This window comes from Pseudomonas sp. B14(2017) (assembly GCF_002113255.1).
GTDB lineage: Bacteria > Pseudomonadota > Gammaproteobacteria > Pseudomonadales > Pseudomonadaceae > Aquipseudomonas > Aquipseudomonas putida_Z.
In genome coordinates this window covers 1-115343 of the sequence record NZ_NEJY01000009.1, presented here as the reverse complement: position 1 = coordinate 115343, position 115343 = coordinate 1, and the positions used below count along the sequence as shown (strand labels likewise).

Annotated in this window: 98 protein-coding genes, 4 tRNA genes and 2 pseudogenes (1 of these 104 running past the window's edge); 42 read left to right on the top strand and 62 right to left on the bottom strand. The window is 63.6% G+C overall.

Annotated features, from left to right (window positions below; translation table 11 throughout):
• The 25 genes and pseudogenes from CAG34_RS11280 to mtnA all read right to left on the bottom strand — a co-directional run.
• A protein-coding gene (locus CAG34_RS11280) for a glycosyltransferase family 4 protein (RefSeq protein WP_085590021.1) crosses the window boundary here: on the bottom strand, positions 1-745 show its 5' portion. 269 nt of this gene lie to the left of the window's left edge; only the first 745 of its 1014 coding nucleotides appear in the window; the start codon lies at positions 743-745; its stop codon lies off the left edge, out of view.
• Complete coding sequence (locus tag CAG34_RS11275) at positions 742-1731, bottom strand: SDR family oxidoreductase (RefSeq protein WP_085590018.1); 990 nt, start codon at positions 1729-1731, stop codon at positions 742-744. Before CAG34_RS11275 ends, CAG34_RS11280 begins: the two co-directional genes overlap by 4 nt.
• Entirely contained in the window at positions 1731-2840 is a 1110-nt protein-coding gene (locus CAG34_RS11270) for a DUF1972 domain-containing protein (RefSeq protein WP_085590016.1), read from the bottom strand. The genes CAG34_RS11275 and CAG34_RS11270 overlap by 1 nt, the downstream gene beginning before the upstream one ends.
• The gene (locus CAG34_RS11265) at positions 2830-3921 is read right to left on the bottom strand and encodes a glycosyltransferase family 4 protein (RefSeq protein ID WP_085590014.1); all 1092 of its coding nucleotides are present in this window, start codon (positions 3919-3921) and stop codon (positions 2830-2832) included. The genes CAG34_RS11270 and CAG34_RS11265 overlap by 11 nt, the downstream gene beginning before the upstream one ends.
• Positions 3918-4625, bottom strand: a complete 708-nt coding sequence (locus tag CAG34_RS11260; RefSeq protein WP_046615532.1) for an acyltransferase — start codon at positions 4623-4625, stop codon at positions 3918-3920. Before CAG34_RS11260 ends, CAG34_RS11265 begins: the two co-directional genes overlap by 4 nt.
• Entirely contained in the window at positions 4622-5470 is an 849-nt protein-coding gene (locus CAG34_RS11255) for a hypothetical protein (RefSeq protein ID WP_085590012.1), read from the bottom strand. Before CAG34_RS11255 ends, CAG34_RS11260 begins: the two co-directional genes overlap by 4 nt.
• Entirely contained in the window at positions 5430-6695 is a 1266-nt protein-coding gene (locus CAG34_RS11250) for a hypothetical protein (protein ID WP_170929315.1), read from the bottom strand. The genes CAG34_RS11255 and CAG34_RS11250 overlap by 41 nt, the downstream gene beginning before the upstream one ends.
• Positions 6696-6697: 2 nt before the next feature.
• A complete protein-coding gene (locus CAG34_RS11245) occupies positions 6698-8131 on the bottom strand; it encodes a hypothetical protein (protein WP_085590008.1) in 1434 nt (477 codons plus the stop codon).
• Between the two features lie 6 nt (positions 8132-8137).
• The gene (locus CAG34_RS11240; protein ID WP_085590006.1) at positions 8138-9409 is read right to left on the bottom strand and encodes an O-antigen translocase; all 1272 of its coding nucleotides are present in this window, start codon (positions 9407-9409) and stop codon (positions 8138-8140) included.
• 3 nt (positions 9410-9412) lie between these two features.
• Positions 9413-10525 (bottom strand): DegT/DnrJ/EryC1/StrS aminotransferase family protein, encoded by a 1113-nt coding sequence (locus tag CAG34_RS11235; protein WP_085590004.1) that lies wholly within the window; start codon positions 10523-10525, stop codon positions 9413-9415.
• Positions 10518-10985 carry an acyltransferase gene (locus tag CAG34_RS11230; RefSeq protein WP_085590002.1) on the bottom strand — a complete coding sequence of 156 codons (468 nt, stop codon included), beginning with the start codon at positions 10983-10985 and terminating at the stop codon, positions 10518-10520. The genes CAG34_RS11235 and CAG34_RS11230 overlap by 8 nt, the downstream gene beginning before the upstream one ends.
• Positions 10978-11364 (bottom strand): FdtA/QdtA family cupin domain-containing protein, encoded by a 387-nt coding sequence (locus CAG34_RS29190; protein ID WP_223998121.1) that lies wholly within the window; start codon positions 11362-11364, stop codon positions 10978-10980. Before CAG34_RS29190 ends, CAG34_RS11230 begins: the two co-directional genes overlap by 8 nt.
• Positions 11365-11391: 27 nt before the next feature.
• Positions 11392-11952 (bottom strand): annotated as a pseudogene (gene rfbC, locus CAG34_RS29185) (dTDP-4-dehydrorhamnose 3,5-epimerase); the annotation flags it as partial.
• A gap of 79 nt (positions 11953-12031) precedes the next feature.
• On the bottom strand, positions 12032-13093 hold the full coding sequence (locus CAG34_RS11220; protein ID WP_085589998.1) for an LPS O-antigen chain length determinant protein WzzB: 1062 nt from the start codon (positions 13091-13093) through the stop codon (positions 12032-12034).
• 234 nt (positions 13094-13327) lie between these two features.
• Positions 13328-14751: pseudogene (locus CAG34_RS11215) on the bottom strand (MBL fold metallo-hydrolase RNA specificity domain-containing protein).
• A 102-nt stretch (positions 14752-14853) separates the two neighbouring features.
• Positions 14854-15117: a lipopolysaccharide assembly protein LapA domain-containing protein gene (locus tag CAG34_RS11210; protein ID WP_085589996.1), complete on the bottom strand. Its 264-nt coding sequence runs from the start codon at positions 15115-15117 to the stop codon at positions 14854-14856.
• Between the two features lie 19 nt (positions 15118-15136).
• Positions 15137-15436, bottom strand: coding sequence for an integration host factor subunit beta (gene ihfB, locus CAG34_RS11205; RefSeq protein WP_013971456.1), 300 nt, complete (start codon positions 15434-15436; stop codon positions 15137-15139).
• Positions 15437-15626: 190 nt separating this feature from the next.
• A complete protein-coding gene (locus tag CAG34_RS11200) occupies positions 15627-16685 on the bottom strand; it encodes an acyltransferase (protein ID WP_178076929.1) in 1059 nt (352 codons plus the stop codon).
• An 86-nt stretch (positions 16686-16771) separates the two neighbouring features.
• Complete coding sequence (gene rpsA / locus CAG34_RS11195; RefSeq protein ID WP_003252673.1) at positions 16772-18448, bottom strand: 30S ribosomal protein S1; 1677 nt, start codon at positions 18446-18448, stop codon at positions 16772-16774.
• 124 nt (positions 18449-18572) lie between these two features.
• Positions 18573-19259: a (d)CMP kinase gene (gene cmk, locus CAG34_RS11190; protein ID WP_085589994.1), complete on the bottom strand. Its 687-nt coding sequence runs from the start codon at positions 19257-19259 to the stop codon at positions 18573-18575.
• Positions 19256-21463, bottom strand: a complete 2208-nt coding sequence (locus tag CAG34_RS11185) for a bifunctional prephenate dehydrogenase/3-phosphoshikimate 1-carboxyvinyltransferase (protein WP_256573550.1) — start codon at positions 21461-21463, stop codon at positions 19256-19258. Before CAG34_RS11185 ends, cmk begins: the two co-directional genes overlap by 4 nt.
• A 209-nt stretch (positions 21464-21672) precedes the next feature.
• Positions 21673-22767, bottom strand: coding sequence for a prephenate dehydratase (pheA, locus tag CAG34_RS11180; protein WP_025338102.1), 1095 nt, complete (start codon positions 22765-22767; stop codon positions 21673-21675).
• Positions 22767-23852, bottom strand: a complete 1086-nt coding sequence (serC, locus tag CAG34_RS11175; RefSeq protein WP_025338101.1) for a 3-phosphoserine/phosphohydroxythreonine transaminase — start codon at positions 23850-23852, stop codon at positions 22767-22769. The genes pheA and serC overlap by 1 nt, the downstream gene beginning before the upstream one ends.
• A gap of 257 nt (positions 23853-24109) precedes the next feature.
• Positions 24110-26875 (bottom strand): DNA gyrase subunit A, encoded by a 2766-nt coding sequence (gene gyrA, locus CAG34_RS11170; RefSeq protein ID WP_085589990.1) that lies wholly within the window; start codon positions 26873-26875, stop codon positions 24110-24112.
• Between the two features lie 353 nt (positions 26876-27228).
• The gene (gene mtnA / locus CAG34_RS11165) at positions 27229-28305 is read right to left on the bottom strand and encodes an S-methyl-5-thioribose-1-phosphate isomerase (protein WP_025338099.1); all 1077 of its coding nucleotides are present in this window, start codon (positions 28303-28305) and stop codon (positions 27229-27231) included.
• Between the two features lie 111 nt (positions 28306-28416).
• Between mtnA and ubiG the strand changes: the two genes are divergently transcribed.
• The 3 genes from ubiG (at position 28417) to CAG34_RS11150 (ending at position 30678) form a co-directional block, all read left to right on the top strand.
• Positions 28417-29115, top strand: coding sequence for a bifunctional 2-polyprenyl-6-hydroxyphenol methylase/3-demethylubiquinol 3-O-methyltransferase UbiG (gene ubiG / locus CAG34_RS11160; RefSeq protein ID WP_025338098.1), 699 nt, complete (start codon positions 28417-28419; stop codon positions 29113-29115).
• Between the two features lie 2 nt (positions 29116-29117).
• Positions 29118-29789 carry an N-acetylmuramic acid 6-phosphate phosphatase MupP gene (gene mupP, locus CAG34_RS11155; protein WP_085589988.1) on the top strand — a complete coding sequence of 224 codons (672 nt, stop codon included), beginning with the start codon at positions 29118-29120 and terminating at the stop codon, positions 29787-29789.
• A 148-nt stretch (positions 29790-29937) separates the two neighbouring features.
• A complete protein-coding gene (locus tag CAG34_RS11150) occupies positions 29938-30678 on the top strand; it encodes a YciK family oxidoreductase (protein WP_025338096.1) in 741 nt (246 codons plus the stop codon).
• 118 nt (positions 30679-30796) lie between these two features.
• Here CAG34_RS11150 and CAG34_RS11145 read toward each other — a convergent pair whose 3' ends face one another.
• The 7 genes from CAG34_RS11145 to CAG34_RS11115 all read right to left on the bottom strand — a co-directional run bounded on the left by CAG34_RS11145 (position 30797) and on the right by CAG34_RS11115 (position 38753).
• Positions 30797-31582, bottom strand: coding sequence for a TenA family transcriptional regulator (locus tag CAG34_RS11145; protein WP_085589986.1), 786 nt, complete (start codon positions 31580-31582; stop codon positions 30797-30799).
• Between the two features lie 30 nt (positions 31583-31612).
• Positions 31613-34069 carry an EAL domain-containing protein gene (locus CAG34_RS11140; protein ID WP_025338095.1) on the bottom strand — a complete coding sequence of 819 codons (2457 nt, stop codon included), beginning with the start codon at positions 34067-34069 and terminating at the stop codon, positions 31613-31615.
• 238 nt (positions 34070-34307) lie between these two features.
• On the bottom strand, positions 34308-36140 hold the full coding sequence (locus CAG34_RS11135; protein WP_075044054.1) for an ABC transporter ATP-binding protein: 1833 nt from the start codon (positions 36138-36140) through the stop codon (positions 34308-34310).
• Positions 36133-36765 (bottom strand): DsbA family protein, encoded by a 633-nt coding sequence (locus tag CAG34_RS11130; RefSeq protein ID WP_085589984.1) that lies wholly within the window; start codon positions 36763-36765, stop codon positions 36133-36135. The genes CAG34_RS11135 and CAG34_RS11130 overlap by 8 nt, the downstream gene beginning before the upstream one ends.
• 3 nt (positions 36766-36768) lie before the next feature.
• The gene (locus CAG34_RS11125; protein WP_025338092.1) at positions 36769-37701 is read right to left on the bottom strand and encodes a rhodanese-related sulfurtransferase; all 933 of its coding nucleotides are present in this window, start codon (positions 37699-37701) and stop codon (positions 36769-36771) included.
• Positions 37702-37921: 220 nt separating this feature from the next.
• Positions 37922-38218, bottom strand: coding sequence for a BolA family transcriptional regulator (locus CAG34_RS11120; protein WP_003252644.1), 297 nt, complete (start codon positions 38216-38218; stop codon positions 37922-37924).
• 10 nt (positions 38219-38228) lie between these two features.
• Positions 38229-38753 (bottom strand): DUF2059 domain-containing protein, encoded by a 525-nt coding sequence (locus tag CAG34_RS11115; protein ID WP_025338091.1) that lies wholly within the window; start codon positions 38751-38753, stop codon positions 38229-38231.
• Between the two features lie 155 nt (positions 38754-38908).
• Between CAG34_RS11115 and CAG34_RS11110 the strand changes: the two genes are divergently transcribed.
• Positions 38909-40303 carry a class II fumarate hydratase gene (locus tag CAG34_RS11110; RefSeq protein ID WP_025338090.1) on the top strand — a complete coding sequence of 465 codons (1395 nt, stop codon included), beginning with the start codon at positions 38909-38911 and terminating at the stop codon, positions 40301-40303.
• Positions 40304-40426: 123 nt separating this feature from the next.
• Here the strand turns inward: CAG34_RS11110 and CAG34_RS11105 are convergent, their stop codons facing one another.
• A complete protein-coding gene (locus CAG34_RS11105; protein ID WP_085589982.1) occupies positions 40427-41389 on the bottom strand; it encodes a DMT family transporter in 963 nt (320 codons plus the stop codon).
• Between the two features lie 254 nt (positions 41390-41643).
• On the bottom strand, positions 41644-43137 hold the full coding sequence (pap, locus tag CAG34_RS11100) for a polyphosphate:AMP phosphotransferase (RefSeq protein ID WP_085589980.1): 1494 nt from the start codon (positions 43135-43137) through the stop codon (positions 41644-41646).
• 214 nt (positions 43138-43351) lie between these two features.
• On the opposite strand from pap, the gene mnmC reads away from it, so the two are divergent.
• The 5 genes from mnmC (at position 43352) to CAG34_RS11075 (ending at position 50809) form a co-directional block, all read left to right on the top strand.
• Positions 43352-45316 (top strand): bifunctional tRNA (5-methylaminomethyl-2-thiouridine)(34)-methyltransferase MnmD/FAD-dependent 5-carboxymethylaminomethyl-2-thiouridine(34) oxidoreductase MnmC, encoded by a 1965-nt coding sequence (mnmC, locus tag CAG34_RS11095; protein ID WP_085589978.1) that lies wholly within the window; start codon positions 43352-43354, stop codon positions 45314-45316.
• A 231-nt stretch (positions 45317-45547) separates the two neighbouring features.
• Positions 45548-47335 carry an N-acetylglutaminylglutamine amidotransferase gene (locus CAG34_RS11090; protein WP_085589976.1) on the top strand — a complete coding sequence of 596 codons (1788 nt, stop codon included), beginning with the start codon at positions 45548-45550 and terminating at the stop codon, positions 47333-47335.
• Positions 47336-47338: 3 nt separating this feature from the next.
• The gene (ngg, locus tag CAG34_RS11085) at positions 47339-49084 is read left to right on the top strand and encodes an N-acetylglutaminylglutamine synthetase (protein ID WP_085589974.1); all 1746 of its coding nucleotides are present in this window, start codon (positions 47339-47341) and stop codon (positions 49082-49084) included.
• 129 nt (positions 49085-49213) lie between these two features.
• Positions 49214-50398 (top strand): osmoprotectant NAGGN system M42 family peptidase, encoded by a 1185-nt coding sequence (locus tag CAG34_RS11080; protein WP_085589972.1) that lies wholly within the window; start codon positions 49214-49216, stop codon positions 50396-50398.
• Positions 50399-50581: 183 nt separating this feature from the next.
• Positions 50582-50809, top strand: a complete 228-nt coding sequence (locus CAG34_RS11075; RefSeq protein ID WP_003252629.1) for a YheU family protein — start codon at positions 50582-50584, stop codon at positions 50807-50809.
• A gap of 114 nt (positions 50810-50923) precedes the next feature.
• Here CAG34_RS11075 and csrA read toward each other — a convergent pair whose 3' ends face one another.
• Positions 50924-51112: a carbon storage regulator CsrA gene (csrA, locus tag CAG34_RS11070; RefSeq protein ID WP_085589970.1), complete on the bottom strand. Its 189-nt coding sequence runs from the start codon at positions 51110-51112 to the stop codon at positions 50924-50926.
• 120 nt (positions 51113-51232) lie between these two features.
• Positions 51233-52042 carry an SDR family oxidoreductase gene (locus tag CAG34_RS11065; RefSeq protein ID WP_085589968.1) on the bottom strand — a complete coding sequence of 270 codons (810 nt, stop codon included), beginning with the start codon at positions 52040-52042 and terminating at the stop codon, positions 51233-51235.
• A gap of 315 nt (positions 52043-52357) precedes the next feature.
• Here CAG34_RS11065 and CAG34_RS11060 point away from each other — a divergent pair, with 315 nt between their 5' ends.
• A complete protein-coding gene (locus CAG34_RS11060) occupies positions 52358-52510 on the top strand; it encodes a DUF3309 family protein (protein WP_013971433.1) in 153 nt (50 codons plus the stop codon).
• A gap of 55 nt (positions 52511-52565) precedes the next feature.
• Here CAG34_RS11060 and CAG34_RS11055 read toward each other — a convergent pair whose 3' ends face one another.
• The 3 genes from CAG34_RS11055 to CAG34_RS11045 form a co-directional block, all read right to left on the bottom strand.
• Positions 52566-54230 (bottom strand): cation acetate symporter, encoded by a 1665-nt coding sequence (locus CAG34_RS11055; RefSeq protein ID WP_013971432.1) that lies wholly within the window; start codon positions 54228-54230, stop codon positions 52566-52568.
• Positions 54227-54538 (bottom strand): DUF485 domain-containing protein, encoded by a 312-nt coding sequence (locus tag CAG34_RS11050; RefSeq protein WP_003260090.1) that lies wholly within the window; start codon positions 54536-54538, stop codon positions 54227-54229. The genes CAG34_RS11055 and CAG34_RS11050 overlap by 4 nt, the downstream gene beginning before the upstream one ends.
• A 242-nt stretch (positions 54539-54780) precedes the next feature.
• Positions 54781-55641: a glycine betaine ABC transporter substrate-binding protein gene (locus tag CAG34_RS11045; protein ID WP_025338075.1), complete on the bottom strand. Its 861-nt coding sequence runs from the start codon at positions 55639-55641 to the stop codon at positions 54781-54783.
• Between the two features lie 197 nt (positions 55642-55838).
• On the opposite strand from CAG34_RS11045, the gene CAG34_RS11040 reads away from it, so the two are divergent.
• Entirely contained in the window at positions 55839-57404 is a 1566-nt protein-coding gene (locus tag CAG34_RS11040) for a beta (1-6) glucans synthase (RefSeq protein ID WP_085589965.1), read from the top strand.
• 133 nt (positions 57405-57537) lie between these two features.
• On the opposite strand, the gene CAG34_RS11035 is transcribed toward CAG34_RS11040, so the two are convergent.
• Positions 57538-57900: a hypothetical protein gene (locus CAG34_RS11035; protein WP_085589963.1), complete on the bottom strand. Its 363-nt coding sequence runs from the start codon at positions 57898-57900 to the stop codon at positions 57538-57540.
• A gap of 190 nt (positions 57901-58090) precedes the next feature.
• Between CAG34_RS11035 and CAG34_RS11030 the strand changes: the two genes are divergently transcribed.
• Together CAG34_RS11030 and CAG34_RS11025 are read left to right on the top strand one after the other, a co-directional pair.
• Positions 58091-59389, top strand: a complete 1299-nt coding sequence (locus CAG34_RS11030; RefSeq protein ID WP_025338072.1) for a serine/threonine protein kinase — start codon at positions 58091-58093, stop codon at positions 59387-59389.
• Complete coding sequence (locus tag CAG34_RS11025; protein ID WP_085589961.1) at positions 59382-60206, top strand: VacJ family lipoprotein; 825 nt, start codon at positions 59382-59384, stop codon at positions 60204-60206. Before CAG34_RS11030 ends, CAG34_RS11025 begins: the two co-directional genes overlap by 8 nt.
• Before the next feature lie 113 nt (positions 60207-60319).
• Here the strand turns inward: CAG34_RS11025 and CAG34_RS11020 are convergent, their stop codons facing one another.
• Positions 60320-61468 carry a patatin-like phospholipase family protein gene (locus CAG34_RS11020; protein ID WP_013971426.1) on the bottom strand — a complete coding sequence of 383 codons (1149 nt, stop codon included), beginning with the start codon at positions 61466-61468 and terminating at the stop codon, positions 60320-60322.
• Positions 61469-61615: 147 nt separating this feature from the next.
• Positions 61616-62551: a lipid A biosynthesis lauroyl acyltransferase gene (locus CAG34_RS11015; protein WP_024086430.1), complete on the bottom strand. Its 936-nt coding sequence runs from the start codon at positions 62549-62551 to the stop codon at positions 61616-61618.
• A gap of 111 nt (positions 62552-62662) precedes the next feature.
• On the opposite strand from CAG34_RS11015, the gene minC reads away from it, so the two are divergent.
• The 7 genes from minC (at position 62663) to CAG34_RS10985 (ending at position 69405) form a co-directional block, all read left to right on the top strand.
• Positions 62663-63421, top strand: coding sequence for a septum site-determining protein MinC (minC, locus tag CAG34_RS11010; protein ID WP_025338069.1), 759 nt, complete (start codon positions 62663-62665; stop codon positions 63419-63421).
• Positions 63422-63522: 101 nt separating this feature from the next.
• Complete coding sequence (gene minD, locus CAG34_RS11005) at positions 63523-64335, top strand: septum site-determining protein MinD (protein WP_085589959.1); 813 nt, start codon at positions 63523-63525, stop codon at positions 64333-64335.
• Positions 64336-64338: 3 nt separating this feature from the next.
• Positions 64339-64593, top strand: coding sequence for a cell division topological specificity factor MinE (gene minE / locus CAG34_RS11000; RefSeq protein WP_025338068.1), 255 nt, complete (start codon positions 64339-64341; stop codon positions 64591-64593).
• 156 nt (positions 64594-64749) lie between these two features.
• The gene (locus CAG34_RS10995) at positions 64750-65385 is read left to right on the top strand and encodes an RluA family pseudouridine synthase (protein ID WP_011532730.1); all 636 of its coding nucleotides are present in this window, start codon (positions 64750-64752) and stop codon (positions 65383-65385) included.
• 168 nt (positions 65386-65553) lie between these two features.
• A complete protein-coding gene (locus CAG34_RS10990) occupies positions 65554-66843 on the top strand; it encodes a M18 family aminopeptidase (RefSeq protein WP_025338066.1) in 1290 nt (429 codons plus the stop codon).
• Positions 66844-67039: 196 nt separating this feature from the next.
• Positions 67040-67207 (top strand): hypothetical protein, encoded by a 168-nt coding sequence (locus CAG34_RS28980; protein WP_170929313.1) that lies wholly within the window; start codon positions 67040-67042, stop codon positions 67205-67207.
• Positions 67208-67251: 44 nt separating this feature from the next.
• Positions 67252-69405 (top strand): mechanosensitive ion channel family protein, encoded by a 2154-nt coding sequence (locus CAG34_RS10985; RefSeq protein WP_085590151.1) that lies wholly within the window; start codon positions 67252-67254, stop codon positions 69403-69405.
• 118 nt (positions 69406-69523) lie between these two features.
• On the opposite strand, the gene phnR is transcribed toward CAG34_RS10985, so the two are convergent.
• A complete protein-coding gene (gene phnR, locus CAG34_RS10980; protein WP_025338064.1) occupies positions 69524-70237 on the bottom strand; it encodes a phosphonate utilization transcriptional regulator PhnR in 714 nt (237 codons plus the stop codon).
• Positions 70238-70553: 316 nt separating this feature from the next.
• On the opposite strand from phnR, the gene CAG34_RS10975 reads away from it, so the two are divergent.
• The 6 genes from CAG34_RS10975 to CAG34_RS10950 all read left to right on the top strand — a co-directional run bounded on the left by CAG34_RS10975 (position 70554) and on the right by CAG34_RS10950 (position 75862).
• Positions 70554-71618, top strand: a complete 1065-nt coding sequence (locus CAG34_RS10975) for an ABC transporter substrate-binding protein (RefSeq protein ID WP_085589957.1) — start codon at positions 70554-70556, stop codon at positions 71616-71618.
• A gap of 146 nt (positions 71619-71764) precedes the next feature.
• Positions 71765-72571: an alkaline phosphatase family protein gene (locus tag CAG34_RS10970; protein ID WP_085589955.1), complete on the top strand. Its 807-nt coding sequence runs from the start codon at positions 71765-71767 to the stop codon at positions 72569-72571.
• The gene (locus tag CAG34_RS10965; RefSeq protein WP_046616725.1) at positions 72568-73419 is read left to right on the top strand and encodes an ABC transporter permease subunit; all 852 of its coding nucleotides are present in this window, start codon (positions 72568-72570) and stop codon (positions 73417-73419) included. Before CAG34_RS10970 ends, CAG34_RS10965 begins: the two co-directional genes overlap by 4 nt.
• Positions 73409-74203: an ABC transporter permease gene (locus CAG34_RS10960; RefSeq protein ID WP_013971414.1), complete on the top strand. Its 795-nt coding sequence runs from the start codon at positions 73409-73411 to the stop codon at positions 74201-74203. The genes CAG34_RS10965 and CAG34_RS10960 overlap by 11 nt, the downstream gene beginning before the upstream one ends.
• Before the next feature lies 1 nt (position 74204).
• Positions 74205-75194: an ABC transporter ATP-binding protein gene (locus tag CAG34_RS10955; RefSeq protein WP_025338060.1), complete on the top strand. Its 990-nt coding sequence runs from the start codon at positions 74205-74207 to the stop codon at positions 75192-75194.
• A 14-nt stretch (positions 75195-75208) separates the two neighbouring features.
• Positions 75209-75862 (top strand): HAD family phosphatase, encoded by a 654-nt coding sequence (locus tag CAG34_RS10950; RefSeq protein WP_085589953.1) that lies wholly within the window; start codon positions 75209-75211, stop codon positions 75860-75862.
• Between the two features lie 113 nt (positions 75863-75975).
• On the opposite strand, the gene CAG34_RS10945 is transcribed toward CAG34_RS10950, so the two are convergent.
• Positions 75976-76938 carry an NAD(P)H-quinone oxidoreductase gene (locus tag CAG34_RS10945; RefSeq protein WP_085589951.1) on the bottom strand — a complete coding sequence of 321 codons (963 nt, stop codon included), beginning with the start codon at positions 76936-76938 and terminating at the stop codon, positions 75976-75978.
• 143 nt (positions 76939-77081) lie between these two features.
• Between CAG34_RS10945 and CAG34_RS10940 the strand changes: the two genes are divergently transcribed.
• Positions 77082-79163 carry a carboxy terminal-processing peptidase gene (locus tag CAG34_RS10940; protein ID WP_025338057.1) on the top strand — a complete coding sequence of 694 codons (2082 nt, stop codon included), beginning with the start codon at positions 77082-77084 and terminating at the stop codon, positions 79161-79163.
• A 118-nt stretch (positions 79164-79281) separates the two neighbouring features.
• A complete protein-coding gene (locus tag CAG34_RS10935; RefSeq protein WP_085589918.1) occupies positions 79282-80250 on the top strand; it encodes an EAL domain-containing protein in 969 nt (322 codons plus the stop codon).
• A 60-nt stretch (positions 80251-80310) separates the two neighbouring features.
• Here CAG34_RS10935 and CAG34_RS10930 read toward each other — a convergent pair whose 3' ends face one another.
• From CAG34_RS10930 to CAG34_RS10905, 6 genes are all read right to left on the bottom strand, one after another.
• A complete protein-coding gene (locus CAG34_RS10930) occupies positions 80311-80679 on the bottom strand; it encodes a hypothetical protein (RefSeq protein WP_013971408.1) in 369 nt (122 codons plus the stop codon).
• On the bottom strand, positions 80676-81014 hold the full coding sequence (locus CAG34_RS10925) for a helix-turn-helix transcriptional regulator (protein WP_039614580.1): 339 nt from the start codon (positions 81012-81014) through the stop codon (positions 80676-80678). Before CAG34_RS10925 ends, CAG34_RS10930 begins: the two co-directional genes overlap by 4 nt.
• Positions 81015-81125: 111 nt before the next feature.
• The gene (locus CAG34_RS10920) at positions 81126-81566 is read right to left on the bottom strand and encodes a YkvA family protein (protein ID WP_015269270.1); all 441 of its coding nucleotides are present in this window, start codon (positions 81564-81566) and stop codon (positions 81126-81128) included.
• Between the two features lie 293 nt (positions 81567-81859).
• The gene (locus CAG34_RS10915; protein ID WP_003257347.1) at positions 81860-82624 is read right to left on the bottom strand and encodes an FKBP-type peptidyl-prolyl cis-trans isomerase; all 765 of its coding nucleotides are present in this window, start codon (positions 82622-82624) and stop codon (positions 81860-81862) included.
• Positions 82625-82958: 334 nt separating this feature from the next.
• The gene (gene pcaQ / locus CAG34_RS10910; protein WP_039614581.1) at positions 82959-83891 is read right to left on the bottom strand and encodes a pca operon transcription factor PcaQ; all 933 of its coding nucleotides are present in this window, start codon (positions 83889-83891) and stop codon (positions 82959-82961) included.
• Positions 83892-83901: 10 nt separating this feature from the next.
• The gene (locus CAG34_RS10905) at positions 83902-84831 is read right to left on the bottom strand and encodes an AraC family transcriptional regulator (protein WP_085589916.1); all 930 of its coding nucleotides are present in this window, start codon (positions 84829-84831) and stop codon (positions 83902-83904) included.
• A 416-nt stretch (positions 84832-85247) separates the two neighbouring features.
• Here CAG34_RS10905 and CAG34_RS10900 point away from each other — a divergent pair, with 416 nt between their 5' ends.
• From CAG34_RS10900 to CAG34_RS10885, 4 genes are all read left to right on the top strand, one after another.
• Positions 85248-86588 carry an MFS transporter gene (locus CAG34_RS10900; RefSeq protein ID WP_085589914.1) on the top strand — a complete coding sequence of 447 codons (1341 nt, stop codon included), beginning with the start codon at positions 85248-85250 and terminating at the stop codon, positions 86586-86588.
• A 131-nt stretch (positions 86589-86719) separates the two neighbouring features.
• A complete protein-coding gene (locus CAG34_RS10895; protein WP_085589912.1) occupies positions 86720-87430 on the top strand; it encodes a fumarylacetoacetate hydrolase family protein in 711 nt (236 codons plus the stop codon).
• A 17-nt stretch (positions 87431-87447) separates the two neighbouring features.
• On the top strand, positions 87448-88206 hold the full coding sequence (locus CAG34_RS10890) for an SDR family oxidoreductase (RefSeq protein WP_085589910.1): 759 nt from the start codon (positions 87448-87450) through the stop codon (positions 88204-88206).
• 24 nt (positions 88207-88230) lie between these two features.
• On the top strand, positions 88231-89181 hold the full coding sequence (locus CAG34_RS10885) for a 2-hydroxyacid dehydrogenase (RefSeq protein WP_085589908.1): 951 nt from the start codon (positions 88231-88233) through the stop codon (positions 89179-89181).
• A gap of 124 nt (positions 89182-89305) precedes the next feature.
• Here CAG34_RS10885 and nirD read toward each other — a convergent pair whose 3' ends face one another.
• From nirD to CAG34_RS10870, 3 genes are all read right to left on the bottom strand, one after another.
• Positions 89306-89668 carry a nitrite reductase small subunit NirD gene (nirD, locus tag CAG34_RS10880; protein WP_085589906.1) on the bottom strand — a complete coding sequence of 121 codons (363 nt, stop codon included), beginning with the start codon at positions 89666-89668 and terminating at the stop codon, positions 89306-89308.
• Positions 89668-92220: a nitrite reductase large subunit NirB gene (gene nirB / locus CAG34_RS10875; protein ID WP_025338051.1), complete on the bottom strand. Its 2553-nt coding sequence runs from the start codon at positions 92218-92220 to the stop codon at positions 89668-89670. Before nirB ends, nirD begins: the two co-directional genes overlap by 1 nt.
• Before the next feature lie 304 nt (positions 92221-92524).
• Positions 92525-96550 (bottom strand): bifunctional nitrate reductase/sulfite reductase flavoprotein subunit alpha, encoded by a 4026-nt coding sequence (locus CAG34_RS10870; RefSeq protein WP_085589904.1) that lies wholly within the window; start codon positions 96548-96550, stop codon positions 92525-92527.
• Between the two features lie 338 nt (positions 96551-96888).
• Between CAG34_RS10870 and map the strand changes: the two genes are divergently transcribed.
• Positions 96889-97665 carry a type I methionyl aminopeptidase gene (gene map, locus CAG34_RS10865; RefSeq protein WP_371858039.1) on the top strand — a complete coding sequence of 259 codons (777 nt, stop codon included), beginning with the start codon at positions 96889-96891 and terminating at the stop codon, positions 97663-97665.
• Positions 97666-97890: 225 nt separating this feature from the next.
• On the opposite strand, the gene CAG34_RS10860 is transcribed toward map, so the two are convergent.
• From CAG34_RS10860 to CAG34_RS10845, 4 genes are all read right to left on the bottom strand, one after another.
• Positions 97891-97967 (bottom strand) — tRNA-Asp (locus CAG34_RS10860).
• Between the two features lie 13 nt (positions 97968-97980).
• Positions 97981-98056: transfer RNA gene (locus CAG34_RS10855), tRNA-Val, on the bottom strand.
• Between the two features lie 170 nt (positions 98057-98226).
• Positions 98227-98303 (bottom strand) — tRNA-Asp (locus CAG34_RS10850).
• A 13-nt stretch (positions 98304-98316) separates the two neighbouring features.
• A tRNA-Val gene (locus CAG34_RS10845) sits at positions 98317-98392 on the bottom strand.
• 217 nt (positions 98393-98609) lie between these two features.
• Between CAG34_RS10845 and rdgC the strand changes: the two genes are divergently transcribed.
• The 3 genes from rdgC (at position 98610) to sugE (ending at position 101230) form a co-directional block, all read left to right on the top strand.
• A complete protein-coding gene (gene rdgC, locus CAG34_RS10840) occupies positions 98610-99530 on the top strand; it encodes a recombination-associated protein RdgC (RefSeq protein WP_085589900.1) in 921 nt (306 codons plus the stop codon).
• A gap of 187 nt (positions 99531-99717) precedes the next feature.
• Positions 99718-100683, top strand: a complete 966-nt coding sequence (locus CAG34_RS10835) for a bile acid:sodium symporter family protein (RefSeq protein WP_013971400.1) — start codon at positions 99718-99720, stop codon at positions 100681-100683.
• A 229-nt stretch (positions 100684-100912) separates the two neighbouring features.
• Positions 100913-101230, top strand: a complete 318-nt coding sequence (gene sugE, locus CAG34_RS10830; protein WP_085589898.1) for a quaternary ammonium compound efflux SMR transporter SugE — start codon at positions 100913-100915, stop codon at positions 101228-101230.
• A gap of 9 nt (positions 101231-101239) precedes the next feature.
• Here the strand turns inward: sugE and CAG34_RS10825 are convergent, their stop codons facing one another.
• Positions 101240-103117, bottom strand: a complete 1878-nt coding sequence (locus CAG34_RS10825) for an MFS transporter (protein WP_085589896.1) — start codon at positions 103115-103117, stop codon at positions 101240-101242.
• A 269-nt stretch (positions 103118-103386) separates the two neighbouring features.
• Between CAG34_RS10825 and CAG34_RS10820 the strand changes: the two genes are divergently transcribed.
• Together CAG34_RS10820 and CAG34_RS10815 are read left to right on the top strand one after the other, a co-directional pair.
• Positions 103387-104565 (top strand): MFS transporter, encoded by a 1179-nt coding sequence (locus CAG34_RS10820; protein ID WP_085589894.1) that lies wholly within the window; start codon positions 103387-103389, stop codon positions 104563-104565.
• Between the two features lie 226 nt (positions 104566-104791).
• Positions 104792-108268 carry a hybrid sensor histidine kinase/response regulator gene (locus tag CAG34_RS10815; RefSeq protein WP_085589892.1) on the top strand — a complete coding sequence of 1159 codons (3477 nt, stop codon included), beginning with the start codon at positions 104792-104794 and terminating at the stop codon, positions 108266-108268.
• On the opposite strand, the gene rmuC is transcribed toward CAG34_RS10815, so the two are convergent.
• Together rmuC and CAG34_RS10805 are read right to left on the bottom strand one after the other, a co-directional pair.
• Positions 108240-109613, bottom strand: coding sequence for a DNA recombination protein RmuC (gene rmuC, locus CAG34_RS10810; protein WP_170929316.1), 1374 nt, complete (start codon positions 109611-109613; stop codon positions 108240-108242). The two genes, CAG34_RS10815 and rmuC, sit on opposite strands and share 29 nt — an antisense overlap.
• 292 nt (positions 109614-109905) lie before the next feature.
• Positions 109906-110325, bottom strand: coding sequence for a tetratricopeptide repeat protein (locus tag CAG34_RS10805; RefSeq protein ID WP_085590149.1), 420 nt, complete (start codon positions 110323-110325; stop codon positions 109906-109908).
• A 952-nt stretch (positions 110326-111277) separates the two neighbouring features.
• Here CAG34_RS10805 and CAG34_RS10800 point away from each other — a divergent pair.
• The 3 genes from CAG34_RS10800 (at position 111278) to CAG34_RS10790 (ending at position 113662) form a co-directional block, all read left to right on the top strand.
• Entirely contained in the window at positions 111278-111502 is a 225-nt protein-coding gene (locus CAG34_RS10800) for a hypothetical protein (protein ID WP_003257337.1), read from the top strand.
• A gap of 249 nt (positions 111503-111751) precedes the next feature.
• Positions 111752-112234 carry a hypothetical protein gene (locus tag CAG34_RS10795; protein WP_025338041.1) on the top strand — a complete coding sequence of 161 codons (483 nt, stop codon included), beginning with the start codon at positions 111752-111754 and terminating at the stop codon, positions 112232-112234.
• 147 nt (positions 112235-112381) lie between these two features.
• Positions 112382-113662: an OmpP1/FadL family transporter gene (locus CAG34_RS10790; RefSeq protein ID WP_085589888.1), complete on the top strand. Its 1281-nt coding sequence runs from the start codon at positions 112382-112384 to the stop codon at positions 113660-113662.
• Between the two features lie 151 nt (positions 113663-113813).
• On the opposite strand, the gene CAG34_RS10785 is transcribed toward CAG34_RS10790, so the two are convergent.
• On the bottom strand, positions 113814-114743 hold the full coding sequence (locus CAG34_RS10785; protein ID WP_085589885.1) for a LysR family transcriptional regulator: 930 nt from the start codon (positions 114741-114743) through the stop codon (positions 113814-113816).
• A 114-nt stretch (positions 114744-114857) separates the two neighbouring features.
• Here CAG34_RS10785 and CAG34_RS10780 point away from each other — a divergent pair, with 114 nt between their 5' ends.
• The gene (locus CAG34_RS10780) at positions 114858-115118 is read left to right on the top strand and encodes a DUF2798 domain-containing protein (RefSeq protein ID WP_085589883.1); all 261 of its coding nucleotides are present in this window, start codon (positions 114858-114860) and stop codon (positions 115116-115118) included.
• Here the strand turns inward: CAG34_RS10780 and CAG34_RS28880 are convergent.
• Positions 115099-115343: hypothetical protein (locus tag CAG34_RS28880; protein ID WP_085589881.1), on the bottom strand; the 245-nt coding region annotated here is incomplete at its 5' end. The two genes, CAG34_RS10780 and CAG34_RS28880, sit on opposite strands and share 20 nt — an antisense overlap.

Sequence of the window (115343 nt, the reverse complement as noted above, 5' to 3'; positions counted from 1 at the left end):
CGACCACGAACACGCCCAACAGGATCAGCCAGCACCAGAACAGCTGCGGCGCGGCCCAGGCCGCCTGCAGCGACAGGCCTGCCAGCACGATACCAAGGAAGCCACTGCCAGCGTCACCCATGAAGATCCTGGCCGGCGGGAAGTTCCAGAACAGGAAGCCCAGCGTGGCCGCGGCCAGCAACAGTGGCAGCGCCATCAACTGTGGCACACCGGCCAGGGCCGAGAGCAGCACCATGCCCAGGCAGGCGGTCACCGCTTCGACGCTGGCGATGCCGTCGATACCATCCATGAAGTTATACAGGTTGAGCATCCACACGCTGTAGAACGCGGCCAGGATGTAGCCGAACCACTGCAGGTCCAGGGTAAAGCCGAACACCTGCAGCGGCGCCAGGCCACCCAGCCAGTACAGCATCCAGACGGCCGCGGCGAAGTGGCCAAGCAGGCGCCAGCGGGCAGCGATGTGGCCGTGGTCGTCCATGAAGCCGATTACCGCGATCAGTGCCCCTGCCCCGCCGATGGCAACCAGTGCCGGCAGCGGCACAGCGCCCGCCAGGCCCAGCAGCGGCAGGCAGCCAAGAAAGCTCAGCACAATGGCTACACCGCCACCCCGTGGGGTGGGCACGGTGTGCGAACTGCGCGCGTTGGGCACGTCGATGATCTGCTTGTTCAGGGCGTAGCGCCGCAGCACTGCGGTCAAAAGCAGGGATGCCCCTGCGACCAGGGGGATAAGCCACCATGCCATCATTTGTCTTGCTCTTTCAGAAAGTTGAGTGCCGTAGCCCGCAGTGCCTGGTCGACATCCAGCGGGGGCTGCCAGCCCAGCAGTTCACGGGTTTTGCCAATGTCTACCTGCAGCGAGCCGCACAGGCGCTGGGCCAGCCCGGCCTTGCCGGCCAAGGTGGCCGCGCCCTTCAACCAGGCGGCGGGCACGGGCAACAACCTGGCTGGCTTGCCCAGCGCCTTGCCCAACCGTTGCAGCAGTTCGGTGGTGGACAGGTCGTGGCCATCGCTGGCCAGAAAAGTCTGGTTGGCGGCGGCCGGGTGGTCGATGCAGGTCAGCAGCAGGTCCACCAGGTTGTCCAGCGCCACCAGGCTGCGTTTGTTGTGGATGGCGCCAAATGGCAGCGGCACACCTTTGCTCAGCCAGTTCATCATGCTGCGGAAGTTGGCTTTCACGCCTGGACCATACACCAGCACCGGGCGCACGATCACCACTTCCAGCCCGGTTTCAGCCGCCAATTGGCGCAGGCCGTCTTCGGCTTCGCGCTTGGAGATGCCGTACGGGTCCGAAGGCGCAGGGGTTTCATCGGCAGTGAACGGCTGGCGGCCGTTGGTGGTTTCGCCGTTCACCTTCACCGAGCTTACAAAAATGAAGCGCCGCACACCGGCCTGGGCGGCGGCTCGGGCCAGGCTCAGGGTACCTTCCACGTTTACCCGGCGGAACTCGGCCAGCGGATCGGCGGCGGTTTCCTGCATTACGTGCACGCGGGAGGCCAGGTGGATTACGGTGTCGACCTGCTCGAAATGCCCGGACGCAACATCCACCGCCGCCAGTTCGCTGAATGGCCGGTAGTCGACGCCCGCCAGCCGCTGGCCAGGCGCTTGCCGTACCAGCGCGCGCGGCGCCCAGCGTGTGTCTGCAGCAAGCCGCTGCAGCAACACCTTGCCGACAAAACCGCTACCGCCGGTGGCCAGGATACCTGGCCGTTGCCCGTTGCCTTGCTCGGCCATCAGCCTCTCCCCGCCCGGCCCAGCAGGCGGGTGAACACGCTACGGTACTGGTCTGCCACCACCGACCATCGGTAACGGCGGTTGGCAATTTCATGCAGGCGCGCCGACAGTTGCGCACGGGCGCCTTCATCGGCAAACAGGGCTTGGGCGTGGTTGCGCAGCGAGGTGCTGTCGGCAAAGTACAGCGCCTGGTCTTCGGTGGTGGCGCGGTTGAACGACACATCGAAGGCCACCACCGGCAGGCCCAGCCACATGGCTTCGACAAGCGACGGGTTGGTGCCGCCGGCGCTGTGGCCATGCAGGTACACCGTGGCATTGCTGCGCAGCGGGCTCAGTTGCTCCACGTCGTAGATCGGGTCCAGCAGGTGAATGTTGCTTACCCCTTCGTATTGCTTGCGCAGTTGCACGCCGTATTCGCTGTGGTTCCAGTTGCCGATGATCGCCAGCGGCATGCCAGAGCCGGCGAAGGCTTCGAGAATGACATGGATGTTGTTCTCCGGCTCGATGCGGCACACCGTAAAGGCATAGGGCGCACCCAGGAAGGGGTAAGCCTGGCGGGCTTGCTCGCTTGGCTCGCCGGCCCGGGCCTGGTCGCCACCGTAGGCAATCAGTTCGCTGGGTTTGTTGTATTCGGCGGTCACGTATTCCTGCAACACCTTGTTGTCGGTGATGACCGCGTGGGCAAAACGCACGGCCACCGCTTCGGACAACTTCAGGAACCAGCGGGCGAAGTTGGACCACTTGGCGCGCTTCCATTCATAGCCGTCGATGTTCACCACGATCGGCTTGCGGGTCAGCAGGCGCATGAATGGCAGGGCAATGCAGCCGGAAACACCCAGAATCAGCATCAGGTCATGCTTGCGGTAGGCGTGCAGCATGCTCAGCACATCGTACGGAATGCTTTGCACGCCATTGGCCTTGAGGTTCAGGTAGACCAGGCGGGCACGCTCGAAAAACTTCGGGCGCTGGGGGTAATGGGGCGCACTGCAATATACGGTGAGTTCGCAGTCACCCGGCAGGTTGCGCACCAATTGCTCGGTCAGTGTTTCCCAACCACCGTATTGAGCGGGTAAACCGACCGTACCAATCACTGCAATCTTATAGGTCATCAAACACCATCACGATTTTTTTCTGGAAGTTGGCAGTGGAAAACTCACTCGCTTTCCTGCGTGCGCACTCGGACAGTGCCTGGCACACCTGTGGGTCCTGCGACAGGCGCGCAACGGTGCGCACCAGTTGTTCATGGTTTTTCGAATCGATCTGGTAGCCCTCAACCCCGTCACTGACCAGTTCGACCGGGCCGCCTACCGGGGGCACTATGGTCGGGATGCCGAAAGCCATCGCCTCGAGAATGGTCAGGCCAAAGGTTTCAACCCAGCCGTCCACATGGGACAGGTTCAGCACCAGGCTGGCATTGCGGTAGAACTTCGCCACCTCGGCACTGGCCGGGCTGAGCATGAGGTTTTGCGGCAGAACCTTGCCGGCAAAGTAGGCATCCACTTCCTGCGGGCTGGCATTGAGCACCAGGGTGAACTTCAGCACAGGGTTCGCGGCCAGTGCGGTGGCCAGGGCGACAAATTCGTCCACCCCTTTGTAGCCCTTCAACGACGCCAGCATCAGCACGTTGAAGCTGCCGTCGTGCAAGTGCTGGTACGGCGTGGCCATTGCCTGCTGCTGGAAGCCCTCGGCCAGCCCGTTGTACACGGTCACCGCTGGCACGCCGGCCACGCCCTCTTGTACCTGCAGGTACTTCGACACGTAGACCACCTTGCTGGCACAGCCGGCAATCACCCGGCGCAGGAACGCCTTGAGCAGCGCAGGCCGGATAGAGGTTTCGTGCACGTGGTAGACCACCTTGGCACCGCGCAAACGGGCGGCCAGGGCGGCACCAAAGGGCAGCATGGTGTTAACCAGCACGATCGACCCCGGCCGCACCTGGCGCAACAGACTGAAGAACAGCGCCACCTGCGAGCCGGCATACGCCAGCAAGGTCAGCCAGCGGTTGTCGAAGCGCTTGTAGGCAAACCTGCAGGTGCGTACCTGCAGCTCGTCGAGCACACCGTGGCCGCTGCTGCCCACATGCAGGGTGCAGTCGGCGCCATGTCGCTGTAGCGCGGTGATGGTCTGGTTCAACACCCGGGGGCTGCCGCTGTAGTCATTCAGCAGATGGACAAAGTGCAACGTTTTCATGCCACCCCTTCTTCCGCTACGCGCGCCTTGATGAACTTGGCCGGCACACCGCCATAAATCGAATTCTTGCGGTACACGCCCGCGGCCACCACCGCCCCTGCGGCGAACACGCAGCCGTCTTCGATCACCGCGCCATCGAGTACGGTCACCTTGGCGCCGATCCAGCAGTTGCGGCCCACCTTGATGCCCTGGCGGGTCACGCCCTGCAGGCGGATGGGTTGCAGCGGGTCTTCGAAGTTGTGGTTTTCCGAATGGAAGCTGACGAAGTTGCCGATGATGGTGTCGCTGCCAATCTCGATGCCGCCGGCGCAGCCCAGGAAACAGCCGGCACCCAGGCCGACGTTGTCGCCAATCACCAGGCCCTTGCCGATGTTGGCCAGGCTGCCGGTGCACTCGATGATGATGTGCTTGTTCAGCGACACGGCGGTGCCGAAGCGGATGCCGTCATTGGACAAGGCATCGACGAAGCAGCCCTGGTCAATGACCAGCCCCGGGCCGTACTCGATCTTGCCCACTTCCTTCAGGGTTACCCCCGAGCCGATGAACGCCAGGCGCCGCCGGCGCAGGCGGATCACGCCGCGGCAGGCCATCAGCAGCTTGGTCACGAACAGCCCCAGCAGATAGCCCGACGAGATGCGCCGGTCGACAACCAATGGGCGCTTTTTAACCAGCAGCACCAGCTTTTCGAGCAAGGCATGCATCATTTCACGGCCCTCACCTGGGTAAACAAGGCCTTGACGAAGGCCGGGCGGCGGTAGGCCACCGCTTTGCGAATGGCTGCATAGACCAGGTACAGGTCAAGCAGGCCTCGCTCCAGCAGGCCGTGGGAATGGAAGCTGATACGCAGCCCGTGGATCATTTCCTCGAAGCGGAACAAGGCACGCTCGGGGGTATCGGCACTGTGCTCGGACAGGTCGTGGGCAATCTCCACATCCAGCACGCAGGCCTTGGGGAAATAACCCTCGTAGCGGATGAAAAAGTCGGTATCGGTAGCATAGAAGCGCAACCGCTCGTCATAGAAAGGCGTCATGCGCTGGAAGCACTCGCGAGTGAAGATCAAGCCACTGTTGATGCCCAGCAGGTTTTTCGAGTCCACCAGCCCCGCGGCCACGTTGGGGGTAAGGCGGCCCATGAACAGCCAGCGCTTGCCGGGGCTGACCAGTTGCCCATGGCTGACCAGCCGGGGCATGAACACGCCCACCTGCTCGCCGCCTGGCGCACGGCGTACCTGGCCGATCTGCGCCAGGCAGCTGGACAGGCGGATGTTCGAGTAGTTGGTGTCATCGTCCGAGATCATGAACAGGTCGACCCCGGCGGCAAACGCCTGTTCGGCCACCTGGTTGTAGACCACCGACAACCGCTGGTTGTCCGCCTCGTACCAGCGTACGCCCGGGCACGGCTGTGCCACGCCGGGGGAGTTGTTCCAGACGTACAGCTGCAGGTCGATACCCTCGTCACGCAGTAAAGCCTGCTGCGCGAGCAATGACTGCAGGGCAATCGAGTCCTGGCTAGCTTTCCGATACAGAACGATCAGGACTGCCAGGCTCAACTTTTGTTCTTCTGTTTTCACCAATGATCACCATCACCACGATCGCGAAAATGTAGAGGACAACACTGTTCGTATAGGACTGGAAAAAGAACGAGCTCAGGAAGAACGGATAGCTGGCAATCACGAAGTTGCCCAGGCCGTTTTTCCAGGAGCTGCCGTGAGGCCTGTCCCGGACGATGATCGTCACCAGCTTGTGATACCAAAGGATCAACCCGGCCATGATCAGCAGGCCGACCAGACCGCAGGTGGCCAGCAGGTTGAGCCAGAACGAATCGAACCAGTGCGGCTGGCCCGGGCCTACCGCGCCAAAGCCATAGCCCATGGGGTGCGCGCCAAGCACCTCAAACATGTGCAGCCACTGCCGCTCACGGTCCAGTGCAGACAAGTCCTCGGTGTAGCCCATCGACAGGTAGGCGAAAATCGCCACGGTCAGGCCCACGAACTGCAGGTAGCCCAGCAGTGAGATCAGCCAGGCCGTACGCAGTACCCGGGCCGCCACCAGCATCGAGCAGATGCACACCAGGCCGATCATGGCCGTACGCACCGAACCGATCACAATCAGCCCGCACAGCAGCAGGAAGGCAACACTCAGCAGCAGGCGCCGGGTCAACGACCAGTTGCGCCCGCTGAGCAACACGGCCAGGGTCATGGCTGCGGTATTGAGGATTACCGCAGAAAACTCCAGCGTGCCGGTAAAGAAGCCGGAAACCCGCGGCAGCCCGTCACGCATCGAGTTGTAGGGTTGCAGCTCATAGCCTTTGGCGGTAAGCAGCGGCCAGTACCAGAACTGCTCGGCCGAGACGATGGTCAGGTACTGGTAAAACGCATACGCGCCGGTAAGTACGCTCATCGCCAGCACCGACCAGTACACATGGCGCAGCTTCTTCTCGGTCGACACCGCGTGGGCCCAGATGGCCACCGCCATGCCGACGAACACCGGCACGGCCAGTGCGCGGAACATGCGCACCGACGACGCGCTAAGGTCGCCGAACAGCAGATACAGGAAGACGAAGAACAGCACGACCAGCAACCACCGCCCGACTTCGAGGTTGACCATGCCACGTGCCGTGACACTGGCCAGCACCCGCAGCAGCAGCCACATGATCATCAGCAGGCTGATCATTTCTCGCCAACCGGCAAACACACTGCCCAGCCCCAGCGTCAACACGACGAAGTCGCTGAAGAACAGCAGGCAGAACAGCACGCCGATAAATATCCTGATCACACTCACCCTCGCGCTCTGGTCAGCCTGGCCAGCCGGAACAGCACGACCTTGATCAAGAGTTTGATTCTCGGCACCCAGGCGTAGGCAAACAGGGTTCGCAACGCCAGGTTCGTGTCTATGCGGCACAGGGCGTCGAAGACATCCGCAGGGATCATGCTAGTGACCTTACCTGTCGGTTTCATGAAATCGAGGTTGCCCGTCCACGGCAACATGGCTGCCAGTTCGTTCTCGCTGAATTCGCCCCGCTCGATGCAAGCCAGGTAACGCGCTTTCACCGACTCCAGCGAGTTGACCCGCTGCACCGCTTCCACCACCGAGGCACTGGGCCGGGGTTGTTCGATGCTGTCCAGCAGCTGGTCGATGCTGGCCACCTTCAGGCCGTCTGCCGGGGAATAGCCCTGAATCGGCGCCACCAACCCCACGCAACGCCGGCCCTTGAGCAATTGCTCGGCGAACGCCGTGCCACCGGGTATAGGGTAGCTGTCCAGGTAGAAGTCGGCTTTTTCCGCAAAGGCCAGGTAGTCCTTGTACGGCAGGTGGCGGCGGATGAAGAAGCGCTTGGGGTAGCGCAGCTTCACTGTCCACCACCAGGTGTTGGTCAGGGGGTTGGCACCGATGATCCAGCACTCGGCATTGGGGAAGCGCTGAAGAATCGCCGTGATCGACGGACGCATGTCCAGGCCGCCGTGGGGCTTGTACTTGGCCGCCGAGGCAGCGCTGAACACCTTGATCCGCTCATGGGTTGGCACGGCATCCGGCACTCTGGCGCCGCTGGTCTCGATCGGGATCGCCAGGAAGCTCTTCTGGCAGGATAGGTGCTTTTTCTTGTCCAGATGGTGCCCGTAGGCGCTGATCTCGAAATACACGTCGGCCACCGACGCGCCAAAGCTGAACACGTGGTCGGCATGGTTGACGAAATACACTGTCAGCGCGGCGCCACGTTGTTGCTTCAGCAGGCCGCAGGCGACGGTGGTGATGATGTCGTCCGGGTGAATGTGCAACACCACCTTGTCGTACTGGGCCAGGATGTCGACGATGGACTGCAGGCGGGCGCACGGGTCATCGCCGCGCGCCACCTCGATATGGGCGAAATAGCCTGCCAGGCGTTCGAGCACCTGGGGCTTGGCGCTGCGCGCGACCAGCAGGTCCACAGGCCCCTCGTGCATGTGCGCCAGGCGCTCCATCAGCCGGGTGTGCCCGCCTTGCATATAGGGTTCGCTGACCACATGCAGGCAGCCGCGCGATACGCTGCTGACAGCCGGCAGCGTGACCTGGCTGGCGCATCGGGCCACCAGGTGGCGCTCCAGCGCGGTGGCATCATAAATACCCAGGTCCACCGCCCAGAGCAGTGCCCCATAGACCTGCGCCTGCACCAATGCCTGGGCAGGTTCAGCGCCAAGGATGCGCCCATGTAACTGTTCGATGACGTCCTTCATCTCTACTCAGCTCCGCGCCGTATCGCCAACAATAATGTGCAAACGACGGAATACCGAGAAATACATCACGACTCCGTACAACAGGTAGTTTGCCGCGTATGCAAGGGTAACTTTTTCATACCCCCACAACTGGGTGAAATAGACCGTCAGAGCATAAAGCGAAAGCGTCGAGAGGACTTCGGTAATCAGATACAACCGGGTGAGTGCCTTGCCGAGCATCAGGTAGGCCATCAACCAACTGATGACCTTCAAGCTGTCCCCTACCATCTGCCATGCGAACAGCTCACGCATGGGCAGGAATGACGCCGAGAAAAGGACATGGATGATGAAGTCCCTGAGCAGGTAGATAACCAGGCCGGCAGCAATGGTTAGGGGCAGGATGAGCTTGTATCCCTGAATGATTTCCCGACGAAGTTCACCTGCATCTGAAAGCTCCGAGAGCCTCGGCAGGTAATAGACCGCAAGCGTCGTGGTGATCAACATGAGATAGGCCGTGCTCAACCGCCACATGGCCTCCCAGTAACCAGCGTGATCCCAGCCGAACTCCGCCCCCAGGTAATCCCGGATGAACACATGGCAAACGGGCAGAGAACATGCTGTCACAACGGCCATGAGGGCAAACTTTGCCAGCCGGGACAAGGACTGCTTGTCCAGCGCCCCGATGAAATCTGAGAGGCGGAACCATGATGTGCGCATGCAGATGACCAAGGTGGCCACGAAGCTCAACGACTGGTACACAGCCAGCGAAACCAGCGCACCGTACAACCCCAGCCTGATGGTCAGGGCACAGGTCACCACCAGCGATATCAGGCTGCCAGAAATATTGGCAAGCACGTAGCGCTGAACGTCTTTCTTGCCGTTCAGAATGCCCAGCAGCAAAGAGTTGAAGGCAAAAAATACCAAGGTAGCGGCAAACCACACCAGCACTGGGGCGAGTTTTTCGTCGTTGAAAAACCAACCTGCCAATGGTGCCCGCATGGCCACGATCAGCACTGCCAATACACACGAAACCAGCAGTGACAGCGTCCCGGCAGTTCGCCAGATCCTGTGTTGTTCGTCCGGCCGATCAGCAAACTCCGCCGTGTACTTGGTTACCCCTGTGCTGACAGCGCCGCTGGCCAGTGTCGTGAACATGGTAACGGCATTCTGCAATTGCCCGATCGCCGCGTAACCCGCTGGCCCTACATAAAGGGCCAGCACCTTGTTGAGCCCCAGCAATGTCGCCATCTTTACAAAAACAGCAATAGCATTCAGCAGACTGGTCTTGATCAACGTCATGTATTATTGCCCGGACACAGTAAAACTGTTGCAGGCATCGATGACCGTCTGAATATCCGCGTCGCTCATGGTGGGGTCGACAGGCAGGCTGAGCACTTCATCATGAATTTTTTCAGTCAGCGGCAGGCTCAAACCGTTGTACTGACTGTAAGCCTGCTGCCTGTGAGGCGGGATTGGGTAGTGAACCAGCGTCTGTATCCCTTGCTCGCGAAGATGTTGCTGCAAATCGTTTCTGTGCGGCGTGCGTACTACATACAGATGCCAGACATGCTCCTCGACAACTTTATTTTGCGGCTGGACGATTTGAGCATTTTGAATGCCCGCGCGGTAGCACTTGGTGATGTGCCGGCGCCGGCTGATTTCTTCACCCAGATACTTGAGCTTCACGTCCAGCATAGCCGCCTGGATCTCGTCCAAACGACTGTTCACTCCGACGTACAAGTTCTTGTACTTCTCATGGGAGCCGTAGTTTCTGAGGGCGCGCAGCACTTCCGCCAACTCGGCATCCGAGGTGGTTATCGCCCCGGCATCGCCGAGCGCACCCAGATTCTTGCCCGGATAGAAGCTGAAGCCCGAGGCATTCCCCCAGCTCCCCGCCCGCTTGCCATCGATTGAGGCACCGTGAGCCTGGGCCGAGTCTTCGAGTACCAGCAAACCGTATTCGGCGGCAATCTCGGTGATCGCCTTCATGTCTGCAATTTGCCCATACAGGTGTACCGGCAGGATGACGCGCGTCTTGTCGGTAATAGCCTGGCGTATGAGGGAGGTATCAATATTGAAGGTTGCGGGGTCAGGTTCGACGAGCACAGGCTCAAGCCCACTGGCGGTGATTGCCAGGATGCTCGCAATGTAGGTATTGGCCGGGACGATGACTTCATCACCCTGCTTCACCCGCCCCAGCTGTTTCCAGGCGGTCAAGGTCAACGTCAGCGCATCGAGACCGTTTGCCACGCCAATGCAATGAGCGGTACCGCAATAAGCGGCAAAGTTGCTTTCAAAGCGGGCCAGAGCGCTACCGCCGATGTACCAGCCGGAATCGATGACATCGGCACACGCTTGCAACAATTCTTCGCGGTACTGTTTATTGACGGCCTTGAGATTCAGGAAATCAACCATGCTCTAGCTCCCTTGTTATTTTTGCCGGATTACCCACTACCACGCAGTAATCAGGTACATCCTTTGTCACGACGGCACCGGCACCTACCATGGCGTGTCGACCAATCGTGACGCCCGGGAGCAATGTTGCGTTGGCACCGATGCTGCAGCCTTCCTTCAGCACCGTGACTTCGTAAGCCTCGGGGTAACACTTGGAGCGCGGTACTCTGTCGTTGGTGAATGTAGCATTGGGGCCAATGAAGACATTGTCCTCGATCACGAGCCCCTCCCACAGAAACACACCACTTTTCACGGTGACGTTGTCCCCGACTACAACCCCTCCTTCGATCAGGGTGTGGGCGCATATGTTGCAGTTGCTGCCAATTCGCGCACCTTTGAGGATGACCGCGTATTGCCAGACTCTGGTTTTTTCACCGATGGCATCGGTTTGTACATCGGCCAAGGCATGAATGCTAGGCATGGGCGATCAGCCTCTTGAAGTCATCGTAACTGCGAATGTAATCACGCTCGTCGTAGGTTTCACTGGCGATGACCATGAGTACGCAGTCTTCACTGAAATCATGCATTTCACGCCAGACCATATTCTTGATCAGCAAGGCTTTCTGTGGCGCGTCAAGCATATGGTCGACTCGGCCGGTACCGTCATCCAGGGTCATGCGGCAACTGCCGGCCAGGCAGATTATCAGTTGCTGGAGATCCCGGTGGGCATGGAAGCCGCGGCTGACGCCGGCCTTGGTACCGAAGATGTAGTAGACGCGACGGATGGCAAACGGGATATTCAACGCCTTTTCAATACTGATCAGGCTCCCGCGATCATCACCAATAATCGGTAGTACCAAGTCTTCCGCCTGCCCTTTCAGGATCAGCGGTGGCAAGTCAGCCTCGGCAAGGGTTGGCGCAATCGCATCCTTGTCACTGATCAGCAGCCCCTCCAGCTGTGGCCATTCGATGGCAAGGTCCGGGTCATTCCAGGCAATGCTGCGTTCATGCTCTTTGGAGTAGACATTGGTCGTGCGGTACTGGAACACCGTATCTTCTTCCAGCGCGATAAAACCATGGGCGAAGCCTTCAGGCACCCACATCATCTTGCGGTTGGCCGCCGACAGCTCCATGCCTACCCACTGCCCGAAGGTAGGGGAGCCTTTTCGAATATCCACTGCCACGTCGAACACTGCGCCCTTGACCACGCTTACCAACTTGCCTTGGGCAAATGGATAAAGCTGATAGTGCAAGCCGCGCATGACGCCCTTTTTGGATAAAGAGCAATTTTCCTGAACAAAAGAAGGCGGAAGGGTAATACCTTGCGCACTGAGCAAGGCATGAAACTTAGGCTCGCTATAAGACTCATAGAACCAGCCCCTGTCGTCCTCGAAAACGGTAGGTTCAAAAACGACTACGTCCGAGATATTTGTTTCTATGAGCTTCACGCAACCAGCCTCTTGTTGAAATTTATTACTATCAGTTCGACTCTTCCCGCAGCATACAGGCTCGGGGGTGCGGGGTGGCTCAAACGCGTCCCAGACGACGTTCTCTTTCAGTAGATACCAGGTGGTTAAATGCGGCCAGGAGCACACCGAGTACCAGCCCTGCGAACACACCCCCTACGACAATAAGCAATTTGCGCAGCCGGACCGGGGTATCAGGCACCTCGATGGCACCATCCTGCTGAAACACCTCGATCACGGCCGGGTTCAGCTGCAGATTGCGGTAAAAGTCGAGTTTCTCCTGGATCTCCCGCAAACCGGCGACGAATGGGTCATCGGACTCCCGCGTGCGAAGGTTTGCAAGCTCTGCCTCAAGGGCCTGGCTACCGCGCATGTAGGTCAGTGCGCCCTGCATGCCGCCAGACACCTCAGTATCCATGCCACTGGCAATGATGGGTGGCTTGCTCAGGTTCACTGCCTTGGCAACTTTCAGCGCCTCTTCAAGGCGGGCGATTTGATCTTCCCGCTGCTTGTGCGCCGCATCTCGCGCGCTGCGGATCTGTTGCTCCAGGTTCTTGACCACCACCTTCACTTCAGTATCGGCATCTTCAACCAGCGTCTTTTTAGCAAGGTCGCTGGCCATTTCCGAAAAACGCGTTACCCACTTCACACTCATCTTGGGGTCGTCGCTTAACGCCCTGATCAAAAAGCGCTCGGCACTATCTCCCGCCACAGCCCCCACAGTCAATACCTTGCCAAACTGGTCATAAAGTGCATCTTGAGAGCCTTGGCGGGCGACCTCTGGCAAATTAGGCAAATAGACCGCGCGAAAAAACTGGCGCCGCAGTGACTCGGATTGCAGGGAACGCAGGTAAATCTGATAAACATCTTTGGGTGTAAACGCTTTGAGGCCGCTGGCTTCAGTGCGACCATAGTTCAACTGGGCAATATCATTCTTGGTAGGTGGCAATATAAAAGACTTGGCCTCATACATCGGCGTCTTTAGCCAAACATAAACAAGAGTAGCTGCAGTAACTAAAACAACGCACGAAAGGATGAGCAGTTTACGACTCCACAAGACATGCCAGAGTTCGAGAACATCAACTTCGTCATTTTCGACTCCGGGACTACGTTCATTTCGCATTTGTTCTCGTTTTCCTTAGATCCGGCCATTTGCATGATTCCTCTGCCAGCCAGGCTTAGCCTTGGCTGCAGCTGACCTGACGAAAGACCAGCTGAAGCTAAGCGTAGCGGCATTTTGCTCATCCACCGCAGACCGCTCGAAACGACCTACAGCTTTAGCACTTATCCGATCTAAGAGAAAGATACCGTCAACAAAGTTCCACCGCCGCCCCACGAGCCGACGGCCTGCGGCTCGCTACTGGGCAACCATGACGTCGACCTCCCTACCGCCGCGCTTGCTTAATGCTTCGGCCAAAGCTGATTTCGCCCGAGCTTCTCCATGTACCAGCACAACCTTCCTTGCGGCTTTCGCACCATCCAGCGCGAAGCTCACCAACCCCTGCTGATCCGCATGACCAGAGTAGCCCGGCAAGGTTACGACTTTTGCGCGCACCTCATACATCCGCCCATCCAGATCAATCTGCACAAACCCTTCCGCCCCTTCACTCGCCTGTATCACCGCGCCCGGCGTGCCCTTGGCCTGGTAACCGACAAACATTACCTCGTGCCGCGGATCCCCGAGCATGGCCTTGAGGTAATTGACGATGCGCCCCCCGAACACATGCCATTGCCGGCAATCACGATCGCCGGGCGCCCGGTGCTCTTCAGGTAATTGACCACCTGCTGGTGGCGGGCATGGGTGTCCACGCTGATCAACTGGCTGAAGCCAAGCGGGTCGCGCCCTTCGGCCAGGCGCGCCCTGGCTTCGGCATCCCAGTAGTCGTGCAACTCCCGGTACACACCGGTAATGCGCTGGGCCAGTGGTGAGTCAAGGATGATGGGCAGCTGTGACCAGTCGAGCGGGTCGCCCTCGGAGGCCGGGCCGGCCTTGTTCAGCAAGGCCTTGCGATGAAGAATGCCTTCGAGCTCATACAGCAGCTCCTGGGTGCGGCCGAGACTGAAGGCCGGAATGAGCAGCGTGCCCTGGTCGGCAAGGGCGCGGTCGATGGCCGCTTCCAGCCGCTGCTGCCGGTCGCCTGCAGGCGGGTGCAGGCGGTCGCCGTAGGTGCTTTCCAGTACCAGCACATCGGCCCGTTCCGGGGGCAGCACAGGGCGCAGCAAAGGGTTGCCACCGGCGCCAAGGTCACCGGAGAACACATATCGGGTATTGGCTTGTTCACGCTGCACATCGCATTCGACATAGGCCGAACCCAGCAGATGACCAGCGCGCTGCAGGCGAATGCGGCAACCGAGGCCGGGGCGCTCGACCAGGGTGTGCCACTGCTCGAAAGGCACGGGCTCGATAAGGTCGCGGATGAACTCCAGATACCTCGCCACTTGGGCGGGCTCACTGCTGATACTCAGTTTGTAGGCATCTTCCAGCACCAGAGGCAGCAGCCGGGCGGACGGCTCGCTGCACAGGATCGGGCCACGGTAGCCGGCAGCCAGCAATGCCGGAATGCGACCTACATGGTCGAGATGCACATGGGTGATGACCAGAGCCTGAATACCCTGCACGTCGAAGCCCAACGGTGCCGATGCTGCGCCTGGCGCGGCCTCGGCGCCCTGCTCCAGGCCGCAGTCGATCAGCAGGCTGGTGGACGGGGCGAGGTGCAGTTGATGGCAGGAGCCGGTGACGCCACGGGCACCACCGTGATGGGAAAGGACAGGATATTCCATGTTGCGCACACTCGCCTGGGCCGAAAATGAAGTGCGTTATTACTCCATGACGGCCGGTACAGGCATAGGTGAGACTTTCCCAAACAGTTGTAGGAAATATCCTTAGTTACCGTTCAGTGCTGCCTGGCGGGCAGAAGCCCTGATCTTGCGCTTGCTGCGCTGCACGCCGTAGGCACCCAGCACCGGCCCGACTGCCAGGCCAATGACCAGGGCGGCCAGGACCAGCACGGCGACTGGCACGGCCGGGGCTGCCCAACCGAACAGGACCAACGAGACGGTTTGCTGGTTCTCCAGCACGAAGAACAGCACCACAGCCGCCAACAGCAGCACGAACACCGCCGCCAGGGCGCGCTTGAGGTTACGCATCAGATTGCTCCTTGTGGAATCAGGTGTGGGCCTCATGTTCTTCTTCATTGACCCGATCGCGCAACTCCTTGCCAGGCTTGAAGTGCGGCACGAACTTGCCTTCGAGGCTGACCGACTGGCCGGTCTTCGGGTTACGGCCTACGCGAGGGGCGCGATAGTGCAGCGAGAAGCTGCCAAAACCGCGGATCTCGATGCGATCGCCAGTGGCAAGGCATTGTGACATCTGCTCAAGCATGGTCTTGATGGCCAGCTCCACGTCCTTGGACGAGAGCAGCCCCTGATGGGTGACAATACGTTCGATCAGCTCCGACTTCGTCATATTTTTCCCTTCGTTATCAAGCAGCTAGATCATTGCTTAACCAGTTTGTAGCACGCTGGGAGTGATTTGAACAGGGTGGTTCTTGACTTAATAAAAAAATTCAAGATTGAAGTTTTACAGGGATGGTCTAGCCGGCGGCACCCGAGCGCGCCCGCCACAGATGCAGCGGGCACACCGACACCCTGAACACCTATGCCAATTGTTCCCGGGAGACCGCTTGGGAAAAGCGCTTTCGCATCGCCAAGGCAGGCTTCTCTACCAGCTCCCACGAAACATAGCCCGCAAACCACGACGCCGGCACCGCAGCCAACATCAACCAGTAGGGACCGGCCCATGGCATGGCCCCCGCCAACACTTGCTGGATCGGAAATGCATACAGGTAGATACCGTACGAGTAATCCTGCACCAACGAAGGCAGCTTCACCTGCGGGCAGTAAGCAAAGTACAAGGTGCCGTAAAGCGTCAGGATGGCGCAGGTAAACACCTCGAAGCGCCCACCCTTGCTCAGCAAGAACAATCCGGCGCAGGCAAGCAGCAGCCACCACCCATGCGGGATCACCGCCCGGCACGAATAGAACGCCGAACCCGCCAGGAAACACACCACCAACTTGAATGGGTACTCCCCATAAGCCGGATGCAGGGTATGCAGCCCCAGCGCAATCACCAGCGCCGCCAGCGTCAGCCCTGCCATCGGCCATCGACAAACCCTGGCCACCAGCACCAATACCCCCAGCACCAGGTACATGCGCATTTCCAGCGGAATGGTCCACAAACTGCCATTGACCGAAACCCCATGAAACCTCGGAGTAAAACTCACGCCTGGCAGCACGAACTGGGCATCCTTGAATATCAACAGCGGGCTGTAGACGTACTTGTAAACCTGGCCTTTCGAGAAATACTCGGCAAGCGGCAACGAGGTAACCACTGGCCCCAGCACAAAGGCCATGAGCAGCAGACACACCAGCAAACCAGGCAAGATCCTCAGTGCGCGCGCCAGGTAGAAATCCCGGGCACCATTGCGCTCACCACTGGCAGCGATCAAGAACCCGCTGACCATGAAGAACACTTCAACGCCCAGGCTGTGAACCGGCACCGGCATACCCAGCAGCAACGCCGGGTCGGCACAACTCAGGCACTCCAGGTAGGACAACGCAAAGGAATGCCCAACCACCACAGCGGTTGCCGCCAGCAACCTGATGATCAGGAAATTGTTATCACGCCCGCGACCTTTCATGACGTCGCCAAACATCAACATCATCCACCCCCGACATGGACCATTTCCGACATAAAAAAAGGGCGACCCGAGGGTCGCCCTTTTTACCGATCAAACAGAACTCAGTTCTGCTTGGCCATTGCTTCGCGCAGCAGCGCAGCCATGGTGGTGTCGGCAGCCGCTTCCGGAGCGTTTTTCAGGCTCTGGATGGCTTCGCGCTCTTCAGCATCGTCCTTCGACTTGATGGACAGGCTGATAACGCGGGACTTGCGGTCAACGCTGATGATCTTGGCTTCGATCTCTTCGCCTTCCTTCAGGACGTTACGCGCGTCTTCAACGCGGTCACGGCTGATTTCGGAAGCTTTCAGAGTAGCTTCGATGTCGTCGGCCAGAGTGACGATGGCGCCTTTGGCGTCAACTTCTTTCACGATGCCCTTGACGATAGCGCCCTTGTCATTGACAGCAACGAAGTTGGAGAACGGATCGTCTTCCAGCTGCTTGATGCCCAGGGAGATGCGCTCGCGCTCTGGGTCGACCGACAGGATGACGGTTTCCAGCTCGTCGCCCTTCTTGAAACGACGCACGGCTTCTTCGCCGGTTTCGTTCCAGGAGATGTCGGACAGGTGAACCAGACCGTCGATGCCGCCGTCCAGGCCGATGAAGATACCGAAGTCGGTGATCGACTTGATGGTACCGGTGATCTTGTCACCCTTGTTGAACTGGCCGGAGAAGTCTTCCCATGGGTTGGACTTGCACTGCTTGATGCCCAGGGAGATACGACGACGCTCTTCGTCGATGTCCAGAACCATGACTTCCACTTCGTCGCCAACCTGAACGACTTTCGACGGGTGGATGTTCTTGTTGGTCCAGTCCATTTCGGAAACGTGTACCAGACCTTCAACGCCTTCTTCCAGCTCAGCGAAGCAGCCGTAGTCGGTCAGGTTGGTAACGCGAGCCTGTACGCGAGTACCTTCTGGATAACGGGCAGTGATAGCTACCCACGGATCTTCGCCCATCTGCTTCAGACCCAGCGAAACGCGGTTGCGCTCACGGTCGAACTTCAGAACGCGTACGTCGACTTCGTCGCCAACGTTAACGATTTCCGATGGGTGCTTGATGCGCTTCCAAGCCATGTCGGTGATGTGCAGCAGGCCGTCGATACCGCCCAGGTCCACGAAGGCGCCGTAGTCGGTGAGGTTCTTGACGATACCCTTGACCTGTTGGCCTTCCTGCAGGGTTTCCAGCAGGGCTTCGCGCTCGGCGCTGTTCTCGGCTTCCAGCACGCTGCGACGGGAAACGACAACGTTGTTGCGCTTCTGGTCCAGCTTGATGACCTTGAATTCCAGCTCTTTGCCTTCCAGGTGGGTGGTGTCGCGCACAGGGCGGACATCAACCAGGGAGCCCGGCAGGAACGCACGGATGCCGTTAACGTCGACAGTGAAGCCGCCCTTAACCTTACCGTTGATAACGCCCTTGACCACTTCTTCGGCGGCGAAAGCTGCTTCCAGAACAATCCAGCACTCGGCGCGCTTGGCTTTTTCACGGGACAGTTTGGTTTCGCCAAAGCCGTCTTCGACCGCGTCCAGCGCAACGTGAACTTCGTCACCGACCTTGATGGTCAGCTCGCCAGCTTCGTTGTAGAACTGCTCGAGCGGGATGACGCCCTCGGACTTCAGGCCAGCGTGTACGGTAACCCAGTCGCCGTCGATGTCGACAACGATACCGGTGATGATGGCACCCGGCTGAAGATTGAGGGTTTTCAGGCTTTCTTCAAAGAGTTCTGCAAAGCTTTCGCTCATTTTAATTCCTGTAGATTCGGGCGAAACAGACGCCCATAGCCACATTCCAGACAATGTGGGTTTGTTTTAAGTAAAGGAAAGCCGGCAGGACGTTGACTGGTGCCCCTGCCTGCTTTCCTGGCTATCAGAGAAGGTCGCGCAGTGCGATCTCGCTCCTGATACGTTGCAACACCTGCTCGATGGACAACTCGGTAGAGTCCAACTGAATGGCATCGACCGCTGGCTTCAGCGGGGCCACTGCACGTTGGGTGTCGCGCTCATCACGCGCACGAATCTCATCCAGCAGACTCGACAGACTAACATCTTCACCCTTGCCCTTCAACTGCAGGTAGCGGCGACGCGCCCGCTCCTCCGCGCTGGCGGTGAGGAAGACTTTCAACGGTGCGTCCGGGAACACCACTGTGCCCATGTCGCGGCCGTCGGCGATCAGGCCCGGCGCCTCGCGGAATTCGCGCTGACGCACCAGCAGTGCATCACGCACGGCCGGCAGCGAAGCAACCATCGAGGCACCGGCACCGACGGTCTCGGTGCGGATGACGTTGCTGACGTCCTCGCCCTCGAGGATGATCTGTTGCAGCTTACCGGGCTCGGCGGCGATGAACTGCACATCCAGATGGGCGGCAAGCTTGGTCAGCAACTCTTCGTTGGTCAGGTCGACGCCGTGGTTGCTGGCGTTGAACGCCAGCAGACGGTACAGCGCGCCAGAGTCCAGCAACTTCCAGCCCAGCTCGCGGGCCAGCAGCCCGGCGACCGTACCCTTGCCCGAGCCGCTTGGCCCGTCGATGGTAATGACCGGCGCCAGGGCACTCACGACTTGCCCTCTTCCGCCACGCGGATGCCCACCTCGGCGCACAGCGCCAGGAAGTTGGGGAACGAGGTGGCGACGTTGGCGCAATCGTGGATGCGGATCGGTGCGCTGGCGCGCAGCGAGGCAACGCTGAAGGCCATGGCGATACGGTGGTCACCGTGGCCATGCACTTCGCCGCCGCCCAACTGGCCGCCGTCGATGATGATGCCGTCCGGGGTAGGCTCGCACTTGATGCCCAGGGTGATCAGGCCGTCGGCCATGACCTGGATACGGTCGGATTCCTTCACCCGCAGCTCTTCGGCACCACGCAGCACGGTACGCCCTTCGGCACAGGCAGCGGCGACGAACAACACCGGGAACTCGTCGATGGCCAGTGGCACCAGCTCTTCAGGGATGTCGATACCCTTCAGCTTGGCACCGCGCACACGCAGGTCGGCCACCGGCTCGCCGCCGACTTCACGCTGGTTTTCCAGGGTGATGTCGCCGCCCATCAGACGCAGGATGTCGATCACGCCGGTACGGGTCGGGTTGATGCCAACGTGCTCCAGCACCAGTTCGGAGCCTTCGGCGATGGATGCCGCCACCAGGAAGAACGCCGCCGAGGAAATGTCGGCCGGTACTTCGATACGGGTGGCAGTGAGCTTGCCGCCGGACTGCAGCGAGGCCACCGGGCCGTTGCTGTCGACGCTGTAGCCGAAGCCGCGCAGCATGCGCTCGGTGTGGTCACGGGTTGGCGCAGGCTCGGTGACGGTGGTCTTGCCTTCGGCGTACAGGCCGGCCAGCAGCAGGCAGGATTTGACCTGGGCACTGGCCATCGGCAGCGTGTAGGTCAGCGCCTTGAGCTTGTGGCCACCGCGGATGGTCAGCGGCGGGCGGCCTTCAGGGCCGGTCTCGACCACAGCACCCATTTCGCGCAGCGGGTTGGCCACACGGTTCATCGGGCGCTTGGACAGCGACGCGTCGCCGGTCATGGTCACGTCGAACGGCTGGCCGGCCAGCAGGCCCGACAGCAGGCGCATCGAGGTACCCGAGTTGCCCACATACAGCGGCCCGGGTGGCGGCTTGAGGCCGTGCAGGCCGACGCCGTGAATGGTCACGCGACCGTGGTTGGGGCCTTCGATGACCACACCCATGTCCCGGAATGCCTGCAGGGTCGCCAGCGCGTCCTCACCTTCGAGGAAGCCTTCGACCTCGGTGGTGCCTTCGGCCAGCGAGCCGAGCATGATCGAGCGGTGGGAAATCGACTTGTCGCCCGGTACGCGGATTCGCCCTGACAGGCGGCCACCCGGTTGGGCCAGGAAAATCAGATCGTTGGCGTTCATAGCGTCCACATAGGCCCGGCGGGCCAGGATTTTACTGAAATGCTCGCGGGCAACGCGTGCGCGGGTGAATACACCCAGCAGTTGGTGCCCGTCCCCTTCAGCGATCGCGTCGCGCAAGGCGTCGAGATCGCTGCGATATGTATCAAGCGTGCGCAGGACAGCGTCGCGGTTGGCGAGAAAGATGTCGTGCCACATGGTCGGGTCGCTGCCGGCGATTCTCGTGAAATCGCGGAAGCCTCCCGCAGCGTACCGGAAGATTTCGAGGTTTTCATTGCGCTTGGCCAGTGAATCGACCAGGCCGAAGGCCAGCAGATGCGGCAGGTGGCTGGTGGCGGCAAGCACTTCGTCGTGGCGTTCGACCGACATGTGCTCCACATCGGCGCCCAGCTCGCGCCACAGGCGGTCGACCAGGGCCAGGGCGGCCGGGTCGGTTTCGGCCAACGGCGTGAGGATGACCTTGTGCCGGCGGAACAGAGTGGCGTTGGAGGCTTCTACCCCGCTTTGCTCGGAGCCGGCGATGGGGTGGCCGGGGACGAAGCGCGGCAGGCGCTCCCCAAAGACGGCACGCGCCTCACGCACGACATTGCCCTTGGCGCTGCCGACGTCGGTGATGACGGCATCGCCAAGGTCGAGCTGGGCCAGGCGGGCCAGCAGTTTTTCCATGGCCAGGATCGGCACGGCCAGCTGGATGACATCGGCACCGACACAGGCGGCAGCGAGGTCTTCTTCGCAGCGGTCGACCACGCCCAGGGCCACGGCCTGCTTGCGCGAGGGCGCGTCCAGGTCGACACCGACCACTTCGCGGCACAGGCCGCTTTCACGCAGGCCCTTGGCGAACGAGCCACCGATCAGGCCGAGGCCGACCACGACCAGGCGGTTGATGATTGGTGCGGGTTTGGTTGTTACTGCTTTTACCACTGGTGCGAACCCTGTTCAGAAGTCAGGACAGTCTTTGAGACCGCAGGGGGCTGCTTTGCAGCCCATCGCCGGCAAGCCAGCTCCCACAGGTACGGCGCATGCCATGAGATTTGTGCGGCCCCTGTGGGAGCTGGCTTGCCGGCGATGGGCCGCACAGCGGCCCCGGCAATCTTCGATCAAAGCACCGCCTTCGGATACGAACCCAGCACCTTCAGCGCCACAGCCTCCTGGCTGATCTGCTCGAGCACCGCCTTGATCAGCGGGTCGCGGTGGTGGCCGACGAAGTCGATGAAGAACACGTAGGTCCACTTGCCGCTGCGCGATGGGCGGGTCTCGATGCGGGTCAGGTCGATGCCGTTCTGGTGGAACGGTACCAGCAGCTCGTGCAAGGCACCCGGCTTGTTGCTCATCGAAACGATGATCGAGGTCTTGTCGTCGCCGGTCGGCGGCACTTCCTGGCTGCCGATCATCAGGAAGCGCGTGGAGTTGTCCGGGCGGTCTTCGATCTTTTCGGCCAGGCGGGTCAAACCGTACAGGTTGGCCGCCATGTCGCCGGCGATCGCCGCCGAGTTCCACTCGCCCTTGACCCGCTTGGCCGCCTCGGCATTGCTCGACACGGCCACGCGCTCCACGTTCGGGTAGTGCGCGTCCAGCCACTTGCGGCACTGGGCCAGCGACTGGGCGTGGGAGTAGATGCGGGTGATGCTGTCGGTCTTGGTGTTCTCGCCCACCAGCAGGTGGTGATGGATGCGCAGCTCGACCTCGCCGCAAATCACCATGTCGTGCTCGAGGAAGCTGTCCAGGGTGTGGCTGACCGCGCCTTCGGTGGAGTTTTCCACCGGCACCACGCCGAAGTTGACGGCACCGGCCGCCACTTCGCGGAACACTTCGTCGATGGCCGCCATCGGCCGGCTGATCACCGCGTGGCCGAAGTGCTTCATGGCCGCAGCTTGGGTGAAGGTGCCTTCAGGGCCGAGGTAGGCGATTTTCAGCGGCTCTTCCAGGGCCAGGCACGACGACATGATTTCGCGGAACAGCCGCGCCATCTCTTCGTTGTCCAGCGGGCCCTTGTTGCGCTCCATCACGCGCTTGAGCACGGCGGCTTCACGCTCGGGGCGGTAGAACACCGGCTTTTCGCCTTCCGCCAGCGAGGCGGTCTTGACCTTGGCCACTTCCTGGGCGCAACGGGCGCGCTCGCTGATCAGCTCGAGGATCTTCTCGTCGAGGCTGTCGATGCGAACGCGCAGCGCCTTCAGTTCGTGCTCGGACATCAGCCGTGCTCCTTCTCGAATTCGGTCATGTAGGCCACCAGGGCTTCGACTGCTTCAAGGCCCAGGGCGTTGTAGATGGAGGCACGCATGCCGCCTACCGAACGGTGGCCCTTGAGGTTGAGCAGGCCACGGGCATCGGCGCCGGCGAGGAAGGCCTTGTCCAGGCGCTCGTCAGCCAGGCGGAACGGCACGTTCATCCACGAACGGGCGTTGTGGCTGATCGGGTTGGTGTAGAACTCGCTGCTGTCGATGAAACCGTACAGGCGGTCTTTCTTGGCGCGGTTGCGCTGCTCCATGGCATCGACGCCACCCTGCTCTTTCAGCCATTCGAACACCAGGCCCGAGAGGTACCAAGAGTAGGTGGCCGGGGTGTTGTACATCGAGCCGTTGTCGGCCGAGACCTTGTAGTCGAGCATGGTCGGGCAGCTGCTGCGGGCACGGCCCAGCAGGTCTTCGCGCACGATCACCACTACCAGGCCGCTCGGGCCGATGTTCTTCTGCGCGCCGGCGTAGATCAGGCCGTACTGCGACACGTCGATCGGGCGCGAGAGGATGTCGGACGACATGTCGACCACCAGCGGTACGTCACCGGTTTCCGGCACCCAGTCGAACTGCAGGCCACCAATGGTCTCGTTGGACGCATAGTGCACGTAGGCAGCGTTCTTGGTCAGCTTCCACTCGTTCTGGCCCGGGATGGCCAGGTAGTCGTAAGGCTTGGCGCTGGCGGCGACGTTGACGTTGCCGAAGCGGCGCCCTTCCTCGATGGCCTTTTTCGACCAGATGCCGGTTTCGATGTAGTCGGCGGTGCCGTTTTCCGGCAGCAGGTTCAGCGGGATTTCGGCGAACTGCTGGCTGGCGCCGCCCTGCAGGAACAGCACCTTGTAGTTGGAGGGGACGGACAGCAGGTCACGCAGGTCCTGCTCGGCCTTTTCGGCGATGGCCACGTAATCGTCGCTGCGATGGCTCATTTCCATCACCGACAAGCCCTTGCCACGCCAATCCAGCATCTCGGCCTGGGCGCGCTGCAGAACAGCGTCAGGAAGCGCGGCAGGGCCTGCGCAGAAGTTAAAGGCTCGTTTGCTCACATCCACTCTCGCTCTGCCAAATGGTACAAAATCGTAATTCGGTGCTGACCAACTAAAACTGTGTCGCCTGTCATGGGCCTGCCTTGCAGGCCATCGCCGGCAAGCCAGCTCCCACAGGGACTGCGCAAACCTCGAAGCTCGCGCTGAACCTGTGGGAGCCAGGCTTGCCGGCGATGGGCCGCACAGCGGCCCCAATGACCTGGCCTGATCAGTCAAACGGGGCGACCTTGGTCGCCCCGTTCGGGTTTTACGCTTGCTTACTCCTGCGGGGCCTCTTCGGCACCAGCAGCTTCTTCGTTGTCTGGCGCTTCAGCCTCGACGCCCTCTTCGTCCGTCTCGATCACATCATCGAGTTCGTCCTCGGAAGGCTCCTGGATGCGCTCCAGGCCCACCAGCGTCTCGTCGGTAGCCAGCTTGATCAACGTCACGCCCTGGGTGTTACGGCCCAGGCTGGACACTTCGCCAACGCGGGTACGCACCAGCGTGCCCTGGTCGGAGATCAGCATGATCTCTTCGCCTTCCTGCACCTGGATGGCGCCGATCAGCAGGCCATTGCGCCCCTTGGTGCCCATGGCGATCACGCCCTGGCCACCACGGCCGCGACGCGGGAACTTGGACAGCGGGGTGCGCTTGCCGAAGCCACGCTCGGAGGCGGTGAGGATCTGCGCGCCGGATTCAGGGATCAGCATGGAGATGATCTGCTGGCCCTTGCCCAGCTTCATGCCGCGCACGCCACGGGCGTTACGGCCCATCTCGCGCACCACGCTTTCAGCGAAGCGGATCACCTTGCCGGCGTCGGAGAACATCATGACTTCCTTGGCACCGTCGGTGATGGCCGCGGCGATCAGGGTGTCACCTTCCTTCAGCTTCAGGGCGATCAGGCCGTTGGAGCGCGGACGGGCGAACTGCACCAGCGGGGTCTTCTTCACGGTACCCGAAGCGGTGGCCATGAAGATGTAGGCGCCGGTCGGCTCGGCCACCCACTCAGGGGTGTCGCCGTCTTCCTCGTCCACTTCCTCGGCCTCGACCACTTCGCCTTCGAGCACGGTGTCTTCCGCGTCCTCCAGCTCTTCGTCGGCGTCAGCGTTCTGCTGCAGGGCCTCGAGGTCGATCTGCAGCATGGCGGTGATGCGCTCACCTTCCTCCAGCGGCAACAGGTTGACCAGCGGGCGGCCGCGCGCGGCGCGGGACGCTTCAGGGATGTCGTAGGTCTTCAGCCAGTACACCTTGCCCTTGCTGGAGAACAGCAGCAGGGTGGCATGGCTGTTGGCAACCAGCAGGTGCTCGACGTAGTCCTCGTCCTTCACCCCGGTAGCCGACTTGCCTTTGCCGCCACGGCGCTGGGCCTGGTAGGCGGACAGCGGCTGGGTCTTGGCGTAGCCGCCGTGGGAGATGGTCACCACGCGCTCTTCTTCCGGGATCATGTCGCCGTAGTTGAGGTCGTGGCGCGCATCGAGGATTTCGGTACGGCGGGCATCGCCATATTCGGCGCGGATGGCTTCCAGCTCTTCGCGGATCACTTCCATCAGGCGCTCGGCGCTGCTGAGGATGCGGATCAGCTCGCCGATCTGCTCGAGGATTTCCTGGTACTCGGCCAGCAGCTTCTCGTGCTCCAGGCCGGTCAGGCGGTGCAGGCGCAGGTCGAGAATGGCCTGGGCCTGTTCCGGCGACAGGTAGTACTTGCCTTCACGCAGGCCGTACTGCTCCGGCAGGTCCTCGGGGCGGCAGGAGTCGGCGCCGGCGCGCTCGACCATGACCTGCACGGCACTGGATTCCCAGGCAGTGGAGATCAGGGCTTCCTTGGCTTCGGACGGGGTCGGCGAGGCCTTGATCAGGGCGATGACCGGGTCGATGTTGGACAGCGCGACCGCCTGGCCTTCGAGGATATGGCCGCGTTCGCGGGCCTTGCGCAGCTCGAACACGGTACGGCGGGTTACCACTTCACGGCGGTGACGCACGAACGCTTCGAGCAGGTCCTTGAGGTTGAGCAGGCGCGGACGGCCGTCGACCAGGGCCACCACGTTGATGCCGAATACGCTCTGCAGCTGGGTTTGCTGGTAGAGGTTGTTGAGCACCACCTCCGGCACCTCGCCGCGACGCAGCTCGATGACGATGCGCATGCCGTCCTTGTCGGACTCGTCGCGCAGCTCGGTGATGCCTTCGATCTTCTTCTCTTTGACCAGCTCGGCGATCTTCTCGATCAGGCGAGCCTTGTTCAGCTGGTACGGCAGCTCGGTAACCACGATCTGCTGGCGACCACCGACCTTGTCGATGTCTTCGATCTCGGAGCGGGCACGCATGTAGATGCGACCACGGCCGGTACGATAGGCCTCGATGATGCCCTGGCGGCCGTTGATCAGGCCGGCAGTCGGGAAGTCCGGGCCAGGGATGTGCTGCATCAGCTCATCGATGGTGACTTCGGGGTTGTCGATGAGTGCCAGGCAGCCATCGATGACCTCGCCGAGGTTGTGCGGCGGGATGTTGGTCGCCATGCCCACGGCGATACCGCTGGAACCGTTGACCAGCAGGTTGGGAATACGGGTCGGCATGACCGCCGGGATCTGCTCGGTGCCGTCGTAGTTGGGCACCCAGTCGACGGTCTCCTTGTGCAGGTCGGCCAGCAGCTCGTGGGCCAGCTTGGCCATGCGCACTTCGGTGTATCGCATGGCTGCGGCGTTGTCGCCGTCCACCGAACCGAAGTTGCCCTGGCCGTCGACCAGCAGGTAGCGCAGCGAGAACGGCTGGGCCATACGCACGATGGTGTCGTAGACCGCGGTGTCGCCGTGCGGGTGGTACTTACCGATCACGTCACCGACCACACGGGCGGATTTCTTGTACGGCTTGTTCCAGTCGTTGCCCAGTTCGCTCATCGCATAGAGAACGCGACGATGCACGGGCTTCAAGCCGTCACGCGCATCGGGCAGCGCTCGCCCGACAATCACGCTCATCGCGTAGTCGAGGTAAGACTGTCTCAGTTCGTCTTCGATATTGACCGGGAGGATTTCTTTGGCCAGTTCGCCCATGAGAAGCCTGATTCCTTTTTCTGGTGAAACTTCGCAGCTCCATCAAGGGCCGAACGAAGCTCGCCGCCGCAGCGCATAAGGGTGCGACGACTTACGACAAATCAATGAGTTGTGCCATGGATCTGCGCAATGAAGGCCGCCGTGGTGGGCGGTCTTGGAAACTGCCGGATGTTATCACAAAGGCAGGGGCGGTGGGGAGATGTGGCAGGTGGCCTCACACGAGGTTGAATCTTCGGATTTTCACTGGCTTCTTCGCGGGCACGCCCGCTCCCACAGGGATATCGCAACACTCGAGAGTGGTGGTGTCCCTGTGGGAGCGGGCGCGCCCGCGAAGAGGCCAGCGAGGTTTCCGGTCAGTGCAGGCGCTTGCGGCAGATCAATTGTGCCAGCTTGGCGGCATCCGGCCGCTCGACGATGCCGCGCTCGGTCACGATCACGTCGATCAAGTCGGCCGGGGTCACGTCGAACACCGGGTTGAACACCTCGACATCCGGCGCCACGCGGGTGCCGCCAATGTCCAGCAACTCGTCGGCAGCGCGCTCTTCCAGCGGGATGTCCTCGCCCGTGGCCAGGTTCAGGTCGATGCTGGTGCTCGGCGCCACCACCATGAAACGTACGCCGTGGTGCATGGCGCTGACCGCCAGCTGGTACGTGCCGATCTTGCTGGCCACGTCGCCGTTGGCGGCGATGCAGTCCGCGCCCACCACCACCCAGGTGATGCCCTTGCTCTTCATCAAGTGGGCCAGCGCCGAGTCGGCGCACAGGGTCACCGGGATGCCTTCGTTGGCCAGTTCCCAGGCAGTCAGGCGCGAACCATGCAGCCAGGGGCGGGTCTCACCGGCATACACCCGCTCGACCATGCCCTCCAGGTAACCGGCGCGGATCACCCCCAGCGCGGTGCCGAAACCACCACAGGCCAGGGCGCCGGCGTTGCCGTAGGTGAGCAGGGTCTGGGCGTTGCCCTGATGGCGGCGGATCAGCTCGATACCGTGCTGGGCCATGGTCAGGTTGGCTTCGCGGTCGCTTTCGTGGATGGCCACCGCTTCGGCCTCCAGCGCCGCCAGCACGCCTTCGTCCGGACGCAGGCGCTGCAGGCGCTCACGCATGCGGTTCAGCGCCCAGAACAGGTTGGCGGCGGTAGGGCGCGCTTCAGCCAGGACAAGGAAGTCTTCTTCCAGGTCCATTTCCCAGTCGCCACCCTCGGCCAGCCGCTCTTCCAGGGCCAGCACCAGGCCATAGGCCGCGGCAATGCCGATGGCCGAGGCACCGCGCACGGCCATGTCGCGGATCGCCGCTGCCACCTGCGCGACATTGTCGCAGGCCAGCCAGCGCTCTTCCGACGGCAGCAGGCGCTGGTCGAGCAGGTGCAAGACGCCGCCCTGCCAGCGGATCCCGGTCACCTTCTCCGCCGCCAAAAGTCGCTCGCGCATCGCCTCTCCCCGTCGTTCGGATATCAAAAGCCGGCGATTATAGCGACCCTCGGGGCCGAGCGCTCGGGTATACTCCGGCGCAATTTTGCGAAGTTTCAGAGGACTGTTCTAATGAGCAACGTCGACCGCGCCGAAATCGCCAAGTTCGAAGCGCTGGCCCACCGCTGGTGGGACCGCGAAAGCGAGTTCAAGCCGCTGCACGAAATCAACCCGCTGCGCGTCAACTGGATCGACGAGCGCGCCAGCCTCGCCGGCAAGAAAGTGCTGGACGTGGGTTGCGGCGGCGGCATCCTCAGCGAGGCGATGGCCCTGCGCGGCGCCACGGTCACCGGCATCGACATGGGCGAAGCGCCACTGGCCGTGGCCCAGCTGCACCAGCTGGAGTCGGGCGTGCAGGTGGAATACCGGCAGATCACCGCCGAAGCCCTGGCCGAGGAAATGCCCGAACAGTTCGACGTGGTCACCTGCCTGGAAATGCTCGAGCACGTACCCGACCCGTCTTCGGTCATCCGCGCCTGCTACCGCATGGTCAAGCCTGGCGGCCAGGTGTTCTTCTCCACCATCAACCGCAACCCCAAGGCCTACCTGCTGGCCATCGTCGGCGCCGAGTACATCCTGAAGATGCTGCCGCGCGGCACCCACGACTTCAAGAAGTTCATCCGCCCGTCCGAGCTGGGCGCCTGGAGCCGCGTTGCCGGCCTGCAGGTGAAGGACATCATCGGCCTGACCTACAACCCGCTGACCAAGCACTACAAGCTCAGCAGCGACGTCGACGTCAACTACATGATCCAGACCCTGCGCGAGGAATAAGCATGCGTTTGCAAGCAGTACTCTTCGACATGGACGGCACCTTGCTCGACACGGCGCCGGACTTCATCGCCATCTGCCAGGCCATGCTCGCCGAGCGCGGCCTGCCGGCCGTCGATGACAAGCTGATCCGCGACGTGATCTCCGGCGGCGCCCGGGCGATGGTCGCCGCGACCTTCGCCATGAGCCCGAAGGCCGAAGGCTTCGAGGCCCTGCGCCTGGAGTTCCTCGAGCGCTACCAGCGCGACTGCGCGGTGCACAGCAAGCTGTTCGACGGCATGGCCGAGCTGCTGGCCGACATCGAGAAAGGCAACCTGCTGTGGGGCGTGGTCACCAACAAGCCGGTGCGTTTCGCCGAGCCGATCATGCAGCAACTGGGCCTGGCCGAGCGTTCGGCGCTGCTGATCTGCCCGGACCACGTCAAGAACAGCAAGCCCGACCCCGAGCCGCTGATCCTCGCCTGCAAGACCCTCGGCCTGGACCCGGCCAGCGTGCTGTTCGTCGGCGACGACCTGCGCGACATCGAGTCTGGCCGCGACGCCGGCACCCGCACGGCGGCGGTGCGCTACGGCTATATTCATCCAGAGGACAACCCCAACAACTGGGGCGCCGACGTGGTGGTGGACCACCCGCTGGAACTGCGCAAAGTGATCGACAGCGCGCTGTGCGGCTGCTGAACCCCGTCTAGACCGCAGCACAGCCCCTGTGGGAGCGGGTTCACCCGCGAAGCAGGCCCTGAGGTGGATGGCACCGGCTTCGCCGGTGTTCGCGGGCTTGCCCGCTCCCACAGGGATCGGCGCTGCCCAATGAACAAGGGAAAATCTGATGTTCGACTACACCGCCCGCCCCGACCTGCTGCAAGGCCGGGTCATCCTGGTTACCGGTGCCGGCCGCGGCATCGGCGCCGCTGCCGCCAAGGCCTACGCTGCGCTGGGCGCCACCGTGCTGCTGCTGGGCAAGACCGAGGCCAACCTGAACGAGGTCTACGACCAGATCGAAGCCGCCGGACACCCGCAACCGGTGGTGATCCCGTTCAACCTGGAAACCGCCCTGCCCCACCAGTACGACGAACTGGCGGTGATGATCGAAGACCAGTTCGGTCGCCTCGACGGCCTGCTGAACAACGCTTCGATCATCGGCCCGCGCACGCCCCTGGAGCAGCTGTCGGGTGACAACTTCATGCGCGTGATGCACATCAACGTCGATGCCACCTTCATGCTCACCAGCACCCTGCTGCCGCTGCTGAAGCTGTCGGAAGACGCTTCGGTGGTGTTCACCAGCAGCAGCGTCGGGCGCAAGGGCCGGGCCTACTGGGGCGCCTATGGTGTGTCCAAGTTCGCCACCGAGGGCCTGATGCAAACCCTGGCCGATGAACTGGAAGGCGTGGCACCGGTGCGCTCCAACAGCATCAACCCGGGTGCCACGCGCACGGCGATGCGGGCGCAGGCCTACCCTAGCGAAAACCCGCAGAACAACCCGCTGCCGGAAGAGATCATGCCGGTGTACCTGTACCTGATGGGGCCGGACAGCAAAGGGGTGAATGGGCAGGCGTTCAACGCCCAGTAAGCCTGCACCGGCCTCTTCGCGGGCACGCCCGCTCCCACAGGATCACCACAGCCCTTGAGGACTGCGCCATACCTGTGGGAGCGGGCGAGCCCGCGAAGAGGCCGGGACTGGAGAGCGATCAGCCCGCTGCCAACACCGGGCGCATGCGCCCCTGCTGGCGCCCTTCCAGCTGCATGCACCGCTCCAGGAACAGGTACATGCAGTCATAACTCTTGCAAATCGCCTTGCGCAGTTCATTGCGCAGCCCCTGGGTCGGGTTCTCGCCGGCCAGGGTGCAGATGATCTCCAGCGCCTCCCACGGGTGCGCGTCGTCATACTGGGCATGCATCTTCAGCCACTTCATCGCCCGCTTGCGCTGATCCTCCGGGAAGCCCAGCGCATAGGTGTCGGTGGAGCACACCACCGCTGACCACTCGCCGGTCGCACCTTCGATGGCGTAGTTGGTCGCCGCCATGGAAATGGCCAGGTTCTCGGTGGCGCACACGCGCCAGCACCAGTCATTCAGGCCATTCAGCTCTGGCGGCACATCCTGGGCCTGCAGCTCGTGCAGGTGCACGCCATGCGCCTGGCACCAGTTCACCCAGTAGTCGGCATGGTTGAGCTCGACACGGATGTTGCGCATCAGCCAGCGCCGCGCCATGTCTTCGCCCTGATGACGGCCATAGCGGGTCTTGGTCAGGTTGTGAGCCATGTACAGCGAAAACTGCTCCACCACCGGCCAGCCACCGATCAGGTACTGGCGAATGGTCGATTGCTTCAGCTGGCCGTCGCGCAGGCGCGCGTAGAACTCATGCTCGACTACCCGGCGCTTGCTCTCGCGGCAGTCTTCAATCATTTGCTGGGCCCATTGGGGGTAGCTGGCGGGATCCATCAAAGGCCCGATACGAACGAATGCGTCAATCACTTTCAGCTCCTTGATCCTTGTGATTTCTAGCTAGCGAAACGTGCCAGGTGCCCGCTGCAACAGAGGCCGGGCGGCGATCCGTTGGCGCTGCAGACTGTCACAGGTGAACACCTGAGGGCGTTCGATGAGGTAGCCCTGGGCGTAATCCACGCCAATTTCCTGCAAGGCCTGCTCGATCAAGGGTGTTTCGACGAATTCGGCAATGGTGCGCTTGCCCATTACGTGACCGATGTGGTTGATGACCTCGACCATGGCCCGGTTGACCGGGTCGTCGAGCATATCCTTGACGAAACTACCGTCGATCTTCAGGTAATCCACGGGCAAATGCTTGAGATAGGCGAACGACGACATGCCGGCGCAGAAATCATCGAGCGAGAAGCGACAACCCAGCCCCTTCAACTCGTTGATGAAGCGGATGGCGCTACCAAGGTTGGCTATGGCGCTGGTTTCGGTGATTTCGAAACAGATCATCCGCGGCGGAATGGCGTATTCGACGAACAGGCGTTGCAGGTATTCGAGGAACTTGTCATCGCCAATGCTCGACCCCGACAGGTTGATCGCACAGATCGACAGCGGCCCCTCGCGCCCTTCGTCCAGGCACTGGCGGATGACCAGGAACACATTGCGCACCACCCAGCGGTCCAGCGCGGTCATCAGGCCGTAGCGCTCGGCCGCCGGGATGAAGCTGCTGGGCAGGATGGTACGGCCGCTTTCGTCGTGCAGGCGTAGCAGGATCTCGATATGGCCGGGGCCTTCGAAGGTTTTCAGCGGGGCGATTTCCTGGGCGTACAGGCAGAAGCGGTTTTCTTCCAGGGCCACGTGCAAGCGCTGGATCCAGGCCATTTCGCCAAAGCGCATGGACAGCTCGCTGTCGTCGGCATGGTACACCTGCACGCGGTTGCGGCCCTTTTCCTTGGCCATGTAGCAGGCCATGTCGGCGGCGCGCAGCGAGGTTTCGAGGGTACCGGGGGACTGGGCCATGTGCACCAGGCCGACGCTGACGGTGGTGACGAACGGCCGCCCTTTCCACACGAAATGCAGGCTCTGCACCAGCTGGCGCAGCTGCTCGGCAATGCGCTCGGCCTGGTCGGGCGGGCAGTTTTCCAGCAGCACGCCGAATTCGTCACCACCCAGCCGGGCCAGGGTATCGCCTTCGCGCAGGCCGGACTGCAGCACGGCGCAGATGTGCCGCAGCAGCTCGTCGCCAGCGGCATGCCCGCAGGTATCGTTGACCAGCTTGAACTGGTCGAGGTCGAGGAACATCAGCGAATGCCGCCCGGCCTGGCGGGCCAGGTCATTGAGCGCCTGCTCCAGGCGGTATTCGAACTCGCGACGGTTGGCCAGGCCGGTCAGGGCATCGTGGGTCGCCTGCCAGGACAGGTTGGCGATGTACTGGCGCTCCTGGGTCATGTCGTGCAGCACCAGCACGATGCCGCTGACCTGGCCGTCATTGACGATCGGCGAACCGACCAGGTTGACCGACACGGTGCTACCGTCCAGACGCTGGATCAGCCGGGCATGTTCGGCGCCACCCTTGAGGCTGCCGCTGAGCACCTGTTCGACCAGGCTGCGGCCCTCTTCCTCGGCCTGCTCGTCCACCAGGCTGAACAGCGCCGACAGCGGCAGGCCTTGGGCATGGCCGGCCTGCCAGTGGGTCAGTTGCTCGGCGGCGGGGTTCATGTAGCCGATACTGCCCTCCACGTCAGCGGTAATCACCGCATCACCAATGGCCTGCAGGGTGATCTGCGCCCGCTCCTTTTCTTCCTGCAGGGCACTGGCAAAGGCCTGGCGCTGGGCCAACAGCTTGCTGGAGCGGCGCCAGGCAATGGCAATCAGGAACATCGCGGTCAGCAGGTTGGTAATCAGCAGCACCCGCAGCAGCATGCGCGAGCCCTCACCCAAGGCATCGCTGAACGCCTTGGCGGCCGGGGTAACCCCTTCGTTGATGGTGACGATGCGCGCCTTCCAGTCACTGACCGTGCGGGCGTCGACCGGGCCAGCGGCGAAGCTGCTGCGCATTTCCATGGCCAGCATATCCAGCTTGCCCAGGTAGTCGTCGCCGATGTCCCAGTAGTCGATGGCCGTCTGCATGTAGCTGACGTTGCGAAAGTTGCGGTAGAACCAGATGATCCGCTCGACATCGTCGGGGTGGTTGCCGCCTTGCAGCACGGCCTGGCGCGCGGCGTCCAGGTCGGGGCTGGGCTGGTCCAGCACTTCGCGCAGCTGGTGGTCGCCCTGGGGCACGGTGATGGCCTGGCGATAGCGATGGTAGGTGCTGTCGTCGCGGGTTTCGGCGTACAGGTTGAGGTAGTAGATGGCGTCTTTCTGCGCCTTGGACCAAAGGCTTTCGCCCGCGACATAGGCACGCACGGCCGAGAGCGTATAAAGGCTGAGGCTGCCCAAGGCTACCTGGAAGACCACAACGGCGATGAAGGGCCAGGTGATGCCGAGCAACTTTGGCGCTTCTAGAGTGCGATGTCCCTTCATGGAGTCCCTGTCACAGAGCAGATAAGGCGCAAATCAACCCAGACAAGCACAGCGTAGGCCATTTGCCATCCTCGCGGTTGGGTTTTTTATGACAGGGAACCTGGAGATTTTCGCACGGCCTTCCCGGCCCTATCGCCGGCAAGCCAGCTCCCACAGGTAACCCCACAATGCTCAGGCCTGTGGTAATCCTGTGGGAGCTGGCTTGCCGGCGATAGGGCCCGCACAGGCTGCCAAAAATTCAGCTCTGCTGCAGGTGCCCATACAACTTGGCATACAACCCACCCTCGGCAATCAGCTGCTGATGGTCGCCATCCTCGGCCACATGCCCGCCGTCGAACACCAGCACCCGGTCGGCCTGTTTCACCGCCGACAGGCGGTGGGCAATGATCAGTGTGGTGCGGCCGCTGAGGAAGCGCGCCAGGGCCTGGTGCAGGTTGTATTCGGTGGCGGCATCCAGGGCCGAGGTGGCTTCGTCGAGGATCACCACCTTGGGTTCGGCCAGCACCATGCGGGCAATGGCCAGGCGCTGGCGCTGGCCACCGGACAAACGCACGCCGGAGCGCCCCACCACACTGTCCAGGCCCTGGGGCAACGCGGCGATGGTGGCATCCAGCTGGGCAATGCGCAGCGCCTGCCAGCAGGCCTCGTCGCTGCAGTCACGGCCCATGGTCAGGTTGGCGCGCACGGTGTCGTTGAACAACGACGGGTGCTGCAATACCACCGCGACGTTTTCGCGCAGGGTTTCCAGGCCGATTTCCTGCAGGCTGGCACCGCCAAAGCGGATGGTGCCGGCCTGGGCGCTGTAGAGGCCCAGCAACAACTGCACCAGGGTGCTCTTGCCACCACCGCTGGCGCCGACGATCGCCACCTTCTCGCCCGGGGCGATGGACAGGTCGAGGTGCTCGAGCACCGGCTCGTCGGCATAGGCAAAGCGCAGGTCGCGCACTTCGATGCCCACCGTCTCGCGGCCGGCGAACGGGTCGCTGGCAGCCGGGTACTGCGGCTCGTCGTCGCGTGCCAGCAGCTCGTTGAGGCGGCTCAGCGCTCCACCGGCGGCGTAGTAGGCGTATTGCAGGTTGAGCAGCTGCTCCACCGGGCCGATCATGAACCACAGGTAGCTGAACACCGCCAGCATCTGGCCGATCGACAGGTCGGAGAACAGCACGGTGAGCATGGCCGCAGCGCGGAAGATATCGATGCCGAACTGGAACAGCAGGCCACTGGCGCGGCCGCTGGCATCGCTCTTCCACTGCGAATCCACGGCGTAGTCACGCACTTCGCGGGCGCGCAGGCCAAGGCGACCGAGGAAGTAGCCCTGGCGGTTGCCGGCGCGGATTTCCTGAATGGCGTCGAGGGTTTCCGCCAGCGCCTGGGTAAAGCGTGCGGTGCTGTCGTTCTCGAGCTTTTTCAGGTGCTTGACGCGCTTGCCCAGCTGCACGGTGAAGTAGATCACCAGCGGGTTGAACAGCAAGATCAGCAAGGCCAGCTGCCAGTGCATCCAGATCAGGATGGCCGCCGTGCCGGTCAGGGTCAGCATGGCCACCAGGAAGCGGCTAAGGGTTTCGCCGACGAACTTGTCGAGGGTGTCCAGGTCGGTGACCAGGTGGGTGGTCACCGTGCCGCTGCCCAGGCTTTCGTATTCCTTCAGCGAGATGCGCTTGAGCCGCTCGATCAGCCGAATGCGCAGGCGGTAGACGATGTCCTTGGCCAGGCCGGCGAACAGCTTGGCCTGGATCACGTTGAACGCCAGGGCGGCCAGGCGCAGGCACAGGGTCAGCAGCAACATCAGGCCGATGTAGCCCGCGGCCACCTGCCAGCTGGACGGCAGCAGGTGGTTCATCCACTTCAGCGCGGCATCGCCATGGCCCAGCAGCACTTCGTCCACCAGCAGCGGCAGCAGCAGTGGGATAGGCACACTGCAGCAGGCCGCCAATACGGCGATGAGGTTGGCGGACCAGAGGTTTTTCTTGTGATGCAGGGCCAGGCGGCGGATTTCCGCCCAGCTCAATCGATCGGCCACAGTGTGAGGTTTGCCCGGTACCGGGTCGGGTGACCCAGGCACATCAAGCACAGGCGGCCTGCTGCAGCCAGCGGCCGAGCAAGGGTTGCAGGCGATCCAGCGGCTGGTAGCCGTTGGTCAGCAGGGCCAGTTGGCCATTGCGTTCGGCAAGCAAGGTCGGGAAACCGGCGATGCCCAGGTCCTGGGCCCAGCTGAAATCGGCTGCAGTGGCGGCGCGGGTATCGGCACGGGCGAAGGCCTCGGCGAACACGGCACGGTCGAAGCCTGCCTGTTCGGCCAGGTCGACCAGATGCGGTGCAACGGTAACGTCCACGCCTTGCTCGTAGAACGAACTCTGGATCAGCGCCAGCAGCGGCCAGACGCGCTCGGCGTCCAGTTCGCGGGCGGTGACCAGGGCACGGCAGGCCGGCTCGGTATCGTAGACGAAGCCGTCGGGCATGGCCCCCTCGAAGCGGAACGGCTGGCCGGTGGCATCGGCCACCGCCTGCCAGTGTTCGAGGATGTACTTGCGGGTAGAGCTGTCCAGGGCACTGCCGCCGGTACGCAGCCCGCCCGGCACCAGGCGGGTGGGCACGCCTGCGTCACGCGCCTGGGCGATCAGGGCCGCGGCCACGGGTGCGAAACCCCAGCACCAGGAGCACATCGGGTCCATCACATAGATCAGGCGTGCAGACATGCATCAAGCCTCGGCTTTGTAGTTGTAACCGATCGGGTGCGGCAGGTTGCGGGCCTTGGCCAGCTCGATCTGCTTCTGCCGGTCGATGGCGCTACGCCGGGTCTTCTCGCTCAGGGTGTCCCAGCAATGCGGGCAGCTGACCCCTGGCGAATAGTGCTCGGACGCGCGCTCCTCTGCATTGATCGGGTGGCGGCAGGCGTGGCACTGGTCGTACTCGCCTTCGCTCAGGTCATGGCGCACCGTGACGCGGTTGTCGAAGACGAAGCAGTCGCCGTCCCACAGGCTTTCTTCCTGAGGCACTTCCTCGAAGTATTTCAGGATGCCGCCCTTAAGATGATAGACCGCCTCGAAGCCTTCACCGAGCATGTAGCTGGAGGCTTTTTCGCAACGGATACCGCCGGTGCAGAACATGGCAACCTTCTTGTGCTTGCTGGGGTCGAAGTTGGCCTTGATGTAGTCGGGGAACTCGCGGAAGGTTTCGGTCTTCGGGTCGATGGCGCCCTTGAAGGTACCGATGGCCACTTCGTAGTCGTTGCGGGTGTCGATCAGCAGCACTTCCGGGTCGCTGATCAGCGCGTTCCAGTCCTTGGGCTCGACGTAGGTGCCGACCGCCTGGTTCGGGTCCACGCCCGGCACGCCGAGGGTGACGATCTCTTTCTTGAGCTTGACCTTGGTGCGGTAGAACGGCTGTTCGTCGCAGTACGATTCCTTGTGGTCGACATCGACCAGGCGCGGGTCGTTGCGCAGCCAGGCCAGCAGGCCGTCGATACCTTCGCGGGTGGCCGACACGGTGCCGTTGATGCCCTCGTGGGCCAGCAGCAGGGTGCCCTTGACGTTGTTGTCGAGCATGGTCTTGAGCAGCGGCTCGCGCAGCTCGACGTAGTCTTCCAGGGTGACGAACTTGTACAGCGCCGCGACGACGATGGGTTGGGACATGAAGCAGAATCTCCAGGTGGTTGCCCTCGTAAGGGGCGGACCGGGTTACACAAGAAACAGGGGGCCGCTGCGCGCCCCATCGCCGGCAAGCCAGCTCCCACAGGTATTGCGCCACACTCAAGAAGGGCGCTTTACCTGTGGGAGCCGGCTTGCCGGCGATGGGCTGCACAGCAGCCCCCTTTTGGGATGTTGCGGATTCTACCAGAACAACAGCAAGGTTTCAGTGCCCGCCGCCCGCGCACACCGGCGAGGCCGGTGCAACGCCGACCTTGGCCCACTCTTCGGCAGTGTAGGTGTGGATGGCCAGGGCATGGATCTCGCCCATCAGCTCACCCATGGTGGCGTACACCTTCTGGTGGCGCTTGACGCTGTTCAACCCGGCAAACTGCTCGCTGACGATCACTGCCTTGTAGTGGGTCTCCTGACCACGACTGTGCATGTGGCTTTCATTGAGCACTTGCAGGTGTTGCGGCGCCAGGGCGGCCAACTGCTGTTCGATACGCTGTTGCATGGTCATCGCGGCGTACTCACTTCTTCGCCGGGGCGGCGGCCTTGCCAGCGTTCGGGTCCAGCTCCTTGGTCATGTCGTCCAGCAGCTTGTTCACCACCGGTACCGCTGGTTCCAGGCTCTGCTGGGTCAGCTGGGCCGACTGCTGGGTGACCTTGGGCATTTCGCGCAGCACTTTCTTGCCCAGCGGCGATTCGTAGAACTTGACCAGGTCCTTGAGCTCCTGCTCGGTGAAGGTCTGAGTGTACAGGTCGACCATCTTCGGCTTCAGCTTGTTCCAGCCGATGGCGTTGTCCAGCGCGGCGTTGGCCTTGGCCTGGTAGCTTTCCAGCACCGCCTGCTTGGTGGTCGGGGCCTTGGTCTGGGCGAAACGCTGGGCGAACATCTGCTGGACCTGCATGTACACCGGGGTGCCCAGCTTGTCGGCGTTGGCCAGGGTCAGGAATTTCTCGGCAGCAGCGTTGTGGCTGGCGGTGGCAGCGAGTACCTGGCCGCTGGCGCAAGCCAGGGCAACGGCGGCACAAAGGACACGGAGACGGGTCATTGCATTTCCTTCAGAAGAGAGGGAGGCGGGTACCTCAGAGTAGAGCATTCTGCGCCGTGGTGGCGATGTGCTCAAGTGGCACGACGAGCGACGGAACCGCTCGGTCGAATCAGGGCCTAAACTGCGATTTCGAACTACACAGGAGTGAGTACAGAATGAGCCGTATCGAGACAGACAGCCTGGGCCCGGTCGAAGTTCCTGAGGACGCCTACTGGGGTGCGCAGACCCAGCGTTCGCTGATCAACTTCGCCATTGGCAAGGAACGCATGCCCATCGCGGTGCTGCACGCCCTGGCGCTGATCAAGAAGGCCGCGGCCCGCGTCAACGACCGTAACGGCGACTTGCCAGCCGACATCGCCCGGCTGATCGAGCAGGCCGCCGACGAAGTGCTGGGCGGCCAGCATGACGACCAGTTCCCGCTGGTGGTCTGGCAGACCGGCAGCGGCACCCAGAGCAACATGAACGTCAACGAAGTGATCGCCGGGCGTGCCAACGAACTGGCCGGCAAGGGCCGTGGCGGCAAGGCGCCCGTGCACCCCAACGACCATGTCAACCGCTCGCAGAGTTCCAACGACTGCTTCCCCACCGCCATGCACATCGCTGCGGCGCACGCGGTGCACGACAAGCTGCTGCCGGCCATCGCAGAGCTGTCCTCGGGGCTGGCCGAGCTGTCGGCACGCCACCACAAGCTGGTGAAGACCGGCCGCACACACATGATGGACGCCACGCCGATCACCTTCGGCCAGGAAGTGTCGGCCTTCGTCGCCCAGCTCGACTATGCCCAGCGCGCCATCCGCGCCACCCTGCCGGCGGTGTGCGAACTGGCCCAGGGCGGCACTGCCGTGGGTACCGGGCTCAACGCCCCGCATGGTTTTGCCGAAGCCATCGCCGCCGAGCTGGCAGCGCTGTCCGGCCTGCCGTTCGTCACTGCGCCGAACAAGTTCGCTGCCCTCGCCGGCCACGAGCCGCTGACCAGCCTGGCCGGCGCCCTGAAGACCCTGGCCGTGGCCCTGATGAAGATCGCCAACGACCTGCGCCTGCTGGGTTCCGGCCCGCGCGCCGGGCTGGCCGAGGTACGCCTGCCGGCCAACGAGCCGGGCAGCTCGATCATGCCAGGCAAGGTCAACCCGACCCAGTGCGAAGCGCTGTCGATGCTGGCCTGCCAGGTGCTGGGCAACGACGCGGCGATCGGCTTTGCCGCCAGCCAGGGGCATTTGCAGCTGAACGTGTTCAAGCCGGTGATCATCCACAACCTGCTGCAGTCGATCGAATTGCTGGCTGACGGCTGCCGCAACTTCCAGCAGCACTGCGTGGCGGGCATCGAGCCGGATGCCGAGCAGATGGCGGCGCACCTGGAACGGGGGTTGATGCTGGTGACGGCGCTGAACCCGCATATTGGCTATGACAAGGCGGCGGAAATTGCCAAGAAGGCCTATGGCGAAGGCAAGACCTTGCGCGAGGCGGCACTGGAGCTGAAGTACCTGACCAATGAGCAGTTCGACCAGTGGGTAAGGCCGGAGAACATGCTGGCTCCGGGGGGCAAGGGCTAAGTTCTTCATTGCCTGTACTGGCCCTATCGCCGGCAAGCCAGCTCCCACAGGTTCCCCATAATGCTCAGGCCTGTGGTAATCCTGTGGGAGCTGGCTTGCCGGCGATAGGGCCAGTACAGGCGATCAATTAACCTGGGCCAACCGCGCCCTGCGGGCTCGCCACCCGGCCACCAGCGAAGGCCCCAGCGCCACCAGCGCCGAACCCAGCACCACCGTCACTGCCCCCACATAGCCCAGGGCATTGATGTCCTCGGCGTGCACATACTCAGGCCACACCAACGCCGCCAGCGCCACCGCGACAAAGGTCACCAGCGGGGTCAGCGCCAGCGTGGCACTCACCCGCGACGCCTCCCAGTGCGCCAGCGCCTCGGCGAACGCGCCATAGGCCACCAGGGTATTCAGGCAACAGGCCAGCAACAGCCAGCCTTGCACCGGGGTCAGCTGCAATGCCTCCAACGGGTGGACCCAGGGCGTCAGCAGCGCGGCGCAGCTGAGGTAGATCACCATCATTACCTGCTGCGAATGCCACACAGTCAGCAGCTGCTTCTGGCTAAGCGCATAGAACACCCAGATGCTGGTGGCCAGCAGGATGGTCAGCACGCCGGTGGTATAGGTGCCGAGCGAGGTCAGCAACTCTTCCAGGCGCTGATTGAAAAACAGCCCGAACCCCGCCAGCAGGATCAGCAGGCCCACGCCCTGCCCCAGGCTGAAACGCTCGTGGAACACGAACACGCTGGCCACCAGCAACAGCACCGGGCCGATCTGCACGACCAGTTGCGCGGTGCCCGGGCTGAGCAGGTTGAGGCCGATCAGGTACAGCACGTAGTTGCCCATCAGGCCAAGCACGGCCACTACCACCAGGCCTTTGCCCTTGGGCGCCAGTTTGCGCAAGGAAGGCAACCTGCGCTTGGCGGCCAGCCAGGCGAACAGCAGGCCACCGGAAACCAGCAGGCGGTACCAGGTGACGGTGACCGGGTCGACCACTTGCAGCACCTGCTTGAGCTTGATCGGCAGGATGCCCCAGAGCAATGCAGTCAGAAGTGCCAGGAACAGGCCATAGCCCCAGCGGCCGGTAATGGTGTGCATAAAATCCTCGATCAAGCCCGTGGTGGGGGTGGTTGAATTCTACGGGCTTGGAGGGCGGGGACGGTGGCGGGTGCCGGGAAAAGAATTCATCAGGTCATTCTTCTGCGGCATGGCTTGGCAGGTGTGCTGCCTGTTCTGGCCTCTTCGCGGGTAAACCCGCTCCCACAAGGATCACACAAGATTCAGCCCTGTGGTATTCCTGTGGGAGCGGGTTCACCCGCGAAGAGGCCGGCACAGGCAAACAGGAACTTCGATTATTTCTTGTCCCTGGCAAACGCCGCCTCAAGCGCCTGGTTGATGGTGCGCAACACCTTCACCCGCGCCCAGCGCTTGTCGTTGGCCTCCACCAGCGTCCACGGCGCGATTTCGGTGCTGGTGCGGTCGACCATGTCACCCACTGCCTGGACATAGTCGTCCCACTTGTCGCGGTTGCGCCAGTCGTCCTCGGTGATCTTGTAGCGCTTGAACGGGATCTGCTCGCGCTCTTCGAAGCGCTCCAGCTGGGTCTGCTGGTCGATCGCCAGCCAGAACTTGACCACCACCGTGCCGGCATTCACCAGCTGTTCCTCGAAATCGTTGATCTCGCTGTAGGCACGCATCCAGTCGGCCGGGCTGCAGAAGCCTTCCACCCGCTCCACCAGCACCCGGCCATACCAGGAACGGTCGAAGATGGTGAACTTGCCACGCGCCGGAATGTGCCGCCAGAACCGCCACAGGTATGGCTGCGCGCGTTCTTCTTCAGTGGGCGCGGCAATCGGCACGATGCGGTACTGGCGCGGGTCCAGCGCGGCGGCCACGCGGCGAATGGCACCGCCCTTGCCAGCAGCGTCGTTGCCTTCGAACACCGCCACCAAGGCATGCCGGCGCATGTGCTTGTGGCGCAGCAGGCCGGCCAGGCGGGCCTGCTCGGTGACCAGTTGCTCCTGGTAGTCGGACTTGTCCAGACGCAGGGTCATGTCCAGCGCGCCAAGCAAGCTGCGCTGGTCGATGCTGCGGCCCAGCGGAGCAACGTTGCCCCGGTGCTTGCCTTTGGGGTTGTTGTCCAGTGCCGCCTGCAGGCTTTCCAGCAGGATGCGCCCTACCGCCAGGCTGCGGTAGCTCGGGTCGACACCCTCGATGACATGCCACGGCGCGTAATCGCGGCTGGTGCGGCGCAGCACGCGCTCACCAAAGCGCACGAAACGGTCGTAGGTCTCCGACTGCTGCCAGTCCAGCGGGCTGATCTTCCAGCTGTGCAGCGGGTCGTCCTTGAGCGATTTCAGCCGCGCCTTCATCTGTTTCTTGGACAGGTGGAACCAGAACTTGATGATCAGCGCACCTTCGTCGCACAGCATCTCCTCCAGCCGCTCGGCGCCGGTGATGGCCTGGTCGAGCACGGCGTCCTTGAACACCCCGTGCACCCGCCCCTGCAGCATCTGGCTGTACCAGTTGCCGAAAAACACGCCCATCCGCCCCTTCGGTGGCAGGGCCCGCCAGTAGCGCCAGGCCGGCGGGCGGGCCAGCTCTTCGTCGGTCTGCTGGTCGAAGGTGAGCACATCGATCATGCGCGGGTCCATCCACTCGTTGAGCAGTTTGACCGTCTCGCCCTTGCCGGCGCCTTCGATACCGTTGATCAGCACGATTACCGGGAAGCGTGCCTGCTGCTTGAGTTCGTACTGGGCTTCGAGCAGGGCCTCGCGCAAAGCGGGCACCTCGGCGTCGTAAGCCTCCTTGTCGATGCTGTGGCCGATTTCGGCGGATTCGAACATGCACTGGCTCCTTCAATGGATAAGCAAGACTAGCGGATTTATGTATCGCCTGTATGGGCCCTATCGCCGGCAAGCCAGCTCCCACAGGTACCCCACAACGCCCAGGTCTGTGGCGACCCTGTGGGAGCTGGCTTGCCGGCGATAGGGCCGGTACAGCCAGCGCAAAATCATCAGATGGCATAAAATCCGCCCATCCGCTGCAACCGAGCCAACCATGTCCACCCTCCTCCAGCACGCCCAGATCGACTGGGACGACCAGGGCCGCCCCCATTCGCGGCAATACGACGACGTCTATTTCGCAGTCAACGAAGGCATCGAAGAAACCAAGCACGTGTTTCTTGGGCAAACCCGCCTGGCCGAGCGCTTTGCCAACCTCGCCCCGCACGCCTGCCTGGTGATCGGCGAAACCGGGTTCGGCACCGGCATGAACTTCTACTGCGCCTGGCAACTGTTCGAGCAGTACGCCCACGCCGAGGCCCGCCTGCATTTCGTCAGCGTCGAAAAATACCCCCTCGGTCGCGACGACCTGGCCCGCGCCATACGCCTGTGGCCGGAACTGGCGGCCTACAGCCAGCCCCTGCTGGAGCAGTACGTGGCAGTGCACCCTGGCTTCCAGCAGTTCACCTTCGACAACGGCCGGGTCACCCTCACCCTGTTGATAGGCGACGTACTGGAGCAGTTGCCGCAACTCGATGCGCAGATCGATGTGTGGTTCCTCGACGGCTTCGCGCCGGCCAAGAACCCCGACATGTGGACACCGGAGCTGTTCGCGCAACTGGCACGGCTGTCACACCCGGGCACGGTGCTAGGCACCTTCACCACCACCGGCTGGGTACGCCGCAGCCTGGTCGACGCCGGCTTCGCCATGAAGAAGGTGCCGGGCATCGGCAAGAAATGGGAAGTGATGAGCGGCGCCTATGTCGGCCCTGTGCCCAGCCCCGGCGCGCCATGGTACGCGCGCCCGGCTGCCGCAGCGGGGCCGCGTGAAGCGCTGGTGATAGGCGCCGGGCTCGCCGGCAGCACAACCGCCGCCAGCCTGGCCCGGCGTGGCTGGCAGGTTACCGTGCTGGAACGTCACGACACCCCGGCACGGGAAGCTTCGGGTAACCCGCAAGGGGTGCTGTACCTCAAGCTGTCCGCCCACGGCACGGCGTTGTCGCAGATGATCCTGGCCGGTTTCGGTTACACCCGGCGCCAGCTGCAGCGCCTGCAACGTGGCCGCGACTGGGATGCCTGCGGCGTGCTGCAACTGGCCTTCGACAGCAAGGAAGCCGAACGCCAGGGCAAACTGGCTGGCGCCTTCGAACCTGGCCTGTTGCACTCACTGGAGCGTGCAGAGGCCGAAGCCATCGCCGGGGTGGCCTTGCCGGCTGGTGGGCTGTTCTATCCCGAAGGTGGCTGGGTGCACCCGCCGGCGCTGTGCCAGCAGCAGTTGCAGCACCCGGGCATTCGCCTGCTGACGCACCAGGAGGTGCTCGAACTGCGCAAGGTCGACGGGCAGTGGCAAGCCTGGGCGGGCGAACACCTGCTGGCCAGCGCGCCGGTGGTGGTCCTGGCCGGTGCCGCCGACGTACTGCGCTTCGAGCCATGCGCGCAGCTGCCGCTCAAGCGCATCCGCGGGCAGATCACCCGCCTGCCGGCCACCGCCAGCAGCCGCGCGCTGCGCACCGTGGTGTGTGCGGAGGGCTATGTAGCGCCGCCGCGTGGGGATGAACACACCTTGGGCGCGAGTTTCGACTTCCACAGTACAGACCTGGCGCCGACGGTGGCCGAGCACCAGGGCAACCTGGCATTGCTGGACGAGATTTCGGTCGACCTGGCCCAGCGCCTGGGTACGGCCGAGCTGGACCCTGGGCAATTGCAGGGGCGAGCGGCGTTCCGTTGCACCAGCCCGGATTATCTGCCGATCGTCGGGCCGGTGGCGGATGCGCAGGCGTTCGCCCAGGCCTATGCAGTGCTGGGTCGGGATGCACGGCAGGTGCCGGATGTGGCCTGCCCCTGGCTGGATGGGTTGTATGTGAACAGCGGGCATGGCTCGCGCGGATTGATCACGGCGCCGTTGAGCGGCGAACTGGTGGCGGCCTGGGTGTGCGGGGAACCGCTGCCGTTGCCACGAGCGGTAGCGGAGGCGTGCCACCCGAATCGGTTTGCCTTGCGCAGGTTGATTCGCGGGAAGTGATCGGGCCGGGGGCTGCTACGCAGCCCAATCGCCGGCAAGCCAGCTCCCACAGGGACCGCGCAAGTCCCCAGGCCTGTGGTGAACCGGTGGGAGCGGGCGAGCCCGCGAAAGACTGCACAGCAGCCCCATATAACAGATCGATCTAAAACTCTCACAAACCACATGGGTCAGTTCCTTAAGGTGCCCTAATCCGGGGCACCCCCTCCCCAACGGAAAAACCGGTAAGGACCTATGTGCGGATTAGCAGGAGAGTTGCGTTTCACCCCCATCGACCAAGCCTCTCGCCCAGCCGACCTGGCTGCGGTAGAGCGCATAACCCACCACTTGGCGCCCCGCGGCCCGGATGCCTGGGGCTTCCATAGCCAAGGCCCGATCGCCCTCGGCCACCGGCGCCTGAAAATCATGGACCTGTCCGACGGCTCTGCCCAGCCGATGGTCGACAACACCCTGGGCCTGTCGCTGGCCTTCAACGGCGCCATCTACAACTTCCCCGAACTGCGCCAGGAGCTGCAGGCCCTGGGCTACAGCTTCTGGTCCGACGGCGACACCGAGGTGCTGCTCAAGGGCTACCACGCCTGGGGCGCGGCCTTGCTGCCCAAGCTCAATGGCATGTTCGCCCTGGCCATCTGGGAGCGCGATAACCAGCGCCTGTTCCTCGCCCGCGACCGCCTGGGCGTCAAACCCTTGTACCTGTCGCGCAACGGCGAGCGCCTGCGCTTCGCCTCGACCCTGCCGGCGCTGCTCAAGGGTGGTGACATCGACCCGATGCTCGACCCGGTGGCACTCAACCACTACCTGAATTTCCACGCCGTGGTGCCGGCGCCACGTACCCTGCTGGCCAATGTGCAAAAGCTGGAACCCGGTACCTGGATGCGCATCGACCGCCATGGCGAAGTGGAACGCCAGACCTGGTGGCAGCTGCACTACGGCGCCAACCCCGATGAACGTGAGCTGGATCTGGAAGGCTGGACCACCCGCGTGCTCGACGCCACCCGCGACGCCGTGGCCATTCGCCAACGGGCAGCGGTGGACGTGGGTGTGCTGCTGTCTGGCGGGGTCGACTCCAGCCTGCTGGTCGGCCTACTGCGCGAAGTGGGCGTGGACGACCTGTCGACCTTCTCCATCGGTTTCGAGGATGCCGGCGGCGAACGCGGCGACGAGTTCCAGTATTCCGACCTGATCGCCAAGCACTACGGCACCCGCCACCACCAGCTGCGCATCGCCGAGCACGAGATCATCGAGCAATTGCCGGCCGCCTTCCGCGCCATGAGCGAGCCGATGGTCAGCCACGACTGCATCGCCTTCTACCTGCTGTCGCGGGAAGTGGCCCGGCACTGCAAGGGCGTGCAAAGCGGCCAGGGGGCCGACGAGCTGTTCGCCGGCTACCACTGGTACCCGCAGGTGGACGGCGCCGAAGATGCCTTTACCGCCTACCGCGAGGCCTTCTTCGATCGCAGCCACGCCGAGTACCGCGACACCGTGCAGGCACCCTGGCTTCTGGAAACCGACGCGGCCGGCGACTTCGTCCGTGAACACTTCGCCCGCCCCGGTGCCCCCGATGCGGTAGACAAGGCGCTGCGCCTGGACAGCACGGTGATGCTGGTCGACGACCCGGTCAAACGGGTCGACAACATGACCATGGCCTGGGGCCTGGAGGCGCGCACGCCGTTCCTCGACTACCGCCTGGTGGAGCTGTCGGCGCGCATTCCGGCACGCTTCAAGCTGCCCGACGGCGGCAAGCAGGTGCTCAAGCAGGCGGCGCGGCGGGTGATCCCGCACGAGGTGATCGACCGCAAGAAGGGTTACTTCCCGGTACCTGGCCTGAAGCACCTGGAAGGCGCCACCCTCGGCTGGGTACGTGAATTGCTGACCGATCCCAGCCAGGACCGTGGGCTGTTCAACCCGGCCATGCTCGACCGCCTGCTGAGCAACCCGCACGGCCAGCTGACGCCGCTACGTGGCTCCAAGCTGTGGCAGCTGGCGGCGCTGAACCTGTGGCTGAGCGAACAAGGAATCTGACCGATGAAAGCCCACGAAATCGCTTACGGTCAGCGCCTGCTGCGCGGCCAGGCGCCGTCCTACGAGCGCCTGCAGGCGCGCCTGGCCGGCGACGGCAGCCAGCCCCACGACCAGCCGCGCGCCGTGCATTGCGGCTGGGGCCGACTGCTGATCGGCCACACCTACCCCAACCCGGCCGACCTGGCCGCCGACCTGCTGGAAGAACGCCCCGGCGAGCGCGACATCGCCCTGTACGTGGCCGCGCCCCAGCAGCTGCTGGCCCAGGCCCCGCAGCAACTGTTCCTCGACCCGTCCGACACCCTGCGCCTGTGGTTCACCGACTACCGCCCGGCGCAGCGGGTGTTCCGCGGCTTCCGCGTGCGCCGGGCGCAGAACCCGGGCGACTGGCAGGCGATCAACACCCTGTACCAGGCGCGCGGCATGTTGCCGGTCGACGCCGAGCTGCTCACCCCTCTGCACCTGGGCGGCCCGGTGTACTGGCTGGCCGAGGACGAAGACAGCGGCGCGGTGATCGGCAGCGTCATGGGCCTGAACCACGCCAAGGCGTTCGACGACCCCGAGCACGGCAGCAGCCTGTGGTGCCTGGCGGTAGACCCGCACTGCACCCGCCCCGGCGTAGGTGAAGTGCTGGTGCGCCACCTGATCGAGCACTTCATGAGCCGTGGGCTGGCCTACCTGGACCTGTCGGTGCTGCACGACAACCGCCAGGCCAAGCGCCTGTATCAGAAGCTGGGTTTTCGCAACCTGCCGACCTTCGCGGTCAAGCGCAAGAACGGCATCAACGAGCAGCTGTTTCTGGGGCCGGGGCCTCAAGCCGACCTCAACCCGTACGCACGCATCATCGTCGACGAGGCACTGCGCCGGGGCATCGAGGTACAAGTGGACGATGCCGCCGGCGGCCTGTTCACCCTCAGCCTGGGTGGGCGCCGCATTCGCTGCCGTGAGTCGCTCAGCGACCTGACCAGCGCCGTGACCATGACCCTGTGCCAGGACAAGCGCCTGACCCAGCATGCCCTGCACAATGCCGGGCTGCAGGTGCCGGCGCAGCAACTGGCCGGCAATGCCGACGACAACCTGGCGTTTCTCGACGAGCATGGCGCGGTGGTGGTCAAGCCGGTCGATGGCGAGCAAGGCCAGGGCGTGGCGGTGAACCTCACCTGCATCGACGACATCACCCACGCCGTGGCGCAGGCCCGCAAGTTCGACAGCCGCGTGTTGCTGGAAAGCTTCCATGCCGGGCATGACCTGCGCATCGTGGTGATCGGCTACGAAGTGGTCGCCGCAGCCATCCGTCACCCGGCGCAGGTGTTGGGCGATGGCAAACACAGCATCCGCCAGCTGATCGATGCCCAGAGCCGCCGGCGTCAGGCCGCAACCGGTGGCGAAAGCCGCATTCCACTGGACGACGAAACCGAGCGCACCCTGCGCGCGGCGGGCTTTGGCTACGACGATGTGTTGCCCGCCGGCCAGCGCCTGGCCGTGCGACGCACCGCCAACCTGCACACCGGCGGCACCCTGGAAGACGTGACCGAACGCCTGCACCCGGTGCTGGCCGACGCCGCCGTGCGCGCTGCACGGGCGCTGGAGATCCCGGTGGTGGGGCTGGACTTCATGGTGCGTGATGCCGGGCAACCGGAGTACGTGATCATCGAGGCCAACGAGCGTGCCGGGTTGGCCAACCATGAACCGCAACCGACCGCCGAGCGGTTTATCGACCTGCTGTTTCCGCATAGCCGGCCTTTGGCGTAACCGCTGCTGGCCCTATCGCCGGCAAGCCAGCTCCCACAGGTACCCCACAGGCGCTGAGCTCTGTGGGTTTCCTGTGGGAGCGGGCGTGCCCGCGAAGAGGCCGGCACAGGAGTAAAGGAGTCCCCAACCATGTCCGACCGACATCCCGAACCCGATCTCGACTACCTCAAGCGCGTGCTGCTGGAGATGCTCGCCATCCCCAGCCCCACCGGTTTCACCGACACCATCGTGCGCTACGTGGCCGAACGCCTGGACGAGCTGGGCATCCCCTTCGAGCTGACCCGCCGCGGCACCATCCGCGCCACCCTCAAGGGCCGCCAGACCTCACCTGACCGCGCCGTGTCCGCTCACCTGGACACCATCGGCGCCAGCGTGCGCCAGTTGCAGGACAACGGCCGCCTGGCCCTGGCGCCGGTCGGTTGCTGGTCCAGCCGCTTCGCCGAAGGCAGCCGGGTCAGCGTGTTCACCGATACCGGTGTATACCGGGGCAGCGTGCTGCCGCTGATGGCCAGCGGGCATGCCTTCAACACCGCCATCGACCAGATGCCGATCAGCTGGGAGCACGTTGAGGTGCGCCTGGACGCCTACTGCGCCACCCGCGCCGACTGCGAGGCGCTGGGTGTAAGCATCGGTGATTTCGTTGCCTTCGACCCGCTGCCCGAATTCACCGAAAGCGGCCACATCAGCGCCCGCCACCTGGACGACAAGGCCGGTGTGGCAGCACTACTGGCGGCGCTGAAAGCCGTGGTGGAAAGCGGCCGCCAGCCGTTGATCGACTGCCACCCGCTGTTCACCATCACCGAAGAGACCGGCTCGGGAGCGGCTGGCGCCCTGCCCTGGGATGTCAGCGAGTTCGTCGGCATCGACATTGCCCCGGTGGCGCCCGGGCAGACCTCCAGCGAGCATGCGGTGAGCGTGGCCATGCAGGACTCGTCGGGGCCTTACGACTACCACCTGTCCCGGCACCTGCTGAAACTGGCCGGCGACCACGACCTGCCGGTGCGGCGCGATCTGTTCCGCTATTACTTCAGCGATGCACATTCGGCAGTGACGGCGGGGCACGATATTCGTACCGCGCTGGTGGCCTTTGGTTGCGATGCAACCCATGGCTACGAGCGAACACACATCGACAGCCTGGCGGCGTTGAGCCGCTTGTTGTCGGCGTACCTGCTGAGCCCGCCGGTGTTTGCCAGTGATTCGCAGCCGGCCAATGCGTCGTTGGAGCGCTTCAGCCATCAGCTGGAACATGATGCGCAGATGGAGAGCGATACGCGGGTGCCGGCGGTGGATAGCCTTGTCGGGAACAAGGCTTGAGGCCCTGGGGGCTGCGTTGCAGCCCAATCGCCGGCAAGCCAGCTCCCACAGGGACTGCATAAAGCTTGGGCCTGTGGTGATTCTGTGGGAGCCGGCTTGCCGGCGATTGGGCCGCAACGCGGCCCCAAAATCCCGAATGTTTCGCGTAGCATGCCCCCACCAACACCCTAGGCAACGCCCACCATGCTGATCCCCTACGACCAACTGCAAGCCGAAACCCTGACCCGCCTGATCGAGGACTTCGTCACCCGTGACGGTACCGACAACGGCGACGACACCCCGCTGGAAACCCGCGTGCTGCGGGTGCGCCAGGCATTGGCCAAGGGCCAGGCGTTCATCCTGTTCGACCTGGAAAGCCAGCAGTGCCAGTTGCTGGCCAAGCATGATGTGCCCCGCGAGCTGCTCGACTAGCAGGTATGGCCTCTTCGCGGGCTCGCCCGCTCCCACAGGAACTTCACAAGTCTTGAGAGCGGTGCAGTACCTGTGGGAGCGGGCGTGCCCGCGAAGAGGCCGGCACAGGCAACATCAGATTCCACGGGCTTTATCTTTCTGCCCTTCCTTGATGCGCTTGTACACCTCAGCCCGATGCACCGGCACCTGCCGTGGTGCATCCACGCCAAAGCGCACCACCCCGTCCCGCGTTTCCACGACCATGATCCGAATATCATCACCAATCACGATGATCTCTCCCACTTCGCGCCCTATTACCAGCATGCTCAGATCCTCCAGCGAAAGGGAAAACCGGAGCCTGCCTTGACGGCATAGGGCTACTCAATAGTTCTGCCGTGATTCAGAAGCGCCCTACATTTCCAGGTAATTTTCCTTACAGACGAATCATCGCGACTGAGCCTTGGCCCGCATTTTCACCGCCATTTCGGCCATCTCGTCGTACAGCCGCTCAGGGGCCTGGCGCTTCAGTTGCCAGGCCTGGCGCCCGGCCTCATGGGGCAGGATCAGGAACTCGCCAGCGGCAACCTGCCGGTGGATGTACTCGGCGATGTCCGCCGCATTGATCGGCGAGCCTTCCAGCAGCTTGCCAACCTGGGCTTTCATCGCCGGGTTCGGCCCGCGGAACGAGTCCAGCAGGTTGGTCTGGAAGAACGACGGGCACACCACGTGCACCGCCACCTCCAGTTGGCGCAGCTCGACCAGCAGGCTTTCCGACAGGGCCAGCACGCCGGCCTTGGCCACGTTGTAGTTGCTCATGCCCGGGCCCTGCATCAGCGCGGCCATCGAGGCGATGTTGATGATCCGCCCCTTGCTGCGCTCCAGCAGCGGCAGGAAGGCCTTGCAGCCCTTGACCACGCCCATCAGGTTGACCGCGATCTGCCAGTCCCAGTCCTCCAGCGACAGTTCGGCGAAGAACCCGCCCGAAGCGACGCCGGCGTTGTTGACGATCACGTCGATACCACCGAACTGTTCGGTGCAAGCCTGGGCCAGGGCGGTGAGCTGGCTGTAGTCGCGCACATCGCAACGCTGGACAAAGCCTTCGCCGCCAGCTGCGCGGGCCAGCTCAAGGGTTTCGCGCAGGCCGGCTTCATTGACATCGGCCAGCGCCAGGCGCCAGCACTCACGCGCCCAGCGCAGGGCGATCTCGCGACCGAGGCCGGATCCGGCGCCGGTGATCATGATGCGGTTTTGCATGGTGGCTGGCCTTGTTCTGCTGACTGGTGAAAGGAGTCTAAACAAGGGGCCGGGTAGCAGCAGGGTTTATCAGGGTAGTGAATAGAGGGACATGACTGTGTGGATAGCCTGTACTGGCCCCTTCGCGGGCTTGCCCGCTCCCACAGGTACGGCGCTGCCCTCAGGCCTGTGATGATCCTGTGGGAGCGGGCAAGCCCGCGAAGGGGCCGGTACAGGCAGCACACAAATGGAATCTTTGACACTCACCACCAGTCCTTATTTACAAGAGGCCAGCAGTCCGAGGCCCTTGACCCTCAACCACGCAAGGACTCCGTCATGACCACGATTCTCATCATCATCCTGATCCTTCTGCTGATTGGTGGCTTACCGGTCTTCCCGCACTCGCGCAGCTGGGGCTATGGCCCGTCTGGCATCATCGGCGTGGTGCTGGTAGTTCTGCTGGTTTTGTTGCTACTAGGCATGATCTAGCGGCGAAAACACAAAAAAACCGCGCCGAGGCGCGGTTTTTTCATTGCCGGAAGGATCAGTGCGAAACAGCACCCGAAGCGCCCAGGCCAGTCTGCGAACGCACGAACTGCGGGAAGAACAGCGCACGTTCGTCTTCGGCAGCCTTGGACTTGTCGGTGACCGAGAAGAACCAGATACCGACGAAGGCGATCAGCATCGAGAACAGCGCCGGGTACTCGTACGGGTAGATCGGCTTCTCGTGGCCGAGGATCTGCACCCAGATGGTCGGGCCGAGGATCATCAGTGTCACCGCACTCACCAGGCCCAGCCAGCCGCCGATCATGGCACCGCGGGTGGTCAGCTTCTTCCAGTACATCGAGAGCAGCAGTACCGGGAAGTTGCAGCTGGCCGCGATGGAGAACGCCAGGCCGACCATGAAGGCGATGTTCTGCTTCTCGAACAGGATGCCCAGGCCGATCGCCAGTACGCCCAGGGCGACGGTGGTGATCTTCGACACGCGGATCTCGTCCTTGTCGTTGGCCTTGCCCTTGCGCCATACACTGGCGTACAGGTCGTGGGACACCGCCGAGGCACCGGCCAGGGTCAGGCCGGCAACCACTGCCAGGATGGTGGCGAAGGCAACAGCCGAGATGAAGCCGAGGAACACGCTGCCACCCACGGCGTTGGCCAGGTGCACCGCTGCCATGTTGTTGCCACCCAGCAGGGCGCCAGCGGCGTCCTTGAAGTCCGGGTTGGTGCTGACCAGCAGGATGGCGCCAAAGCCGATGATGAAGGTGAGGATGTAGAAGTAGCCGATGAAGCCGGTGGCGTACAGCACGCTCTTGCGCGCTTCCTTGGCGTCACTGACGGTGAAGAAGCGCATCAGGATGTGCGGCAGGCCGGCGGTACCGAACATCAGCGCCAGGCCCAGCGAGAACGCCGAGATCGGGTCCTTGACCAGGCCGCCCGGGCTCATGATCGCCTCGCCCTTGGCGTGCACCTTGATCGCTTCGGAGAACAGGGTGTTGAAGTCGAAGCCCACGTGCTTCATCACCATCAGCGCCATGAAGCTGGCACCGGACAGCAGCAGCACGGCCTTGATGATCTGTACCCAGGTGGTGGCCAGCATGCCGCCGAACAGGACGTACAGGCACATCAGGATGCCCACCAGGATCACCGCCACGTGGTAGTCCAGGCCGAACAGCAGCTCGATCAGCTTGCCGGCACCGACCATCTGCGCGATCAGGTAGAACGCCACCACCACCAGCGAACCGGAGGCCGACAGGGTGCGGATCTCCTTCTGCCCGAGACGGTACGAGGCCACGTCGGCGAAGGTGTACTTGCCCAGGTTGCGCAGGCGTTCGGCGATCAGGAAGAGGATGATCGGCCAGCCGACCAGGAAGCCGATCGAGTAGATCAGGCCGTCGTAGCCAGAGGTGAACACGAGTGCGGAAATACCCAGGAACGAGGCGGCCGACATGTAGTCGCCGGCAATCGCCAGGCCGTTCTGGAAGCCGGTGATCTTGCCACCGGCGGCGTAGTAGTCCGACGCCGACTTGTTGCGCTTGGAGGCCCAGTAGGTGATGCCGAGGGTGAAGGCGACGAAGGCCACGAACATGGCGATCGCGGAGACGTTCAGCGGTTGCTTCTGCACCTCGCCGGTCAGGGCATCGGCGGCCCACACGGCGGGTGCGAAGGCTCCGCAGGCCAGTACGGCCAGGGCTTTGGCGTGGCGAATCATTGTTGCGCCTCCTTCAGGATGGCCTTGTTCAGCTCATCGAATTCGCCGTTGGCGCGGCGTACGTAGATGGCGGTCAGGACGAATGCCGAGACGATCAGGCCGACGCCCAGGGGAATACCCCAGGTAATCGACGACTCAGGGCTGAGCTTGGTGCCCAGGATCTGAGGACCGTAGGCGATCAGGAGGATGAAGGCGCAGTACAGGCCGAGCATGATCGCCGAGAGAATCCAGGCGAACCGTTCGCGTTTGGTGACCAGCTCCTTGAAGCGGGGGCTGTTTTGTATCGAGAGGTAAATGCTGTCGTTCATTGTTTTTGTCCTAGCAGCACAGATAGGGGTGGAACCCACGACCCTTACTTTATGCGGCTATCGGACGCCAACCAGACGACCTTAGTCTTAGATGCAACGGTGTTTTACCGATTGCGTAACAAAGTGATGGCCTATTCGCGGGCACGCCCGCTCCCACAGGAACTGCACCAGCTTAAAGGGCAGCGAAAATCCTGTGGGAGCGGGCGTGCCCGCGAAACAGCAAAACTGGCCCTGACAGGTTGTTATTTGCCAGTCCACTCCTTCACACGCTCAGGGTGCTTGGCCACCCAGTCCTTGGCCGCCGCTTCAGGCTTGGCGCCTTCCTGGATAGCCAGCATCACTTCGCCAATCTCGTCCTTCGACTGCCAGTTGAACTTCTTCAGGAACTCCGCCACTTCCGGGGCCTTGGTGGCCAGTTCCTTGCTGCCGATGCTGTTCACGGTTTCCGCGGCGCCATACACGCCTTTCGGGTCTTCGAGGAACTTCAGTTTCCACTTGGCGAACATCCAGTGCGGTACCCAGCCGGTCACCGCAATCGACTGCTGCTTGGCATAGGCACGGCCCAGTTCCGCAGTCATCGCCGCGCCAGAGCTGGCCTGCAGCTTGTAACCGGTCAGGTCGTAGTCCTTGATGGCCTGGTCGGTCTTGAGCATTACGCCGGAGCCGGCGTCGATGCCGACGATCTTCTGCTTGAAGGTGTCGTCGGTCTTGAGGTCGGCGATGCTCACCGCCTTGACGTATTCAGGGACGATCAGGCCGATCTTGGCGTCCTTGAAGTTCGGGCCGTAGTCGACCACGTTGTCCTTGTTCTTGGCCCAGTACTCGCCATGGGTCACCGGCAACCAGGCCGACAACATGGCATCGAGCTTGCCGGTTGCCACGCCCTGCCACATGATCCCGGTGGCCACGGCCTGCAACTTCACGTCGTAGCCGAGTTTCTGCTTGATCACTTCGGCGGCCACGTTGGTGGTCGCCACGCTGTCAGCCCAACCATCCACGTAACCAATGCTGACTTCTTTGGCCATTGCCTGTGCCGCACTCATGGCCAGTACCATGGCGGTGCCCACACCCAGGAAACGTCGCATTCTTGTAATAGCAGCCATCAAAGCATCCCCTCGTCAGGTCTCGGAATTTGCATCATCGTCCTGCAACAATAGTCGACCTGCTCCAGCTACGACCTGTAGCCGCCCCATATGCGACAGCACTATGCCATTAGCGCCATCGGCCTGCGCCGACCTGCGCGATCCTTGCATGCCAAAGGTTTGGCGCCGGGCTACTATCTACCCTTTTGCGCCTGACGATGGACCGCCCGATGCCCAGTTCTACCCGCCTGCTGCTGCCGTTGTACCTGCTTGCCTGCCTGCTCGCCCTGCTCGGGCTCGGAGGGCTCTGGTACGGGCTTGGCAAGCCGGTGCAACTGCCCGACGCGGCCAGCCCGACGCACAAGCTGCAATGCGCCTCGTACACCCCGTTCGACAAGGACCAGTCACCCTACGACCAGCCGTTGCGCCTGCGCCCGGCCCGCATGGATGCCGACCTGGCGATACTTGCCGAGCGTTTTCAGTGCATCCGCACCTATTCCCAGACCGGTCTTGAGGCAATCCCGGCGCTGGCGCGCAAGCATGGCCTGAAGGTGATGCTGGGTGCCTGGGTCAACGCCCACCCGGCCGACACCGAGAAAGAAATCGACCTGCTGATCGCCGCCGCCAATGCCAACCCCGACGTGGTCAGCGCGGTGATCGTCGGCAACGAGACGCTGCTGCGCAAGGAAGTGACTGGCGCGCACCTGGCCACGCTGATTGCACGGGTGAAAAGCCAGGTCAAGGTGCCGGTGACCTACGCCGATGTGTGGGAATTCTGGTTGCAGCACCCGCAGGTGGCGCCTGCGGTGGACTTCCTGACTATCCACCTGCTGCCTTACTGGGAAGACGACCCGCGTGGCATCGACGAAGCCCTGGCCCATGTCGCCGATGTACGCCGGGTGTTCGGCACACGCTTCGCGCCGAAGGACGTCCTGATCGGCGAAACCGGCTGGCCCAGCGAAGGCCGCCAGCGCGAAACCGCGGAGCCCAGCCGGGTCAACGAGGCGCGCTTCATTCGCGGGTTCGTGGCCATGGCCGAAAGCAACGGCTGGCACTACAACCTGATCGAGGCGTTCGACCAGCCATGGAAGCGCGCCAATGAGGGGGCGGTCGGCGGTTACTGGGGGCTATACGATGCCGACCGGCAGGACAAGGGCGTACTCGAAGGGCCGGTGAGCAACCTGCCTTACTGGCCGCAGTGGTTGCTGGCCAGTGCCCTGCTGATGGTGCTGATGCTGATGCTTGCCGGGCGCCCCACCACCCCGGCGGCGGCCATGCTGCTGCCGTTGCTGGCGGCGTTTGGGGCAGGCTGCCTGGGGCTTTGGGGCGAGCTGATGCGCACCCATGCGCGCTTTGCCGGGGAGTGGCTGTGGGCGGTGCTGCTGGCGGGGCTGAACCTGCTGGTGCTGGCCCATGCCGTGCTGGTCCTGGCGCGGCGCACGGGCTGGCGCGAGCGCCTGTACGCCTGGCTGCAGGCGCGGGCCGGCTGGCTGTTGCTGGCAGCGGGTTTTGCCGCGGCGGTGAGCATGCTGGCGATGGTGTTCGACCCACGCTATCGCAGCTTCCCCAGCGCAGCGTTGGCATTGCCGGCGCTGGTATTTGCACTGTGGCCGGTGCCGGCGCGGCGGGCGGAGGTGGCGTTGCTGGCGTTCATCGTCGGTGCCGGGGTGGCGCCGCAGTTGTTTGTGGAAGGGTTGGAGAACCAACAGGCCTGGGGGTGGGCAGTGGTCAGTGTGCTGATGACCGCAGCCTTGTGGCGGAGCTTGCGCCTGCGCCCGGCCTGATATCCTTGGGACCGCTTCGCGCTCCATCGCAGGCAAGCCAGCTCCCACAGGAGTTATGCTGCCTATGAAATCGGCGCGGTCCCTGTGGGAGCTGGCTTGCCTGCGATGGGCCGCAAAGCGGCCCCTTTCAGCCTTACTCCGGCGACCTGACCAGCCGCAACCCCGCCAGCACCAGCGCGAACACGGCAATGCTGGCGGTATACAGCACCAGTGCCGGCACCGCGAACACCAACGCCACCACTGCCAGCCACCAGCCGCCACGCCCGGCAACCAACTGCGCCAGCAGCGCCAGCCCCAGCCCGCCCCAGGCCATCACCTGATGATGAATGCCCAGCCCCAGCAACGACCGCACCTCACACTGCCAGTACGCCGCCGGCGCCGTGCACAGCCCCACCCACTGCCCGTCCTCCATCAGCCCGTAGCGCACGCCATAACTGGCAGCAAGCCAAAGCCCCAGAAACAGCACAAGCAGCGCAGCCGGCAGCGAACGAGACATCCAGTTCTCCAATAGCGGAAATCGAAAGCATCCATGATCGCTTATGCCCAGTTGTAAGGCAAAATCACATCCCTGCAGCTATGTTGCAGATAACAAGCACACCAAAGACCACCGCGCCTGGCAACTTTGCCCGCCCCGTTGTGGTCCTAGCCTGCACACTGCTCGACCTTGCGTTCTTTTGGGGGATTACATGCTTCGATCTTTGCGCCTCGCTGCCTTGCTCGGCGGCCTGCTCATGGCTGTGGCCGCTTCGGCGCGGGATATCGACGCCGCAAGCTATGGCTACCCCTTGACCAACCCGTTCGAGGCAACCATCGCCACCACGCCGCCGGACCAGCGCCCCACCCTGCCCGGTGACGACGAAATCAGCCAGTCCGACTACAGCCTCAACCTGCGCCCGGACCGTGAGTTCACCCTGCCCGACAACTTCTGGGCAGTGAAGAAGCTCAAGTACCGCCTGGCCCGCCAGGACCACGAGGCGCCGCTGATCTTCATCATCGCCGGCACCGGTGCGCCCTACACCAGCAGCATCAACGAATACCTGAAAAAGCTGTTCTACCAGGCCGGCTTCCACGTGGTGCAGCTGTCCTCGCCCACCAGCTACGACTTCATGAGCGCCGCCTCGCGCTTCGCCACCCCAGGCGTCAGCCAGGATGATGCCGAAGACATGTACCGGGTGATGCAGGCCGTGCGCGCCCAGCACCCGCGCCTGCCGATCAGCGAGTTCTACCTCACCGGCTACAGCCTGGGCGCACTCGACGCTGCCTTTGTCAGCCACCTGGACGAAACCCGCCGCAGCTTCAACTTCAAGCGCGTGCTGCTGCTGAACCCGCCGGTCAACCTGTACACCTCGATCAACAACCTGGACAAGCTGGTGCAGACCCAGGTCAAGGGCATCGACCGCAGCACCACCTTCTACGAGCTGATGCTGGCCAAGCTGACCCGCTACTTCCAGGAAAAGGGCTACATCGACCTCAATGAAGCCCTGCTGTACGACTTCCAGCAGTCGCGCCAGCACCTGTCCAACGAGCAGATGGCCATGCTGATCGGCACCTCGTTCCGCTTCTCGGCGGCCGACATTGCCTTCACCTCCGACCTGATCAACCGCCGCGGCCTGATCATTCCGCCGAAGTTCCCGATCACCGAGGGCAGCAGCCTCACGCCGTTCTTCAAGCGTGCCCTGCAGTGCGACTTCGACTGCTACATGACCGAGCAGGTCATCCCCATGTGGCGGGCCCGCACCGACGGCAACAGCATCCTGCAACTGGTCAACCAGGTCAGCCTGTATGCGCTGGAAGACTACCTGAGCAGCAGCGACAAGATCGCCGTGATGCACAACGCCGACGACGTCATCCTCGGCCCTGGTGACATCGGCTTCCTGCGCAAGGTGTTCGGTGAGCGCCTGACCCTTTACCCCCATGGCGGCCATTGCGGCAACCTCAATTACCGCGTCAACAGTGACGCCATGCTGGAGTTCTTCCGTGGTTAACAAACTCCTCTTCGCCACTGCCCTGTTCGCCGCCGGCCAGGCCCTGGCAGCCGAAACCGCCCCCCGGGCCAGCGTGATCGAGGCCGACCCGCAAGTCACCGAAGCACCACTGGCGCCCGAGGCCGATGGTTTCGTCGACCCGTTGCGCGAGCTGAAATTCAACCCGGGGCTGGACCAGCGCGAGTTCGAACGCTCCACCCTGCAAGCGCTGAACGTGTACGACCCGCTGGAGTCGATCAACCGGCGCGTCTATCACTTCAACTACCGCCTGGACCAATGGGTGCTGCTGCCGATGGTAAGCGGCTACCAGTACGTCACCCCGCGCTTCGTGCGCACCGGCGTGACCAACTTCTTCAACAACCTGGGCGACGTGCCGAACCTGTTCAACAGCGTGTTGCAGTTGAAGGCCAAGCGCTCGGCGGAGATCACCGCGCGGCTGATGTTCAACACCATCATCGGCGTGGGTGGGCTGTGGGACCCGGCGACCAAGATGGGCCTGCCGCGGCAAAGTGAAGACTTTGGCCAGACCTTGGGCTTCTATGGCGTACCGGACGGGCCGTACCTGATGCTGCCGGTGCTGGGGCCGTCGAACCTGCGCGATACCACCGGGCTGGTGGTGGACTATGCAGGCGAACAGGCGATCAACTACCTGAACGTGGCCGAAGCCAGCAGCGACCACCCGGAAATTACCGTGCTGCGCGTGGTGGACAAGCGCTACAGCACCAAATTCCGCTATGGCCAGCTCAACTCGCCGTTCGAGTACGAGAAGGTGCGGTATGTGTATACCCAGGCGCGCAAGTTGCAGATAGCCGAGTAAGCCGATCCGGCCCTATCGCCGGCAAGCCAGCTCCCACAGGTCCTCACAATGCCCGGGCCTTTGGTGGTCCTGTGGGAGCTGGCTTGCCGGCGATAGGGCCATGCCAGGCAACCTCAAATCCCCAGGAACTGGCAAAGCTCCCGCTTCTTGGCCAAGGCATCCTTTCGCCCCAGCTCTATCAGCTCGCTGCAGTAACTGGCCTCGAACAGCAAATAGCTCAACACCCCCGCCCCGCTGGTGCGTGTCGCCCCCGGCCCGCGCAGGAACATGCGCAAGGCCGCCGGCAACTCGCGCCGATGCCGCGCGGCAATTTCGTCCAGCGGCTGGCTGGGCGCCACCACCAGCACGTCGATTGGCGCCAGGCCCAGGCGCCGGGCGTCCAGGTGCGCCGGCAACAGGTGGCTCAGGTGGTTGAGGCGCTGCAGCAGCTCGATGTCGTCTTCCAGGCTGTCAATGAACGTGCTGTTGAGCATGTGCCCGCCGATCTGCGCCAGGCTCGGCTGCTGGCCGCTGAACACCCGCTGGGTCGGCAATGGTGGCGCCGGCCGCTGCGGGTTGCCGCTGACCCCGACTACCAGTACCCGGCTGGCGCCCAGGTGCAGGGCCGGGCTGATCGGTGCCGACTGGCGTACCGCGCCATCACCGAAATATTCATCGCCCAACCGCACCGGGGCGAACAGTAGCGGGATGGCCGCGCTGGCCAGCAGGTGGTCGATGGTCAACGGCGTGGGCATGCCGATGCGGCGGTGGCGCAACCAGGCTTCGATGGTGCCGCGGCCCTGGTAGAAGGTCACCGCCTGGCCGGACTCGTAGCCAAACGCGGTCACCGCGACGGCGCGCAGTTGCTCGGCGGCCAGGGAGTGGGCGATACCGTCCAGGTTCAGGTGCGCCTGCAGCAAGCCGCGCAATGGGCTGCTGTCCAGGAGCGCCACTGGCGCCGGGCCACCCACGCCCAGCAGGTTGTGGGCGACGAAGCGGCTGGCCTGGCGGACTACACCGGGCCAGTCGCTGCGGATGACCAGGTGGCTGCGGAAGTTCTGCCAGAAGGCGGTGAGCCGTTGTACTGCGTCGCTGAAATGGGTGGCGCCGCTGGCCAGGGTGACGGCGTTGATGGCGCCGGCGGAGGTGCCGACGATGACCGGGAACGGGTTGTGCGCGCCAGCCGGCAGCAGCTCGGCGATGCCGGCCAGCACGCCGACCTGGTAGGCAGCGCGGGCGCCGCCGCCAGAAAGGATAAGACCGGTTACCGGGGGTGGGGCCATAGGAGTCCTTCCTGGGGTTGGTGTGCTTTCAGGCCCGGCCTATTCGCGGGCTTGCCCGCTCCCACAGGACCGCACAATGCCCGGCCCTGCGGGGAACCTGTGGGAGCGGGCGCGCCCGCGAATAGGCCGGCACAGGCAAAACAAAATTCAGCGCTTCTTCTTGTCATACAGCCGCGGCTCCCCTTCGGGCCGCGACTTGAACCGGCGGTGCGCCCACAGGTACTGCTCGGGGCATTCGCGCAACACGCTTTCCACCCACTGGTTGATGCGCAGGCAGTCAGCCTCTTCGCTCTCCCCGGGGAAGTCCGCCAGCGGCGGGTGGATCACCAGGCGATAGCCGCTGCCATCCTCCAGGCGCTTCTGGGTGAACGGAATCACCTGTGCCTTGCCCAACCGGGCAAACTTGGTGGTGGCGGTCACCGTCGCCGCCGGGATGCCGAACAGTGGCACGAACAGGCTCTGCTTGGCGCCGTAGTCCTGGTCGGGTGCGTACCAGATCGCCCGGCCCGAACGCAGCAGCTTGAGCATGCCGCGCACGTCCTCGCGCTCCACCGCCAGCGAGTCGAGGTTATGCCGCTCGCGGCCGCTGCGCTGGATGAAGTCGAACAGCGGGTTGCCGTGCTCGCGGTACATGCCGTCGATGGTGTGCTGCTGGCCCAGTAGCGCGGCGCCGATTTCCAGGGTGGTGAAGTGCACCGCCATCAGGATGGCCCCCTGCCCCGCCTGCTGGGCGGCCTGCAGGTGCTCCAGCCCCTCGACATGGGCCAGACGCGCCAGCCGGGCCTTGGGCCACCACCAGCTCATGGCCATTTCGAAGAAGGCGATACCGGTGGAGGCGAAGTTGGCCTTGAGCAGGCGCTGCCGTTCGTCGACCGACAGCTCCGGGAAGCACAGCTCCAGGTTGCGCGCGGCAATGCGCCGCCGCTCCCCGGCAAAGCGGTACATCACCGCTCCCAGCGCGGCACCGACTTTCAACAGGACCCGGTACGGCAACTGGACCACCAGCCACAGCAGGCCCAGGCCCAGCCACAGGCCCCAGAAACGTGGGTGAAGGAAATAGGGACGAAAACGCGGGCGTTCCATTGAAGCTTCCGGAAAGACAAAGGCCGCGCATTCTACAACGGATCAGCGCATGTTGCGGGCAACCGGTCTTATCGTTATAAGTCAGGGCACTTTTTTCGCAACAAGCCGTCTATGCAGACCATGAGCCCAAACCACACACCCGACACCGCCTCCGTGTTCCAGCTCAAGGGCAGCATGCTCGCCATTACAGTGCTGGAACTGGCGCGCAATGACCTTGAAGCCCTCGACCGCCAACTGGCGGCCAAAGTCGCCCAGGCACCGAACTTCTTCAGCAACACGCCGCTGGTGCTGGCGCTGGACAAGCTGCCGGCCGACGAGGGGGCAATCGACCTGCCCGGCTTGATGCGGATCTGCCGCCACCACGGCCTGCGTACCCTGGCCATCCGCGCCAACCGCATCGAGGACATCGCCGCCGCCATCGCCATCGACCTGCCGGTGCTGCCGCCATCCGGCGCCCGCGAACGGCCGCTGGAGCCCGAACCCGAGGTGAAGAAGCCCGAGCCGGCGCCTGTCCCGCCGCCAATCCTCGAACCCGAGGTGCGCCCAACCCGCATCATCACTTCGCCAGTACGTGGCGGCCAGCAGATCTACGCCCAGGGCGGCGACCTGGTGGTGACCGGTTCGGTCAGCCCGGGGGCGGAACTTCTGGCCGATGGCAACATCCATGTGTACGGCGCCATGCGCGGCCGCGCCCTGGCCGGCATCAAAGGCAATACCAAGGCACGTATCTTCTGCCAGCAGATGACCGCCGAAATGGTTTCCATCGCCGGCCAGTACAAGGTATGCGAAGACCTGCGCCGCGACCCGCTGTGGGGCACTGGCGTGCAAGTCAGCCTGTCTGGCGACGTGTTGAACATCACCCGTCTTTAACGGATACTTGCCAGCATTTTTAGTGCAACTTTTCTTACCGTTGCCGTTTATTTGTATTTTTGCAGGGACTTGTGTCCCGATTATTTTAGGGGTGAAACACCTTGGCCAAGATTCTCGTGGTTACTTCCGGCAAGGGGGGTGTGGGCAAGACCACCACCAGCGCCGCCATTGGTACCGGCCTCGCACTGCGTGGCCACAAGACCGTCATCGTCGACTTCGACGTGGGCCTGCGTAACCTCGACCTGATCATGGGCTGCGAACGCCGCGTGGTGTACGACTTCGTCAACGTGGTCAACGGCGAAGCCAACCTGCAACAGGCCCTGATCAAGGACAAGCGCCTCGAGAACCTGTACGTGCTGGCCGCCAGCCAGACCCGTGACAAGGACGCGCTGACCCAGGAAGGCGTGGAAAAGGTCCTGATGGAGCTGAAGAAAGACTTCGACTTCGTCATCTGCGACTCGCCGGCCGGTATCGAGAAAGGCGCACACCTGGCCATGTACTTTGCCGACGAAGCCGTCGTGGTCACCAACCCCGAGGTGTCCTCGGTACGTGACTCCGACCGCATGCTGGGCATCCTGTCGAGCAAGTCGCGCCGCTCCGAGAACGGCGAAGAGCCGATCAAGGAACACCTGCTGATCACCCGCTACCACCCGGAGCGCGTGGAAAAGGGCGAAATGCTGAGCATCGCCGACGTCGAAGAGATCCTGGCGATCAAGCTCAAGGGTGTGATCCCCGAGAGCCAGGCAGTGCTCAAGGCTTCCAACCAGGGTATCCCGGTCATCCTCGACGACCAGAGCGATGCCGGCCAGGCCTATAGCGATACCGTCGACCGTCTGCTGGGCAAAGAAAAGCCCCTGCGGTTCATCGAAGTGCCGAAGCAAGGATTCTTCGCGCGCCTGTTTGGAGGCAAGTAAACCATGAACCTTTTTGACTTCTTTCGTGGCAGACAGAAAACTACCAGCGCGTCGGTAGCGAAAGAGCGTCTACAGATCATCGTGGCGCACGAGCGCGGCCAACGCAGCGAACCGGACTACCTGCCAGCGCTGCAGAAAGAACTGCTGGAAGTGATCCGCAAATATGTGAACATCGGCAACGATGATGTGCATATCGAGCTGGAAAACCAGGGTAGCTGTTCGATTCTGGAGCTGAACATCACCTTGCCGGATCGCTGATTTCGCGACCAGGCCTGGATCATTGGGGCTGCTTTGCAGCCCATCGCCGGCAAGCCAGCTCCCACAGGGTTCGCGCTGTACCTGTGGGAGCTGGCTTGCCGGCGATGGGCCGCAAGGCGGCCCCAGTGTTTTCCCCGATATAACCGAGACCAAGCAATGCCGCTGTCCAACATCCAGATCCTGCACGAAGACGCCGCCATCCTGGTGATCAACAAACCGACCCTGCTGCTGTCGGTACCCGGCCGCGCCGAGGACAACAAGGACTGCCTGATCACCCGCCTGCAGGAAAACGGCTACCCCGACGCGCTGATCGTGCACCGCCTGGACTGGGAAACTTCCGGCATCATCCTGCTGGCCCGGGATGCCGACAGCCACCGTGAGCTGTCGCGCCAGTTCCACGACCGCGAAACCGAAAAGGCCTACACCGCGCTGTGCTGGGGCCAGCCGGCGCTGGACAGCGGCAGCATCGACCTGCCGCTGCGCTACGACCCGCCGACCAAGCCACGGCATGTGGTGGACCACGAGCAGGGCAAGCATGCGCTGACCTTCTGGCGCATCGTCGAGCGCTGCGGTGATTACTGCCGGGTAGAGCTGACACCGATTACCGGGCGTTCGCACCAGTTGCGCGTGCACATGCTGTCGATCGGGCACCCGCTGCTGGGCGACCGGCTGTATGCCAACCCCGAGGCACTGGCTGCCCACGAGCGGCTGTGCCTGCATGCCTCGATGCTGAGCTTTACCCACCCGGTGTCCGGGGAGCGGTTGAAGTTCGAGTGCCCTGCGCCTTTCTGAATTTGTACAGCCTGTACCGGCCTCTTCGCGGGCTTGCCCGCTCCCACAGGGACCGCACAGCTGTCAGGTTTGTGCGATCCCTGTGGGAGCGGGCGAGCCCGCGAAGAGGCAGACACAATTTGTCGACCTAATACGCTAAACTCGCGCCACTGCTGTCTGGAGTGAGCTATGCGCGACGTACTGAATTCTGGCCTTATCGACTTCCTCAAGGCCTCCCCCACGCCCTTCCACGCCACCGCCAGCCTGGCCCAGCGCCTGGAAGCTGCCGGCTACCAGCGCCTGGACGAACGCGACAGCTGGGCCACAGTGCCTGGCGGCCGCTACTACGTCACCCGCAACGACTCGTCGATCATCGCCATCAAGCTGGGCAAGCAGGCACCGTTGCTGAACGGTATCCGCATGGTCGGCGCCCACACCGACAGCCCGTGCCTGCGGGTCAAGCCGCAGCCCGAGCTGCAGCGCCAGGGCTTCCTGCAGCTGGGCGTCGAAGTGTATGGCGGCGCCCTGCTGGCGCCATGGTTCGACCGCGACCTGTCGCTGGCCGGCCGGGTCACCTACCGCCGTGACGGCAAGGTCGAAAGCCAGCTGATCGACTTCAAGCTGCCGATCGCGGTCATCCCCAACCTGGCAATCCATCTCAACCGCACCGCCAACGAAGGCTGGGCGATCAACCCGCAGAACGAGCTGCCGCCGATCCTGGCCCAGGTGGCGGGTGACGAGCGCATCGACTTCCGCGCCCTGCTCACCGAGCAACTGGCCCGCGAGCACGAACTGATCGCCGATGTGGTGCTGGATTACGAGCTGAGCTTCTACGACACCCAGGACGCCGCACTGGTCGGCCTGAACGGCGACTTCATCGCCGGTGCGCGCCTGGACAACCTGTTGTCGTGCTACGCCGGCCTGCAGGCCCTGCTGGCCGCCGACAGCGACGAAACCTGCGTACTGGTGTGCAACGACCATGAAGAAGTCGGCAGCTGCTCGGCCTGTGGCGCCGACGGGCCGATGCTGGAGCAGACCCTGCAGCGCCTGCTGCCGGATGGCGACGCCTACGTGCGCACCATCCAGCGCTCGCTGATGGTGTCGGCCGACAACGCCCACGGCGTGCACCCCAACTACGCCGACAAGCACGACGGCAACCACGGGCCCAAGCTCAACGCCGGGCCGGTAATCAAGGTGAACAACAACCAGCGCTACGCTACCAACAGCGAAACCGCCGGGTTCTTCCGTCACCTGTGCATGGCCGAGGAAGTGCCGGTGCAGAGCTTCGTGGTACGCAGCGACATGGGCTGTGGCTCGACCATCGGGCCGATCGCGGCCAGCCACCTGGGCGTGCGTACGGTGGATATCGGCTTGCCGACCTTTGCCATGCATTCGATTCGCGAGCTGTGCGGCAGCCATGACCTGGCGCACCTGGTGAAGGTGCTGAGCGCCTTCTACCGTTGCCGCGAGTTGCCTTGATGCTTTGATGTAGCCAGGACCGGCCTCTTCGCGGGCTCGCCCGCTCCCACAGGATCATCACAGCATTCAAGGCCTGTGCAGTACCTGCGGGAGCGGGCATGCCCGCGAAGAGGCCGGGCCTGCTCAAGGTCAATCCCGCTTCGCCCGCTACCCGCTATGCTTGTTACATGGCCCCACTGCAAAAGGATTGCTGTCCATGTCCCCGTTCCTGTCCCTGTTCGTGCCGGTGTTTCTGTTCCTGATGTTGCTGACCATCGGTTTCAGTCTGCGCGAGCGCAACATCGGCGTACTGATGATGTGGATCGGTACCTTGGGCATCTTCGGCCTCACCTGCTGGAAGATCCTCGAGAAACTGCCGTCATAAACCTCTACACTCGGCCAATCGTTTGACCTGAGGTAGTTTTGCCAGTGCCTGCCCTCCTGCGTTGCCTGTTCCTGCTGCTGTTCCTGTTTGTCACCCCGTTACAGGCTGCGGGCCTGCCAGGCCTGCTGGGTGGCAGCGCGCCCGCGCAGCCAGAGGCCAGCGAACCGCTGGGCAAGTCGCTGGACGAGGTGATCAAGAACCTGGAAAACGACCAGCAGCGGGCCAAGCTGCTGGCCGACCTGAAAAAGCTGCGCGACGCCACCAGGCAATCGCAACCCACCGTCGAACAGGGCGTGCTCGGCCTGATCGGCGGCGCCCTGCATGACTTCGAAAAGCAGTTCAGCGGCGATGCCAGCCCGTTCCATCGCTGGGCCGCGGAAATCGAACAGGCCCAGGCCGAACTGACCGAGTTGATGGTGCCGGTGCACCAGTGGCCGGCCATCCTGTTCGGCTTTGCCGCCGTCATTGCCGTCTGGAGCGTGCTGGCCTACGCCTTCAACTGGGTCGGGCATCGGGTACGCCTGCGTTTTGGCCTGAGCGAGGAACTGCCACAGCACCCGCGCACCTGGGACCTTGTGCGCTTTGCCCTGCGCAAGCTTGGCCCGTGGCTGGTTGCGCTGTTGTTCACCGTGTACCTGAGCTTCGTGCTGCCGCCGTCGCTGGGCAAGTCGCTGGCCATGGTGCTGGCCTACGCACTGGTGGTCGGCACCTGCTTCTCGGCCATCTGCGTGATCGCCTTCTCGCTGCTCGACGGCCCCCACCGCCACCGCGCCCTGCACATCCTGCGCCACCAGGCGTTCCGCCCGCTATGGCTGATCGGCAGCTTCGCCGCGTTTGGCGAAGCGATGAGCGACCCGCGCCTGATGGTCGCCCTCGGCACCCACCTGGCCCACGCCCTGGCCACCCTGGCCAACGTGATTGCGGCGCTGTGCACCGGGCTGTTCATCCTGCGCTTCCGCCGCCCGATCGCCCACCTGATTCGCAACCAGCCGCTGTCACGGCGCCTGACCCGGCGCACCCTCAGCGACACCATCGAGATCCTCGGCAGCTTCTGGTTCGTGCCGGCACTGATCCTGGTGGCGATTTCGCTGTTCGCTACCTTTATCTCGGCCGGCGACACCAGCACCGCCCTGCGCCAGTCGCTGATGTGCACGGTGCTGGTGGTGGTGTGCATGGTGCTCAACGGCCTGGTGCGCCGCCACGCCGCCAACCCCAAGCGCGCCAACAAGCGCCAGGCGGTGTACGCCGAGCGCTTGCGCAACTTCGGTTACCTGCTGGTGCACCTGTTCATCTGGCTGGTGTTCATCGAACTGGGGCTGCGCGTGTGGGGCCTGTCGATGATCAGCTTCGCCGAAGGCGACGGCCACGACATAAGCGTGCGCCTGCTGGGCCTGGCCGGCACGCTGATCGTCGCCTGGCTGGTGTGGATCCTTGCCGACACCGCCGTGCACCACGCCCTGGTGCGCTCGCGCCGAGGCCTGGCCAACGCCCGCGCGCAGACCATGATGCCGTTGATCCGCAACGTGATGTTCGTGGTCATCTTCATCATCGCGGTGATCGTCGCCCTGGCCAACATGGGCATGAACGTCACCCCGCTGCTGGCGGGTGCCGGTGTGATCGGCCTGGCCATCGGCTTTGGTGCGCAGTCACTGGTGGCCGACCTGATCACCGGGCTGTTCATCATCATCGAGGACTCGCTGGCCATCGACGACTACGTCGATGTGGGTGGCCACCTGGGCACGGTGGAGGGGCTGACCATCCGTACCGTGCGCCTGCGTGACATCGACGGCATCGTGCATACCATCCCGTTCAGCGAGATCAAGAGCATCAAGAACTACTCCCGCGAGTTCGGTTACGCGATCTTCCGCGTGGCGATCCCGCACAGCATGAACATCGACCAGGCGATCACGCTGATTCGCGAAGTGGGGCAGAAGCTGCGCAACGACCCGCTGATGCGCCGCAACATCTGGTCGCCGCTGGAGCTGCAGGGGGTGGAGAGCTTCGAGTCGGGGTCGGCGATCTTGCGGGCGCGGTTCAAGACTGCGCCGATCAAGCAGTGGGAGGTTTCGCGGGCGTTCAACCTGGCGTTGAAGCGGCAGCTGGATGAGGCCGGGCTGGATTTGGCCACGCCGCGGTTGTCGGTGCAGGTGGTGACGGCCGGGGGTGGCGGGATGGCGGCAACCGGTTCCGCCAGTTAGGACCCTATCGCCGGCAAGCCAGCTCCCACAGGGATAGCGCATGGCTCGAGGCCGATGCTTTCGGGGTGGGAGCTGGCTTGCCGGCGATGGGCTGCAAAGCAGCCCCAAAAAACCATGGTCAACCCGCCTGGGCGCGGATGCGGATGGCATCATGCCGCCAATACTCCAGGTCACAGTCGATCAGGTGCCCATGCTGGTCACTGTTGACCCGGGTGATATGCAACCCTGGGCTTCCCGCCGACACCTTCAAGGCACTGGCCGCCTCCACCGGCAACGCCGTCGGCAAGATCTCGAAGCACACCTGCCCATACTGGATGCCATACACCCGCCCATAAATCTCGGTCAGCGACTGGGCCAGGTCCTGTTCGAGAATCTCTGGGAAGTACCGGGGGTTGAGGTAGTGCTCGGCATACAGCACTGCCCGCCCATCGATCCGCCGTAACCGGCAGATACGTACCACGCTGGACAACGCCGGCAGCTGCAAGCGCGCACAGATGGCCGCCGAGGCCGGCTGCAGCCGCGCCGACAACAGTTCGGTACTGGGCACCCGCCCCTGGTCGCGGACCATGGCATGGAAGTGGCTGCGCTCGATCAGGTCGTAGGTCAGCCGTTCGGGCGCGACGAACCAGCCGCGACGCTCTTCGCGGTAGATCAGCCCCTGGGCTTCGAGCTGCACCAGCGCCTCACGCAGGGTAATGCGCGTGGTATCGAACACCTCGCTGAGCTTGCGCTCGGCCGGCAGCTTGCCGCCCGGCGCCAGCAGGCCGTGCTCGATCTGCTCCTGCAGAGCGTGACAGATGGCTGTTACCGCACGCGGTGGCATCGACTGCATCAAAGGTTACCTATCTGGACTAGTCCAGCCCCAGAACAGGGCACTTGGAGAATAGTGCAAGCCTAGGCAGGGCTGATGAACATCCTGTGACAAAGGCTTTGGCCAGACACTGCCAGAAACGCGCCAACCCAGCAGAACCGGGCAGCTGCGTGGTCTACGCTGTAGCTTCAGGGCCTTCACCGGCCCTTCCCTACATCAAACTGTCACGCAAGCAGCCTACCTTGGCTCAAGGTTTGCTGACCTAGACCAACGGTCACCAGACAACGGCTTCACTCATAACAACCATCGCTAAAGGCACCCACCCAAGGAGCTTCGGATGAAAAAGTTGTTCATGGCGTCACTGCTCGGTTCGGCCATCGCCCTGTGTACCACGGCCATGGCCGCCGATACCAACCTCAAGGCCCTGGAAGACGCCGCCCGCAAGGAAGGCAACGTCAACAGCGTGGGCATGCCCGATGCCTGGGCCAACTGGAAAGGCACCTGGGAAGATCTGGCCAGCAAGTACGGCCTCAAGCACAGCGACACCGACATGAGCTCGGCCCAGGAAATCGCCAAGTTCGAAGCCGAGAAGGACAACGCCAGCGCCGACATCGGCGACGTGGGTGCCGCCTTCGGCCCGATCGCCGTGAGCAAGGGCGTGAGCCAGGCGTACAAGCCGAGCACCTGGGACCAGGTGCCGACCTGGGCCAAGGACAAGGACGGCCACTGGGCGCTGGCCTATACCGGCACCATCGCTTTCATCATCAACAAGGACCTGGTCAAGGAAGGCGAGCGGCCAACCTCCTGGCATGACCTGGAAAAAGGCAAGTACAAGGTCGCCATCGGTGATGTCGGCACCGCTGCCCAGGCCGCCAACGGCGTGCTGGCTGCGGCGATCGCCTACAAGGGTGACGAGACCAACCTGGCACCGGGCCTGCAGTTGTTCACCAAGCTGGCCCAGCAGAAGCGCCTGTCGCTGGCCAACCCGACCATCCAGACCCTGGAGAAGGGCGAGGTGGAAGTGGGCGTGGTGTGGGACTTCAACGGCCTGAGCTACCGTGAACAGATCGACCCCAAGCGTTTCGAAGTGCTGATCCCGTCGGATGGCTCGGTGATCTCCGGCTATACCACCGTCATCAACAAGTACGCCAAGCACCCGAACGCGGCCAAGCTGACGCGTGAATACATCTTCAGCGACGCCGGGCAGATCAACCTGGCCAAGGGGCATGCGCGGCCGATCCGTGCCGAGCACCTGAAGCTGCCGGACGATGTGCAGGCCAAGCTGCTGCCCAACGAACAGTACAAGGCCGCGCAGCCGATCAAGAATGCCGAGGCCTGGGAAGCGAGCTCGAAGAAACTGCCGCAGATGTGGCAGGAGCAGGTGATCATCGAGATGGAGTAAGGGGCTATCTTCTGTAGCGCCTGAACAGGCCTCATCGCCGGCAAGCCAGCTCCCACAGGTACCCCACTGGGTCTGAATCCTGTGGTAGACCTGTGGGAGCTGGCTTGCCGGCGATGAAGGCAACGCGGTTTATGACTGGAGCCACCATGCAACACAACGTCATCCTGGTCCTGCTCGACGGCCTCAACTACCAGGTCGCCCATCACGCCATGGGCCACCTGCACGCCTACGTCGAGGCCGACCGTGCCGCGCTGTACCGCGTGGAATGCGAACTGCCGTCGCTGTCGCGGCCGCTGTACGAGTGCATCCTCACCGGTGTGCCGCCGATCGACAGCGGCATCGTGCACAACAACGTCAACCGCCTGTCCAACCAGCGCAGCGTGTTCCACTACGCCCGCGAGGCCAACCTGGGCACTGCGGCGGCGGCCTATCACTGGATGAGCGAGCTGTACAACCGCTCGCCCTTCGACCCGCAGCGCGACCGCCATACCCACGCACCGAAACTGCCGATCCAGCACGGGCTGTTCTACTGGGACGACCGTTACCCCGATTCGCACCTGCTGGCCGATGCCGAATACCTGCGCCGCCGCCACGCCCCCAACTTCCTGCTGGTGCACCCGATGAGCATCGACGATGTCGGCCACCACCACGGCCTGGACAGCAGCCAGTACCGCAACGCCGCGCGCAGCGCCGACATCCTGCTGGCCGACTACTTGCCAGGCTGGCTCGAAGAGGGCTACCAGGTACTGGTCACCGCCGACCACGGCATGAACAACGACCGCTCGCACAATGGCCTGCTGACCGAGGAGCGCGAAGTGCCACTGTTCGTCTTCGGCGATGCCTTCAGCCTCGACCCTGCGGCCAAACCGCTGCAGACCGAACTGTGCGGGACCATCTGCGAGCTGCTCGGCGCACCGCATGACAAGAGTGTCTGTCGGGAGTTGCTGAAGTGACCACACCCAAGAGCAGCAGCGCCCGTGGCCGCTACCTGGCCCTGCTCTGCCTGCTACCGTTCGCCGTGTTCTTCGTCATCTTCCAGATCGCCCCGCTGGCCTGGGTGGCGATCAACAGCCTGCAATCGGAAGCAGGTTGGGGCGTGGACAACTTCAGCAAGGTATTCGCCTCGAAGTTCTACCTGCAGGCCCTGCAACGCAGCCTGGAGATCAGCTTCTGGTCGAGCCTGTTCGGCATCGTCATCGCCACCCTCGGCGCCTATTCGCTGCGCCAGGTGGACTCGAAGCTGCGCGACTTCGTCAGCGCCTTCGCCAACATGACCAGCAACTTCGCCGGGGTGCCGCTGGCCTTCGCCTTCATCATCCTGCTCGGTTTCAACGGCGCGCTGACCCTGCTGCTGAAGCAGGTCGGCCTGCTGGAGGACTTCAGCATCTATTCCAAGAGCGGGCTGATCCTGGTGTACACCTACTTCCAGATCCCGCTTGGCGTGTTGCTGCTGTACCCCGCGTTCGACGCCCTGCGTGAAGACTGGCGCGAGTCGGCCGCGCTGCTGGGCGCCAACCACTGGCAATTCTGGCGGCACATCGGCCTGCCGGTGCTGACCCCGGCACTGCTGGGCACCTTCGTCATCCTGTTGGCCAACGCGCTCGGTGCCTATGCCACCGTGTACGCGCTGACCACCGGCAACTTCAACGTACTGCCGATCCGCATCGCCGGCCTGGTGGCCGGTGACATCAGCCTCGATCCCAACCTGGCCAGCGCCCTGGCGATGGTCCTGGTGGGGCTGATGACGCTGGTCACGGTGGTGCATCAATGGCTGCTGAAAAGGAGCTACCATGCGCGCTGACGCCCGTTCCGGCGGCTGGTACCACCGCGCCGTGGTCTACCTGCTGTTCCTCATCCTGCTGCTGCCGCTGGCCGGCACCCTGCTCTACTCGCTGGCCACCAGCTGGTCGGCCAGCCTGCTGCCCAGCGGCTTGACCTTCAAGTGGTACATCGCGCTGTGGAGCGAGCCGCGCTTCCTGGCTGCCTTCGGCCAGTCGCTGCTGGTGTGCGTGGGCGCGCTGCTGCTGTCGGTGGTGCTGATCCTGCCGCTGCTGTTCGTGGTCCACTACCACTTCCCCAGGCTCGACGCACTGATGAACATCCTCATCCTGCTGCCGTTCGCGGTGCCGCCGGTGGTGTCGTCGGTGGGGCTGCTGCAGCTGTATGGCAGTGGGCCCATGGCCATGGTCGGCACGCCGTGGATCCTGATCGGCTGTTACTTCACCATTGCCCTGCCGTTCATGTATCGGGCCATCACCAACAACCTGCAGGCGATCAACCTGCGCGACCTGATGGACGCCGCCCAGCTGCTGGGCGCCAGCACCTGGCAGGCGGCGCTGCTGGTGGTGCTGCCGAACCTGCGCAAGGGCCTGATGGTGGCACTGCTGCTGTCGTTCTCGTTCCTGTTTGGCGAGTTCGTGTTCGCCAACCTGCTGGTCGGCACCCGCTACGAGACGCTGCAGGTTTACCTGAACAACATGCGCAACAGCAGCGGCCACTTCAACAGCGCGTTGGTGATCTCGTACTTCGCCTTCGTGCTGGTACTGACCTGGGTCGCCAACCGCCTGAACAAGGACAAGACCTGACATGAGCTTCGTCAGCGTACAGAAACTGCAAAAAAGCTACGCCGGCAGCCCGGTGTTCGAGAACATCGACTGCCGTATCGAGCGCGGCGAGTTCGTTACCCTGCTTGGCCCGTCCGGTTGCGGCAAGTCCACGCTGCTGCGCTGCATCGCCGGGCTCACCCCGGTGGACAGCGGGCAGATCCTGCTCGACGGCCATGACATCGTGCCGCTGAGCCCGCAAAAGCGCGGTATCGGCATGGTGTTCCAGAGCTATGCGCTGTTCCCCAACATGACCGTGGAGCAGAACGTCGCCTTCGGCCTGCGCATGCAGAAGGTCAAGGCAGAAGAAAGCCAAGCCCGGGTACGCGAGGCGCTGGAGCTGGTGGAGCTGGGCAACTTCGCCGGGCGCTACCCGCACCAGTTGTCCGGCGGCCAGTGCCAGCGCGTGGCCCTGGCCCGTTCGCTGGTCACCCGCCCGCGCCTGCTGCTGCTCGACGAGCCGCTGTCGGCGCTGGATGCGCGCATCCGCAAGCACCTGCGCGAGCAGATCCGCGCCATCCAGCGCGAGCTGGGGCTGACCACCATCTTCGTCACCCACGACCAGGAAGAGGCGCTGACCATGTCCGACCGCATCTTCCTGATGAACCAGGGCCGCATCGTCCAGAGCGGCGATGCCGAAACCCTCTACACCGCGCCGGTGGACCTGTTTGCCGCCGGCTTCATCGGCAACTACAACCTGCTCGACGCCGACAGCGCCAGCCGCCTGCTGCAGCGCCCGGTGGCCAGCCGCCTGGCGATCCGCCCCGAGTCGATCACCCTGGGCATCAACGGCGAACTGGACGCCGAAGTGCGCAGCCACAGCCTGCTGGGCAACGTGATCCGCTACCGGGTGCGGGTACGCGAGGTGGAACTGGTGGTCGACGTGCTCAACCGCTCACCGTCCGACCTGCACGCGGACGGGCAACGGGTAAGCTTGTCGATCGACCCCACGGCGCTACGGGAAGTGGCCTAAGGAGAATCAACACCATGGCACTGGCAATTTTCGATCTGGACGAAACCCTGATCCACGGCGACTGCGCGTCGCTGTGGAGCGAGCAGATGGCCCGGCTGGGCTGGGTCGACGGCAAGGACTTCCTGCGCCGCGACCATGAGTTGATGGAAGCCTACGGCAAAGGCCACCTGCGGATGGAGGAGTACATGGCCTTCAGCCTGGAGCCGATTGCCGGGCGCACCCTGGAAGAGGTCGAGCACCTGGTGGCGCCGTGGGTCGAAGAGGTGATCGAGCCGATCATCTACGGCGACGCCTGCCGCTGCATTGCCGAGCACCGCAAGCGTGGGGATCGCATCCTGATCATTTCGGCGTCGGGTACGCATCTGGTCGGGCCGATTGCGGCGCGGCTTGGGGTGGACGAATACCTGGCGATCGAACTGGAGGCGGTGAACGGGGTTTATACCGGCAAGACCCATGGGGTGCTGACCTATCGCGAAGGGAAGATCACGCGGTTGCTGGAGTGGCTGGACCAGGAGCAGGAGAACCTGGAGGGGGCGAGTTTCTATTCCGACTCGCGGAACGATTTGCCGCTGTTGTTGAAGGTGGATCATCCGCATGTGGTGAACCCGGATGCGGTGTTGCGGGAGCATGCCGAGATCAATGGCTGGCCGGTTCTGAGCTGGAGCTGAAGATTTGTGTGGGCCTCTTCGCGGGCACGCCCGCTCCCACAGGAGTCACCACAAACTTGAATATTGTGGAGTCCCTGTGGGAGCGGGCGTGCCCGCGAAAGGGCCAGGCCTGCTTACACCAGACTAGGGTCGATCACCATCACCAGCTTGCCCGACACCTGGTTGGTCTCCAGCTCGGCATACGCCGCCTGGGCAAACTCCACCGGGTAGGTATCCACAAGCTGCGGCGACAGGCGCCCTTCGGCAAACAGCGGCCAAACCTGCTGCTGCAAATCGCGCAGCAACTCGGCCTTGAAGCCGTCGTCGCGGTTGCGCAGCGTGGAGCCGGTAATCTCCAGGCGCTTGCCCAGTACCTGTGCCAGGTCCAGCTCGAACTTGCGCCCGCCCATCAGGCCGATGATCACCCAGCGCCCGTCACGTGCCAGCAGCTTGAGGTTGAGCTCGCCGTAGCTGGCGCCCACCGGGTCGAGAATCACATCGAACGGGCCGAAACCTTCCAGCGCATCCAGGTTCTCGTTGCGTACCACACCGCCGGCGGCGCCCAGCGCCTCGCAGTAGGCCAGGCGGTCCTGCGAACCGACGCTGACCCACACCGGGCTGCCGAATGCCTTGCACAGCTGGATGGCGGCCGAGCCAACGCCGCTGGCGCCAGCGTGCACCAGCACTTTCTCGCCAGCTTTAACGCCACCCAGCTGGAAGATGTTCAGCCAGGCAGTGGCATACACCTCCGGCAACGCCGCCGCCTCGTGCAGGCTCAGGCCTTCGGGCACCGGCAGCACGTGGCGGGCATCCACCACCACTTCCTCGGCCATGGCGCCGCTGGCCAGCAGCGCGCACACCCGGTCACCCACCCGCCAGTCGGCACCGGCACCCACTTCCTCGATCACCCCGGCGCACTCCAGGCCCATGTAGGGGCTGGCGCCTGGCGGTGGTGGATACAAACCTTTCATCTGCAGCAGATCGGCGCGGTTCAGCCCCGCTGCGGCCACGCGAATACGCACCTGGCCAGCGTCACAGGTCGGGCGCTGCGCCTCGACCCAAGCCACATGTCCGTCAACGCCTTGCAATGCCTTCACAGTGCCTCCATAGTTGAATCATATGACCGAGCCTGGGTGAGCATGTCCCAGGCTTTTTGCAGTATGCGCCCGGCTCCCATGGAACCGGCGAACGGAAAAGACGGCCTACTATGCGTGATCAATTGCCTCCACGTCGAATCAGCATGAAGCATTTCCTCCCAAGCACCGCCCTGGCCCTGATGATCGGCCTGGGCAGCCTCACGCTCGGCGGCAATGCGGCGGCCGCCAACAAGTGGGACAGCCTGCAGCCGGACCGCGACGAGATCGTCGCCAGCCTCAACGTGGTGGAATTGCTCAAGCGCCACCACTACAGCAAGCCGCCACTGGACGACGCCCGTTCGGCCATCATCTATGACAGCTACATCAAGCTGCTGGACCCGGCGCGCAGCTACTTCACCGCCGCCGACATCGCCGAATTCGACAAATGGAAAACGCAATTCGACGATTTCCTCAAGAGCGGTAACCTGGACCCGGGCTTCACCATCTACAAACGCTACCTGGACCGCGTCAAGCAACGCCTGGACTTCGCCCTGGCCGAGCTGAACAAGGGCGTGGACAAGATCGACTTCAACGCCAAGGAAACCTTGCTGATCGACCGCAAGGACGCCCCGTGGATGAAGGACCAGGCCGAGCTCGACGACCTGTGGCGCAAACGCGTCAAGGACGAAGTGCTGCGCCAGAAGATCGCCGGCAAGGAACCCAAGCAAATCCAGGAAACCCTGACCAAGCGCTACAAGAACCAGCTGTCGCGCCTGGACCAGACCCGTGCCGAGGACATCTTCCAGGCCTACATCAACACCTTCGCCCAGTCCTACGACCCGCACACCAACTACCTGTCGCCGGACAACGCGGAAAACTTCGACATCAACATGAGCCTGTCGCTGGAAGGCATCGGCGCAGTGCTGCAAAGCGACAACGACCAGGTCAAGATCGTGCGCCTGGTGCCGGCTGGCCCGGCGGCCAAAACCAAGCAGGTGGCACCGGCCGACAAGATCATCGGCGTGGCCCAGGGCAACAAGGAAATGGTCGACGTGGTCGGCTGGCGCCTGGACGAAGTGGTCAAGCTGATCCGCGGCCCGAAAGGCTCGGTGGTGCGCCTGGAGATCATACCGGCCAGCAACGCGCCTAGCGACCAGACCAGCAAGATCGTGTCGATCACCCGCGAGGCGGTGAAGCTCGAAGAGCAGGCAGCGAAGAAGTCGGTGCTCAAGCTCAAGCAGGACGGGCGTGACTACAAGCTGGGCATCATCGAGATCCCGGCCTTCTACCTCGACTTCAAGGCCTACCGCGCCGGTGACCCGGAGTACAAGAGCACCACGCGGGACGTGAAGAAGCTGCTCACCGAACTGCAGAAAGAAAAAGTCGACGGCGTGGTCATCGACCTGCGCAACAACGGCGGCGGCTCGCTGCAGGAAGCCACCGAGCTGACCAGCCTGTTCATCGAGAAAGGCCCGACCGTGCTGGTGCGCAACAGCGACGGCCGTGTCGACGTGCTGGAAGACGAAAACCCCGGTGCCTTCTACAAGGGCCCGCTGGCGCTGCTGGTCAACCGCCTGTCGGCCTCGGCTTCGGAGATCTTCGCCGGTGCCATGCAGGACTACCACCGTGCGCTGATCATCGGTGGCCAGACCTTCGGCAAAGGCACCGTGCAGACCATCCAGCCACTCAACCATGGCGAGCTGAAGCTAACCCTGGCCAAGTTCTACCGGGTTTCCGGGCAGAGCACCCAACACCAGGGCGTGCTGCCGGACATCGACTACCCGTCGATCATCGACACCAAGGAAATCGGCGAGAGCGCCCTGCCCGAGGCTATGCCATGGGACACCATTCGCCCGGTGGTCAAGCCGGCGGCCGACCCGTTCAAGCCGTTCCTGGCCCAACTCAAGGCGCAGCATGAAGCGCGCAGCGACAAGGACGCGGAGTTCACCTACATCCGCGACCGCCTGGCCCTGACCCAGAAGCTGATGAACGAGAAGACCGTCAGCCTCAACGAGCAGGACCGCCGTGCACGCCACGACGAAATCGAGGCCAAGCAGCTGGCGCTGGAAAACATCCGCCGCAAGGCCAAGGGTGAAGAGCCGCTGAAGGAGCTGAAGAAAGAGGATGAGGACGCGCTGCCGACCGAGGATGAGAACACCAAGCCGGAAGACGATGCCTACCTGTCGGAAACCGGTCGCATCCTGATCGACTACCTGAGTGCGAGCACCAAGGTGGCCAAGAAGTAAGGCACTGCGGCAATGATGGCAAATTAGTTTCACTTGTCATCAAACAGTCATCGCGCTGTCGTGAAATAGAGGGGCCGGGCGTGGAAACGCCCGGCCCTTTCATTTTCAGGAATACGTCATGACCGTCGCCGAACAGCTCAGTGCCTTGAGTGCCATCCTGGCTCAACGCAGCATCCACAGTCTGTTCCAGCCGATCATGTGCCTGAGCGAGCAACGGGTTTTCGGCCATGAAGCATTGAGCCGAGGGCCCTCCAACAGCCCGCTGCACGCACCGCTGAACCTGTTTACCATCGCCCGCCAGGCCGGCCGCCTGACCGAGCTGGAGGCTGCCTGCCGGGAAAGCGCCTGCCGGCGTTTCAGCGAACAGCAGCTGCAGGGCAAGCTGTTTCTCAACATCTCGCCGGAATCGCTGCTGGAGCCGCACTACCCCTCCGGGCAGACCCTGAAACTGCTCGAACAGGTCGGCCTGCCGCCCAGCCGGGTGGTGATCGAATTGACCGAACACACCCCGACCGACGACTTCCAGCTGCTGTCCAATGCCCTGCACCACTACCGGGACATGGGCTTCTCGATTGCCATCGACGATCTGGGGGCGGGTTATTCGAGCCTGCGCCTGTGGTCGGAGCTGCGCCCCGAATACGTGAAGATCGACCGACATTTCATCGACGGCATCCACCGCGACCCGCTCAAGCGTGAGTTCGTAGGTTCGATTTTGCAGATTGCTCGGGCGTCGAAGGCGCAGGTGATTGCCGAAGGCATCGAGCTGGCGGAAGAGCTGGCGGTGCTGGTGGAGATGGGCGTGGACCTGGTGCAGGGCTACCTGCTGGGGCGGCCGCAGGAGCTGGGAGCGCGCGAAAGCAGGCCGCTACCGGCGCTGATGAGCGTTCCGCAGGCCGAACAGCCGACGGTGCGGCTCAATGCGACGATTGGGCAGTTGCTGGAGCTGTTTGGCCGGCACCGGCACCTGGAGGTATTGGAGGTGGTAGATGCCGATGGCAGGGCTTGTGGATTGATCCACAGGGATGCGCTGCCTGTTATGGCCTCTTCGCGGGCATGCCCGCTCCCACAGGTTCATCACGGATCTTGAGCCTTGTGCTGTACCTGTGGGAGCGGGCGTGCCCGCGAAGAGGCCGGAACAGGTAACGCTTCAGGCCGTTTCGGGGTAGCTGTACTCGAACACCCTGACCACCTCGGAGGCATGCCATGAGGCCGCTTCCATGCCGTCGACCGGCCCGGAAAATCGGCCCAACCGTTCAACGCATTCAAAGAAGCCGGTACGCGGCAAACGGCTGGCACCCTGGCTGATCACCAGCGAGCTGCGCAATGGCTGCTCGGCGCGGGCATCCAGCACCGCCAGGTACTCAAGCGCGGCTGTCAGCGTCTGCATGGCCGGGCTGGGCAACTGCAAGCGCTCGATCAGCGCTCGATACGTCAGCAAGTGACGTTGACGACGGGCCAGGTCAAGCTCGCCCAGCAGGTTATCCCAGTGCTGACGGCTGATCCTGACCTGGCTCATGATGGCTCGCTCCAGCCAGCCACCCCCAGATGCCAGGCCAGGGCTCGGCGGATGGCAGCATCCGGCTGGCGTTCGCCCGATTCGATCATGGCCAGGTAAGCCGGGCTTACCCCGACATTGCGCGCCAGTTGCTCAGGGGCAATGCCCTTGGCCTGGCGAATCTGTGCCACTTCGCTGAAGGCCGGCAATGGCGCACTGGCTGCATCGCCCTGTGCTTCACTGGCAACCACCTCGGCGGGTGCCTGCCCTGCGGCCTTGAGCAGTGCCTGGTACTGTTCCCAGGGAACGACGGCGTACTCGGGTTGACCGTCCCGGCTGATGACCTGAATACCCATTACAAACCCCTTTAAAAAGGATTACAGCATGTAATCCGTAGGCATAACCCTTATGCCAATTATATTACCAACTCTGGGGTCTGTGCAGTTGCGCTGCGGTTGCGGCCAGTTTCACTGCGTGTTGCGTTCCAACCGCAGCGCTTCGGGGGTGGCCGGCAGGCGCTCGACCACGCGCAGCCGCTCGGGCGCCTGGCTGTCGCGCCAGGCCTTGAAGCGCGCCAGTTCGTCAGCCACGGTCTTAAGCACCCAACCCAGTACCGCGATGTCGTCGAGGAAACCCACGCCCAGCAGCCAGTCGGGGATGGCGTCGATGGGGCTGACGAAATACAGCAGCCCGGCGACGATGGTGACCAGCGCCTTGGGGCTGATGGCGCGGTACTCGCCGCGCCACCAGGCAAGGCACAGCGACTGCAGCAGCTTCACGTCTTCACGCAACTGGCCGATGCGCGGGCCTTTGCGGGCTACCGCAAACAGCAAGGCCGGCAACCGGCCACGGCTGAGCAGGCGCTCGGCCAAGGGCAGGAAACGGGCGAAATTCCAGGGTGCGCTCATGGAGCCTCCAAGAGGAAAAGGTTATCCACATTTATTGTGGATAACCTTGTGAACAGGGCGACGTTTCCGACCCCAGGTGCCTGCCAGGCAAGGGCCCCGGTCAGATCGGGCGTTTTTTACACAGTCGTTTCACACCTTGGGTGCGTACGCCGCAAACGGTTTGCGTCAGAAGCATTCTGCTTCTTCACGCTGCATTTCCTCGGACAGTATCAGCAGTTGCAGGTTCGTCCAACTACCCGGCACAAACGAAAACGCCCCGTCAGGACGGGGCGTTTTGCGTGGGCCAGCCAGTGTTACTTGGCAGGCGCTTCGGCCGGGGCCTCGGCAGGAGCTTCCGCTTCCGGCTCGGCGCCTTGCAGCTGGGCCGGATCCTTGATGGCGATCAGTTCCAGGTCGAATACCAGTACCGAGTTGGCCGGGATCAGCGGGCTTGGGCTCTGCGCACCGTAGGCCAGTTCAGCCGGGATGAACAGCTTGTACTTCTCGCCGACGTGCATCAGCTGCAGGCCTTCGACCCAACCCGGGATCACGCCGCTGACCGGCAGGTCGATCGGGCTGCCGCGCTCGACGGAGCTGTCGAACACCTTGCCATCGATCAGCTTGCCTTCGTAGTGGACGGTGACCACGTCGGTCGCCTTGGGCTGCGGGCCGTCGGCCTTCTTGACCACTTCGTACTGCAGGCCCGAGGCAGTGGTGACCACGCCTGGCTTCTTGGCGTTTTCCTCGAGGAACTTCTTGCCGGCGGAGGCGGCTTCTTCGCTAGCCTTGGCCAGGCGCTCTTCGGCACGCTTCTGCAGCGCGGTGAAGGCCTCTACCAGCTCTTCGTCCTTGATGCGCTGTTCCTTCTTGCCAACGGCGTCTTCGATGCCGAGGGCGACTGCTTTCGAATCAAGGTCTTCCATGCCTTCCTGAGCCAGGCTCTTGCCCATGTTCAGGCCGATACCGTAGGAGGCTTTCTGTGCCGGAGTCTTCAGCTCGGGGCTGCTGGTCTGTTGATCACAGCCAGCCAGTACCAGGCCTACCAGGGCAACCGCAGCCGCCAAACGATGCTGTTTCATGCTATTTCCTTGTTCATGCGCCAAAAGGGCAATCAGGGTAAAGCCGCGAGCTTAGCAGGCGGCCATGACCAATGGCTACCGGCATAGGAGCCGGTTTTGGTAAGGAAGTTCAGTAGTTAAACGCTTATTCATCCAAGGATGTGCAGCCACTGGCCAGTATTGATCGGTTGCGGCGCCTTTGCCCGGTTTTGCGGGGAATTTATTTAGCTGAATGCTGAGAAGCCTGCACTGGCCCTATCGCCGGCAAGCCAGCTCCCACAGGTTGACCACAGGCCCCGAAGCAGGTGCTATCCCTGTGGGAGCTGGCTTGCCGGCGAAAGGGCCAAACCTGCGTTCAGGGGTAGCTGCCCTCTCGGTACTGCCCTGCCACCTCACGCAACACCTCGCATACCCACTGCCCAGGCAGGCTCTGCGGCAAGGCGGCATTGCGACAGATGCCGACCGAGCCGCCTGGCTCGCGCACACCCAGGTCAAGCTCGACCAGCTCGCCCCGGCGCAGGTCGAGCAGCACCGCATCGCGCGGCGCCACCCACACTGCATCGCTGCCCAGAAGGTAGCGCCGGCTCAGCGCCAGCGACAGGGTTTCCAGGCGCTGGGCGGGCATCTGGATGCCGCATTGCACGAACAGGCTATCGGCATGCTGGCGGATGGTGGTGCCGGCTGGCGGCAGCACCAGCGGGTAATGCCCAACCTCTCCCCGCTCTACTGGCTTGCTGGCCAGCAGCGGGTGGCCGGGCCGCACCACCAGGCTCATCGACTCGCTGTACAGGTGCTCGAACGACAGGCCCTGGATCTGCGGGCTGTCGGTCATGCGCCCGACCACCAGTTCCAGTTCGCCCAGGCGCAACTGGCCGAGCAGCTGCGCGCTGACCCCGGTGACCACACTGATCACCAGCGCCTCATGGCGCTGGTGCAGGCGGCACAGCACTTCGGGCATGAGCAGGCCTTCGACCGTGGACAGCACGCCGATGCGCACTTGCGACGGCGCCCGCGCCTCGCCACGCAGGCTGCTGACGCCATCGCGCAGGGCCTGCACGCTGGGCCCGGCATAGCGCATGAAACGCGTACCGGCCGGGGTCAGCTCGACGCCCTGGCGGCTGCGCGCGAACAGGCGCGTTTCCAGCAGGTCTTCGAGTTCCTTGAGGGTCTTGGAGATGGCGGGCTGGCTGATTGCCAGGATGTCGGCAGCCCTGGCCAGGCTGCCCTGCCGGGCAATCTCCAGGAAGCACAGCAGGTGGCGGTACTTGATGCGGGTGTCGAGATTCATGTCGCCAAGCTTACCGCATCGCCACCTGCGGCGTATCCGGGTCGCGTTGCTGGCGGCGGAACTGCCCCGGCGGCAAGCCATGAATCTGCCGAAAGCGCCGGGAAAAGTAGGCTTCATCGGCGAAGCCACAAAGCCGCGCCACCTCACCCACCGGGCGGCTGCCATTGAGCAGGTAGTTGCGCGCAGTATGCATACGCCGCTCCAGCACCAGCTCGCTGAAAGTCTTGCCGATTTCCTTGCGCAACCAATGGGTCAGGTAGGTCGGTGACAGGTAAGTAGCGGCGGCGACTTTCTGCAGGTTCAGGTCAGGGTCATCGATGTGCCGACGCAGGTACTCGCTCATGCGGCCCAGCGCGGCGCGGCGGCTGAGCTGGGCGGCATTGCTGTCGGCCAGTTCGCGCAGCGGCTCGGCGTACAGGCCGCAGACCTGGCCGATCAGTTGCAGCAGCAGGCCCTTGAGCATTTCACGGCTACCGAACCGGCGGTTGGCATCCAGCGTGCGCATGCGTTCGAGGATCTGCCGCACCTCGGCGAAGTCAGCCTCATCGAGGCTGAAGTCGAGGTGCTCCTGGAAACGGAACGGTGACAGTTCCGGCGCCTGCAGGATCGACACCTCTTCCAGGTCCATCGGGTCGCAGGCCAGGTGTGGCAAGAGGAAGGTCTGGGAGAAGTTGATCACCACGAAGTCGCTGTCGTCCGGGTGCGGTATCACGTGCACCCGATGCGGCAGGATGAAGGCCAGGGTGTTGCGCGTGAACGGGCGCTGCACGCTGCCGATGTGCTGCACCGTATCGCCGCCGAAGTTGACCTGGATCTGGAAGTACTCGTGACGGTGCGGCGCGGTCTCGGCGGGACGGCCGCGCTGGTCGCGGATATAGAAATCCATCAGCTCGCTGCGCTGCTGCATGACGTAGGTCGGGACCTCGCGCTTGGGGGGCATTCGGCTTGCTCCATTCAGTGAGTGTGGCGCCGCCTGTTGTGGCCTCTTCGCGAGCGAGCCCGCTCCCAAGGGTCTCCAAAAAACTTGAAGCCTGCGCTGTACCTGTGGGAGCGGGCTTGCCCGCGAAGAAGCAGTGGCAGGCACGACCTAGTTGTACGATGTCTAGATTTAGTGATTTAACCCCTTCTGCAAAAAGCAGCGCAACCGGAAATCCGTGCAGCCCTCAAAAAACGCGACCTTCAGCATGAAAACCGAGCAAAACCCAGCCCGCTGATTTTCTTGGACAGCGCTGCCATACCCCGTCTCCTGTGAAAAAAACGGTCTAAAACGGCCGTTGCATTCACGCTGTTGTACGACCACCTTAGAAAAGGGACTGCAGCCCAACCTCTACCAACAACAACAAACGAGGTCGACTCATGTCGAGCACGCCTACCCCCCGCACCGCGTCGTCATACGCGCTGGACGCGGCCCCTGCCCAGCGCCTGCCCACCCGCCGCCGCTGGTTCATGCTGTCGCTGCTGCTGGTGGCGACCATCATCAATTATGTCGACCGGGTGAACATTTCCATCGCAGCGCCGTTCATGGCCAAGGACCTGGGGCTGGACAAGGTCGAGATGGGGCTGATCTTCTCCGCCTTCGCCTGGACCTACGCCCTGGCCTTGGTGCCTGCCGGTTTCATCGCCGACCGTTTCGGTTCGCGCCTGACCTACGGCGTATCGCTGATCAGCTGGTCTGCGGTCACCGTGGCCCAGGGCCTGGCCAGCGGCTTTGCCTCGCTGTTCGGCCTGCGCCTGGCAGTCGGTGCCATGGAGGCCCCGGCATTTCCGGCCAACAGCCGTGCGGTCACGGTGTGGTTCCCCGCCCGTGAACGCGGCTTGGCCAGCAGCATCTACGTGTGTGGCCAGTACCTGGGCACCGCGCTGTTCACCGGCGCGCTGTTGTGGCTGGCAACCACCTATGACTGGCGCCATGTGTTCTACAGCACCGGCCTGGTCGGCATCCTGTTCGGCGCGGTGTGGCTATGGCTGTACCGCGACCCGCTGAACTGCAAGAAGGTCAGCAAGGAAGAGCTGGCCTACATCGAAGGCGGCGGCGGGCTGGTGAAAAGCAGCCGGGCGCGCACCCGTTTTGCCTGGCGCCAGGTGGCTGAGCTGTTCCGCTATCGCCAGGTCTGGGCCATCTGCCTTGGCAAGTTCGCCAGCACCTCGGCGCTGTATTTCTTCCTCACCTGGTTCCCCACCTACCTGATCGAGGAGCGCCAGTTGACGCTGATCAAGGTCGGCATCTTCGCCGTCATGCCGTTCATTGGTGCCACGGTCGGCATCCTCCTCGCGGGGATCGTCTCCGATCTGCTGATCCGCAAGGGCTACTCGCTGTCGTTCGCCCGCAAACTGCCTCTGGTGGTGGGTTCGATGCTGGGCATGTCGATCGTGCTGGTGAACTTCACCGACTCCAATGTGCTGTGCATTGCCATCCTCACCCTGGCGTTCTTCGCCCAGGGCATCGCCTCGGCGTCGTGGGCGGCGGTGTCGGAAGTAGCGCCCAAGGAGCTGATCGGCCTGACCGGCGGGGTCACCAGCCTGGCGGCGAACATTGGCGGCATCGTCACGCCGATCGTGATTGGCGCGATCGTGCATGCCAGCGGCTCGTTTGCCATGGCGTTCTGGTTCATCGGCGCCGTGGCGTTGATGGGCACCCTCTCTTACTCGCTGCTGCTCGGGAAGCTGTATCGCATCGAGCTGAAGTCCGCAGCTTGAGCGTTGTCTGTCCTTGCCCGCAAAGAAGCCGCTACAGGTTGCTTGGATAGTCCAAGCCATCCCCGTTTTCGTCCAACTTTACCGGCCAGCCGCTGACTTACGCTGACCACTCCAGTACGGAGGATCCACCCATGACCTACCTGTTCAACCCACCGGCCACCGTCAGCCTGCCGATCCGCGGCAGCGCTGCGCGCTTCCCGGTCGGCCGGGTGTTCTGCCTGGGCCGCAACTACCCTTGGCCGGAATCCTACGGAGCGGCACCGCAGGAGCCTGTGTTCTTCATGAAACCGGCGAGCAACGTGGTCCAGGCGCAGGGCGAGCTGCCCTTTCCGCCGCAGACCGATGAGTTCTGCCACGAAATCGAACTGGTAGCCGCCATCGCCAAGGGCGGTGCCAACATTGCCACGGAGCATGCCCTGGCACATGTGTTCGGCTTTGCCGCCGGCCTCGACCTGACCCGCCGCGACCACCAGCGCAAAGCCAAGGCCGAGGGCCTGCCCTGGGAAGGCGCCAAGGTGTTCGAGGCCTCGGCACCGATGACCGCCATCGTTCCCGCCAGCGAATGTGCCTGGCCGCTGGACGCGTCGCTGTGGTTGCAGGTCAATGGCCAGGAGCGCCAGCGTGCGCACCTGCGCCAGCAGACCTGGGCCCTGTCCGAGGTGATCAGCAGGCTGTCCCGCCAACTGCCGCTGCGCCCCGGCGACCTGATCATGACCGGCAGCCCGCCCGGGGTGGCGCCGCTCAACCCGGGCGACACGATCCACGCCGGCATTGATGGCATCGGCGAACTGCAACTGCGCGTCGGCCCCCGCCCTGCCGGACAAGCCGCCAGCGCTGCCTGAATCTACCGGAGCCCCACATGAGCCAAAACAAGAAAATCGCCCTGGTCACCGGCGCTGGCAGCGGCATCGGCCGCGCCGTCGCCCTCGCCCTGCTGGAGGATGGCTTCAGCCTGGTCCTCGCCGGGCGCCGCGCAGAACCGCTGCAAGCAGTGGTCGAACAGGCTCAGGCAGCGGGCGGTGAAGCCCTGGCCGTGCCAACCGACGTGCGCGACGAGCAGAGCGTTGCGCAACTGTTCGCTACCATCGAGGAGGTGCATGGCCGCCTCGATGTGATCTTCAACAATGCCGGGGTCAACGCCCCCGCCGTACCGGTCGACGAGCTGCCGCTGGAGTACTGGCGCAACGTCATCGCCACCAACGTCGACGGCGTGTTTCTGTGCGCCCGCGCCGCCTTCGGCCTGATGCGCCGCCAGCAGCCGCAGGGCGGGCGAATCATCAACAACGGCTCGATCTCGGCGCACACCCCGCGCCCGTTCACCGCCCCCTACACCGCCAGCAAGCACGCGGTGCTGGGCCTGACCAAGGCACTGGCGCTGGATGGTCGGTCGTACAACATCGTCTGCAGCCAGGTGGACATCGGCAACGCCCTGACCGAGCTGTCCGAGCGCATGACCCGTGGAGTGCGCCAGGCCAATGGCGAGACCGCCGCCGAACCGATGCTCGACGTGCGCCATGTGGCCGACGCGGTGCGCTACATCGCCGCGCTGCCGCTGGACGCCAACGTACTGAACATGACCGTGATGGCCAGCAACATGCCGTTCGTAGGCCGTGGCTGACCTTTGTTCCTGATGGAGTGACCGATGAAACCCGAAGTCCTGCAACTGAGCCCGATCCTCATCCCGCAAATCCGCGAGCGCCTGGACCAACTGTTCACTGTGCACCGCTACTACGAACAGACCGACAAGGACGCCTTCGTCAACCAGCATGCCGGCAATATTCGCGGTGTGATCACCGGTGGCCACACCGGCATCAGCCAGGCGCTGATGGCGCGCCTGCCCAACCTTGAAGTGGTCGCGGTCAATGGCGTCGGCACCGACGCAGTGGACCTGGCCTATGCCCGTGATCGCGGCATCCGGGTCACCGCCACCATCGGCGCCCTCACCGAGGACGTCGCCGACCTCGCCATCGGTCTGCTGATCGGCTTGTGCCGTGGCATCTGCACCGGCGACCGTTTCGTACGCGCAGGCCACTGGGCCACCAGCGCCACACCGCTGGCACCGCTGCCACTGGCCCGCCAGGTGACAGGCATGCGGGTGGGCATCGTCGGCATGGGCCGGGTCGGCCGCGCCGTGGCGCAGCGAGCGGCGGCGTTCGGTTGCCCGATTCGCTATACCGACCTGCAGGCGCTGGATGTGCCCTATGGTTTCGAAGCGGATCTCGTACAGTTGGCCCAGGGCAGCGATGCGCTGATCTTGGCAGCCGCAGCCGACAAAGGCGAAGCGCTGGTCAACCGCGAGGTTCTGCGGGCATTGGGGTCGCAGGGGTACCTGATCAACATCGCGCGCGGCAAGCTGGTGGATGAGCCAGCGTTGATCGCGGCGCTGGAGGCCGGCGAGATCGCGGGCGCAGCGCTGGATGTGTTTGCCGATGAACCACGGGCGCCCGAGGCCTTGTTCGAGCGAGAGGATGTGGTGCTGCAACCGCACCGGGCCAGCGCCACGGTGCAGACCCGCACGCGCATGGGCGAGATGGTGGTGGCCAGCCTGGTGGATGTGTTTGCAGGGCGTAAGCCGCTGGGGTTGGTTATCTGACTCAAGATCCTGGGGCTGCTTTGCAGCCCTTTCGCGACCCAAGGCCGCTCCTACAGGGGGACGCAATTTCCTGTAGGAGCGGCCTTGTGTCGCGAAAGGGGCGCAAAGCGCCCCCAGCGATTTATCAGGCCACCGCCAACTCCACAGCACTTCCACTCAACCGCACCGGCCACACCCGCAACCGCTGCCCGGCATCTTCCAGGCACTCGCCACTTTGCAGGCTGAAGTGCTGCTTGTACAACGGCGCCGCCACCACCAGCTCGCCCTGCACACTGCCCACCAGCCCGCGGCCGATGATGTTGGCGCCGGACCGCGGGTCGCGGTTGTCCACCGCGTACAGCGGCTGCGCCTGCCCCGGCAGGTAGAACAGCGCCACCTGGGCCCCGTCGAGCCAGACCACCACCCCGGAATCGGCCACCAGGTCATCCGCCTGGCACACCGCCTGCCAGTTCTCGTGGGTTTTCACAGCAGCATTGGACAGGTTCATCAGACAGCCTCCTCGACGGTTGGGATCAGGTGCAGTGGCGCAGCAGGCCGGCGCTGTTCGCGTTCGCGCACGAAGTGCACGTCCGGGTCGGCGCGGCGGTCGTTGACGAAAGTACGGAAGCGCTTCAGCTTCTCGGGGTCGTTGAGGGCGTTGGCCCATTCGCATTCATACTGGTCGACCACATGCTGCATCTGCGCCTCCAGCTCGCTGGCCAGGCCCAGGCTGTCGTCGATGATCACCTGCTTCAGGTAGTCCAGCCCACCTTCCAGGTTCTCGCGCCACACCGAGGTGCGCTGCAGTTTGTCGGCGGTGCGGATGTAGAACATCAGCACGCGGTCGATCAGGCGCACCAGGGTTTCGTCGTCGAGGTCGGTGGCAAACAGTTCGGCATGCCGCGGGCGCATGCCGCCATTGCCGCACACGTACAGGTTCCAGCCCTTGTCGGTGGCGATCACGCCGATGTCCTTGCTCTGTGCCTCGGCGCATTCGCGAGTGCAGCCGGACACCGCGAACTTGAGCTTGTGCGGGCTGCGCAGGCCTTTGTAGCGGTCTTCCAGGCGCAGGGCCATGCCGACGCTGTCCTGCACGCCGTAACGGCACCAGGTGCTGCCGACGCACGATTTCACCGTGCGGGTCGACTTGCCGTAGGCATGGCCGGTTTCGAAGCCGGCCTCGATCAGCTCGCCCCAGATCAGCGGCAGCTCGTGCAACTGGGCGCCGAACAGGTCGATGCGCTGGCCGCCGGTGATCTTGGTGTACAGGTCGTACTTTTTCGCCACCTGGCCGATCACGATGAGCTTGTCGGGGGTAATTTCACCACCGGGGATGCGCGGCACCACCGAGTAGGTGCCGTTCTTCTGCATGTTGGCCATGAAGGTGTCGTTGGTGTCCTGCAGCGGCACCAGCGCCGGGTCCATGATCGGCTGGTTCCAGCACGAGGCGAGGATACTGCCCACCGCCGGCTTGCAGATGTCGCAGCCAACGTGGCCCTTGCCGTGGCGTTCGAGCAGTTCGTTGAAGGTGCGGATACCCTCTACCCGCACCAGCCCGTACAGCTCCTGACGAGTGTAGGCGAAGTGCTCGCACAGGCTCTTGTCCACCGCCACGCCACGGGCGGTCAGCTCGTGCTCGAACACCTGCTTGAGCAGTGCCGCGCAACCACCACAACCGGTGGCGGCCTTGGTGCAGCCCTTGACTGCGGCAAGGTCGCCGCAGCCGCTGTCGATGGCGGCGCAGACCGCGCCCTTGCTGACGTTGTGGCACGAGCAGATGGTCGCGCTGTCGGGCAGCGCATCAGCACCCAGGGCCGGTGCGCCGCCGCCTTGCGGCAGGATCAGTGCCGCGGGGTCGGCTGGCAGGGCGATGCCGTTCTGGGCGTACTGCAGCAGGGTGTCGTAGTAGCTGTTGTCGCCGACCAGCACCGCACCGAGCACGTGCTTGCCGCTGGCATCCACCACCAGCCGGCGGTAGGCGCTGTTGGCTTCGTCGATGAAGCGGTAGCTGCGTGCGCCCGGGGTGGCGCCATGGGCATCGCCGATGGAACCGACATCCACGCCCAGCAACTTGAGCTTGGTCGACATGTCGGCACCGGTGAATTCGCCAGCGGCTTCACCCATCAGCAATGCCGCCAGGTTGCGCGCCATGCTGTAGCCCGGGGCGACCAGGCCGAACACGCTGCCGTTCCACGAGGCGCACTCGCCGATGGCAAAGATGCGTGGGTCGCTGCTGCGGCAATGGTTGTCGATCACCACGCCGCCACGCGCGGCGATGTCCAGGCCACAGGCACGGCCCAGGGCATCCTGCGGGCGGATACCCGCAGAGAACACGATCAGGTCGGTTTCCAGGTGCTCGCCGCCATCGAAGTTCATGCGGTAGCGGTAGTCTTCACCCGCACTGATCGACTGGGTGGCGCGCGACAGATGCACGCCAACGCCCAGCGCTTCGATCTGTGCCTTGAGCGCGGCACCGCCCTCGCCGTCCAGCTGCACCGGCATCAGCCGCGGGGCGAATTCCACCACGTGGGCTTCCAGGCCCAGCGACTTGAGGGCGTTGGCTGCTTCCAGGCCAAGCAGGCCACCACCCACTACCACGCCACGGCGGGCACTGGCTGCGGCAGCGCGGATGCCGTCGAGGTCGTCAAGGGTGCGGTAGACCAGGCGGGCATTGCCGCTGGAACCTTCGATCGGCGGCACGAAGGGGTAGGAACCTGTGGCCAGCACCAGCTGGTCGTAGCCATAGCGGCCCTCCGCGGTGACCACTTCGCCGCGCTCACGGTCGATTTCCAGCACCGCTTCCCCGAGGTGCAGGTGCACACCGTTGGTACCGTAGAAGTCCTGCTCGCACAGGGCCAGGGTTTCGGCACAGCTGCCGCCGAAGTACTCGGACAGGTGCACGCGGTCGTAGGCGCGTTGGCGCTCTTCGCCGAACACATGCACTTCGAAGCGCTGCAGGGCGCCGCGGCTGACCAGTTGTTCGACGCAATGGTGGCCGACCATGCCGTTGCCGACGATGACCAGTCGCTCTCGTTGCCCGCTGCTCGCTGTTGCCTTCATAAGCCGATCCTCGATCAAAAAAAAACGCCTGGAGCCGAAGCTCCAGGCGCCTTTGCCTGTATTCATCACGGTAGGGGGCCCGGGTTGATCGCCGTTGATCAGTGGGCTTTGTTGTAACTGGGATAAAGCAGGGAGTGTGCCAACCCTGTTTCCTGTACCGGCCTCTTCGCGGGCACGCCCGCTCCCACAGGGTTCTCCACGTTTATTCAGACCTGTGCAGTACCTGTGGGAGCGGGCCTGCCCGCGAAGAGGCCAGTACAGTAAATGCACATTCCAAGTGCATCACTCCCCATCTTGGAGCACATCAATACACATCCCGCCGATACCGCTTGGCCCTGCCCAGCGCTTCGACATAAGCCGCAGCCGCCGCTGCATCCATGCCGCCATGCTCGGCCACGATCGCCCGCAACGCCGCATCCACATCCTTGGCCATGCGCTGCGCATCGCCACACACATAGAAGTACGCCCCCGCCTCCAGCCACTGCCACAGCTGCGCGCCCTGCTCGAGCATGCGCTGCTGCACGTAGACCTTCTCGGCCTGGTCGCGTGAAAACGCCGTGTCCAGACGCAGGTGCCCTGCAGCCTGCCAGGCCTGCAGCTGCTCCTGGTAATAGAAATCGGTGGCCGCGTACTGCTCGCCGAAGAACAGCCAGTTGGCCCCTTTCGCCCCACGTGCCTCTCGTTCTTCGAGGAAGGCCCTGAACGGTGCAATACCGGTGCCGGGGCCGACCATGATCACCGGCACGCTGTCGTCCTCGGGCAGGCGAAAGTGCTTCGACACCTGCGGGAAGATGGCAACCTTCAGCGCCTGCGCACGGTCGGCAAGGAAGCTTGAACACACCCCTTTGCGCGCGCCATAGCGCACCGTGGACACGGTCAGGTGCACCTGCTGCGGGTGCGCCAGCGGGCTGGAGCTGATCGAGTACAGGCGCGGCTGCAAGGGCTTGAGCAGCTCCAGCCAGCTGGCCAGCGGCAGCTGCTGGGGGAAGGTGCGCAGCACATCGACCAGTTGCCGCCCCCACAACCAGTCCTGCAGCTCGGCCTTGCACTCGGGCTGCAGCAGGCGCTGCAGGTCCGGGGCATTGCCGGCGAAGGCCTGCAGCTGCTGCATGGTGACCTTGGCGATCTCCAGGTGCGCTTGCAGGGCTTCGGTCAGCGGCATGGCGGGATGGCCTTTCAGCTGAACCATGGTCTGGCCATCGAGCTGCATCAGCGCCAGCAGCTCGTCGACCAGGGCCGGACAGTTGCGCGGCCACACGCCCAAGGCATCACCGGCGGCATAGGTGAAGCCGCTGCCACTCAGGTCGAACACCAGTTGACGGGTTTCCTTGCTGGCACCCGGGCCGTTGAGCAGGCGGTTTTCCAGCAAGGTGGCAGCCCAGGGTTGCTGCTTGCCATAGGCCGCCACGGGCGCAGGCTCGGTGACCGGTTGCGGTGCAGCAGCGTTGCCTAGCGTGGGCAGCAGCGCATCCAGCCAGGCGGCGAAGGCGTCGTCGAAGTCCGGCTCGCAGTCCACCCGCTGCAGCAGGCGCCGCCCACCCAGCTCGGCCAGGCGTTGGTCGAGCTTGCGGCCAAAGCCGCAGAACTGGTCGTAACTGGAGTCGCCCAGGGCCAGCACGGCAAAAGGCAGTTCGGCGCAGTGGGCGCCCTCCTCGCCTTGCAAGGCTTGCCAGAATGCCGCTGCGCTGTCGGGCGCGTCGCCATCGCCAAAGGTGCTGGCGATCAGCACCACGCTGGCGGCGCCCTGCAGCTGGCGCGGGCTGACCGCTTCCATGCAACTGAGCTGCACGTCGAGGCCGGCACCGCGCAGGCGCTCGGCACAGCGTTCGGCCAACAGCTCGCCGTTGCCGGTTTGCGAAGCCCACAGCACCTGGTGCCGTGGTGCTATCAACGCTGCATCGGGCAGCACGGCCGGCTGGGCGAACAGCCCGGCCAGCAAGCCATCGACGAACAACCGGCGGTTGGCGGCCAGCGGCGCACTGGCCGGCAGGCAGGGCACGCCCTCGGCGCGAACCTGGTCCAGGCCCAGCAGGAAGCCTTGCAGGTAATGGCGCTCTTCCTCGGCCAGCACCGGAGCTGGCAGGGTGTCCAGGCCAAGCAGACGGGACAGGGTGGCGGTCGGCATGCGGGCAGGCTCCGGATTGGCAGTGTTCAGATCAAGGGCTTCGATGCGCTCACCGGCAACCCGCTCCAGGGTCACGGCACAATGCTTGAACGCCGGCTGCAGCGACAGCGGGTCGACCGCATCGCAGGTCACGGCGTTGATCGCCAGTTGCTCGCCGATCAGGTCATTCCAGTGGAACGGGGCAAAGCAGTTGCCAGGCATGACCCGGTCGCTGATTCGCGCGGGCAGCACGGCCTGCCCGCGGCGCGAGCGAATGGCCACCTGGTCCTTTTCGGCAATGCCCAGCCGGGCAGCATCGTCGCGGTGGATTTCCACGAAGGGTCCGGGCTCCAGCTTGTTCAGCGCCGGTACCTTGCCGGTCTTGGTCAGGGTGTGCCACTGGTGCTGCACGCGGCCGGTATTCAGCACCATGGGGTAATCGGCATCCGGCAGCTCCGCCGCCGGCAACCAGGGCCGGGCGAAGAAGCGGGCCTTGCCGCTGGCGGTCGGGAAGGCCAACACCGGGCACTCGCCCTGGGCATCGTGCAACAGCGTCTGGCTGCTGCCGTCGTTGCGATAGCGCAGCGAGCTGCGCGGGTTGTCGCGGCCCGGGGCGCAGGGCCACTGGTGCGGCTGCTCGCGCAGTTCGGCATAGCCGATGCCCCGCAGGTCGTAGCCGGTGCTTGGGTTGTGAAAGCGGCGGATCTCCTCGTATACCGCCTCGGCATCGGGGTAGTCGAAGGCGTCGGCATAGCCCATGGCACAGGCGACCCGGGCGATGATCTGCCAGTCTGGCAGGCTCTGCCCGGGCGGTTCGACGGCACGTGGCATGAGGGTGAGGTTGCGCTCGCTGTTGATCATCACGCCCTCGCCTTCGGCCCACAGCGCAGCCGGTAGCAGGATGTCGGCGTAGCGGTTGGTCTCGGTGTCGAGGAAGGCATCCTGGGTAATCACCAGTTCGGCCTGGCGCAGGCCGTCGATCACCTGCTGGCGGTTGGCGACACTGGCCACCGGGTTGCTGCAGATGACCCAGCAGGCCTTTACCACGCCGCTTTTCATCTGCTCGAACAGCGCCACCGTGCCCTCGCCGCCTTCGCTGCGCAGGCTGCCCGGGGCCAGTTGCCACTGCTGCTCGACGAAGGCGCGGTCTTGCGCTACCAGCGCCGAGCGCTGGCCTGGCAGGCCGGGGCCCATGTAGCCCATCTCGCGGCCGCCCATGGCATTGGGTTGGCCGGTCAGCGAGAACGGCCCACTGCCGGGGCGGCAGATGGCGCCCGTGGCCAGGTGCAGGTTGCAGATCGCATTGGTGTGCCAGGTGCCGTGGATGCTCTGGTTCAGGCCCATGGTCCAGCAGCTCATCCAGTTGCTGGCGCTGCCGATCCATTCGGCGGCCTTGATGATGTCGGCCTCGGCCAGCCCGGTGATGGCGGCCACCCGGTCAGGGGTGTAGTCATCGAGAAAGGCCGGCAGTTCGTCCCAGCCTTCGGTGTGGCGGGCGATGAAGTCGGGGTCGGTGTGGCCGTTACGCAGGAGCAGGTGCAGCAGGCCATTGAGCAAGGCCATGTCGCTGCCGGGGCGCACCTGCAGGAACAGGTCGGCCTTGTCGGCGGTGGCGCTGCGCCGCGGGTCGACGACGATCAGCTTGGCACCCGCCTTGACCCGGTCGAGCAGGCGCAGGAACAGGATCGGGTGACAGTCGGCCATGTTGGCGCCGATCACCAGGAATACGTCGGCGTGCTCGAAGTCCTGGTAGCTGCCGGGCGGGCCATCGGCACCGAGCGACAGCTTGTATCCGCTGCCGGCACTGGCCATGCACAGGCGCGAGTTGGACTCGATGTGGCGGGTGCGGATAAAGCCCTTGGCCAGCTTGTTGGCCAGGTACTGGGCCTCCAGCGACATCTGCCCGGACACGTACAGCGCCACGGCGTCGGGGCCGTGCTGGTCGATGATGCCGCGCAGGCGCGTAGCGGCGGCGGCAATGGCCTGGTCGATGCCGGTACGCGCTGGCTGCTGGCTGCGCTGCTGGCGCACATAGGCATCCTCCATGCGCCCGGCGGCGGTCAGCGGCAGGTGTGCGGTGAGGCCTTTGGTGCACAGGCGGCCGAAGTTGCTGGGGTGCTGCTTGTCGCCGCTGATCTTGCCGACCTTGCCATCGGCGACGCTCATGACGATGCCGCAACCGACGCCGCAGTAGGGGCAGACGCTGCGCACTTCGCTGTTGGCCATGGGCGGGCTCCTGTAGGGAACGCAAAAAGGCGCCGGCTGCCCCTGCTTGCTGGGCAAGCGGGGCAACACGGCGCCTTTGTCGTGAAGTTTTGTGGGCTGTCGACGTTGATAGCCCTGGATGGAGGTGAAACAGCAATTTATGGGCCAGCTGTGCCGCCCCTTTCGCGGGCATGCCCGCTCCCACAGGGATATCACAAGGCCTGAGGGCGGTGCTGTACCTGTGGGAGCGGGCGTGCCCGCGAAGAGGCCGGTACAGGCTGTGCACCATGCGATGGCACCCCCACACCCCATGGCGCTATGCTGGGGCACATTCCAGCACGAGCCACTGCACTCCCCCCATGTCCCAGGTGATTATCAAGACCCCCGCCCAACTCGACCTGATGCGCCGCGCCGGCCAGCTGCTTGCCCAGGTGTTCGCCGACCTCGACAGCTTCATCCGCCCTGGCGTGACCACCATGCAGATCAACGACCGCGCCGAGGCGTTCATCATCGACACGCTCAAGGCCCGCCCGGCGAGCAAGGGCCAGTACGGTTTCCCCTATTCGCTCAACACCTCGGTGGACCATGTGGTGTGCCATGGCATGCCCAAGGTCGATGAAGTGCTGAAGGAAGGCTCGATCATCAACGTCGACATCACCCTGGAACAAGGCGGCTATATCGCCGACTCGTCAAAGATGTACAGCATCGGGCCGATCAGCGATGAGGCGCAGCGCCTGGTCGACACCACCTATGACGCGCTATGGAAAGGCATCGAACAGGTACGCCCCGGGGCTACGCTGGGTGATATCGGCCATGCCATCCAGACCCATGCCGAAGCGGCGGGCTACAGCGTCGTACGTGAGTATTGCGGGCATGGCATTGGCCAACAGATGCATGAAGGGCCCGAGGTGCTGCACATTGGCCAGCGCGGGATGGGCCTGAAGTTGAAGCCGGGGATGGTGTTTACCATCGAACCGATGATCAACCAGGGCGGACGCGGGACGCGCACGCTGAAGGATGGCTGGACGGTGATTACCCGCGACCACAGCTTGTCGGCGCAGTGGGAGCATACGGTGGCGGTGACCGAGGAGGGGGTTGAGGTGCTCACCTTACGGGAAGAAGAGCGTCGCCGCTGAGATTGCCGGGGCTGCGTTGCAGCCCATTCGCCGGCAAGCCAGCTCCCACAGGGATAGCGTAGGGCTTGAGATCAATGCGGTCGAGGTGGGAGCTGGCTTGCCGGCGATGAGGCCCTGACAGGCAATACAAGATAGTTTTTTGCCAAAGGCAGAAACAAAAAAAGCGACCCTAAGGTCGCTTTCTCTGTTACTTCCGGGTGTTCAGTAGGCCCTGGAAGTGGAATATGGCGCAGCGGACGGGACTCGAACCCGCGACCCCCGGCGTGACAGGCCGGTATTCTAACCGACTGAACTACCGCTGCGCTAAACATCGAGTGGTGGGTGATGACGGGATCGAACCGCCGACCCTCTGCTTGTAAGGCAGATGCTCTCCCGGCTGAGCTAATCACCCATGTCTCTCGGTGTGGCGCGCATTCTACGGGCGACTTGGCGCTCTGGCAAGCACTTATCGAACTTTTTGCAAAATTCGCGAAAACACCAAATCGCAGGCACAAAAAAAGCGACCCTGAGGTCGCTTTCTCTGTTACTTCCGGGTGTTCAGTAGGCCCTGGAAGTGAAATATGGCGCAGCGGACGGGACTCGAACCCGCGACCCCCGGCGTGACAGGCCGGTATTCTAACCGACTGAACTACCGCTGCGCTAAACATCGAGTGGTGGGTGATGACGGGATCGAACCGCCGACCCTCTGCTTGTAAGGCAGATGCTCTCCCGGCTGAGCTAATCACCCTTCGTCTCGGTGTGGCGCGCATTCTACGGACGGCCCCGTACCCTGGCAAGCACTTTTTTAACTTTTTTCAAAAAAAACCTCAGGCCTTTCAAAGACCTAGCGTTGCCACGTGCATCTTTACATTCAGCTACAGCTACTGGCACTCCGACAGGGTTGGCCTGAGAGCACCGCTCGGAGAATAATGCCCGCCTTATGCATTAAGGAGAGATTGCCCCTCATGTGGTTCAAGAACCTGCTGACCTACCGCCTGACCCAGGAAGTCCCGTTCGAGCCTGAAGCGCTGGAAGCGGCCCTGGCCAGCAAGCCGGCCCGCCCCTGCGCCAGCCAGGAGCTGACCACCTATGGTTTCGTCGCGCCATTCGGCAAGGGCGAAGACGCTCCCCTGGTGCATGTCAGTGGCGAGTACCTGCTGATTGCCGCGCGCAAGGAAGAACGCATCCTGCCCAGCAGCGTGGTCAACGATGCGGTGAAGGAAAAGGTCGAAGAGATCGAGACCGAGCAGATGCGCAAGGTCTATAAAAAGGAACGCGACCAGATCAAGGACGAGATCATCCAGGCCTTCCTGCCGCGCGCGTTCATCCGCCGCTCGATGATCTTCGCGGCCATTGCCCCGCGCCTGGGCGTGATCCTGGTCAACTCGGCCAGCGCCAAGCGTGCCGAAGACCTGCTGTCGACCCTGCGTGAAGTGATGGGCTCGCTGCCGGTGCGCCCGGCCACCGTGAAAATCGCACCGGTTGCCACCATGACCGAGTGGGTCAAGTCGCAGCAAGCTGCCGAAGGCTTCTATGTGCTGGACGAGTGCGAACTGCGCGACACCGCCGAAGATGGCGGTATCGTGCGCTGCAAGCGCCAGGACCTGACCGGCGAGGAAATCCAGCTGCACCTGAGCACTGGCAAGGTGGTTACCCAGCTGGCCCTGGCCTGGCAGGACAAGCTGTCGTTCATTCTGGATGACAAGATGGTGATCAAGCGCCTGAAGTTCGAAGAGCTGCTGCAGGAGCAGGCCGAACAGGATGGTGGCGATGAGGCTGCGCAGCAGTTCGATGCCAGCTTCCAGCTGATGATGATGACTTTTGCCGAATTCCTGCCGGTGCTGTTCGAAGCGCTGGGTGGGGAAGAGATTCCGCAAGGGGTCTGACTGGTTTTGAAATGCCGGTGCTGGCCTGGGAGATATCCTCAGACAGTACTGGCCTCTTCGCGGGCTTGCCCGCTCCCACAGGTACACCACAGCTTCTGAGTACTGTGGTGTACCTGTGGGAGCGGGCAAGCCCGCGAAAGGGCCAGTGAAATTCTTGAAGCCATAAAACAGAAAAGGAATTGCCCCCATGCGTGCCCTCGCCACCCTCAGCCGCTTCGTCGGCAATACCTTCGCCCTGTGGGTGCTGGTGTTCGCCGTGCTGGCCTTCCTGCAACCGCAATGGTTCATCGCCCTGAAGGTGGCCATCGTGCCGCTGCTGGGCCTGGTGATGTTCGGCATGGGCCTCACCCTCAAGCTCGATGACTTCGCCGCCCTCGCCCGCCAGCCCTGGCGGGTGATGCTGGGTGTGGTCGCGCACTTCGTGATCATGCCGGGCATGGCCTGGCTGCTGTGCCAGCTGTTCCACCTGCCGCCGGAAATCGCCGTGGGCGTGATCCTGGTTGGCTGCTGCCCGAGCGGCACGGCGTCGAACGTGATGGTCTGGCTGTCCCGTGGCGACCTGGCGCTGGCGGTGGCGATCGCTGCGGTGACCACCCTGCTCGCCCCGCTGCTGACCCCGGCGCTGATCTGGTTCCTGGCCTCGGCCTGGCTGCCGGTGTCCTTCATGGACATGTTCTGGTCGATCCTGCAGCTGGTGATGCTGCCGATCGTGCTCGGCGTGCTGGCCCAGCGGCTGCTTGGCGCGCGGGTGCAGGCGGCGGTGCAGGTGCTGCCGCTGGTGTCGGTGGTGAGTATCGTGATGATCGTGTGCGCGGTGGTGGCGGCCAGCCAGGCGAAGATCGCCGAGTCGGGGCTGCTGATCATGGCGGTGGTGATATTGCACAACAGCTTCGGCTACTTGCTGGGGTACCTGACCGGCAGGCTGTGCAAGCTGCCACTGGCACAGCGCAAGTCGCTGGCGCTGGAGGTGGGCATGCAGAACTCCGGGCTGGGCGCGGCACTGGCAGCGGCGCATTTTTCGCCGCTGGCTGCGGTGCCGAGTGCGTTGTTCAGCGTTTGGCACAATATTTCCGGGGCGCTGCTGTCGACCTGGTTCCGGCGCATGGGGGAGCCTGTGGCAGAAGCAGAAGGTGGGGAGCCGGCCAGGCATTGATGTTGCCTGCACTGGCCCTTTCGCGGGCACGCCCGCTCCCACAGAGATCTCCACAATCTTCAGACCTGTGCAGTACCTGTGGGAGCGGGCGTGCCCGCGAAAGGGCCGGTACAGGCTTGCCCCTAGGGCTGCAGGTGTGCACCATGTATCCACTGTGAGGACGACCTCACGACGCACCGCGTGACCATTCCGGGGACGGCCCCATCATTCACAACGATGGAGACGCACCATGTCCTGGATCATCCTGTTCTTCGCCGGCCTGTTCGAGGTCGGCTGGGCCGTCGGCCTGAAATACACCGACGGCTTCAGCAAGCCACTGCCCACCGTCCTCACCGTCGCCGCCATGGCCATCAGCCTGGGCCTGCTGGGCCTGGCCATGAAAGAGCTGCCGCTGGGCACCGCCTATGCCATCTGGACCGGCGTCGGCGCCGTCGGCACGGTGATGGCCGGCATCATCCTGTTCGGCGAGTCCATGGCCCTGGTACGCCTGGTCAGCGTGGCGCTGATCATTACCGGCCTGGTCGGCCTGAAAGTCAGCGCCAGCTGACACCCTCCCCTAGCGCAGGTTGCCGCGCAGGCGGCTGACCTGCTCACGCAAGGCTTCTGGCTGCGCCGCCTCCACCGGGATGGCGGCGCCTGCCACGATGGTCACCCGCGACCACAGGCGCTTGAAAAAGCCCTTGGCCGGGTCACGGCTGAAGAAGCTGCCCCACAGCCCCTGCAAGGCCAACGGAATGACCGGCACCGGGGTTTCTTCGAGGATGCGGTTGACGCCTCCCTTGAACACATCGATTTCGCCATCCCCGGTCAGCTTGCCTTCAGGGAAGATGCATACCAGCTCGCCATCGGCCAGGTACTCGGCAATGCGCGCGAAAGCACGTTCGTAGATGGCCAGGTCTTCGTTGCGCCCGGCAATCGGGATGGCGCCTGCGGTGCGGAACACGAAGTTGAGTACCGGCAGGTTGTAGATCTTGTAGTACATGACGAAGCGGATCGGCCGGCGGATCGCCCCGCCCAGCAGCAGCGCATCGACGAACGACACGTGGTTGCACACCAGCAGCGCCGCGCCTTCGTCGGGGATGCGTTCGAGGTCGCGGTGCTGCACACGGTACATCGAATGGCTGAGCAGCCAGATCAGGAAGCGCATGGTGAACTCGGGCACGATCCTGAAGATATAGGCGTTGACCGCGATATTGAGCAGCGACACCACCAGGAACAGCTGCGGGATGGTCAGCTCGGCCAGGCCCAGCAGGATGATGGTGAGCACTGCCGACACCACCATGAACAGGGCATTGAGGATGTTGTTGGCAGCGATCACCCGGGCGCGCTGGTCTTCGGCGGTGCGGGCCTGGATCAGCGCATACAGCGGTACGATGTAGAAGCCGCCGAACACCCCAAGGCCGACGATCGACAGCAGGATCCACCAGGCCTGGCCCATGCCCAACAGCGCCAGCCAGTCGTGCGGTGCCGCCGCAGCCGGTACATCGCCGGAGTGCCACCACCAAAGCAGGCCGAACAGGCTCAGGCCGAACGAGCCGAACGGCACCAGGCCGATTTCCACCTTGCGCCCGCTCAGCCGCTCGCACAGCAGCGAACCCAGGGCGATCCCCACCGAGAACAGGGTCAGCACCAGTGTCACCACCGTGCCATCACCGTGCAGCCAGTCCTTGGCGTAGGCCGGGATCTGCGTGAGGTAGATGGCACCGACGAACCAGAACCACGAGTTGCCGACGATCGAGCGCGACACCGCCGGCGGCTGCCCCAGGCCCATGCGCAGGATCGCCCACGACTGCCTGAAGATGTTCCAGTCCAGCGGCATTTGCGGCGAAGCGGCAGCGGCCCGCGGGATCCAGCGGCTGGCCAGGTAACCGAGCACGGCGGTGCCGACCACGCCACCAGCCACCACGGTGGCATAGCTGTCAGCCGACATCATCACCCCGGCGCCGATGGTGCCGGCGAGGATGGCCAGGAAGGTACCGGTTTCCACCAGCCCGTTGCCGCCGACCAGTTCTTCCTCGCGCAGGGCCTGCGGCAGGATCGAGTACTTCACCGGGCCGAACAGCGCCGAGTGGGTCCCCATGCCGAACAGCGTCACCAGCATCAGCGCCAGGTGGTTGGTGATGAAGCCGAGCGCGCCTACCGCCATGATCGCGATCTCGGCCAGTTTGATGGCCCGGATCAGCGCATCCTTGGCGAACTTCTCGCCAAACTGCCCACCCAGCGCCGAAAACAGGAAGAACGGCAGGATGAACAGCAGGGCGCACAGGTTGACCCAGATCGAACGGTCACCGTCGCCCAGGCTGAGCTTGAACAGGATCGCCAGGATGAGCGACTGCTTGAACAGGTTGTCGTTGAAGGCACCCAGCGACTGGGTGATGAAAAACGGCAGGAAACGCCGCTTGCCGAGCAAGGTGAATTGCGAAGAGTGACTCATCGTCCTTGGTCCTGAGGGCTTTTCAATTGGAGGCGCGCCGGGCGCGACAAGCCACAAATCTGCATGGGAAATGCACTGACTGGCAAGCGCGGTGATTCTGTAGCAAGCCTGTCCCGGCCTCATCGCCGGCAAGCCGGCTCCCACAGGTACCGCACATGGCTTGAGATCAATGCGGTCGAGGTGGGAGCTGGCTTGCCGGCGATGGGCTGCAGAGCAGCCCCCATTTGTCATATGCTCCGATTCGGCTATTCCACAACAAGGACGTGGCAATGCTCGCCGCCATCAAACGCTACCCGCACACTGTGCGCCTGCTGCTCACCACCACCTTCACCCTCACCGTCGCCCGTGCCCTTACCCTGCCCTACCTGGTGGTGTACCTGGCCGACAACTTCCAGCTGCCGATCAGCCAGATCGGCCTGCTGATCGGTGGCGCGCTGATCATCGCCTCGCTGCTGAGCCTGTATGGCGGCCATCTGGTGGATACCTTGCGCAACCACACACTGGTCAGCGCCAGCACCCTGCTGTTTGCCTTGGCCTTCGTCGGCGCGGTCGCCAGCAACTCGGCGCTGCTGTTCTTTCTCTGCCTGGTACTGATCAACCTGGCCCTGGCAGTGGTCGACATCGCCGCCAAGGCGGGCTTCTGCGCCTTGCTGCCGGTGGAGGAACGGGCCGAAGTGTTCGCCATCAAGTACACCCTCAGCAACGTCGGCTACGCCGCCGGCCCGCTGCTGGGCGTGGCCATGCTGGAGCTGAACGACCATATGCCGTTCATCGCCTCCGCCCTGCTCGGCCTGGGTATGTGCCTGGCCTACTGGCGCCTGGGGGACCGCGGCCTGCAGGCCAGTGTGCCGGACAAATCCGGGGTCGGCTTTGGCCAGGTGGCGCTGGGGCTGGCCCGTGACCGGCGGCTGGTATGCTTCACCCTGGGCGGGGTGCTGAGCGCGGTGGTATTCGGCCAGTTCACCGCCTACCTGTCACAGTACCTGGTGGTGACCAGCAGCCCGGCCGAGGCGGCGCGCCTGATCGGTTACCTGGTGACCACCAACGCGGTGACGGTGATTGCCCTGCAGTACCTGATCGGCCGCCGCATCAGCCGTCAGCGCCTGATGCCCTGGCTGCTGGCCGGCATGGGCCTGTTCATCGCCGGGCTGCTGGGCTTTGCCCTGGCCGGTTCGGCGCTGGCGTGGTGCCTGGCGATGCTGGTGTTCACCCTGGGCGAGATCATCGTGATCCCGGCCGAGTACATGTTCATCGACCTGATCGCACCGGAGCACTTGCGTGGGGTGTATTACGGTGCGCAGAACCTGTCCAACCTCGGTGCGGCGCTGGGGCCGGTGATGGTGGGGTTTGCCCTGGTGCATCTGTGGCCGGGGGCGATCTTCTACCTGCTGGTGTTGTCGGTGATACTGGCGGGGGTGTTTTATTGGCTGGGTACCCGCAGTAATTGATGTTGGCTGTACTGGCCTCTTCGCGGGCTTGCCCGCTCCCACAGGGATATCACATGCCTTGAGGGCAGCGCCGTACCTGTGGGAGCGGGCAAGCCCGCGAAGAGGCCAGTACAGGATGCCCCCTGCGACCACCTGCCACTGCGACCATCGTCTGCGCTGACGAAGCGGCACCTGCGTGCCAGACTGATTGATCGGGACCGCGTTATCTTTTTGCTTCGGAGTCTTCATGTCGTTGTCCAGCGGGCTGATCGCCGTGGTCGCCCTGGCCTATATGGCCATCATGTTCGCCATCGCCTTCTACGGCGACCGCCGCAGCACGCCGTTGCCGCCGAAGCTGCGTGCCTGGGTGTACAGCCTGTCGCTGGCCGTGTACTGCACCAGCTGGACCTTTTTCGGCGCGGTCGGCCAGGCCGCCGAACAGCTCTGGGCATTCCTGCCGATCTACCTGGGCCCGGTGCTGCTGCTGATCTTCGCGCCCTGGGTGCTGCAGAAGATGGTGCTGATCAGCAAGCAACAGAACATCACCTCGATCGCCGACTTCATCGCCGCGCGCTACGGCAAGTCGCAGTCCCTGGCGGTGGTCGTTGCGCTGATCTGCCTGGTCGGCGTGCTGCCGTACATCGCCTTGCAGCTCAAGGGCATCGTGCTGGGGGTGAACCTGCTGATCGGCGCCAATGCCGACGCCACCGGCACCCGCGTGCAGGACACCGCGCTGGTGGTGTCGCTGGTACTGGCGCTGTTCGCCATCGTCTTCGGTACCCGCAGCCTGGACGTGACCGAACACCACCGTGGCATGGTCCTGGCGATTGCCTTCGAATCGCTGATCAAGCTGCTGGCCTTCCTCGCCGTGGGCATCTTCATCGTCTTCAACCTGTATGACGGCTTCGACGACCTGTTCAGCCAGGCCCGCCAGTCGATCCACCTGCAGGACTATTGGCAGGAAACCATCAACTGGCCGTCGATGGTGGTGCAGACCGCCGTGGCGATGATGGCGATCATCTGCCTGCCACGGCAGTTCCACGTCACCGTGGTGGAGAACATCGAACCCCAGGACATGCGCCTGGCGCGCTGGGTATTCCCGATGTACCTGGCGCTGGCCGCGCTGTTCGTGGTGCCGATCGCCCTGGCCGGGCAGATGCTGCTGCCGGGCACTGTGATCTCCGATTCGTTCGTCATCAGCCTGCCGCTGGCCGAGGCACACCCGAGCCTGGCCCTGCTGGCATTCATCGGTGGTGCCTCGGCGGCCACCGGCATGGTCATCGTTGAGGCCGTGGCGCTGTCGACCATGGTCTCCAACGACATGCTGCTGCCCTGGCTGCTACGCCGTACCAACGCCGAGCGGCCGTTCGAGGCGTTCCGCCACTGGATGCTCTCTGTACGCCGGGTGACCATCGTGGTGATCCTGCTGCTGGCGTATGTCAGCTACCGCCTGCTGGGCTCCACCGCCAGCCTGGCGACCATCGGCCAGATCGCCTTCGCCGCCGTGACCCAGCTGACCCCGGCCATGCTCGGTGCACTGTACTGGAAGCAGGCCAACCGCCGCGGCGTGTTCGCTGGCCTGGCCGCAGGTATTTTCCTGTGGTTCTACACCCTGGTGCTGCCGATTGCCGCGCACAGCGTGGGCTGGTCGCTGCAGCTGTTCCCAGGGTTGGCGTGGCTGCACGGCAACCCGCTGAACCTGCCGATCAGCCCGCTGACCCAGGGCGTGGTGCTGTCGCTGGCGGGCAACTTCACCCTGTTCGCCTGGGTCTCGGTGCTGTCGCGCACGCGGGTTTCCGAGCATTGGCAGGCCGGCCGCTTCATCGGCCAGCAGACCAGCGCCAGGCCCAGCAGCAAGCCGCTGCTGGCGGTGCAGATCGACGACCTGCTGACCCTGGCCTCGCGCTTTGTCGGCGAAGAACGCGCCCGGCAGAGCTTCATCCGCTTCGCCTACCGCCAGGGCAAGGGCTTCAACCCCAACCAGAACGCCGACGGCGACTGGATCGAACACACCGAACGCCTGCTGGCCGGCGTGCTCGGCACCTCGTCGACCCGCGCCGTGGTCAAGGCCGCCATCGAAGGCCGCGACATGCAGCTGGAAGACGTGGTGCGTATTGCCGACGAAGCCAGTGAGGTGCTGCAGTTCAACCGCGCCCTGCTGCAAGGGGCCATCGAGAACATCAACCAGGGCATCAGCGTGGTCGACCAGAACCTGCACCTGGTGGCCTGGAACCGCCGTTACCTGGAACTGTTCAACTACCCCGACGGGCTGATCAGCGTGGGTCGGCCGATCGCCGACATCATCCGCTACAACGCCGAGCGTGGCCTGTGCGGCCCGGGCGAGGCGCAGGTGCACGTGGCGCGGCGCCTGCACTGGATGCGCCAGGGCCGTGCGCACTCCTCCGAGCGCCTGTTCCCCAATGGCCGAGTGATCGAACTGATCGGCAACCCGATGCCGGGTGGCGGTTTCGTCATGAGCTTCACCGACATCACCCCGTTCCGCGAGGCCGAGCAGGCCCTGCGCGATGCCAACGAAGGCCTGGAGCAACGGGTGGCGGAACGCACCCAAGAGCTGTCGCAACTGAACCAGGCGTTGTCCGAAGCCAAGAGCCGTGCCGAAGCGGTGAGCCAGTCCAAGACCCGCTTCCTGGCTGCGGTCAGCCATGACCTGATGCAGCCGCTGAACGCCGCCCGGCTGTTCTCCGCCGCCTTGTCGCAGCAGGCCGAGGGCATGAACGAAGAGGCCCGGCAACTGGTGCAGCACATGGACAGCTCGCTGCGCTCGGCCGAAGAGCTGATCAGCGACCTGCTGGACATCTCGCGCCTGGAAAACGGCAAGATCACCCCGGATGCCAAGCCCTTTGCCCTCAACGAGCTGTTCGATACCCTGGGTGCCGAATTCAAGGTGCTGGCCGCCGAGAAGGGCCTGGAGTTCCGCCTGCGCGGCAGCCGCCTGCGGGTGGACAGCGACATGAAGCTGCTGCGCCGGGTGCTGCAGAACTTCCTGACCAATGCCCTGCGCTATGGCAAGAGCCCGATCCTGCTGGGCGCACGGCGCCAGGGTGAACAGTTGTGGCTTGAGGTGTGGGACCGCGGCCCGGGCATCGCCGACGACAAGCTGCAGGTGATCTTCCAGGAGTTCAAGCGCCTGGACAGCCACCAGACCCGCGCCGAGAAGGGCCTGGGCCTGGGCCTGGCGATCGCCGACGGCCTGTGCCGGGTGCTGGGGCACAAGCTGGAAGTGCGCTCGTGGCCGGGCAAGGGCACGGTGTTCCGCGTCAGCGTACCGATTGCCCGCCAGGCCGCCCCGGCGCCCACCGCCCCGGTGGAACAGGGCGGCCAGCCACTGGCCGGGCTGCAGGTACTGTGCGTGGACAACGAAGACAGCATCCTGATCGGCATGAACAGCCTGCTCAGCCGCTGGGGTTGCCAGGTGTGGACCGCGCGCAACCGCGCCGAATGCGAAGCCCTGCTGACCAAGGGCATGCGCCCGCACCTGGCGCTGGTGGACTACCACCTGGACGACGGCGAGACTGGTACCGGGCTGATGGGCTGGCTACGTGCGCGCCTGGGTGAGCCGGTGCCGGGCGTGGTGATCAGCGCCGACGGCAGCAAGGAAACCATCGCCATGGTGCATGCCTCTGGCCTGGACTACCTGGCCAAGCCGGTCAAGCCGGCGGCCCTGCGCGCCATGCTCAATCGCCATCTGAGCCTGGTTCAGTAAGCGCTTCGTCCGGCAACGCCTCGTCGGACAGCGCCCGCTCCAGCAGGTCGGCCGGCAGGCTCTTGCTGGCGCGGGCGCCCAGCAGCTTCAGCTGTTCGCTGCGGCTGACCAGGTTGCCGCGCCCTTCGCACAGCTTGTTGCGCGCGGCGGCATAGGCCTTGTCCACCTGCTGCAGGCGGCTGCCCAACTCGTCCAGGTCCTGGATGAACAGCACGAACTTGTCGTACAGCCAGCCGGCGCGCTCGGCGATCTCGCGAGCGTTCTGGCCCTGGCGTTCCTGCTTCCACAGGCTGTCGATCACCCGCAAGGTGGCCAGCAAGGTGGTCGGGCTGACGATCACGATCTGCCGATCGAAGGCCTCCTGGAACAGGTTCGGCTCCGCCTGCAGGGCTGCCGAGAAGGCGGCCTCGATCGGCACGAACAGCAGCACGAAATCCAGGCTGTGCAGGCCTTCGAGGCGGTTGTAGTCCTTGCTCGACAGGCCTTTGACGTGGCTGCGCAGCGACTGCACATGCTGCTTGAGCGCGGCCTCGTCGTTGCCGGCGACGAACTGCTGGTAGGCGGTGAGGCTGACCTTGGCATCCACCACTACCTGCTTGTCGCCGGGCAGCATGATCAGCACATCAGGCTGGAAGCGCTCGCCATCTGCGCTCTTGAGGCTGACCTGGGTCTGGTATTCACGGCCCTTTTCCAGGCCGGCATGCTCCAGTACCCGTTCGAGGATCAGCTCACCCCAGTTGCCCTGGGTTTTCTGGCCCTTCAGCGCCTGGGTAAGGTTGGTGGCTTCGTCGGACAGGCGCAGGTTCAGTTGCTGCAGGCGCTCCAGCTCCTTGCCCAGCGAGAAGCGCTCGCGGGCTTCCTGCTGGTAGCTCTCCTCCACGCGTTTTTCGAAAGCCTGGATGCGTTCCTTGAGCGGGTCGAGCAACTGGCCGAGATGCTGCTGGCTGGTCTGGGCGAAGCGCTGCTCGCGCTCGTCGAAGATCTTGGTAGCCATGTCGGCGAACTGGGCACGCAGGGTGTCGCGGGCTTCCTGCAGGTCTTCCAGGCGCTGCTGGTGGCTTTCCTGCTGCTCGCGCAGTTCGGCGTCCAGGCGTGCGGTCTGGGCCTCCAGGCGGCGCAGTTCGGCTTCGCGGTTGGCACGCTCGAGGTTCCAGGCGTGGGCGGCGTCACGGGCGTTGTCGCGCTCGATCTGCAGCAGTTCCAGCTCACGCCCCTGGGCGGCCAGCTGGGTCTGCTTGACGGTGTTGGCTTCGCTGAGGTCGCTGACCTCGTCGCGGCTGGCATCCAGTTGCGCCTGCAGGCCGGCCAGGGCCAGCTGGGCAGCATTGAGGCGCTCTTCGAGCAAGGCCTGCTCGCCTTGCCGCGCACCCTGGCGGCGCTGCACCTGCATGACCCAACCCAGGCAAGGTAATGCACCTGCCACCAAGCCCAGCAGAATGCTGGCCAGATCCACTGTCATGCTTACCCCGAATGATCCTGGACGAATGCATCGCAGCTTATCAGCCTGAGCGGTGTGTTGCCTGTTCCGGCCTCTTCGCGGGTAAACCCGCTCCCACAGGGATTGCACAGTATCCGAGGTATAGCTATTCCTGTGGGAGCGGGTTTACCCGCGAAGAGGCCAGTGCTGGCAACACACCTCAGGCATGGAACCACTGCATCAAAAGCCGCCGCGCTTCCTGCGACCCCTGCCCCGCCGCCAGCTCCAGCCAGTACCGCGCCTGCTCCGGCTCGCTGTGCTGGCACAGCCGCGCATACTCCAGCTGCGCCCGCCGATCACCGGCGCGGGCTGCCTGGCGCAGCAGTTCATGGCCAATACGACGGTCACGGGCATTGCCGCAATCGCGGCACAACATCTGCCCCAGGCGGCTTTGCGCCACGACCACGCCCTGGCGCGCTGGCTGTTTCAACAGGCGCCCGGCCAGGTGCTTGACCTGCGGCTTGTCACCCAGGCGCGGGTTGTCGAGCAGCCACAAGGCCACTTTGAGAGAGAAACGTTTTGGGGGAGGCGCAGGCGTCGATGCAGCGGGGCTGGCGAGGGGTTTACCGCGAAACTTCATGAGCAACAGGTTTGGCAACTCGAAAGGCGCGCCACTCTACCCTTTTTCTTGCGCCTTGGCCTTTCGATTTCCGGAGGATTGAAAAAAATTTTCAATGATCTTTTCTTGACGTTTTCAAGTGGATGACCAACAGGTCTCCCGGAGCATGTCGATTGTCGGACAGTTCAATGTATTGCTGGCACGCCCGTCCTAGAGCAAGCGCTCGGGACAATCCACAGTTCCTGTGGATAACTCGGTGGACAACCCCCTCCCATCCCCCGCAAACCCCCATGAATTGGGGCTTTCGCTCAAACTGACGATTTTTTCACCAGCTAAAAATAGTGTTTTTTTTCATTGACTTAACCGCCCAGTCAAGGCATTGGCGAGGCTGTCGTGGCGTGTTGCCAGGCAGTTGCAAGCGATGCTCCGAATGTGAACAAGTGCACCATAAACCTTCATTTGAGTGCACGAAATCGGTACATCAGCCCGGATGCGGGCCTTTTGCCCCCTCTTCCCAGCAGGGCAAATACGCGCCATACTGCTCGGCTCACCTGAACAAACATGAAATGCTTGCCAAGCGCCTGTATTTCCGCTAAGGTGCGCCTCGTTAGTACCAAGCTGAAAGTCAATTCTGGCCTCAAGCGTCCTTGCAGACCCGCTCCTCCCAAGGGTGGCGCTGCTGAAACCAGGACAGGCCCATTCGATGATTCACTCGCCAGCCACGCGCTGTTCAAGCACGAATCACGTGACAGATTGATCAGGATCCCACACCGACGGCCTAGAACCTTGGCCCCGGCGTGCTGCCTGCCTTCTGAAGTACCTACCAGTCAGCCCATGCGCCCACATTTGATTGCGCTCCCTCTGGCTGCCCTGTTCCAGTCAGGTTCGTTCGTCCCTTAATAAAGGCGTCACTGGAACGTTTCTATCATGCACGGATCATAACCCCGTGTTTAAAGCAGGAACCTCCAACAATATGCAAACTCATCATCAGATTCAGGCTGCCATTGGCACCCTCTCCCAGGCCTTCTCGCCGTTGAAGTGCCTTATCGTTGCCCCTCGCAAGGGCAGCTTCAGCTTTACCCTGGTAGACGAACACGGCGTCGCCTGCCACACCGAGCGCCTGTACCCCGAACAGTACAGCCGCAGTGAACCGCTGCAGGCGGTCATCGCCCGAACCCGCCAGTCGCTCACCGCGTGAGCGGCGAATACTGCGGTATTCAAGCGCTGAATCATCCCATCGCAAGCCTGCCTGAACGTTCGTGGCGTAATTGCCTTAAGGCATATAGCCCGGTACGTCAGGCAGCAATCGATTTAAAAACAGCCCTTTACACCACGATTATCACACTACACTTCAACTCGAGCGGTGCTTGCCGCTTCCGGCGGGCCTGATCACTCACCAGCTGCCAAGCTCCAGCGCCCGTCCGGCCCTTAACTGCTCGAGGGCATCATGGGTATCGCGGCGAATGAATTGTGTCAGTATGTGATCCGACCCACCCTGGTCTACCTGAACCGTCACTGCGCCAGCGCCGAAGCCTTGTTGCTGGGCATCGCCGCCAGCCAGTCGGCCCTGGGGTCGGCCTTGCACGACCGTCGTGGGCATGGCCTTTACCGTATCGGCGAACACCGTCACCAGGCGATCTGGGACGACTACCTTGCCCGTGACCCCGACCTGGCCAGCCTGGTCCGCGGCCTGGCCAGCCAGCACGCCTTTCTCGGTGGCCCGCACCTGGAACTCACCGTCAACCTGCGCTATTCCACCGCCATTGCCTGGATGCTCGTCGAAGAGCAGGCCACGCCACTGCCTGCCGCCGATGACCTTCTCGCGCTGGCGCGGATCTGGCGACAGATTTTCAACCCACAAGGTCGCCTGCGCGACTTCACCCACGCCTGGCATACCTGCATAGATCAGAGATTGCCGCAGGCATCTTAAGACGCGTCCTACAACGCACCCGGAAAAAAGGGAATTTTGGTCGGATTGTCCTACAAAACCGCTCTATCTCCTGCGATTGAGGCTATAGCGCGGCGCGTGATTTGTTGGTAGCTTTTCGCCCCGGAGATCCCAAGGAGTTTTCTAATAATGAAAAAAGTAATGCTCAAAACCTCCCTCGGCATTGCCGTTGCTCTTGCTTCCAGCCAACTGCTTGCTGCAGGTTTCGCGCTGAACGAGCAAAGCATCAGCGGCATGGGAACCGGTTTTGCGGGACGTTCGTCTTCTGCCGAAGATGCCAGCACTGTGTATGGCAACCCTGCAGGCATGTCGCGCCTGAAGCGCGAACAGGTCACCGTGGGTGGCGCAGCCGTCATTGCCAAGTCTGATATTTCGGGTCGTGGTAGCAATTTCGGGGGGGAAACCGATGGCGACATGGTCCCGGTCGTGGGCGTGCCCATGGGTTACTACGTCAAGCCGATCGATGATCATTGGAGCGTCGGTTTCGGTGTTTACGTGCCATACGGCCTGATCACCGACTACGGTAGCGATGACGCGGCACGCTACTGGGGCAAGAAGAGCAAGGTCGAGGTTGTCACCTTCCAGCCAACCATCAGCTATGCCTTCAACGACAAGGTGTCGATCGGTTTTGGCCCGACCATCAACCGTATCAAGGGTGAGCTGGGCTCGAACCTGGGCAGCAAGGCGCTGCTGGGCCCCAACGGCCCGGATGGCGAAGTCAAGATCAAGGGCGACGACACCGCGATCGGTTACAACATCGGCGTTCTCGTACAAGCCACAGACCGTACCCGTCTGGGCCTGACCTATCACTCGATGGTCGACTACAAGCTTGAAGGCGATACCCGTGTTTCCTACCCGATTGCGGCCCTCGGCCTGAACGGCAAGTTCGACGCCAGCCTGAAAATCAAGACGCCAGAGTCGGTGGACTTCTCGGTCACCCATGAACTGGATGACCACTGGACCCTGTATGCGGGCAGCACGTGGACTCGCTGGAGCCGCCTGGAGAGCATCGTTGTCAAGAACGAAGCACCGGCGGGCTACCCACTGCAGACCATCACCGAAGAGCAGAACTGGCATGACACCTGGGCACACGCCATTGGTGCTGCCTACAAGGTCAACAAGGAGTGGACCCTGCGTGCAGGCTTCTCCGTCGACCAGTCGCCCACCAACAACCACGATCGCTCGCCGCGCATTCCTACCGGCGACCGTAAAGCGGTCAGCTTTGGTGCCGGCTGGAGCCCGAACGATGACATGACCATCGATGTTGCCTACTCCTACCTGTGGGAAGAGGACACCAAGGTCAACAATCTGCCGAGCTCGCAGACAGAAGGCTTGTTGAAAGGCAGCTACCAGGCCAAGTACGAGAACAGCGCTCACGGTATCGGTGCGTCCCTTACCTACCGCTTCTGATAGCTTCAAGTAAGTCGGGGCCGCTTTGCGGCCCATCGCGACACAAGGCCGCTCCTGCAACGACCGCACAAAACCGATTCTACGGGTTCATGCGGACGCTGCAGGAGCGGCCTTGTGTCGCGATGAGCTGCAAGCAGCCCCAATATCTTTTTCAGGCCTGCACCTGCCAGCTGTCACCCAGGCATTCGCGCAGGTAGTCCATGAACACACGCACTTTTGCAGTCATGGCGAAGCGATCGGCCAGGCACAGGTAGATATCCATCGGTTCGGTCTGGGCATAGGCCTGACCGCTATCGCTGTATTCGAACAACGATACCAGCGCCCCGGCGGCCAGATGCGGCCGGACGATGAACTCGGCCAGGCGGGTGATGCCGCCATCGTGCAGTGCCATCTGGGTCAGGGCATCGATGTCGTCGCTAATCAGGACACTGCCGAACTCTGCCTCGAACCGCAGCCCGTCGCGCATGAACCCCCAACGCAGGAAGCGCCCATCCACCGGGTAGCGGAACACCAGGCAGCGGTGGTCACGCAAGGCCTCGGGCGTGGCCGGCACGCCGGCGCGTTGCAGGTAACCGGGCGAGGCACAGCAAATGAACGGTATACGGGCGATATGCCGGGCCAGCAACTGGTCTTCGAGTTGCGGGGCAATGCGCAGGCTCACGTCCACATCTTCCCGCGCGTGGTTGACCCGGCGATCAGTCGTTACCAACTCTATCGAAAGCAGTGGGTAGCGGGCACTGAACGCGGGTATCAATGGCGCCAGCACGTGGCGACCGAAGGCGGACGTCGATGCAATGCACAGCCGCCCTTGGGGCTCACTGTCGGGGGTGGTGACGGCCTGTTCGGCCAAGGCCAGGTCGCGCTCGATGTGCCTGACGCGTTCGTAGTACTGGGTACCGGCGGGTGTCAGCGCCATACTGCGGGTGGTGCGACTGAGCAGGCGAACCTGCAAGTGGCCCTCCAGGCGTGCCAGGTTCTGGCTGACCGCGGCCGGGCTCAGGCCCAGGTTGCGGGCACCGGCGGCGATGCTGCCGGCTTCGACCACCTTGATGAAACTGCGAATGGCGTTGAGCAGGTCCATGCTGAGCCCCTGGATTCGTAAGAATCTCTTTATAAAGAACTCAATGCGGCTGGTCTACAGCTGCTGCCAGATGCGTTGCTAACCTGCGCCTCTACTTACTTTTCAGGAGTTCGCATGAGCAACCTGTCCCATACACGCAGCCGACGCAAATTGCACCCGGGCGCCACGCCCTACGTTTTTGCCTTCTACATGTCGTCGATCATGGCGCTATTGATGTGTTTCGTGATCACGGCAGCGAATGGGGGGATTAACCCTGAATACCTTGGCAACGTGCTGAAGGCTTACCAGTTGGCGATGCCTGTGGCGTTCGTTTGTGTATTGATGGTCAGGCCGGTGGTTATGCGGTTGGTGGCGATTACTGTGCATGCAAAGTGAAGTAACCTGAAACCCAGACAAGTCCCCGGCTCTTGCTCTTGCTCTTGCTCTTGCTCTTGCTCTTGCTCTTGCTCTTGCTCTTGCTCTTGCTCTTGCTCTTGCTCTTGCTCTTGCTCTTGCTCTTGATCTTGATCTTGATCTTGATCTTGATCTTGATCTTGATCTTGATCTTGATCTTGATCTTGATCTTGATCTTGATCTTGATCTTGATCTTGATCTTGATCT

Bases quoted from the DNA above. Each gene is read 5' to 3' on its own strand.
- CAG34_RS11275 (WP_085590018.1), bottom strand. From the start codon at position 1,731: ATGGCCGAGCAAGGCAACGGGCAACGGCCAGGTATCCTGGCCACCGGC.
- CAG34_RS11270 (WP_085590016.1), bottom strand. From the start codon at position 2,840: ATGACCTATAAGATTGCAGTGATTGGTACGGTCGGTTTACCCGCTCAA.
- CAG34_RS11265 (WP_085590014.1), bottom strand. From the start codon at position 3,921: ATGAAAACGTTGCACTTTGTCCATCTGCTGAATGACTACAGCGGCAGC.
- CAG34_RS11260 (WP_046615532.1), bottom strand. From the start codon at position 4,625: ATGATGCATGCCTTGCTCGAAAAGCTGGTGCTGCTGGTTAAAAAGCGC.
- CAG34_RS11245 (WP_085590008.1), bottom strand. From the start codon at position 8,131: ATGAAGGACGTCATCGAACAGTTACATGGGCGCATCCTTGGCGCTGAA.
- CAG34_RS11240 (WP_085590006.1), bottom strand. From the start codon at position 9,409: ATGACGTTGATCAAGACCAGTCTGCTGAATGCTATTGCTGTTTTTGTA.
- CAG34_RS11235 (WP_085590004.1), bottom strand. From the start codon at position 10,525: ATGGTTGATTTCCTGAATCTCAAGGCCGTCAATAAACAGTACCGCGAA.
- CAG34_RS11230 (WP_085590002.1), bottom strand. From the start codon at position 10,985: ATGCCTAGCATTCATGCCTTGGCCGATGTACAAACCGATGCCATCGGT.
- CAG34_RS11220 (WP_085589998.1), bottom strand. From the start codon at position 13,093: ATGCGAAATGAACGTAGTCCCGGAGTCGAAAATGACGAAGTTGATGTT.
- CAG34_RS11210 (WP_085589996.1), bottom strand. From the start codon at position 15,117: ATGCGTAACCTCAAGCGCGCCCTGGCGGCGGTGTTCGTGCTGCTGTTG.
- ihfB (WP_013971456.1), bottom strand. From the start codon at position 15,436: ATGACGAAGTCGGAGCTGATCGAACGTATTGTCACCCATCAGGGGCTG.
- CAG34_RS11200 (WP_178076929.1), bottom strand. From the start codon at position 16,685: ATGTTTGGCGACGTCATGAAAGGTCGCGGGCGTGATAACAATTTCCTG.
- rpsA (WP_003252673.1), bottom strand. From the start codon at position 18,448: ATGAGCGAAAGCTTTGCAGAACTCTTTGAAGAAAGCCTGAAAACCCTC.
- pheA (WP_025338102.1), bottom strand. From the start codon at position 22,767: ATGTCCGAGCACGAACTGAAGGCGCTGCGCGTTCGCATCGACAGCCTC.
- gyrA (WP_085589990.1), bottom strand. From the start codon at position 26,875: ATGGGCGAACTGGCCAAAGAAATCCTCCCGGTCAATATCGAAGACGAA.
- mtnA (WP_025338099.1), bottom strand. From the start codon at position 28,305: ATGCGCGAGCGACTTTTGGCGGCGGAGAAGGTGACCGGGATCCGCTGG.
- ubiG (WP_025338098.1), top strand. From the start codon at position 28,417: ATGAGCAACGTCGACCGCGCCGAAATCGCCAAGTTCGAAGCGCTGGCC.
- mupP (WP_085589988.1), top strand. From the start codon at position 29,118: ATGCGTTTGCAAGCAGTACTCTTCGACATGGACGGCACCTTGCTCGAC.
- CAG34_RS11150 (WP_025338096.1), top strand. From the start codon at position 29,938: ATGTTCGACTACACCGCCCGCCCCGACCTGCTGCAAGGCCGGGTCATC.
- CAG34_RS11140 (WP_025338095.1), bottom strand. From the start codon at position 34,069: ATGAAGGGACATCGCACTCTAGAAGCGCCAAAGTTGCTCGGCATCACC.
- CAG34_RS11130 (WP_085589984.1), bottom strand. From the start codon at position 36,765: ATGTCTGCACGCCTGATCTATGTGATGGACCCGATGTGCTCCTGGTGC.
- CAG34_RS11125 (WP_025338092.1), bottom strand. From the start codon at position 37,701: ATGTCCCAACCCATCGTCGTCGCGGCGCTGTACAAGTTCGTCACCCTG.
- CAG34_RS11120 (WP_003252644.1), bottom strand. From the start codon at position 38,218: ATGACCATGCAACAGCGTATCGAACAGCAGTTGGCCGCCCTGGCGCCG.
- CAG34_RS11115 (WP_025338091.1), bottom strand. From the start codon at position 38,753: ATGACCCGTCTCCGTGTCCTTTGTGCCGCCGTTGCCCTGGCTTGCGCC.
- CAG34_RS11110 (WP_025338090.1), top strand. From the start codon at position 38,909: ATGAGCCGTATCGAGACAGACAGCCTGGGCCCGGTCGAAGTTCCTGAG.
- CAG34_RS11105 (WP_085589982.1), bottom strand. From the start codon at position 41,389: ATGCACACCATTACCGGCCGCTGGGGCTATGGCCTGTTCCTGGCACTT.
- pap (WP_085589980.1), bottom strand. From the start codon at position 43,137: ATGTTCGAATCCGCCGAAATCGGCCACAGCATCGACAAGGAGGCTTAC.
- mnmC (WP_085589978.1), top strand. From the start codon at position 43,352: ATGTCCACCCTCCTCCAGCACGCCCAGATCGACTGGGACGACCAGGGC.
- CAG34_RS11090 (WP_085589976.1), top strand. From the start codon at position 45,548: ATGTGCGGATTAGCAGGAGAGTTGCGTTTCACCCCCATCGACCAAGCC.
- ngg (WP_085589974.1), top strand. From the start codon at position 47,339: ATGAAAGCCCACGAAATCGCTTACGGTCAGCGCCTGCTGCGCGGCCAG.
- CAG34_RS11080 (WP_085589972.1), top strand. From the start codon at position 49,214: ATGTCCGACCGACATCCCGAACCCGATCTCGACTACCTCAAGCGCGTG.
- CAG34_RS11075 (WP_003252629.1), top strand. From the start codon at position 50,582: ATGCTGATCCCCTACGACCAACTGCAAGCCGAAACCCTGACCCGCCTG.
- csrA (WP_085589970.1), bottom strand. From the start codon at position 51,112: ATGCTGGTAATAGGGCGCGAAGTGGGAGAGATCATCGTGATTGGTGAT.
- CAG34_RS11065 (WP_085589968.1), bottom strand. From the start codon at position 52,042: ATGCAAAACCGCATCATGATCACCGGCGCCGGATCCGGCCTCGGTCGC.
- CAG34_RS11060 (WP_013971433.1), top strand. From the start codon at position 52,358: ATGACCACGATTCTCATCATCATCCTGATCCTTCTGCTGATTGGTGGC.
- CAG34_RS11055 (WP_013971432.1), bottom strand. From the start codon at position 54,230: ATGATTCGCCACGCCAAAGCCCTGGCCGTACTGGCCTGCGGAGCCTTC.
- CAG34_RS11050 (WP_003260090.1), bottom strand. From the start codon at position 54,538: ATGAACGACAGCATTTACCTCTCGATACAAAACAGCCCCCGCTTCAAG.
- CAG34_RS11045 (WP_025338075.1), bottom strand. From the start codon at position 55,641: ATGGCTGCTATTACAAGAATGCGACGTTTCCTGGGTGTGGGCACCGCC.
- CAG34_RS11040 (WP_085589965.1), top strand. From the start codon at position 55,839: ATGGACCGCCCGATGCCCAGTTCTACCCGCCTGCTGCTGCCGTTGTAC.
- CAG34_RS11035 (WP_085589963.1), bottom strand. From the start codon at position 57,900: ATGTCTCGTTCGCTGCCGGCTGCGCTGCTTGTGCTGTTTCTGGGGCTT.
- CAG34_RS11030 (WP_025338072.1), top strand. From the start codon at position 58,091: ATGCTTCGATCTTTGCGCCTCGCTGCCTTGCTCGGCGGCCTGCTCATG.
- CAG34_RS11020 (WP_013971426.1), bottom strand. From the start codon at position 61,468: ATGGCCCCACCCCCGGTAACCGGTCTTATCCTTTCTGGCGGCGGCGCC.
- CAG34_RS11015 (WP_024086430.1), bottom strand. From the start codon at position 62,551: ATGGAACGCCCGCGTTTTCGTCCCTATTTCCTTCACCCACGTTTCTGG.
- minC (WP_025338069.1), top strand. From the start codon at position 62,663: ATGCAGACCATGAGCCCAAACCACACACCCGACACCGCCTCCGTGTTC.
- minE (WP_025338068.1), top strand. From the start codon at position 64,339: ATGAACCTTTTTGACTTCTTTCGTGGCAGACAGAAAACTACCAGCGCG.
- CAG34_RS10995 (WP_011532730.1), top strand. From the start codon at position 64,750: ATGCCGCTGTCCAACATCCAGATCCTGCACGAAGACGCCGCCATCCTG.
- CAG34_RS10990 (WP_025338066.1), top strand. From the start codon at position 65,554: ATGCGCGACGTACTGAATTCTGGCCTTATCGACTTCCTCAAGGCCTCC.
- CAG34_RS28980 (WP_170929313.1), top strand. From the start codon at position 67,040: ATGTCCCCGTTCCTGTCCCTGTTCGTGCCGGTGTTTCTGTTCCTGATG.
- phnR (WP_025338064.1), bottom strand. From the start codon at position 70,237: ATGCAGTCGATGCCACCGCGTGCGGTAACAGCCATCTGTCACGCTCTG.
- CAG34_RS10975 (WP_085589957.1), top strand. From the start codon at position 70,554: ATGAAAAAGTTGTTCATGGCGTCACTGCTCGGTTCGGCCATCGCCCTG.
- CAG34_RS10970 (WP_085589955.1), top strand. From the start codon at position 71,765: ATGCAACACAACGTCATCCTGGTCCTGCTCGACGGCCTCAACTACCAG.
- CAG34_RS10960 (WP_013971414.1), top strand. From the start codon at position 73,409: ATGCGCGCTGACGCCCGTTCCGGCGGCTGGTACCACCGCGCCGTGGTC.
- CAG34_RS10955 (WP_025338060.1), top strand. From the start codon at position 74,205: ATGAGCTTCGTCAGCGTACAGAAACTGCAAAAAAGCTACGCCGGCAGC.
- CAG34_RS10950 (WP_085589953.1), top strand. From the start codon at position 75,209: ATGGCACTGGCAATTTTCGATCTGGACGAAACCCTGATCCACGGCGAC.
- CAG34_RS10940 (WP_025338057.1), top strand. From the start codon at position 77,082: ATGAAGCATTTCCTCCCAAGCACCGCCCTGGCCCTGATGATCGGCCTG.
- CAG34_RS10935 (WP_085589918.1), top strand. From the start codon at position 79,282: ATGACCGTCGCCGAACAGCTCAGTGCCTTGAGTGCCATCCTGGCTCAA.
- CAG34_RS10930 (WP_013971408.1), bottom strand. From the start codon at position 80,679: ATGAGCCAGGTCAGGATCAGCCGTCAGCACTGGGATAACCTGCTGGGC.
- CAG34_RS10925 (WP_039614580.1), bottom strand. From the start codon at position 81,014: ATGGGTATTCAGGTCATCAGCCGGGACGGTCAACCCGAGTACGCCGTC.
- CAG34_RS10920 (WP_015269270.1), bottom strand. From the start codon at position 81,566: ATGAGCGCACCCTGGAATTTCGCCCGTTTCCTGCCCTTGGCCGAGCGC.
- CAG34_RS10915 (WP_003257347.1), bottom strand. From the start codon at position 82,624: ATGAAACAGCATCGTTTGGCGGCTGCGGTTGCCCTGGTAGGCCTGGTA.
- pcaQ (WP_039614581.1), bottom strand. From the start codon at position 83,891: ATGAATCTCGACACCCGCATCAAGTACCGCCACCTGCTGTGCTTCCTG.
- CAG34_RS10905 (WP_085589916.1), bottom strand. From the start codon at position 84,831: ATGCCCCCCAAGCGCGAGGTCCCGACCTACGTCATGCAGCAGCGCAGC.
- CAG34_RS10900 (WP_085589914.1), top strand. From the start codon at position 85,248: ATGTCGAGCACGCCTACCCCCCGCACCGCGTCGTCATACGCGCTGGAC.
- CAG34_RS10895 (WP_085589912.1), top strand. From the start codon at position 86,720: ATGACCTACCTGTTCAACCCACCGGCCACCGTCAGCCTGCCGATCCGC.
- CAG34_RS10890 (WP_085589910.1), top strand. From the start codon at position 87,448: ATGAGCCAAAACAAGAAAATCGCCCTGGTCACCGGCGCTGGCAGCGGC.
- CAG34_RS10885 (WP_085589908.1), top strand. From the start codon at position 88,231: ATGAAACCCGAAGTCCTGCAACTGAGCCCGATCCTCATCCCGCAAATC.
- nirD (WP_085589906.1), bottom strand. From the start codon at position 89,668: ATGAACCTGTCCAATGCTGCTGTGAAAACCCACGAGAACTGGCAGGCG.
- nirB (WP_025338051.1), bottom strand. From the start codon at position 92,220: ATGAAGGCAACAGCGAGCAGCGGGCAACGAGAGCGACTGGTCATCGTC.
- CAG34_RS10870 (WP_085589904.1), bottom strand. From the start codon at position 96,550: ATGGCCAACAGCGAAGTGCGCAGCGTCTGCCCCTACTGCGGCGTCGGT.
- map (WP_371858039.1), top strand. From the start codon at position 96,889: ATGTCCCAGGTGATTATCAAGACCCCCGCCCAACTCGACCTGATGCGC.
- rdgC (WP_085589900.1), top strand. From the start codon at position 98,610: ATGTGGTTCAAGAACCTGCTGACCTACCGCCTGACCCAGGAAGTCCCG.
- CAG34_RS10835 (WP_013971400.1), top strand. From the start codon at position 99,718: ATGCGTGCCCTCGCCACCCTCAGCCGCTTCGTCGGCAATACCTTCGCC.
- sugE (WP_085589898.1), top strand. From the start codon at position 100,913: ATGTCCTGGATCATCCTGTTCTTCGCCGGCCTGTTCGAGGTCGGCTGG.
- CAG34_RS10825 (WP_085589896.1), bottom strand. From the start codon at position 103,117: ATGAGTCACTCTTCGCAATTCACCTTGCTCGGCAAGCGGCGTTTCCTG.
- CAG34_RS10820 (WP_085589894.1), top strand. From the start codon at position 103,387: ATGCTCGCCGCCATCAAACGCTACCCGCACACTGTGCGCCTGCTGCTC.
- CAG34_RS10815 (WP_085589892.1), top strand. From the start codon at position 104,792: ATGTCGTTGTCCAGCGGGCTGATCGCCGTGGTCGCCCTGGCCTATATG.
- CAG34_RS10805 (WP_085590149.1), bottom strand. From the start codon at position 110,325: ATGAAGTTTCGCGGTAAACCCCTCGCCAGCCCCGCTGCATCGACGCCT.
- CAG34_RS10800 (WP_003257337.1), top strand. From the start codon at position 111,278: ATGCAAACTCATCATCAGATTCAGGCTGCCATTGGCACCCTCTCCCAG.
- CAG34_RS10795 (WP_025338041.1), top strand. From the start codon at position 111,752: ATGGGTATCGCGGCGAATGAATTGTGTCAGTATGTGATCCGACCCACC.
- CAG34_RS10790 (WP_085589888.1), top strand. From the start codon at position 112,382: ATGAAAAAAGTAATGCTCAAAACCTCCCTCGGCATTGCCGTTGCTCTT.
- CAG34_RS10785 (WP_085589885.1), bottom strand. From the start codon at position 114,743: ATGGACCTGCTCAACGCCATTCGCAGTTTCATCAAGGTGGTCGAAGCC.
- CAG34_RS10780 (WP_085589883.1), top strand. From the start codon at position 114,858: ATGAGCAACCTGTCCCATACACGCAGCCGACGCAAATTGCACCCGGGC.